The following is a 99,149-nucleotide window of genomic DNA, read 5'->3' on the forward strand; positions in this document are numbered from 1 at the left end:
CCCCGGCGAAGGCCGCACCCGCCGCACCCGCGCAGCCGGCCCCGGCCAAGGCCGCCCCGGCGGCTCCGGCTCCGGCGAAGACCGCCCCCGCCCCGGCGAAGCCCGCTGCCGCCAAGCCCGCCGCCGCGCCCGCCAAGCCGAAGGCCAAGGCCGACGAGTCCACCGAGGCCCCGGCCGGCCCGGAGTACGTGACGCTGCGCGGCCCCTCGGCCGCCGTCGCGAAGAACATGAACGCCTCGCTGGAGCTGCCGACGGCCACGTCCGTCCGCGCGGTCCCGGTGAAGCTGCTCTTCGACAACCGCATCGTCATCAACAACCACCTCAAGCGCGCCCGCGGCGGGAAGATCTCCTTCACGCACCTCATCGGGTACGCGATGGTGCAGGCCCTCAAGGCCATGCCGTCGATGAACTACTCCTTCGCGGAGAAGGACGGCAAGCCGACCCTGGTCAAGCCGGAGCACGTCAACCTGGGTCTGGCCATCGACCTGGTGAAGCCGAACGGCGACCGCCAGCTGGTCGTCGCGGCCATCAAGAAGGCCGAGACGCTCAACTTCTTCGAGTTCTGGCAGGCGTACGAGGACATCGTCCGGCGCGCCCGCATCGGCAAGCTCGGCATGGACGACTTCACCGGTGTCACCGCCTCGCTGACCAACCCCGGCGGCATCGGCACCGTCCACTCGGTGCCCCGCCTGATGCCCGGTCAGGGCCTCATCATGGGCGTCGGCGCGATGGACTACCCGGCGGAGTTCCAGGGCACCTCGCAGGACACCCTCAACAAGCTCGGCATCTCGAAGGTCATGACGCTCACGTCGACCTACGACCACCGGGTCATCCAGGGCGCCGCCTCCGGCGAGTTCCTGCGCGTCCTGTCCCAGCTGCTGCTCGGCGAGAACGAGTTCTACGACGAGATCTTCAAGGCGCTGCGCATCCCCTACGAGCCGGTCCGCTGGCTCAAGGACATCGACGCCTCGCACGACGACGACGTCACCAAGGCCGCGCGGGTCTTCGAGCTGATCCACTCCTACCGGGTCCGCGGCCACGTCATGGCCGACACCGACCCGCTGGAGTACCACCAGCGCAAGCACCCCGACCTGGACATCACCGAGCACGGCCTCACCCTGTGGGACCTGGAGCGGGACTTCGCGGTCGGCGGGTTCGCCGGCAAGACGATGATGAAGCTCCGCGACATCCTCGGCGTGCTGCGTGAGTCGTACTGCCGCACCACCGGCATCGAGTTCATGCACATCCAGGACCCGAAGCAGCGCAAGTGGCTCCAGGACCGGGTCGAGCGCCCGCGCCCGAAGCCCGAGCGCGAGGAGCAGCTGCGCATCCTGCGCCGGCTGAACGCCGCGGAGGCGTTCGAGACGTTCCTCCAGACGAAGTACGTCGGCCAGAAGCGGTTCTCGCTGGAGGGCGGCGAGTCCGTCATCCCGCTGCTCGACGCCGTCATCGACTCCGCCGCCGAGGCCCGCCTCGACGAGGTCGTCATCGGCATGGCCCACCGCGGCCGGCTGAACGTCCTGGCGAACATCGTCGGCAAGTCGTACGCGCAGATCTTCCGCGAGTTCGAGGGCAACCTCGACCCGCGCTCGATGCACGGCTCCGGCGACGTCAAGTACCACCTGGGCGCCGAGGGCACCTTCACCGGTCTGGACGGCGAGCAGATCAAGGTCTCGCTGGCCGCCAACCCCTCGCACCTGGAGGCGGTCGACCCGGTCCTGGAGGGCATCGCCCGCGCCAAGCAGGACATCATCAACAAGGGCGGCACGGACTTCACGGTCCTGCCGGTCGCGCTCCACGGCGACGCGGCCTTCGCGGGCCAGGGCGTCGTCGCCGAGACGCTCAACATGTCGCAGCTGCGCGGCTACCGCACCGGCGGCACCGTGCACGTGGTGATCAACAACCAGGTCGGCTTCACCGCCGCCCCGGAGTCCTCGCGCTCCTCGATGTACGCCACCGACGTGGCGCGCATGATCGAGGCGCCGATCATCCACGTCAACGGCGATGACCCGGAGGCCGTGGTCCGCGTCGCGCGGCTCGCCTTCGAGTTCCGGCAGGCGTTCAACAAGGACGTCGTGATCGACCTCATCTGCTACCGCCGCCGCGGTCACAACGAGGGCGACAACCCGGAGTTCACCAACCCGCAGATGTACACGCTGATCGACAAGAAGCGCTCGGTGCGCAAGCTCTACACCGAGTCCCTCATCGGTCGCGGCGACATCACGCTGGAAGAGGCGGAGCAGGCGCTCCAGGACTTCCAGGGTCAGCTGGAGAAGGTGTTCGCCGAGGTCCGCGAGGCCACCTCGCAGCCGGCGTCGCCGCACGTCCCGGAGCCGCAGGCCGCCTTCCCGGTCGGCGTGGAGACCGCGGTCTCCGCCGAGGTCGTGAAGCGGATCGCCGAGTCCCAGGTCAACATCCCCGAGTCGATCACCGTCCACCCCCGTCTGATGCCGCAGATGCAGCGTCGCGCGGCCTCGGTGGAGAACGGCACGATCGACTGGGGCATGGGCGAGACCCTGGCCATCGGTTCGCTGCTGATGGAGGGCACCCCGGTCCGGCTCGCCGGCCAGGACAGCCGCCGCGGCACGTTCGGCCAGCGCCACGCGGTCCTGGTCGACCAGGTCACCGGCGAGGACTACACCCCGCTGCTGTACCTGGCGGACGACCAGGCCCGGTACAACGTCTACGACTCGCTGCTCAGCGAGTACGCGGCGATGGGCTTCGAGTACGGCTACTCGCTGGCCCGCCCGGAGTCGCTGGTCATCTGGGAGGCCCAGTTCGGTGACTTCGTCAACGGCGCGCAGACCGTCGTGGACGAGTTCATCTCCTCGGCCGAGCAGAAGTGGGGCCAGACCTCCGGCGTCACGCTGCTCCTGCCGCACGGCTACGAGGGCCAGGGCCCGGACCACTCGTCCGCCCGCCCGGAGCGCTTCCTCCAGATGTGCGCGCAGGACAACATGACGGTCGCGATGCCGACCCTGCCGTCGAACTACTTCCACCTGCTGCGCTGGCAGGTGCACAACCCGCACCACAAGCCGCTCATCGTCTTCACCCCGAAGTCGATGCTGCGTCTGAAGGCGGCGGCCTCGTCCATCGAGGAGTTCACCTCCGGCGGCTTCCGCCCGGTGATCGGCGACGACAGCGTCAAGGCGGAGGACGTCCGCAAGGTCGTCTTCGTCTCGGGCAAGCTCTTCTACGACCTGGACGCCGAGCGGGAGAAGCGCGGCGACAAGGAGACCGCGATCATCCGGTTGGAGCGGCTGTACCCGCTGCCGGGTGCGGAGATCCAGGCCGAGATCGCGAAGTACCCGAACGCCGAGAAGTACCTGTGGGCGCAGGAGGAGCCGGCGAACCAGGGTGCGTGGCCGTTCATCGCGCTCAACCTGATCGACCACCTGGACCTCGCGGTCGGCTCGGACGTGCCGCACGGCGAGCGCCTGCGCCGCATCTCGCGGCCGCACGGCTCGTCCCCGGCGGTCGGCTCGGCCAAGCGTCACCAGGCGGAGCAGACGCAGCTGGTCAACGAGGTCTTCGAGGCCTGAGGACCACGCGGCTGAACACCCCGGGGACCCGGTTCCGCGCTTGTCGCGGGGCCGGGTCCCCGGCGTTTCCCCGCTGGATATCCTTCTCCCATGTACTTCACGGACCGTGGCATCGAGGAACTGGAGAAGCGGCGCGGCGAGGAGGAGGTCACCTTCGAGTGGCTCGCCGAGCAGCTGCGGACGTTCGTCGACCTCAACCCCGACTTCGAGGTGCCCGTCGAGCGCCTCGCGACCTGGCTGGCCCGGCTGGACGACGAGGACGACGAGGACGAGTAAGGTCCCGGTCCCGCTCTACTGGCTTTCGGCGCCCGCCCTGGCCCGCTCGTACGCGAGTCCCAGCGCGCCCTGCGCCAGCAGCACCGCCCCGGCCGCCGCCCAGCCGCCGCTGCGGCGTCGCGCGCCCCACAGCAGGAGCGGAAGCCCGGCCGCGAGCTGGACGGCGGCGACGGCCCGGGCCCGGGGCCCGCGTACCCACGGGCCGACCCGGCTGTTCTCGACCGCGTCCAGTTCGACCCGTACGGCATCGCGCCAGCCGGCCCACTCGACACGGTCCACCTGGCGCTGCACCGCCGCGACGCTGCGCAGCCGGTCGGCGCTCTCGCCCGGGGAGAGTCCGGCGGGCAGGGTCAGTCCGGTGCCGGTGAGGACGGCGAGCAGTCCGCGCAGCCGGGCTTCCGCGTCCGTCTCCGGATCGGGGCGGGTCAGCTCCTCCAGCGCCTGTACGTCGAGCACCGGGTCGAGGCCGAGCCGGGCGGCGAAGGTCCGCATGGCCTCGTCCTCGCCCACCGGGGTGCCGTCGGTCAGCCAGACGTAGCCCACGGGCCGGCGGAATCCCGCGGCGAGGGTGTATCCGGCCCGGTCCGCGTCCCACCACAGGGCGAGCACCGGCCAGGTGGAGCCGACGGCGAGCGCGGTGGCCCAGCCGCCGAGGACCCGGTCGACCGGCTCGGCGTCCTGCCCCGCTCCCCCGGCCCGCCAGGGCTTCCCCTCCGGGACCAGCACACTCCACTCCTCACCCGCGCGGACCAGCAGCATCTGCTCGCGCAGCAGGTGGGCGAGCGGCCGTACGGTCTCGGGGTCGGCCCGGCACAGCAGGAGAGCCCCGGTGGATGTCGCGTTCATGGCTCATACGCTAGGGCAATTTGCCCGCATTTGATCGCGTTGCAGGCATTGTGCTGACCGCCGCCGGGAGACGACATCCCTTGACTTCCCCCATCCGCGATATATCGTGTTCTCAACGAGACGCGATATGTTGCGTTGCCACGCTTCCCGGGAGGTCACATCCATGCCTGTGTCGACATGGACCATCGATGAGCCTCGGAAGCTCACCTTCGACGATCCGGTGGCGGCGCTCCAGGTGCGTATCGTCGACGGCACGGTCAACGTGGTCGGGACCGACGAGCCGGGCGCCCGGCTGGAGGTCTCCTCGATCGAGGGGCCGCCGCTGATCGTGACCCAGGAGGACGGCCGGCTCACCGTGGCGTACGAGGATCTGCCCTGGCAGGACCTTCTGCGCTGGCTCGACCCCAAGGGCCGCCGCCGCAGCGCCGTCGTCTCGCTCGTCGTGCCCGCCGCGGCCTCGGTCGAGGTCGGCGTGATCGGCGCCGGGGCCGTCGTCTCCGGCATCAGCGGCCGTACGGAGGTCCGCGGCATCACGGGCGACTCCACGCTCGTCGGGCTGACGGGCGCGGTGCGCGGGGAGTCGGTGTCGGGCAGCCTGGAGGCGCAGAGCGTCACGGGGGACCTGCGCTTCCAGTCCGTGGCCGGCGATCTGACGGTGATCGACGGGGCGGGGGCCTCGGTCCGGGCCGAGTCGGTCAGCGGGGACATGGTGCTGGACGTCGACCCGTCCGGGAAGCCCACGGACATCCGGCTGACCACGGTGTCCGGCGAGATCGCGATCCGGCTGCCGCACCCGGCGGACGCCAAGGTCGAGGCGAACACCGCGAGCGGGGCCGTCTCCAACGCCTTCGAGGACCTGCGGGTCGGCGGGCACTGGGGCGCGAAGAAGATCACCGGCACGCTGGGCGCCGGGACGGGGACCCTGCGGGCGACGACCGTGTCCGGTTCGATCGCCCTCCTGCGCAGGCCACCCGCCGAGGACGACGCGTACGCCGCCGAGCCGACCGGAAAGGTTCTCTGACATGCCCCCCGTATTCGCCCACGGCCGCCTGCGCCTGTATCTCCTCAAGCTTCTGGACGAGGCCCCGCGCCACGGTTACGAGATCATCCGCCTGCTGGAGGAGCGCTTCCAGGGCCTCTACGCCCCGTCCGCCGGCACGGTCTACCCGCGGCTGGCCAAGCTGGAGGCCGAGGGCCTGGTCACCCACGCCACCGAGGGCGGCCGCAAGGTCTACTCGATCACCGACGCGGGCCGCGAGGAGCTGGCGGGCCGCAGCGGCGAACTGGCCGATCTGGAGCTGGAGATCCGCGATTCGCTCTCCGAGCTGGCCGCCGAGATACGCGACGACGTGCGGGGCGCGGCGGGCCGGCTCCGCAGCGACATGCGGGCGGCGGCATCGGAGTCCCGGCACGGTACGAAGGCGGGACCGGGGACCGGGACCGGAAAGGCGAAGGGGAAGGGCGAACCCTCCTCCCCCTTCGGCGACTTCGGGGACTTCGGCGGTCTGGGCGACCTCGGCGACAGCGAGGCGTGGCGGACGGCGAAGGAGGAGCTGCGCCGGGCCAAGCAGGAGTGGAAGGAGCAGGCCCGCCGGGCGAAGGACGAGTCCCGGCGCGCCCGCGAGGACGCCCAGCAGGCCCGCCGCCAGGCCAAGGAGGCCCAGGAGAAGGCGCGGGAGCAGATGCAGGCCGCCGCCCGTCAGGTGCAGGAGCACTTCGCCCGGGGCGACTGGCCCTCCGGCGTACGGGAAGGTCTCGCGGAGATCACCGGCCAGCTCGGCGGCTTCGCCCGGTCCGGCACGTGGCCCCCGTTCGGCAAGCCCGAGCCGGAGGCGGCCCCGCCCGTCCAGGACCCGGCACCCGGCGCGGACTGGGGGCAGGACGTGCCGACGACCGGCGACCCGGTGCGCGATCTGGACCGCCTGCTGGACCGGTTCCGCGACGGCGTCCGGGACACGGCGCGCGATCACGGGGTGACGGAGCCCCGGCTCGCGGAGGCCCGCCGCCACCTGGGCGAGGCGGCGGCACGGATCGAGGCGCTGCTGACGGCGGAGGACGGGGACGGGGACAGCAAGCAGGCCTGAGAGGGGATCCCCTCACCCGGCCTGGGCGTGCCCCTGGCCCGCTGCGCCGCCGTCGCGCCCATCGGCATCGGAGCCGTACAGCGCGCGCCGCACGGCCGTGTACGTCGCACCGTGCTCGGCGAGGACGTCGGCGACGACTCCCGGCTTCGCGGTGAGGGCGAGGAGCAGGTGTTCCTCGCCGATGAACCGGTCGCCGCGGCCGAGGGCCACCCGGAGCGAGTTCTCCAGGACGGTCTTCGCGCCCGGGGTGAAGGGGCGGTGCCCGGACGACCACCACCGGCGGCCGCGGCGGTCGGCGTCCAGGGCCCCTTCGCCGTGGACTCCCTCGACCTGGGACACGATCGCGCCGACGTCGATCCCGATACCGGCGAGGGCATCGGTGTCGGCCCTGGTCAGGCCGCCGCGGCGGCGGGCCTCGGCGAAGGATGCCTCCAGGGAGGCGCGGCGGTCGTGGAGGCCGAGGGCGGTGGCGGCGAACGCGGCCCGGCCGCCCTCCTGTTCCAGCAGCGCGAGCAGCAGGTGTTCCTCGGTGACCGAGCCGGCCCCGGCCCGCTCGGCCCGGGCGGCGGCTCCCTTCACGGTCGCGCGGGCCCCTCGGGTGAATCGCTCGAACATCAACGCCTCCCGTACTTCTTGTGCACGGCCTGCCGGCTGACGCCCAGCTCGGCGGCGATCTCCTGCCACGACCAGCCCTGAGCCCGGGCGCTTCTGACTTGTACGGCTTCGAGCTGCTCCAGCAGCCGTCGCAGCGCGGCCACCGCCCGCAGCCCGACGCGCGGGTCGCGGTCACCGGCGCGCGCGGCCAGATCCGTTGCTTCGGTCATGATGTCAACCTACATTGACACCTCTCGCTCGTCAATCAAAGTTGACAACATCGTCGGCGAGGCGGGCGTGCCGCTCGACGTCGTACCGGACCTTCCCGTACCGCAGCTTGGCCCGCTCGATGCCCTCGGGCGCGAATCCGGACCGGGTCGCGACCCGGCAGGAGGCGACGTTGTCGGTGCGGTGCCCCAGCTCCAGCCGGTACAGCCCGAGCTCGTCGAAGGCCCAGCGTGCGAGCGCCCGCACGCCGGCCGGGGCGACACCCCGGCCACGGGCGGACTCGGTGGTCCAGTAGGAGACCCAGCCGCTGTCGTGCGTCCGGTTGACGACGTTGAGCGCCACACAGCCCAGCGCCTCGCCGCCCTCGCCCACGACGGCCCAGGAGTAGCCGGTGCGCGCCCCCCGTTCGCGCGCGCGTTCCGCGATCCAGACCAGCGCCCCGGATCGGTCGTCGACGGGCCGGTCCGTCTGGCGGTCCATCTCGGCCGGGGCGAAGGCGCGGAGCACGGCGGAGGCGTCGTCGGGCAGCCAGGGGCGCAGCAGAAACCCTTCAGGGGTGGTCAGTTCGTCCATACGGGCCAGCTTCCCGCACGGTCACGACGACCTCGCTCCCGGGCCACGCGAGAACGACCGGCCGTCCGCCGCGCGACGAGGGGCCGAGGACATGAGCACGTCCGGTGGCGGTGACACGCCAGCCCCGGGGCGTGGGCGGCAGGGACAGCTCCGTCACCCCGGGGCGGGCGGCGGCCCGGTAGGCGAGGCGGTAGGTGCGGGTGCCCGCGTCGTACGTGTCGGAGCGGACGGTTCCCGCGACGGCCGGGGCGTACGGGGTGGCGGTCTGCTCCTTGTTCGTACGGAAGCGGCCGCGCTCGTCGACGGCGCAGTAGCCACCGCCGTAGCACCAGACGTACCCCGCCCAGCCGGAGCTGTAGCGGTTCAGGGAGGCGACGGCCTCGCGGTAGAAGCGGCCCATGTTGGGGAGGGCGTTGTTGAGCGGCCCCCACTCGCCGACGACCACGGGCATCCCGTACCGGGCCGGGTAGGCGGTGACGGCGGCCTCGTACGCCTCGATCCAGCCGGCGTCCGGGTCGTAGTCGGCGCCCGCCTCCATGGCGGTGTTGTAGAAGTGCGGGGCGTACACGGTCCGGCGGTCATGGATCCGGCCGAGCCCGGTGGGGACGCCCTCCCCCACGATGGGGGTCGGCTCGACGAAGATCCAGGTGGAGCGGTCCTCGGCGCGGATGGCGCGGGCGAGCCGGTTGTACATCGGGGTGAGGTGCTGGGCCTCGATACGGCGGGCGGCGGTCGGCAGGTCCTCGCCGGGGCGCAGCTCCCCCATGGGCTCGTTGATCAGGTCGTAGCCGATGACGGCGGGATGGCGGCCGAACCGGTCGGCGAGGACCTGCCACATGGCGGCCTGGGCGCGCTGGAGGTCGGGGTCCTCGTAGAGGTGGGTGAAGGCCCGCTGCACGGCGGGCTGGAAGTACTCGGAGAACCAGTCGTCGGGGTTCGGGGTGAACGGCAGCCCGTCGGTCCTGGTGGCCCATTCCGGGATGCCCCGGTGCCCGAACGCGGGCCCGAAGACGTCCTGGTGGGCGTCGATGAGGACGTGGACGCGGTGCTTGCGGGCCCAGTCGAGGATGCGCTCGATCTTACGGAGGTAGCGCGCGCTGTACTGGCCGCGCCGGGGCTCCAGATCGTCCCAGAAGACCAGCAGCCGGGCGAAGTTGAAGCCGTTGGCGCGCAGGTCGCGGAAGTGGCGTTCGGTGATGGCGCTGAGCGCGTCCTCGCCGCGGTTCGCCTTGTCCTCGACGTTCCAGCCGCGCAGGGTGAGGGTGCGGCCCTGGTCGTCGGTGAGGGGCGGGATGGCGCGTTCGTACGAGGCCACGGGTGCGGGGCGCGCCGAGGCGGCGGGGGCGAGGGCCCCCACCGCGAGCACGGACGCGACGACAAGTGCCATGAGTGCTCTGCCCATTCGCATGGGCGGCATCCCATCAGCAAAGCTGAGAGATGTTCAAGTATGAGTGGCGGAGGAGTTTTTGACGAACCTAGGAGGTCGGCGTGAGCACGATCTTCCCGAACAGGTCGCCGGACTCCAGCCGCTGGAACCCCTCCCGGGCCCGGTCCAGCGGCAGCACCTCGTCGATGACCGGGCGCACGCCGGTGGCGGCGCAGAACGCGAGCAGGTCCTCCAGCTCGTCCTTGGACCCCATGGTGGAGCCGACGACCTTCAGCTCCAGGAAGAAGATCCGGGTCAGCTCGGCGTGCGAGGGCCGGTCGCCGCTGGTGGCCCCGGAGATGACGAGGGTGCCGCCGGGGCGCAGCGACTTCACGGAGTGGGACCAGGTGGCGGCGCCCACGGTCTCGATGACGGCGTCCACGCGCTGCGGGAGCCGGGCGCCGGGCTCGTACGCCTCCAGAGCGCCGAGTTCGACCGCCCGCTCGCGCTTGGCCTTGTCCCGGCTGGTGGCGAAGACCCGCAGCCCGGCGGCCTTCCCGAGCACGATCGCGGCGGTGGCGACCCCGCCGCCGGCGCCCTGGACGAGCACGGAATCTCCGGGCCGCACCCCGGCGTTGGTGAACAGCATCCGGTACGCGGTGAGCCAGGCGGTGGGCAGGCAGGCGGCCTCGGCGAAGCTGAGCTCCTTCGGCTTGGGCAGGACGTTCCAGGTGGGGACGGTGACCTGCTCGGCGAAGGTGCCCTGGTAGCGCTCGGTGAGGATGGAGCGCGGCTCCTTCGGCCCGACGCCGTGCCCGGACTGCCCGATGACGGAGTGCAGGACGACCTCGTTGCCGTCCTGGTCGACGCCGGCCGCGTCGCAGCCGAGGATCATCGGCAGCCGGTCCTGCGAGAGGCCGACGCCACGCAGGGACCAGAGGTCGTGGTGGTTGAGGGAGGCTGCCCGGACGGTGACGGTGGACCACCCGGGACGGGTCTGCGGGGCGGGGCGCCCACCCAGCTCAAGGCCGTCGAGGGGGTGGTCGGGGTCGATGCGGGCTGCGTAGGCGGCGAACATGGCTTGACGATAGGCGGGGCGCGCCGCCCACGAAACAGCCTCCACGTGTGACGCACACCAACAAACCCAGCCCCTCCGGCGATTGAGGAGCGGGGGCCCGAACCAATAAGCCCCTGCGGCGATTGAGCAGCGGGGGTCTGGGGGCGGAGCCCCCGGGGCGCTGCCCCGGACCCCGCTCCTCAATCGCCGGAGGGGCTGGAAGTGCGGGCCTCAAACACCGCAGGGCTGGTAGTGCAGGCCTCACTCGCCGCGCGGGCAAGGTGTGCGGGCCCAAACACCGCAGGGCTGGTGGTGCGGGCCTCACTCGCCGCGCGGGCAAGGCCGGAAAGCGAAAACGGGCGGGGCCCGTACAAGTACAGGCCCCGCCCATTACGCATCGCTCGGCAACAACCTCAGCGCCGAGCCACCCCCTCCGCCCGCGCCGCCGCAGCCACGGCAGCCGTGACAGCAGGCGCGACCCGCTCGTCGAACGGGGACGGGATCACGTAATCCGCCGCCAGCTCGTCGCCCACGACATCCGCCAGCGCATTCGCCGCCGCGATCTTCATGCCCTCCGTGATCCGCGAGGCCCGCACCTGGAGCGCACCCGCGAAGATCCCCGGGAACGCCAGCACGTTGTTGATCTGGTTCGGGAAGTCGGACCGCCCGGTCGCCACGACGGCCGCGTACTTGTGCGCGACCTCCGGGTGGACCTCCGGATTCGGGTTGGCCATGGCGAAGACGTACGCACCGGGCGCCATCGACGCCACCGCCGCCTCCGGCACCGTACCGCCGGAGACGCCGATGAAGACGTCCGCACCGGCGAGCGCCTGCTCCAGGGAGCCGGAGATCCCCGCCCGGTTCGTCAGCTCAGCCAGCTCGCGCTTGACGTCGGTGAGGTCGTCGCGGTCGCGGCTGACGATGCCCTTGCGGTCGGCCACCGCGATGTCGCCGATCCCCGCCTCCAGCAGGAACTTGGCGATGGCCACGCCCGCCGCGCCCGCACCGGAGATGACGCCGCGCAGATCGCCGAGCGTCCGCCCGGAGAGCTTCGCGGCGTTACGCAGGGCGGCCAGGGTGACGACCGCGGTGCCGTGCTGGTCGTCGTGGAAGACCGGGATGTCCAGCCGCTCCTGGAGCTTGCGCTCGATCTCGAAGCAGCGGGGCGCCGAGATGTCCTCCAGGTTGACCCCGCCGAAGGAGGGGGCGAGCCGGACGACGGTGTCGACGATCTCGTCGGCGTCGGTGGTCGCGAGCGCGATCGGCACCGCGTCGACGCCGCCGAACTGCTTGAAGAGGATGGCCTTGCCCTCCATCACGGGGAGGGACGCCTCGGGCCCGATGTCACCGAGGCCGAGCACGGCGGTGCCGTCCGTCACGACGGCCACGACCTGGGACTTCCAGGTGTAGTCGTGGACGAGCTCGGGGTTGTCGGCAATGGCGCTGCACACTTTCGCCACTCCGGGCGTGTACGCCAGGGAAAGGTCGTCCTTGTCCCGGATCGGGACGGTGGCCTGCACGGCCATCTTCCCGCCCCGGTGAAGGGCGAAGGCCGGATCGAAGGGCTCGTCGGCCCCGGTGTCCGCCGCGCTCGTACGCTCGATGCCACGGTCGGTGGCGCTGTCGATGGTGCTGTCGCTGCGAGGATTGACGATCTCCGCTGCCATGGTGTTGACCCCTTAAGTCTTCATCGTTTGAGGGTGGCCACTCCTGGTTGAGGAGGGGTGGGCGGGCACCGCGTACGTGCCCCGCGCCGGGCGGTTGGCCCGCCCGGGCAGGGAGAGGTACGTACGCGCGGGCGCGCCGCACACGCGCCCTGGGCCCCGGATGAGGGGTGTAAACGTCTTTCTTACCGGACGAACGGTGTTACGGACGAGTCCATATCGACGCGGTGACGTGACTCATAGTCGAATATCTGGACAAGTCGGCAAACCGGTATAAATGCCGTCCACCAGTCGAGACGTGCCGAAGATTCTCCGGCGAGAGGATGGAATCCCCATAGAAGGTCCGGTCCCGAGGTACCGGCCGTTGATGTTCGGGGGTCGCCCGTTATCCGATTTTGACATGGCGGGACCCCTGAATGGGCCAGTCCGAATGGCAGGATGCCGTTCACACGAGGTGGCGACACTCGAAGGTGCGTGCCAAGCCGCCCCACCAGCACCTCACCCTCACCTGCCGGAGGATCCCGACATGACCGCAAGCATCATGCGTCGTAAGACCGCCAAGTCCCGGATCGCGGCGGTCGGCGCCATCGCGGTCGCCGGCTCCCTGCTGCTCACCGCCTGTGGCGACCAGACCGACAGCGCGTCCTCGGGGAGCGGCGACAGCACCGCCAGCAAGGCCGGCGCCCCGCTCTTCTCGAAGCTGCCGGAGAAGTACCGGAAGTCGGGTGTGATCAAGGTCGGCACGAATGCCGAGTACGCCCCGATGGAGTCCGTGGAGAACGGGAAGATCGTGGGTGTCGACCCCGATCTGGCCGAAGCGCTCGGCAAGCAGCTCGGCGTGAAGTTCGAGTTCACCTCCGGCAGCTTCGACGGCCTCATCACCGCCCTGAACTCCGGCCGCCACGACATCGCGATGTCGTCGATCACGGACAACAAGCAGCGCCAGGAGGGTCTGGACGACTCCGGCAAGAAGCTGGGCGAGGGCGTCGACTTCGTCGACTACTTCCTCGCCGGTACGGCCGTGTACACGAAGAAGGGCAACCCGCAGAACATCAAGTCCATCGAGGACCTGTGCGGGAAGCGCGCGGCGGTGCAGCGCGGCACCACGTACGAGGAGGCCCTCAAGAAGCAGTCGAAGGCCTGTACGGACGGCGGCGAGAAGGCCATCACGATCGAGTCGTTCGAGAACGACACCGAGGCCCAGACCCGCGTGAAGTCCGGCGGTGCGGTCGCCGGTGTCAACGACTACCCGGTCGCGGTCGACCTGGCCCGCAAGGCCGACGGCGGCAACGCGTTCGAGGTCGTGGGCGAGCAGGTCGACGCCGGCCCGTTCGGCATCGCCGTCAAGAAGACCAACACCGGTCTGCGCGACGCCCTGAAGGAGGCCGTCGACGCGATCATCGCGGACGGTTCGTACCAGAAGGTGCTCGACAAGTGGGGCGCCGGTACCGGAGCGATCGACAAGGCCGCCATCAACGGCGGCAAGTGACCGGACGCTTCACCGAAGGGCAGTCACGATGACTGACAAGTTCGACAAGACACCCGCCGCCTCACCGGCCGGCCAGGTGTCCGTCTCCAAGGGCGCCACCACGGCCCCGGAGAACATCAAGGCCATTCCTGTCCGCCATGTCGGCCGTTGGATCAGCGGCGTCGTGGTGATCGGCCTCCTGGTCGCCCTCGGATACGCCTTCTCGCAGGGCAACATCCAGTGGCAGGCCGTCGGCGACAAGCTGTTCGACAGCAACGTCGTCGCCGGTGCGGGCCGTACCCTGATGATCAGCGTCCTCGCGATGGTCCTCGGCGTGATCCTCGGCGTCGTGCTCGCCGTGATGCGGCTGTCGAAGAACCCGGTCACCAGCTGGGTGGCCTGGCTGTACATCTGGTTCTTCCGCGGCACCCCGGTCTACGTACAGCTGCTGCTCTGGTTCAACCTGGCGCTGATCTTCCCGGTCCTGAACATCCCGTTCATCTACAAGGACGAGATGACGGACGTCATGACCCCGTTCATGTGCGCCCTGCTGGGGCTCGCGCTGAACGAGGCCGCCTACATGGCGGAGATCTGCCGCGCGGGCATCCAGTCGGTCGACGAGGGCCAGACGGAGGCCTCGCACGCGCTGGGCATGACCCAGGCGAAGACCATGCGCCGTGTGGTCCTCCCGCAGGCGCTGCGGGTGATCATCCCGCCGACCGGCAACGAGTTCATCAACATGCTGAAGACCTCGTCGCTCGTCTACGCGGTCACGTACAACGAACTGCTCCGCTCCACCTCGCAGATCGGCTCCACGTCGTACGCGGTGATGGAGATGCTGTTCGTCGCGTCCATCTGGTACATCGTGATGACCAGCGTGTTCAGCGTCGGCCAGTATTACCTGGAGCGCCGCTTCGCCCGCGGCTCGCTGCGTTCGCTGCCGCTCACCCCGTGGCAGCGCGTCAAGGTCAACCTCGCCGCGTTCAGCAACCGGCCCTCCGGAGGTGTCTCCTCATGACCACTCCCATGGTGAAGGCCGAGGGCGTCCACAAGTCCTTCGGCGCCGCCCACATTCTCAAGGGCATCGACCTGGAGGTCGCCCCGCGTGAGGTGTTCTGCCTGATCGGCCCGTCCGGCTCCGGCAAGTCGACCTTCCTGCGGTGCATCAACCACCTGGAGAAGATCAACGCCGGCCGGCTCTCGGTCGACGGCGAACTGGTCGGCTACCGGCAGAAGGGCGACAAGCTCTACGAGCTGCGGGACAGCGAGGTCGCCCTCCAGCGCCGTGACATCGGCATGGTCTTCCAGCGCTTCAACCTGTTTCCGCACATGACGGCGCTGGAGAACGTCATGGAGGCGCCGATCCAGGTCAAGGGCGAGGCCAAGGCCGTGGCCCGGGCCCGCGCCGAGAAGCTGCTGGACCGGGTGGGCCTCGGCGACAAGGCGAAGAACTACCCCTCGCAGCTCTCCGGCGGCCAGCAGCAGCGCGTGGCGATCGCCCGCGCGCTGGCGATGGAGCCGAAGCTGATGCTCTTCGACGAGCCGACCTCCGCGCTCGACCCCGAGCTGGTCGGCGACGTCCTGGATGTCATGCGGGGCCTCGCCGAGGACGGCATGACGATGATCGTCGTCACCCACGAGATGGGCTTCGCCCGCGAGGTGGGCGACGCGCTGGTCTTCATGGACGACGGCGTGGTGGTCGAGTCGGGCCACCCGCGCGAGGTGCTGACCAACCCGCAGCACGACCGGACGAAGTCGTTCCTGTCGAAGGTGCTGTAGGGCGCGCATACGGGAGGGCGGTACGGACACGGGTCCGTACCGCCCTCTTTTTTGCTCGCGCGCGGCCTACTTCACCGCGAGGACGAGGCTGTCCGACGGCGAAGCCCAGACCGTTCGGGCCTCACCGAAACCGGAGGCGATGAGCGTACGGGCGTGCCAGTCGGCGGAGGGCATGTCGCCGTCCGCGTGCTCGCCGTAGATCGCGAACCGCTCGGCGGTGGGTGCGGCGAGGACGGGGTCCTTGGCGGCGACGGCCCACCACTCGGCCCAGTCCAGGGCGCCCGCGGCCTTGGCGCGGTCCATCGCGGCGTGCCGGTGGGCGCGCTCGGCGGCGTTGATGCGCGGGGTGGCCGGGTCGATGGTGCGGTCGGCGTTCATGAAGACCCCGCCGTCCCGGACGAGCCCGCCGAGCTGCCCGTACAGCACGGCGAGCGGCTCGCTGTGCAGCCAGTGCAGGGCGGTGGCGGTGAGGACGGCGTCGTACGAGGTGTGGGGCAGCCGCCCGGTCCAGTCCGGGTCCTTGAGGTCGGCGGTGACGAAGGTGACCCGGTCGTCGCCCTCGAAGGTGCCGCGGGCGATGGTCAGGAGCGCGGGGTCGAGATCGACGCCGGTACTCGTGGCGTCCGGGAACCGCTTGAGGAGCCGGTCCGTAATACTTCCCGTACCGCACGCGAGGTCGAGGACCCGCGGTCGTGGCCCGACGACCGCCTCGACCATGTCCAGCATCACCCGGAACCGCTCCTCACGGTCGGGCATGTACCACTCCTGCTGCCGGTCCCAGCTCTCCTGCCAGGACTGCCAGTCGGTGCCTGTAGCCGTCTCCGTCACGTCAACCTCCGCATCAAGCCCGCTGTAATGCCCATCAACCTAGATCGACCATTACACTGGTCGATGCCCAGACTCTAGCCCGACGCCGTAAGGACTACAAGTGGAACTGGCCTCTTACTCGGACTATGCCGTGCGCCTGGTCAACACCGAGGAGCCGGCCCGCAACAAGGACACGCTCACCTCCGTGGAGGCGGTCCGGGAGCTGTTCGGCGTCAGCCGGCAGGCGGCGCGGCGGGCGGCGGAGGCGGACGTGACCCGGTTCCGTTCCGTACGGGCACGGCTGCGCGCGGTCTTCGAGGCGGCCGACGACGGGGACGAGACGCTCGCGGTCGACCTGCTGAACTCGCTGCTGCTGGAGTTCCCGGTGAGCCCGCAGATCTCGGGGCACGACTTCCGGGACGAGGACGGCAGGCCGGACTGGCACATGCATCTGGCCGACCACCCGTCGAACGCGACCGCGGGCTACGCGGCCATCGCGGCGATGGGCCTGGCCTTCCATCTCACCGGGCACGGCGTGGACCGGCTGGGCCTGTGCGAGGCGGCACCCTGCCGCAACGCCTACCTGGACACGTCCACCAACCGCTCCCGGCGCTACTGCTCGGACCGCTGCGCGACCCGGGCGAACGTGGCCGCCTACCGGGCCCGCAAACGCGAGGAGGCCGAACGCACCGGCCGCAGCGCGGAGACCGCCCAGCCCAGCACCGCCGTCACCGACCGCTGACCCTTCGCCAGGGGCCGGTAGCGGGCCCGCACCCGGGCCAGCACGAGCTCCTCGGGCACGACCCCGTAATCCGTGCTGTCCCCGCCCGCGAACGTGTTGTCGCCCCGCACCCACCACCCACCGGGCCGCCGCTCGACGGCCCGCTTCACCACCAGCAGGTCCTGCTGGAAGGGGTGCCGCAGGATGACCACGTCACCGGGGCGCACGGCCACGCCGTACTGCACGAGCAGCAGATCACCGTGGTAGAGCGTGGGCACCATCGAAGGCCCCGTCACCTCCACCACCCGCAACGGACGCCGCGTCACCCGCCCGCCCCCGGACACCTGTCGCCGCTCCGGCATCTGCGCCACCGCCCGCTCCTCCTCCGTACACCGTCCCGTAGGACACCCTTCCGCGGACCGCCCCGTACATTCGGCCGACGGCCCGATTCTCACACCGGACTTTTGACCTAAGCCCCTGGGGCAGCCACGGAAAGCGGCGCTCCACGGAGTAATGTCCCACCTGAGAAGACGATCACGAGGAGGACAGCTCCATGCTTTCCCGCCTGTTTGCCCCCACGGTGAAGGTCAGCGCCCACTGCGACCTGCCCTGCGGCGTGTACGACCCGGCCCAGGCCCGCATCGAGGCCGAGTCGGTCAAGGCCGTCCAGGAGAAGTACCAGGCCAACGAGGACGCGGACTTCCGCACCCGCGCCATCCTGATCAAGGAGCAGCGCGCCGAGCTCGCGAAGCACCACATCTCGGTGCTCTGGAGCGACTACTTCAAGCCCCCGCACTTCGAGAAGTACCCGGAGCTGAACCAGCTGGTCAACGACACCCTGAAGGCGCTCTCCGCGGCCAAGGCCTCGAACGACCCGAAGACGGGCCAGAAGGCGCTGGACCTGATCGCCGAGGTCGACCGGATCTTCTGGGAGACGAAGAAGGCCTGATCTCCGGCTGGGCTGTCTGACCTGCGGTTCCGCCGGTCACACCGCCTACCGGACCGCACCCGGTCCGCGGACCGCCATCTCGGCGGCCATGGTGGGCCGGGTGCGGTGCTGTTCCCGGGCCTCTCGATAGCATCGGGCCATGATGGAAAGTCCTGTTGTCGAGCTGCTCGAGGCCGAGTACCGACGCGTTTGGGACCGCTTCTCCGACGAGTTCACGTTTCGGCCGAGTACGAGCTCCCTCAAGTGGCCGGCCATCAAGGAGCCCGTCCCGTCGGTTACCTGGAGCCTTGCCGCGCTCGACGACGACCCTGAACACGAGCGTTTGGACCGCCTGGTCGAGGTGGTCGAGCAGGGGCTGACTTCCTGCATCGGCCCGGATGCGACCCTGCTCGCGCTCGACTGGCAGCACACCTCGTATCGCTTCACGCCGCGGGGCGTCGGTGGCCCTGGGCAGCCGGCATGGCCTCTGAGTCCGTACCCCGACGGGGACTACTACATCTACCTCTCGGAAGACTTCCGTACGGGCAGTTTTGGGCACCCCTGGGAATACTCTCTGTGTTTGTTCGGTCAGGAATTCCTCGACGCCGCATCCACGGAGGTCGAGAGGCTTCTCGGCCGGCCGATCCGCAGGTCACCGGCCCTGCCCATGCCCCGGTACGAAGAAGGCCTGATCCAGGTGGAATCAGCAGACCCGGCCCGCACGGCTGCTGAAGCCGAACATCGGACCGGGCGCGACGTTTGGCGCGCGGGCAGGCGAGGTGCGTGCGGGCCCTGATGCGCGGGCGGGTAAGAGTCAGACTTCGGCCTTCCCCTGATGCAGGACAAAGGCGATGTGCGGCTCCAGCGCACGCAGGAAGTCGGGGGCGTCGAAGACCTCACCGGCGGGGACGACGCCGAGCGTCCCGGTCCGGCCGGTGAGGACGCGGTCGAGGGCCTCGGCGACCAGGGGCGCGGTGACGGCGTAGATGTCCTGGCCGCTCGCGGTGGCCCGGCGTTCGGTGTCGCCGGAGCGGACGACGGCGTCGACGAGGAAGGTCTGGTCCGAGCGGCCGTTCTCGTCTGCGGCGGCGGGTGCCTGCGTGTCGGGTGAGACGACGTCGCGGGCGGCCTCGGCGCTCATGTACGTGGTCACATCGGGGATCGCGAGGTGCTGGGGGACCGTGACGACGTCCGCCATCGTGAACTCCCCGATCACCGGCCGGCGACCCACCGGTTCGGGGAACGTCCACTCCAGGGCGGGCGCGGCGTCGGTGCGGCGCTCCCACTTTCCGCCCCGGTAGCGGAGCCGGTGGTCTCCGCGCCGCTCGCGGGAGACCGCGCCCGAGAGCCGGGTTCCGGCCGTGGGGTGCCAACTGCTGAGCCCGTAGGCGATGTGGGCCTCGTCGGCCTCGGCCCAGTCGCCCATCGCCGCCGTGACCAGCAGATCGCCGAGTCCGCCGAAGAAGGCCATCGCCGGAACGATCATCGCGCCCTCCTCCAGAGCCCGTTCGCGGTACTGGCCGAAGGTGTCGAGGTTGGCCTCCAGCTCGGCGGCCACGTCCAGGTAGGGAATCTTCGCGCGGAGCGCGGCCTCGATCACGGGGCCGGTGGTCGAGGCGAAGGGTCCGGCGCAGTTGATGACCGCTACCACGCCTGCCAGTGCCCGGTCCAGCGAGGCCGGATCGTCGACCGACGCCACCCGGGCCGTCCAGCCATGGTCGAGGGCCAGCTTCTCCAAGGCCTGCGCGTTGCGCCCGGACGGCACCGGGACGTATCCGCGTGCGGCCAGCTCCGCCACCACGAACCGGCCCGTATGGCCGTACGCTCCGAACACCGCCACCGGCTGACCCGACCCCATGGGACTCCCCCTCGCTGTTGACCTGCTCCACCACCCGCCGCGGTGGTGGGCCGCCGCGGCTTGACACCACTCATCCTGATCGCGGTCCGCCTCGGGCGCGATCGTCGGAAACGACAGACCCCGTACAGTTTCCGACATGCCCTCTGTCGCCCTGGCCGTCGCCGACGGCGTCCTGCACTACGAACTGTCCGTGGCTGTGGAGGTGTTCGGGGCCGACCTGGCCCACATCGTGGACCCCTGGTACGACTTCTCCCTCTGCGGGAGCGGCCCGGTGCGGGTCGACCGCTTCCGCCTGGAACCCGACCACGGGCTCGACCACCTCGCGCGCGCCGACACGGTGATCGTCCCCGGTTGGGCCGACACCGACCGCGAACCGCCCGCCGAGCTGGTCGACGCGGTGCGCGCGGCCCACACGGCGGGCGCGCGGGTGGCGTCCCTGTGCACGGGTGCCTTTGTCCTGGGCGCGGCGGGGCTGCTCGACGGGAGGCGCGCCACCACCCACTGGGGCCACACCCGGGAGCTGGCCCGGCGCCACCCGGCAACCACCGTCGACCCGGACGTCCTCTACGTGGACAACGGCGATGTGCTCACGTCCGCGGGCAAGGCCGCCGCCATGGACCTGTGCCTGCACCTGGTCCGGCTCGACCACGGCTCGGCGATCGCCAACAGGATCGCCCGGCGCCTGGTCGTCCCGCCGCACCGCGACGGCGGTCAGGCCCAGTTCATCACCACTCCCGTCCCCGCGCCGGGCGGCCATCCGCTGAGCGATCTCTTCCCGTGGGTGCTGGAGCGACTGGACCAGCCGCTCACCGTGGAGGATCTGGCCCACCGGGCACGGATGAGCTCGCGCCACCTCACCCGCCATTTCAAGCACCTGACCGGCACCACTCCCCTTCAGTGGCTGCACGCCCAACGCATCCGTCACGCCCAGGAGTTGCTGGAGACGACCGACGCCGGGGTGGACACCGTCGCCGCGGCCGCCGGCATGGGCACGGCCACCACCTTGCGCCGCCACTTCCAGCGCAGCGTCGGCGTCCCGCCGGACACCTATCGCCGCACCTTCCGCTCCTGAAGCACCCACCGGATCCGTCGGGTCCGCCAGATCCACCCGCCCGCACCCTTGCCACTGGCCCTGGGGCCGGGAAGGGGCTACCCTGCAAGCACAACAAGACGATACGTATCGTCTCAGATTCATCGCCGGAACAGTGAGGTCCACCATGGAACGCTTCGTCGATGCCGCCCCCGGTGTCCGCCTCTGGGCGGAGGAGCGCGGCGCTCCGGGCGCGCCCGTCCTGCTCCTGGTCATGGGTGCGCAGGCGTCCGGGCTCGGCTGGCCCGACGAGCTGGTCGAGCTGCTGGCCGTACGGCACCGGGTCATCCGGTACGACCATCGGGACACCGGTCGCTCCACCGCCTCCTTCGACGAACAGCCCTATCCGCTCACCGCGTTGGCCGAGGACGCCGTCGCCGTGCTGGACGCGTTCGGGGTGGGGCGCGCGCATGTGGTGGGGATGTCGATGGGCGGCATGCTCACGCAGCTGCTCGTCGCCGACCATCCCGAGCGGCTGCTCAGCGCCACCGTCATCGGGACGAACGCGCTCAGTTCCACGCCGTACGTCGCCCCGGACGGCCGCCGCATCCCGCCGGAGGAGCTGCCCGGGGTCTCCCCGGAGCTGATGGAGCTGTGGTCGCGGCCCGTCGAGGACCGGGGTCCGGAGGCGGAGCTGGAGCGGCGCGTCGAGCACTGGCGGGTGCTCGGCGGGGGCCTGATCCCGTTCGACGCCGCGTACGCCCGCGAACGGGAGCGCCGGATCATCGCGCACACCGGCCACCACCACGCCGGCACCGCCCACGCCCGCGCCGACTACTCCGGCATGGAGCGCACCGAGCAGCTGGCCGCCACCGAGGTGCCCACGCTGATCACCTCGGCCCCCGCCGAACCGGTCGCCCCGGCCCCGCACGCCGAGCACCTCGCCCAGGTCATCCGCGGCGCCCGGCTCGTCGAGATCCCCGGCATGGGCCACGCCCTCCCCCGCGAGGTCCACGCCCCGCTCGCCGCCGCGATCCTGGACCACACGGGCCGGGGCTGAGGCACCGGGCCGCGTCGCCCACGTCGTGCGCGTCCATCCGGCCGGGGCTGACACACCGGGCGCCGCACACCCCGCGTCATACCTGAGAGCCACCCCTCAGGTGCACTCCCCAGCGGGACGCCGACTACCGGCCCCCATTCATAACTTCTGTACCGGAAGCACGCATTGCCCCTGGTACGGAAGGACCTCACCCCATGCCCGACCGCCCGCGCGGACCCCGTCTGCGCCGCGCCCTCCTCGCCGCCCTCGTCACCCTCGCGGTGGCCGTGCCGGTGTCCGGGGCGGCCCGGCCCGAGGCCGTGTCCGCCCCCGCGCCGACCGCGCTCGGGCCGCTGCGGGACGCGAGCCCGGCGGCGCTGGAGGAGCGGTACGCGGTCAGCCGGAGCGACATCCGGGCGGCCGAGCCGGCGGCGGACGCACACGGGGACCTGAAGCGGGCGGCCTCCCTGCGCGGGATGGCCGCGCCGGGGCGGCAGTTCCTGTCCTTCGACGGGCGGGACGGCGGCCGGAGCGTGGAGGTCGTGGGCGAGCTGTCCTCGGCTCGGTGGATCGCGGTGCTGGTGCCGGGAGCCGGTGTCGGGCTGGACGCGTACGGGCGGCTGCGGCGTGACGCCCGGGCGCTGCACCGGGAGTTGGGCGAGGACGGGGCCGTCATCGTCTGGCTGGGCTACCGCTCCCCCGCCACCATCAGCCCGGCCACCCTCACGACCGGGCGCGCCGACCAGGCCGCTCCGGGGCTGCGCGCCCTGGTGGACGAGGTGCGCGCGGTGCGCCCCGCCGCCCGGATCAGCCTGCTCTGCCACTCGTACGGTTCGGTGATCTGCGCCCGGTCCGCACCGGGGACCTCCGCCGACGCCCTCGTCCTCTACGGCAGCCCCGGGGTCGGCAGCGACGATGCGGCCGCGCTCCGTACCGGGGCGCGGGTGTGGGCGGGGCGCGGCGGGGACGACTGGATCGCCCGGGTGCCGCATGTCCGGGTGCGGGTGCCGTTCGTCGCCACGGTGGGGTTCGGGACCGATCCGGTGGCGGAGGAGTTCGGGGCCGAGGTGTTCGACGCGGGCGATGGCGGCCACAGCGACTACCTGCGGCCCGGGTCAAGGTCGTTGACGAACCTCGCCCGGATCGTGGCCGGTGCCGAACCGCTGGGGGCCTCCCGATGACCGGGCTCGTCGCGCGGATCGAGGCCGCCACCCCGCCCGGCCGCGACCGGGCCGTCGACGCCCTGCGGGCCCTGGCGATCCTCGGCGTGGTGGGCGGACACTGGCTGGTCACCGCGCTCGTGGCCGACAGCGGCACCGTGCGCGGGGCGAGCCCGCTGACTGCCTTGCCGCACCTCACCCCCGTCTCCTGGGTCTTCCAGACGCTCGCGGTGTTCTTCCTGGTCGGCGGGATGGTGGCGGCCGGGAGTTGGGCCTCGGCGCGGAAGCGGGGTGTGCCGTACGGGCGGTGGGTGGGCGGCCGTCTGGCTCGGCTGTTCCGGCCGGTGGCGGCGGTGCTCGTGGTGTGGGCGCTCGCGGCCGCGGCGATGCTGGCGGCCGGGGTCGGCGAGTCCACCGTCCGGGCGTTGGGCAAGCTGGTCTGGTCCCCGCTGTGGTTCCTGCTGGTCTTCGCCGTGCTGACCGCGCTGACTCCACTGGTGGCGCGGCTGCATCCGCTGTGGCCGCTCGTGGTGGTGCTGCACGTCGACCTCGTACGCCTGGGTCTTGGCGGTCCGCGCGAGCTGGGGTGGGTCAACGTGGTCGCGGGGTGGCTGGTGCCGTACTGCCTGGGGGCGCTGGTGGCCCGGGGCGGGCTGCGCGGCCGGGCGGGCCGCTGGGCGCTGCTGCTCGGCGGGGCGACGGCGGCGGCCGGACTCGTGCTGTGGGCGGGGTATCCGGCCTCCATGGTCGGCGTTCCGGGCGGCCGGATGTCGAATCTGGACCCGCCGAGCCTGGCCGTCGTCGCGTTCGGCCTGGCCCAGTGCGGCGCGGCGCTGCTGCTGCTCGGGCCGCTGCGCCGGGTGCTGCGCAGGCCCGCCGTGTGGGCGGTGGTGGCGGTGGTGAACCTGTCCGCGATGACCGTGTTCCTCTGGCACCAGACCGCGATGATCGTCGTGACGACGAGCGCGCTGCTGCTCGCGGACGGGCCGCTGCCGGGGCTGCACACCGTGCCCGACGGGGCCGGCTGGGTGGCCGCCCGACTGCTCTGGCTGCCGGTGTTCGCCCTGGCGCTGCTGGGGTGCTGGGTGGCGTTCCGGGGTTACGAGCAGGGCGGGCGGCGCGGCAGCGGGGGCTCCCTCGTCGTACGGGCGTCCGCACCCGAGCGGAAGGGGCGGGCGCGTCGTGCCTAGTCTGAGGGCCAGTGAAGCCGAGGGGGCGGTGGGGGCGGTGACGCCATCGAGGGCGGTGCGTCTGCGGGCGGCGGTGCACCGGGCTCCGCGTGCGCTGTACGAGGAGTTGTGGGCCGCGCCCGCCGACCGGGTGCCGCGCATGGGCGAGCCGGACGCACCGGCGTGGCGGCCGTCGTTGCTGGTGCTGCTGATCATCGCGGCCGCCTGCTTCGCGGTGCCCCGTACCAACGAGCTGGTCACGGAGGCGAGCAACGGAGTCAGCGGGTGGGCGGTGCTGGCCGCCCTGACACAGTCCGTGGTGCTGGTGGCCGGGATGATCCGCCCGGTCGGGGCCTGGTGGGCGGCGACCGCGCTGTCGGTGACCACGGTCCTGGTCACCGAGCCGGTCATGAGCCCGGACCGGCTGTTCCCCTGGAGCGTCATGGGGATGGTGTTCCAGGGCGGGGCGCTGTTCCTGCTGGCACTGCGCGTCCCGCTGCGCCGCGCGACGGGGGCGCTGGCCCTCACGCTGCTGGCGGGCATGGCCCTCACGCTGCACCAGACACAGCGGCACAACCTCGACCTGGACCGCTCCGCACCGGTGTTCGTCGTCGCCCTGGTCCTCGGCGCGGCGTTGCGCAGCCTGCGCCTGGCCCGTAAAGACCTCGTCGTCCAGGCCGAGTTGACGGCCGAGGAGCGGGCGCGGCGCACCCTGCTGGAGGAGCGCAACCGGATCGCGCGCGAGCTGCACGACGTGGTCGCCCATCACATGTCGGTGATCTCCATCCAGGCACAGGTCGCCCCGCATCTGGTGGAGCACCCCACCGACGAGCTGCGGGAGAATCTCACCGGCATCCGCGAGAACGCGCTCGAAGCCCTCGCCGAACTGCGCCGGGTGCTGGGCGTCCTGCGCTCCGAGGACGCGCCCGCGCAGAGTACGCGGCATGCCCCGCAGCCCGGTCTCGACCGGCTCGGCGAGCTGGTCGCCACCGTGCGTTCCGCCGGTCTCGCCGTCACCGTCTCCACCACCGGCACACCCCGCCCGCTGTCGCCGGGCGTGGAGCTGTCGGCGTACCGCATCGTGCAGGAGGCTCTGAGCAACGTGATGCGCCACGCGCCCGGGGCGAGCGCCGAGGTGGTGATCGACCACCGGCCCACCGGGCTGACCGTCCGGGTCGTCAACTCCCCGCCAGGCCACCCGGCCGCCCCCTCCCCCGCCGTACGCCACGGACTGCTCGGGATGCGTGAGCGCGCGGCGATGCTCGGTGGTGAACTGGCCACCGGCCCGACGCCCGACGGCGGCTGGGAGGTCACCGCGCTCCTGCCCGCCACCACGACCACCGAGGACGCCCCATGACCCCGCCCATCCGTGCCGTGATCGCCGACGACCAGATGATGGTCCGCCAGGGCTTCACGGTCCTGCTCGACGCCGAGCCGGACATCGAGGTCGTCGGCCAGGCCGTGAACGGGCTCGACGCGATCGACAAGGTCGCCGAACTCGCCCCGGACGTCGTCCTGATGGACATCCGGATGCCCGAGCTGGGCGGCATCGAGGCGACCCGGCGGATCACCTCCGCCGAAGGCTCGACGGTGAAGGTGCTCGTCCTGACCACCTTCGATCTCGACGAGTACGTCTACGAGGCACTGCGCGCGGGCGCCTCCGGCTTTCTGCTCAAGGACGCCTCCGCCGATGAACTCGCCCATGCCGTACGGGTGGTGGCGTCGGGTGACGCGCTGCTCTCCCCCAACATCACCAAGCGGCTGATCGTGGAGTTCTCCCGGACGGCCGGGGCGCCCCGCACGCCGCTCAAGGAGAGGGTCGGGGACCTGACCGAGCGCGAGACGGAGGTGCTGACGCTGATCGCGGGCGGCCTGTCGAACGCCGAGATCGCCCGGCAGCTGATCGTCGCCGAGCAGACAGTGAAGACCCATGTGGGCCGCATCCTGGTCAAGTTGGGCCTCCGCGACCGGACCCAGGCGGCGGTGTTCGCGTACGAGTCGGGGCTGGTGCGTCCGGCGGGTCTCTGACCACCCGGGCGGGGCGCGGGGCCTGTTTCGTAGGATCGGCTCCGTGACGACGGGGAACGGGGCAGGAACAGGGGGCGTCGGTACGGTGCCGCCCACGGAGATCGAGCGGGCGCTGTCCGCGGCGGTCGCGGGCGGGAGCGCCGACGCCGTGGTGGAGCTGCTCGCGCGGACCCGGCTGTACGTGCTCGTCGCCCGGCTGCACGCGGACATCCCCGGCTGGACGGCCCCGCTGCCCACCGTCCGCGACGAGGCCACCCGGCGGATCTGCGTCCCGGTCCTGACCCAGGGGATGCTGCCGCCCTGGCACCCCGAGTGGGTCTTCCGCGAGGTGGGTCTCGGCGAGCTGGCCCGGACCTGGCCGTACGACGTGCGCCGCCTCGCGGTGAACCACGGCACCCCGTACGCGGCGATGGTCGACGCCCGGCCGGGGCGCCTCAAGGCCTGGCTGAAGGCCGCCGAGCACTCCGGAGGGATCGAGCAGGGGGTGCTGATCACCGACAGCGGCGGGCCTCTGCACGGTCCGCTCGCCCACGGGCTGGCGCTCGGCGCGCATCTGGCCGTCACCAACGGCCTGATCTGGAACCGGCTCGGTGCCGCCTACGACGACTACGCGACGGACCGCGCCCGGCTGCGCAGCCCGTGGCGCATCCAGCACCGCGCCGAGTACCGCGACCGCCTCGCGTCGCTGATGAAGAACCAGCTGGTCGGGCGCGTCCAGGAAGCCGTCCTGCGCACCCGGCACACCCTGGCCGCCCGGACCGGGCGGACACCGGCGCGCGAGGAGTGGGCCGAGGCGGTGGGCCGGGCGTTCACCGCGCGCGACGCCGACGACCGGGCGCTGGCGGAACGGTCGTTGCACCACGTCGCCCTGTTCGAGGACCGGCTCCGGGCCGACGGCGTGCTCGCCCCGGACGGTCGCGTCGACACCCTGGCCGCCTTCGATCTCGGCCGGGCGGTCAACGTCGTACGGCTCGCGCTCGGCGCCCGGTACACCGATCCGTACGAGGCCGAGCAGGACGTCCTGCGCCTCGGCGAACTCGCCCGAAGCGCCTACTCCTCCTGGCCGGACTTCTCCCTCGGCTACCTCATGGCCCGGCTGGTCCACCGCGCGGAGGACGACGGTCCGGAGGCGGCGGACGCCACGTACCGGCAGTCGCTCGCCGAGCACCGCGCCCTGACCCAGGATCCTGCCAGTCCCTACCGGAACCTCCCCTGGTCGCGAACCTCATGAACCCGAAGCCGAACCCGAACGTCACTCCCCAGGCCCCCGGCGCGCCCGCCTCCGCGCCCTGGACGCCCGCCCCCTGGGTCCCGCCGTCCGAGACCGAGCAGCTCCTCCACGAAGCCGCCCTGCGCGGCGACGTACGAGGTCAACTGGCCGCGCTGGCCGGGACCGAGCTGTACATCCCGGCCCCGCGCGCCGAGGTGGACGCCGACCCGGAGACCGTGATGTGGCGGCGGCACGTCGACCCGGCGGGCTTCGTCTGCCGGCCGCTCCTCACCCGGGGCATGCTGCCCGCGTGGCACCCGGACTGGGTCTTCCGCGGGGTCACGCTGCGGTGGGTCGCCGAGTTCGGCTGGACCGATCCGCAGGTGTGGCTGGGCGTGAACGTGGGAACGCCCGGTCAGTTGCTGCTGCCCACCGCCCCGCCCGACCTGGCCCTGTGGCAACGGGCGTACGCGGAGAACGACCGGGCCTCCGGCAACCGGCTCGTCGCCCTACGGCACGGCGCGCTGCACGGGCCGCTGGCGTACGGGCTGGCCTGCGGGGTGCATCTCGCGATCGGGAACGCCGTCCCGTGGAACGAGATCGGCACCGTCTACCGCGAGTACGTCGACGAGCGCGAGCAGCTCCGCGACTCCTGGGGCATCACCGACCACGAGGGGTGGCGTCGGCAGCTGGACTTCCTGCTGGACGCGGCCAACAGCCCGCCGGAACCGGACTTCGCGCTGCGCGCCCGCGAACAGTTGGCGACGGCCATCGGCGAGCTGCCCTCCGCCGATCTGTGGCGCGAGACCGCCGCCGGCCACGCCCAGGACCTCGGGGCCGACGCGGGCACGGTCAAGGGCATCGAGGACCTGGTGCGCCGGATCATGCGCTACGAGGCCCGGTTCCGCGCGGACGGGCTACTGCCGCCGGACGGCCGGGTGCGCACGACGGTGGCGTACGACTACGGGCGGGCGGTGAACCTGGCGCGCTGGGGGCTGTCGGCGCGGTTCTGCGGTCCGGCCGACGCGGAGGCGGCGATCGTGTACGCCGGGGCGCTGAGCAAGTCGGCGTACCGCTCGTGGGAGGAGTTCTCCGCGGGGTACGCGCTGGGGCGGGTGCTGCGGTTCGACGAGGAGGAGTACGGGCCGTTCTACGAACAGAACGTCCTCGCCCACCGTCTGCTGACGGAGAGCGAGGGCAGTCCGTGGAAGCACATCCCGTGGCGCTGAGGCGGGGGTCTCCCGGTCAGCCGCCGGGGAGCAGATGGCGGTAGCTGTCCGGGTTCTCCACCAGGAACTGGGCGAAGCTCTGCGCCGGGCGCCCGGTGAGCGTGGGCACCGCGTCGGAGACGGCGGCCAGTTCGCCGTTGGCGATGGCCTCGTACGAGGTGACCCAGCCGGCCACCTCCCAGTCCTCGGCCCCGTAGCCCGCCCGGGAGGCGTAGGCCTCTTCCCGGGTCTCGGGGACGTAGACGACGGGCCGTCCGGTGACCCGGCTCAGCTCGTCGGCGGCCTCGGCGAGGGTGAACGCCTCGGGTCCGGTGAGGTCGTAGACGCGGCCGTCGTGGTCCGTGCCCTCGTCCAGCAGCACGGCCGCCGCCGCGTCGGCGATGTCCTCGTGGGCGACGGCCGCCACCCGCCCGTCGCCGCCGGGTCCGCGCAGGACACCGTCGGTCCCGGTCATCGCGGGCAGCCCCGCGAGGTACCAGTTGTCCCGGAGGAAGGTGTGGCGGATCTCGGCCGTACGGATGTGGGCCTCGGTGTCCCAGTGGTCGCGGGCGAAGGTGAACGTGGCGTCGGGCGCGGCCCCTTGGAAGGAGACGTACACGATCCGCTCCACCCCCACGGCCACGGCGGCGTCGATCGCGGTGGTGTGCTCGCGGACCCGGTAGGGGCTTTCGTGGGCGGAGACCAGGAAGAGGGTGTGGGCTCCGTCGAGGGCCCGGCGCATGGCCTCCCCGTCGCCGTAGGGGGCGGCGGGCGCATGGTCGGCGCCGGGTACGTCGGGGAGCCGGGCGGGGTCGCGGCCGAGGAGCCGTACGGGGACGCCGGTCCGGGCCAGCCGCCGGGCGACCCGGCCGCCGACCGCTCCGCTCGCTCCGGTCACCGCGGTGAGGGGGCCGATCACTGGGGTTCGTCTTCCTCTCGTCGGTCGTGGTGCCAGTCGTGGTACCAGTCGGCCAGGGGCCGCACCTCGACGACCGCGCTCACGGGGAGCGGTCCGTACAGGTGCGGGAACTCCTCGCCGCCGGGCTTCATCGCCTCGTACCGGACGGGATCGGTGAGGCGGGCGGGGGCGACGACCAGGACCACGAGGTCCCGGTCGTCGCCCCCGTACAGCATCCGCGCCACACCGGGGAGTTGGTGGGGCAGCGAGAGATGGATGAAGCCCTCCTGCCGGAGGGTGCGGTCGCGGGTGGACATCTCGTACGTCCCTGTCCCGCGGGCCGCCTCCCACAGAGGTGTTTCGGCGAGGTGCAGCAGCGGTTCGGTCATCGAACCACGCTAGCGGGCGCCGCTCCGTGCCGGTCAGTAGGTGCGGCGACGAGCCCTGCGCGTGGCCACGAGGACCGTACCGCCGGCGGCCACCAGCGCCGCCGCGATGGACCCGATGATCCATTCGCCGCCCCGCGAGCCGGTGTCGGGCAGCTCACCCGGGTGGCTCGGCGAGTGCGTGGGCGGCGGGGTGTGGTGGGTCGGCGTCGGCGTGGGCTCGGTGGGGGTCGCGGTGGGATCCGTCGGCGTGGGCGTGGGGTCCGTCGGCGTCGGGGTCGGGTCCGTGGGGGTCGGCGTCGGGTCCGTCGGCGTGGGGGTGGGGTCGGTCGGGGTCGGCGTGGGGTCCGTGGGAGTTGGAGTGGGGTCCGTCGGCGTGGGGGTGGGGTCCGTCGGCGTCGGGGTCGGGTCCGTGGGGGTCGGGGTCGGGTCCGTGGGCGTCGGAGTCGGGTCCGTCGGGGTCGGTGTCGGGTCCGGGGCGCACGACGGCAGGTCACCGTCGAACGGGTACGCGTGGATCTCCTGGCCGCCCGACTGGCCCTGCGAGGTGTGCGTGAGCGAACCCGCCGTGTAGAAGCGGCCGTTGGTGCCGCTCATGCTGAGCACGGTGGAGCTCGCCGGCTGGCCGACCAGGATGCTGCCCTCGAACTGGGCCGGGCCGGCCAGCGTCAGATCGGTGGCGTCCGGGAAGTTCCACAGCAGGTGCTCGCGGAGGCCCTCGTTGGGGAACGAGCCCATGTAGGTGGCGACGCTGCGGGTGCTGCCGTACACGTTGACCAGGACGGTCGCACCCTCGGGGATCCCGTCGAAGACGAACCCCGTGTTGCCGCCCGCCTCCGACTCCAGGTCCGCGTCCACATCGAAGATCTGGATCGCGGACGTGCCGTCGCCGGTGAACGTCATCGTGTCGCCGACCTGCTGCCATGTGCCCGTCGCCGCCCGGCGCTCGTCGCCGTCGTACGCGTAGCAGTGGCTGGCATCGGTGAGCTGCGGGCGCAGCTGGGTGTACGGGGCCGCCGCGTCCTCGTCGAAGCGCGGGGCGTCGGTGGGGTTCACCGTGCCCGTAAGACTCCCGGCGTACGCGACGCGGCCGGAGTGCTCGCCCTCCTCGGCCAGGAGGCGCTGACCGGTGGCGATGGTGATGTCCCCGCCCGTCGTCAGATAGTCGGAGCCGTCCGGCGGCGGCACCCGCGAACCGACGCCCGCGATGCCGACGTTGTAGATCTGCGATACCCCCTCCCGCTTGTTCATGTCGAACTCGCCGAGGGTGACGACCTTGCCCTCCGCCTCGGCCGCCGCCTCGCGGACCAGGAAGTCCCCGCCGACGAAGACGTTGATGTTGCTGTCGAAGCCGATGACCGGACCGTTGTTGGGATCGTTCCAGCTGGACGGGCAGGAGCTGCCGAGGCAGGGTCCCAGTCCGCCCGGCAGTGGATCGGCCCCCGCGGCCGGGGCCAGCACGCCCACCATCGCCGCGGCCGTCGCCACTGTCACTGCTGCCCGGATTGCGTTGCCGCGCCTGCGCGCCTTCTGTTCCATGCCGCGCAATATGCATGGTCATCACTTTGTCGTTTTGTATGACACGCCGCTCTTGCCTGGTTACGTAGGCCTATAGGTGGTTTCTTCGCGCGACACGCGCGCGGGGGTGGCGTGTCGGACCACCGGAGTGCCGGGCCGCCGACGCGTCGGCGGCCGTCAGAGCGCCAGCAGCTTCGCCTCCAGCGCGGGGTCGAGGCCGACGGCCGGGCGGTCGGGACGCTGGGGCGCGGTGCCACCGAGCGCGCGCAGCCAGGCCCAGGTGTCCGCGACGGTCTCCCCCACCGGGCGGCAGCGCAACCCCGCCGCGTACGCCTTGGTGTGGTCGCCCCGGTGGAGCGTGTCGTACAGCTCGCCCGGCGGCAGCCAGATCGGCAGGTCGCTCCAGGGCTCGGCCCCGGCGGCCAGCAGGATCTCCGGATCCGTCCAGCGCAGTTCGGCGCCGGAGCCGGTGGCCCGTACACAGGCCTCCAGCAGCTCGCCCATCGTCGCGTGGCCGGGGCGGCTGACGGTGTTGTACGGGCCGTGGAGCCCGTCCGCCGCCGCGTCCAGGATCCACTCCGCCAGGTCGCGGGCGTCGATGTACTGGAGCTCCGTGCCGGGTCGGCCGGGGGCGATCACCGGGCCGCCGCGGGCGATCCGCGACAGCCACCAAGGAAGCCGGCCGATGTTCTCCCCGGGGCCGATGATCAGCCCGGCCCGCGCCAGCAGGGCCCGGTCCCCGAAGGCGTCGAGGGCGGCCAGCTCGCCGCCGCGCTTGGCCCGGTCGTACGGCACGTCCCCGCCGTCGTCGGGCGAGGCGCCGGTCACCAGGGGGCCGTCCTCGTCGAGCCCGGGGGCGGCCGGGTGGGCGTACACCGAGCGGCTGGAGACGTAACTGAAGTGCCCCGCCCGGCCGGACAGCAGGCGGGCGGCGTCCCGGACGGCCGCCGGGGCGCCGCTCCAGGTGTCGACGACGAGGTCCCAGTCCTGCCCGCTCTCCGCCAGCGCCGCGAGCCCCCGCTCACCCGCGGTCCGCTCCCCGGTCAGCGCGCTCACGCCGGGCGGGGGCGCGTGACGGCCGCGGTGGAACACGGTGACATCCCAGCCCCGCTCCAGCGCCGCGTCGGTGACGGCCCGCCCGACGAACTCCGTACCGCCCAGCATCAGAAGCCTCATGGAACGACTCTGCCCACCGGCGGGCGGTGGAGGAACCCGTGCACGCTGTCAGCAGAACGGGGAACTCCCGGGGGCGTGCGGAACCCTGCGGGTCAGGGCGTGCGGGCCAGCGGTGAGCGGTGGCGCAGCAGCCACTCGTGGTAGCCGCTCGCCCGGCGCGCCGCGTCCCGGTAGGCGTCCTCCAACTGCCCGTACACCACCTCGATGTCCGTCCCGGGCCGGGAGACCAGGAGGAGGCGGACCGCCAGCGGGTCGCCCAGCAGCGGGCGGATCACCATGTCGTCGCGCGGGCCCGACGTCGGCTGGCAGGGGGCGACGGCCTCGCCGAGCACGACGAGGGAGGCGGCGGTGAGGTAGTCGCCGTGCAGGACCGGCGGGTTCAGTCCGGCGGCGCCGAGCACCCGGCGTACGCCGTCCCACTCGCCGTCCACCGTCGGATCGACCATCCACGGGTCGCCCGCGAGGTCCCCGAGCTCCACCACCCGGCGGCGGGCGGCCGGGTGATCGCGGGAGAGGGAGATGAACTGCGGCTCCCGGTCGACGAGTACGCGCTGCTCCAGGCCCTCCGGCAGCGCGAGCGGGCAGCCCTCCACCTCGTGCACGAAGGCGACGTCCAGGCGGCCCGCCGCGACCGAGCGCAGCAGCGCGTGGGCGGAGACGTCGACCCGCAGGGAGATGTCCGTACCGGGCAGGGCGACCCGCAGCCGGCGCAGCCAGCCGCCGATGACCCGGCTCGCGGTGGAGCCGATGCGCAGCCGGGAGCCGCGGGGCCGGGCGGCCTCGGCCTCCGCCAGCGCCTCGGCGACCAGCTCGCTCATGCCGTCGACGAGGGGCCTGGCCCGGCTCAGGACGGCCCGCCCCAGGGAGGTGGGGCGGCAGCCGGTCCGTTCACGGAGGAACAGCTCCGCGCCGAGCACGTTCTCGATCCGTTGCAGCTGGGTGGTCAGGGAGGGCTGACTCACGCCGAGGCGACGGGCCGCCTGATGCAGACTGCCCGCGTCGGCGATGGCGCACAGCGCCTTGAGGTGTCTCACCTCCAGCTCCATGCAGCGGAGACTATGACCGCCGTCCGCCGCGCACCAGACGTCGCAACCCCACCAAACAGCGGCAATTCAGGGAGTGTTGGGCCCGGAGGGCTGTGACGATGCCGTGTTGATGACGTGGGCATGGCATGACGGTGAGCGCCTGACGTGCGCAAAGAGAAGGACCGGGCGGCGATAAGGCGGCGTTATCGCCGTTCGGCATCATCCCCGGCGACTGTGCGCTGCACCACACTCTTCCCCGTACCACCCCGCGCCTTGTCCGCCCGGCGGACACCCCCACGGCGCGGGTTCGTTCGGACAGGTAGGAGAAATCCCCCCATGAGACACCTCAGGACCGCCGTCGCCACCGCCGCCGCCGGCCTCGGCCTCGCCGTCGCGCTGGGCACCGCACCCGTCGCCGTCGCCACTCCGGCCCCTGCCGCCCCTTCCGCCTCCTCCACCATCGCCGCGTACAACGGCTCCGGCGAGAACGCCGCCGCCAACCGCGCCTTCCTCGACGCGGTCATGAAGTCGGTCGCCGAGAAGCGCGCGGCCAACCCGGGCATCAAGGCCGTCACGGTCACCTACAACGCGTCGAGCGCGCCGTCCTTCCGCACCCAGATAGCCAACAGCACGCGGATCTGGAACAGCTCGGTCTCCAACGTCCAGCTCCAGGAAGGCTCCAACGCGGACTTCACGTACCGCGAGGGCAACGACCCGCGCGGCTCCTACGCCAGCACCGACGGCCACGGCCGCGGGTACATCTTCCTGGACTACGCCCAGAACCAGCAGTACGACTCGACCCGCGTCACCACGCACGAGACCGGGCACGTGCTCGGTCTGCCGGACAACTACTCCGGCCCGTGCAGCGAGTTGATGTCGGGCGGCGGCCCCGGCCCGTCCTGCACCAACGCGCAGCCGGACGCCAACGAGCGGGCCCGCGTCAACCAGCTGTGGCAGAACGGCCTGACCTCGCTCGCCCGTTCCGCTTCCTGACGCCGTCGCGCTCGTCCGGCCGGTCCCGTGTCCCGGGACCGGCCGGCACCCCCCACACGACAGAGGGCCGTTCCGCTTCCGGAACGGTCCTCTTCGCGATCCCGACGTCCCCCGACGCCTCCCCCTGTCAGGCGTCGAGTTCGTTACGGACGAGGGTCAGCAGTTCGTCCTCGGTCATGCCCAGGTCCCGGGCGTCGGCGACCGCTTCGCGCACCCTCTCCAGCAGCCGGGCGCGCTGCGGCGAGGCGCCCGCGGTGATCGCCGCGCCCCGTCCGCGGCGCAGTTCGATGAGCCCTTCCTCGCGCAGCCGTTGGTAGCCGCGCAGCACGGTGTGGACGTTCACGCCGAGGGATTCGGCGAGCACCCGGGCGGCGGGCAGCCGCTCGCCCGGGGCCACCGTACCCTCGGCGACCGCACGCCGGACCGAGGCGGCGATCTGGTCGCCGAGCGGCACGGTGGAGGTCGGATCGACCCGGAAGAGCATGGTCAGCGCCCCGCCCGCCGCCGGTCGAGCAGCGTGTTGAGCAGGGCGGCGCCGGTGGCCGAGTCCCCGACGGTGACGGCGAACTCGCGGCCGCTCGTCAGGCTGACGACGATGGCCTCTCCCGAGCGGGTGATGACGCCGCTGCGGTCGGGGCGGATGCGATAGCCCCAGCCGCCGTACTCCGCCAGCGCGTTGACCGGGCGGCTGTCCGCTGCCTCCATCCGCTCCAGCGGCACCCGGACCCGGGGCCGGGGCAGCAGACCGGAGACGGTGAGGCCGCGCCGGTCCACGGTGACGTGAGGGCGGCAGAAGGTGCCCGTCACCAGGGCGAGCAGGATCAGCGGCACCCCGATGAACCAGCTCTGCTCCCGGCCGACGGCGACACCGGCCGCCAGCAGCACCAGCACGGCGACGGGTGCCCACCAGGCGCCGATACCGCGCCCCCAGGCGGCCACCTCACCGTCGGCGAGCGCGATCCGTTCCCGGGCCGCCGGGTCCCGGTCGCGAGGGTCCTCCTCGGGCGGCGGGACCAGCCGGGACAGCGGCAGCCCGAGGACTCCGGCGAGGGCGGCCACCCCGAGGGCCACCGCGATGTGCCAGAGCGGGAACCCGGCCGAACCGCCGTCGGGGACGTCCACGTTGACGAACAGGACGGCGATCAGCAGATAGCCGAGGAACGCGGCCACGGCGAAGCCTCCGCCGATGAGCCACTGATGAGCGCGGCCGTGGAGCTTGCCCTTGACCGCGACGAAGGCCCACAGCGCGCCGAGCACGAGCGGCGTGGGGAGCGTGTAGAGCAGATAGGCGGTGAGGCTCGTATGTCCGTCGGCGGATCCGCCCGCGTCGAAGTGGACGGCGAGCCGGTCGGGCAGGCGGTCCGCGATGACGGCGTAGAGCGTGAGGTCGATGAGGAGTGCGAGCACAAAGGGCAGGGCCGCGAGCGACGCGCGGCCAAGGTTCTTGCTTGTCATGGAAAACCTCCGTTGTTCGCATGCTAGTAGAACAACTTGGCTGCGGCAACGGGGAGAGCGGGGCGACAGTGCGGCGACGCGCGTCCGCCCCGTACCGGAAAGCGGTACGGGGCGGACGCGAGCGGTTCGTCAGTGCCGGCAGGACGGCTCCGGGCCGGGCGATCCGGATCCGGGACCTGTCCCGGGACCCCTGTCGTCCGTCAACCCGCCTGGGGCTCCCGCCACATGGGGTACATCGGCGGTCCGTCCGGCAGATCGACCGTCCGGCCGAGGAAGCGGAATCCCAGTCGCTCGTACAGCACACGACTCCGGGCGCTGCTCGCCTCCAGATAGGCCGGCAGGCCCTCCCGGTCGCAGCGCTCCAGCTCCCCTCCGATCAGCTCCGCCCCGATACCCTCCCCCTGGCGGTCGGGGCGGACGCCGATCATCAGCAGGTAGGCGTGTGCGCGGTCGTGCGGGTGGACCGCCCCGGTGAGCCTGCCCACCAGTTCGCAGCGCTCGTTGTCCGGGTCGGCGGTCTCACGCATCAGGGCGGGGGTGGGGTCCTCCTCCTCGGGGGCCCCGGCGGGCACCGGCAGCCACAGGGCCACCGCCGCCTCGTCCCCGGCGATGTCGATACGGCCCCCGGCGAGGGCGATGTCGACGAGGACGCCGAGGAACGTGCCGTGCACCGCGCGCCGGTGCGCCTCGTCGGGGAACACCCAGCTGCTGACCGGGTCGTCGTGGAAGGCCTCCTCCATGACCGAGACGACGAGCCCCCGGTCGCGTTGCTCTGCCTGCCGGATCCGTATACCCATGACGGGCTGCCGCCTCTCCGCTGCCTTTGCCTTCCTTCAACCAACCTCCGGAATACTAGAGTTGAAAGGGCGCTGGCGGTCACCCGAGGTGGCTCAGCTGGTCCGCCGGGTGACGAATTCGGCCAGTGCCAGCAGGTCGCCCGCCGCGCTCGGGTCGGGGACCGCCCGGGAGAGGTGGTGGACCGCGCGGGCCATCCGGTCGGCGGCGCAGACCTGGGCCCAGTCCCGGCCGCCGGCCCGGTCCACCGCGTCGGCCGCCCGGCTCACCTCGGCGGCGGTGTTCATGGGCCCCCGGTAGAGCGCGGCGAGCTCGGCTGCGGCCGGGGTGCCCGAGGTGAGGGCGGCGACCACGGGCAGGGACTTCTTGTGGGCGGAGAGGTCGGCCCCGACGGGCTTGCCGGTGCGGTCGGGGTCGCCCCAGATGCCGATCAGGTCGTCGATGAGCTGGAACGAGAGCCCGGCCTCCCGGCCGAACCCGTCCATCGCGCGGACCGCCCGGTCCTCCGCCCCGGCGTAGAGAGCGCCGAGCGCACAGGCACAGCCGAGGAGGGCGCCGGTCTTGGCGGTCGCCATGGCAAGGCATTCGTCGAGGGTGACCTCGTCGGGGCCGCGCTCCTCGAAGGCGCAGTCCGCCTGCTGGCCCGCGCACAGCTCGATGACGCAGGTGGAGAGCCGGGCGGTGGCGGGCGCGGCGGCCGGGTGCGGGTCCTCGGCCAGCAGCCGCTGGGCGAGGGCGAGCATGGCGTCGCCGGTGATGATGGCGTCCGGGACGCCGAAGACCGCCCAGGCGGTGGGCCGGTGCCTGCGGGTGGTGTCCTCGTCGATGACGTCGTCGTGGAGGAGGGTGAAGTTGTGGGCGAGTTCGACGGCGACGGCGGCCCGGAGCGCGCGTTCCGGATCGCCGCCCAGAGCGCGGGCGGCGGCCAGCACGAGGGCCGGCCTGATGGCCTTTCCGGCCTGGCCGGCGGCCGGGGTTCCGTCGGCGTTCTGCCAGCCGAAGTGGTACATCGCGATCCGGCGTATGCCGCCGGGCAGCGACTCCACGGCCGCTCGCAGATGCGGGTCGACGACGGCACGGGTGCGCTCCAGGAGCGCCGCGGCCTCGTGCCCTTCCGTCGCTGCGTCCGTACTGGTCATGGTCACGGTCAACTCCCTGGGGCGAGGCGGTGGGTGCGGACCCGGGGGTCCGGGCGGCCGCTGCCGCCCGGACCCCCGGGGTGACTCGGGATCAGCGCCAGCGGCTGACCTCGACGTTCTCCAGCACTCCGAGGGCGTCCGGTACCAGAATGGCGGCGGAGTAGTACGCCGTCACGAGGTAGGAGATGATCGCCTGCTCGTCGATCCCCATGAAGCGGACCGAGAGGCTCGGTTCGATCTCGTCGGGGATGCCGGTCTGCTGGAGGCCGATGACTCCCTGTTCGGCCTCGCCGGTCCTCATGCAGATGATGGAGGTGGTGCGGGCGTCGGTGACGGGGATCTTGTTGGACGGGAAGATCGGCACCCCGCGCCAGGCGGGCACGTGGTGGCCGCCGATGTCGACGCTCTCCGGGACGAGTCCGCGCCGGTTGCACTCACGGCCGAAGGCGGCGATGGCCTTCGGGTGGGCGAGGAAGAGCTTCGATCCGCGGCGGCGCGAGAGCAGTTCGTCCATGTCGTCCGGGCTGGGCACCCCGTCGTGCGGCTGGAGCCGCTGCCCGTAGTCGCAGTTGTTGAGAAGGCCGAACTCCCTGTTGTTGATCAGCTCGTGCTCCTGGCGCTCGCGCAGCGCCTCGACCGTGAGCCGCAACTGCTGCTCGGTCTGGTTCATCGGCTGGTTGTAGAGGTCGGCGACCCTGCTGTGGACCTTCAGCACGGTCTGGGCGACGCTCAGTTCGTACTCGCGGGGCGCCGCGTCGTAGTCGACGAAGGTGTGCGGGACGACCGCCTCGCCGACATGGCCGGCGGAGAGGTCGATCGCCGCCTCGCCGTAGTGGTTGGTCCGCTGATGCGGGATGGAGAGCAGTCCGGCGAGGTGGCTCCGCAGGGATTCGGCGCGCTCCGCGAGGTTGTACACATCGGCCCGGCTCAGGGTGAGGAGCGTGCACGGGGTGACCGCGCGGGCGGTGTACTCCCAGACGGCATCGCCGTCGACCAGGCTCTGGTCGCCGAAGTACGCGCCGTCGGCGAGGACCCCGAGCTCCGTCTCGTCCCCGTAGAGGCCGGATCCGACCTTCTCGATCTTGCCGTGCGCCAGCAGATAGACCCGGTCCGCCGCGTCCCCCGAGGCGGCGAGCACCTCCCCCGCGGCCACGTCCCGCTGCTCGCACCTGCGGGCGAGCTCGGCGAGGACCTCCTCGTCCTCGAAATTGCGCAGAGCGGGCAGCTCGCCCAGCTCCGCGGGGATCACGGCCACCCGGTCCCCGGTCTGGACGAAGGTCACCCGGCCGTCACCGACCGAATAGCTGAGCCGACGGTTCACCCGGTACGTACCGCCCTGTACCTGCACCCACGGCAGCATCTTCAGCAGCCACCGCGAGGTGATCTCCTGCATCTGCGGCGCGGATTTGGTGGTCGTCGCGAGGTTCCGCGCAGCTGCCGTCCCCAGACTCTGCTGCGGCGGCGCCTGCGTGTCGCGAACCTCTTCACCAACGGACATCTGACGTCCTCTCGATCATGGACTGACCTGCGAGGAAAAGACTTTCAGCAGGAGAGGAGGACCGCCATTACACAAAAGAGTGTGACTAATCCACCTTCAGGTGGGGCACGTTGAGCCCGTCACCGGACCACCCCGATAATTTGCATCACCCGTGCAACTTATCTACGCTGAGCCCATGCGGCTGACGAGATTCACCGACGTGGCACTCCGCGTCCTCATGCGGCTGGCCGTCGCCGAGGGGGCGGAAGCGCCGACCACCCGGGAGGTGGCGGCCACCATGCGGGTCCCGTACACGCACGCCGCGAAGGTCGTCGCCCGGCTCCAGCATCTCGGCCTCCTCGACGCCCGGCGCGGCCGGGGCGGCGGGCTCACCCTGACCTCGGCGGGCCGTTCCGCGTCGATCGGCCCGCTGGTGCGGGAGCTGGAGGGGCCGGAGGAGGTCGTCGAGTGCGAGGGCGACACACCTTGCCCGCTCCGCTCCGCCTGCCGGCTGCGCGGGGCCCTGCGGGGAGCCCAGGAGGCCTTCTACGCCGCGCTGGACCCGATCACCGTCGCCGACCTCGTCGCCTCCCCCACCGGCCCGCTCCTGCTCGGCATCGGCAGCGGCCCGCCGCCCGACTGACCCGCCCCGGGGTCCAGCCACCGAACACTCCGGCCCACCCGGGCGAGTTCACCCCTGCCCTTAAATGCGCATCCAGCATTCCAATAATAAGGAGCCTTCATGCTCTCCGACCGGTCCACCGCCACCGTCCGCGCCACGCTTCCCGTCGTCGGCGCGGCCATCGGGGACATCGCCGACCTCTTCTACGAGAAGCTGTTCGCCGCCCACCCCGAGCTGCTGCGGGACCTGTTCAACCGGGGCAACCAAGCTTCCGGTGACCAGCGCAGGGCCCTGGCCGGGTCCATCGCCGCGTTCGCGACCGCGCTGGTCGAGCAGCCCGGCACCCGGCCCGACGTGATGCTGGACCGGATCGCCCACAAGCACGCCTCGCTCGGGGTGACCCCGGAGCAGTACGAGGTGGTGCACACCCATCTGTTCGCGGCCATCGCCGACGTCCTGGGCGACGCGGTCACCCCGGAGGTGGCCGCCGCCTGGGACGAGGTCTACTGGCTGATGGCGGGCTCCCTGATCGCCGTCGAGGAACGCCTCTACGCCCAGCAGGGCGTCCTGGCGGGCGATGTCTGGCACGAGTGGGAGGTGACCGCCCGGGTGGAGGAGACCGAGGACGTCGCCACGTTCCTGCTGTGCCCCGCCCAGGACACGCCCGCGCCCGCCTTCCGGCCCGGCCAGTATGTCTCCGTACAGGTCGAACTCCCGGACGGGGCGCGCCAGATACGTCAGTACAGCCTCTCCTGCGCACCCGGCTCCCGGCTCCGGTCGATCACCGTGAAGCGGGTGCGCGGCCAGGGCTCGCCCGACGGCGAGGTCTCCCGCCACCTGCACGAGCACATCCGCGTGGGCGACCTGCTGCGCGTCTCGGTCCCCTACGGGGACCTGGTGCTCGACCACCTGGACGCGCCGCTGCTCCTTGCCTCGGCGGGCATCGGCTGCACCCCCATGCTGTCGATGCTGGAACACCTCGCCCAGGAGGGTCACCAGGGCCCGGTCACCGTCGTGCACGGCGACCGCTCCCCGGCCGACCACGCCCTGCGCACCGACCACGTACGGCTGACGGAGAAGCTCCCGGACGCCGAGGCGCACTTCTGGTACGAGACCCCGGAGGCGGGCCGGCCGGCGAACCGCACCGGCCTCGTCGACCTGGCCGGCATCACCGTACGCCCGGGAACGCACGCCTATCTGTGCGGCCCGCTCCCCTTCATGCGGGCCGTCAGGGCCCAGCTGCTGGACGCGGGGGTCCGGCCGGCCGACATCCACTACGAGGTGTTCGGCCCGGACCTCTGGCTGGCCGCTTCCTGAAACGCCGCGGACACGGCGGGCGGGCCACAATGGGCAAGTGACCAGCCCGCCCCGCCTCGACGCCCTCCTCCACCCCCGGCTCCCCTCCCCCTTGCAGGAGGTCCGGGACGAGCACTTCGCGCGCCGCGGGGTGCGGCTGCTTCTCAAGCGGGACGATCTGATCCATCCCGATCTGCCGGGCAACAAGTGGCGCAAACTCGCCCTCAATCTGGAGGCCGCCGCCGGGCGCGCCGTGCTCACGTTCGGGGGTGCGTACTCCAACCATCTCCGGGCCACTGCGGCGGCCGGGCGGCTGCTGGGGTTCGGGACCGTCGGGGTCGTGCGTGGCGACGAGCTGGCACACCGGCCGCTCAACCCCTCGCTGGCCCGGTGCGCGGCCGACGGGATGCGGCTGCACTTCGTGGACCGTACGACGTACCGGGCGAAAGCCTCCCCCGAGGTCCTGGCGGGGCTGCTGAGCCGCTTCGGGGACGTGGTGGTCATCCCGGAGGGCGGCAGCAACGCCCTGGCCGCACAAGGCTGTACGACGCTGGGGCGCGAGTTGGCCGGTGAGGTCGATGTGGCGGCTGTGGCCTGTGGGACCGGCGGGACCCTGGCCGGACTTGCCGCCGGGCTGGGTCCCGGGCAGCGGGCGCTGGGCGTTCCGGTGGTCGGCGGCGGCTTCCTGGCCGGGGAGGTGGCGCGGCTCCAGCGCGAGGCGTTCGGCGGGCCGGCCGGGGACTGGTCGCTGGAGGAGCGCTTCGCCTTCGGCGGCTACGCCCGTACGGCCCCGGAGCTGGACGCCTTCGCCGACGGCTTCGAGGACCGGCACGGGCTGCCCGTGGAGCGCGTCTACGTCGCCAAGCTGCTGTTCGCGCTGACCACGCTGGCCGGCGAGGGGGCGTTCGTGCCGGGTACCCGGGTGGCCGCCGTGATCACTGGCGCCCCGGACGCGCCGCTTCAGGAGTCGTCCGTCTCCCGGTAGGCGGCCGCCTCCTCCAGGTCCAGCCGGCGCAGCAGCGTACGCATCATCTCGTCGTCGATCCGCCGCTCGTCCCGGAGCCGGACGAAGACCGCGCGCTCGGCCTCGATCATCTCCCGCGACAGCCGCCGGTAGGTGTCGTCCGCCGATTCACCGGTGACCGGGTCGGCGGCGCCCAGCCGCTCCCAGACGGCGTTGCGGCGGCGCTCCAGCACACTGCGCAGCCGGTCCGCCAGCGGTGGCGGGAGGCTGTTGCGCGGGTCGTCGAGCAGCTCCCGCAGCCGGGCCTCCGCCGCCTCGGACGCCTCGCTCTGGGCCTGCGCCTCGACGAGCGTGACGGCCTGCGGATCGGGGCCCGGCAGCTTCAGTACGCGGACGAGCACGGGCAGGGTCAGGCCCTGGATCACCAGCGTTCCGATGACGGTGGTGAAGGTCAGGAACAGCACCAGGCTGCGGGCCGGGAACGGTTCGCCGTCCTGTGCGACCAGCGGGATCGAGAACGCGACGGCGAGCGAGACGACCCCGCGCATCCCGGCCCAGCCCACGATGAGCGGCGCGGTCCAGTCGGTGCCGGGCTCGCGCTCCCGGACCCGCCGGGACAGCCACCGGGGCAGATAGGTGGCCGGGTAGACCCAGATGAAGCGGACCACGACGACGGCCAGGAAGACCGCGGCCGCGTAACCGATGGCCTCCCCGACGCCGAACGGGCCGAGCTCCTTCAGGACGAACGGCAGCTGGAGACCGATCAGCGCGAACACCGTGGACTCCAGGATGAACGCCACCATCTTCCAGACGGCCGCTTCCTGGAGCCGGGTGGCGAAGTCGACCTGCCACGAGCGGTGGCCCAGATAGAGGGCGACGACGACCACGGCGAGGACACCGGAGGCGTGCACCCGTTCGGCCGCCGCGTACGCCACGAAGGGGATCAGGAGGGACAGCGTGTTCTGGAGGAGCGCTTCCTTGAGGTGCGTGCGCAGCCAGTGCAGCGGCACCATCAGCAGCAGCCCGACGCCGACCCCGCCGATCGCGGCGAGCAGGAACTCGCCGATCCCGGCGCCCCAGCTCATCCCCTCCCCCACCGCCGCGGCCAGCGCCACCCGGAACGCGGTGATCGCCGTGGCGTCGTTCACCAGGGACTCGCCCTGGAGGATCGTGGTCACCCGGGCGGGCAGCCCGACCCGGCGGGCGATCGCGGCGGCCGTCACGGCGTCCGGCGGGGCGACGACCGCCCCCAGGACCAGCGCGGCGGTCAGCGGCAGCTCCGGGACGAGCCGGTACGCCAGCCAGCCCACCGCCACGGTCGCGAAGAGGGTGTAGCCCACGGACAGCAGGGCGACCGGCCGGATGTTGGCCCGCAGATCCAGGTAGGAGCTGTCCAGGGCCGCCGTGTGGAGCAACGGCGGAAGCAGCAGCGGAAGGACGACATGGGCGTCCAGGTGGTACGTCGGGACGCCCGGCAGATAGCCGGCCACGAGCCCCACGGCCACAAGCACGAGCGGGGCGGGCACCGGGGTGCGGCGGGCCGCGCCGGCCACCGCAGCACTCACGGCGACCAGGGCGATCAGCGGCAGCGCGTCCATCCCACCGTCCTCGATCCGTCGTAACCTGCCCATCATGAGCGAGTGCGCGCATACAGCGGATCTGCCACGCCCCGAGCCCGAGCCGCTCGGCGACACGTGTCCCGAGTGCCTGGAGGCGGGCACCCACCCCGTGCAGCTGCGGCTCTGTCTGACCTGCGGGCACGTCGGCTGCTGCGATTCGTCGCCGCTGCGGCACGCCACCGGACACTTCCGGGCGACCGGTCACCCCGTGATGCGGAGCTTCGAGCCGGGCGAGAGCTGGCGCTGGTGCTTCGAGGACGGTTCGATCGTCTGACGTCTGGGTACGTCAATGCGGCGCCGGTTCTTCGTAATTGGACGCCGCAGACCCCTAGCCACTGTCCGTACTCATGGGCTTACCATGAGTGACGGTCGCGGTGTGGGGTCCGTACGACACGGCATCATGGATCCGATAACGTCGCCGAGCCGAAGAACCGTCGACGGACCGCATGGCTCCGGGCCACCCTTCCCGGAACCTCGAAAGAGTTTGTGCCACCTTGGAGGTGAGGGTGTCCCAGATCGCAGGCGAGCCCGGGAATCAGGACTTCGTAGAAGTCCGGCTGCCCGCTGCGGGTGCCTACCTGTCGGTGCTGCGAACGGCCACGGCCGGTCTCGCAGCGCGTTTGGACTTCACTCTCGACGAGATCGAGGATCTTCGCATCGCGGTCGACGAGGCCTGCGCGATCCTGCTCCAGCAGGCCGTGCCGGGCTCCGTCCTCAGCTGCGTCTTCCGGCTCGTCGACGACTCCCTCGAAGTGACGGTGTCGGCGCCCACCACCGACGGCCGGGCGCCCGAGCGCGACACCTTCGCCTGGACGGTGCTCTCCGCACTGGCCGGCAAGGTCGACTCCACGGTCGCGGACGACCGTACGGTCAGCATCAGCCTCTACAAACAGCGCGGCGCGGGCCCCGGGCCGGCGTGAGCGACGGGAACGGGGACGGTCCTGTGCGGGACGAGACGATCCGATCCGGGGTGGTGCGCCCAGCAGGCATCCCGGAGCAGCAGGCCCGGCCGCATCCGGAGGACGGAGCGGACGGGCCCGAGGGCTTCGACGTCGCGGTGGAGCAGCAGTCGCAGGCAGAGCGGGCAGGCCAGATGAGCGAGCACGGGCACCACGATCCACACGACCGCAGCGGGGCCCGGGCCCTGTTCTTCGAGCTGCGGGAGCTGCCCGACGGTTCGCCGGAGAAGGCCGAGCTGCGCAACCGGCTGGTGCGCATGCATCTGCCGCTGGTGGAGCATCTGGCCCGCCGTTTCCGCAATCGCGGCGAGCCGCTGGACGATCTGACGCAGGTCGCCACGATCGGGCTGATCAAGTCCGTGGACCGGTTCGACCCGGACCGGGGCGTGGAGTTCTCGACGTACGCCACTCCCACGGTGGTCGGCGAGATCAAGCGCCACTTCCGGGACAAGGGCTGGGCGGTGCGGGTGCCGCGTCGCCTCCAGGAGCTGCGACTCTCGCTGACCACGGCCACCGCGGAGCTCTCCCAGCAGCACGGCCGTTCGCCGACCGTGCACGAGCTGGCCGAGCGGCTCGGCATCTCCGAGGAGGAGGTGCTGGAGGGCCTGGAGTCGGCCAACGCGTACAGCACGCTCTCGCTGGACGTGCCGGACACGGACGACGAGTCGCCGGCCGTGGCGGACACGCTGGGCTCGGAGGACGAGGCGCTGGAGGGCGTGGAGTACCGGGAGTCGCTCAAGCCGCTCCTGGAGGACCTGCCGCCGCGCGAGAAGCGGATCCTGCTGCTGCGCTTCTTCGGGAACATGACCCAGTCGCAGATCGCCCAGGAGGTCGGCATCTCGCAGATGCACGTCTCGCGGCTGCTGGCCCGCACCCTGGCGCAGCTGCGCGAGCGGCTGCTCGTCGAGGAGTGACGCGTACGGCGGAAGGGCTCAGGCGTCCGGAAGGGCTCAGGCGTCGGGGGTCGGCCTCGGCCCCCGACGGATGCCCAGGTCCTGGGTGGTCGCCGGGTTCAGGACGAGCACGAGGCCGGTGACGGCGACCACCGCGAGCACGATCCCGGTGGGGATCAGCGCGCCCTGCGAGCGCAGCAGCGTCCAGGCCACCGGCAGCGCCATGATCTGGGTGATCAGCGCGGGCCCCCGGCTCCAGCTGCGCAGCAGCAGCAGTCCGCGGGCGGCGATCAGCGGGATGGCGCCGAGCGCGACCAGGGTGATCCCGACCGTCTCCGCCTGCTGCGTGCTCTCCAGCTTCCCGAGCAGCCCCATGATCAGCAGGTAGATCCCGCCGACGGCGAGGGCCACGCCTTCGAGGGCGTTGACCCCGGCGAGGACGGTGATCCTGGTCGGGCGCTCCGCGGTGGCGGGCGACGGCGTGGACGGTGTCTGCTGAGTGCTCACGCCTTTCAGGTTGGCATCCCCGGGGCCCGGAAGTGAAGCCGGGGTGCGCGCGAGCCCCACCCGTTCGGCGGTCGACCGCGGCGGACCGTCACGCTCCGTCACCGCCCTGGAGCGTAGTGAACCGGGGCTTCGGTCCCGAACCGCCCGGTAGGTAGGCTGGCCGTCATGCGCGCACTCCTCGTGGTCAATCCAGCTGCTACCACCACCAGTGCCCGCACCCGTGACGTGCTCATCCACGCGCTGGCCAGCGAGATGAAGCTGGAGGCGGTGACCACGGAGTACCGGGGGCACGCGCGGGATCTCGGGCGGCGGGCCGCGGACAGCGAGGACATCGATCTGGTGGTCGCCCTCGGCGGCGACGGCACGGTGAACGAGGTCGTGAACGGGCTGCTGCACCGGGGCCCGGACGTGGACAGCCTCCCGAAGCTCGCCGTGGTCCCCGGCGGGTCCACGAATGTCTTCGCGCGCGCCCTGGGGCTGCCGAACGACGCGGTGGAGGCGACCGGCGCGATCCTGGACGCCCTGGAGAACCGGACCGAACGCACGGTTGGTCTGGGCCTGGCCGCCGGCACCCCGGGCACCGAGGACGAGTCCGTTCCCGAACGCTGGTTCACTTTCTGTGCCGGACTCGGGTTCGACGCCGGAGTCGTCGGCCGGGTCGAACAGAAACGCGAGGGCGGCAAGCGTTCGACGCACGCCCTGTACGTACGCCAGGTGGTGCGGCAGTTCCTGAACGAGGCCCACCGCCGGCACGGGACGATCACGCTCGACGTGCCCGGCCAGGACCCGGTGACCGACCTCGCGCTCTCCATAATCTGCAACACCGCCCCCTGGACCTACCTGGGCAATCGCCCGGTCTACGCCTCGCCGAAGGCCTCCTTCGACACCGCGCTGGACGTCCTCGGACTGAAGCGTCTGTCCACTCCGGCGGTGGCCCTGTACGGCACCCAGCTGCTCACTTCGAGCCCCGAGAAGGGGCCGCGCGGGAAGCATGCCGTTTCACGGCATGACCTCACGGACTTCACCTTGCATTCAAAGGTCCCACTGCCCTTCCAGATGGACGGTGACCACCTGGGACTGCGTACGAGCGTGACGTTCACAGGCGTACGCCGTGCACTGCGTGTGATTGTGTGAGTGGAAGGGCCGAAAGTCCTTTAACTCGAACGTTTGGACTGGGTCCCACCCCCAAGAAGTGCGCCTGTGACCTAGTCGACACCGAGGAATCAAAAAAAACTTTCCAGAAGGGGTTGTATCCGTCGCTGAGGTTTGGGAATCTCTTCATGGCGATCGGGACGGCCCGCAACACCGGCCTCCACTGAGAGCCAGAACCCCTCCTCACCATCACAGACCACACCCAGTCCATCTGGGGGTCGGCCCGTCATCTGCGGGGGGATTCGTGAAAGCGTTCACATTCACAAGCAACAAACGTGTAATACCAAGGAGAGGTAGCAGCCATGGACTGGCGTCACAACGCCGTTTGTCGTGAGGAAGACCCCGAGCTGTTCTTCCCCATCGGCAACACCGGTCCTGCGCTGCTGCAAATCGAGGAAGCCAAGGCTGTCTGCCGCCGCTGCCCCGTCATGGAGCAGTGCTTGCAGTGGGCGCTCGAGTCCGGCCAGGACTCCGGCGTCTGGGGTGGCCTCAGCGAGGACGAGCGCCGCGCGATGAAGCGCCGCGCCGCTCGCAACCGGGCGCGTAACGCCAGCGCCTGAGCGACCCCCGCAACAAAGCCTCAGCCCGGCGGCGCGTACAGAGCGTACGCACAGCCCCGCCTTCGAGTCGCAGCGCGCAGTACCCCGGAGCGCATCGCAACGTGAGCATCACGGAGCGGGCCCGGACCGTCACCACGGTCCGGGCCCGCTCTGTTGTGTGCGTCCGGCATGGGGCGCGCTCGGCTACTTGAGACCCTGCACCGGGAGGTCCAGCACCACCTGGGTGCCGCGCCCGGGGGCCGGGACCATGCCGAACGTGCCGCCCAACTCCCCCTCCACCAGCGTCCGTACGATCTGGAGCCCGAGGTTGCCGGCCTGCTTCGGGTCGAACCCCTCGGGCAGACCGCGCCCGTCGTCGGTGACGGTGATCAGCAACCGCCCCTCGGTGGGCGATCCGCCGCGCACGGCCGAGACCTCGACCGTGCCGTGGTCGGCCAGGGTGAAGGCGTGCTCCAGGGCGTTCTGAAGCACCTCGGTCAGCACCATGGAGAGCGGGGTGGCGACCTCGGCGTCGAGAATGCCGAAGCGTCCGGTGCGCCGGCAGGTCACCTTGCCCGGGGAGATCTCCGACACCATCGCGATGACCCGGTCGGCGATCTCGTCGAACTCGACCCGCTCGTCCAGATTCTGGGACAGCGTCTCATGGACGATGGCGATCGAACCGACGCGCCGGACCGCCTCGTTGAGGGCTTCGCGGCCCTGCTCGGAGTCCATCCGGCGGGACTGGAGGCGCAGCAGGGCGGCCACCGTCTGGAGGTTGTTCTTCACCCGGTGGTGGATCTCCCGGATGGTCGCGTCCTTGGTGATCAACTCGCGTTCGCGGCGGCGCAGTTCGGTGACGTCCCGCAGGAGGACCAGGGAGCCGATCCGGACGCCCTTGGGCTTGAGCGGGATGGCCCGGAGCTGGATCACGCCGCCCGCGCACTCCACCTCGAACTCGCGGGGCGCGTAACCGCTGGCCACCTTGACCAGGGCCTCGTCCACCGGCCCCCGCGACGGGGCCAGTTCGGCGGTGACGGTGCCGAGGTGGTGGCCGACCAGGTCGGAGGCGAGGCCGAGACGGTGGTAGGCGGAGAGGCCGTTGGGGCTGGCGTACTGGACGATCCCGTCGGCGTCGAGCCGGATCAGCCCGTCGCCCACGCGCGGGGAGGCGTCCATGTCGACCTGCTGGCCGGGAAAGGGGAAGGACCCGGCGGCGATCATCTGGGCCAGGTCGGAGGCGGACTGGAGGTAGGTGAGCTCCAGCCGGGAGGGGGTACGCACGGTGAGCAGGTTGGTGTTGCGGGCGATGACGCCGAGCACCCGGCCGTCACGGCGTACGGGGATGGACTCGACCCGTACGGGCACCTCCTCGCGCCACTCCGGGTCGCCCTCGCGCACGATCCGGCCCTCGTCCAGGGCCGCGTCCAGCAGCGGGCGGCGGCCGCGCGGCACCAGGTGGCCGACCATGTCGTCCTGGTAGGAGGTGGGCCCGGTGTTGGGGCGCATCTGGGCGACGGAGACGTACCGCGTGCCGTCGCGGGTGGGCACCCACAGCACGAGGTCGGCGAAGGACAGGTCGGAGAGCAGCTGCCACTCCGAGACCAGCAGATGCAGCCACTCGAGGTCGGTGTCGCTCAGAGCGGTGTGCTGGCGGACGAGGTCGTTCATGGAGGGCACGTGTGGAGCGTACCTGGGGTTACCTCGGGCGTTCGAACCACTCGGCCCGATGAGCCGTGCAGGTGTACGGAGGTATGACGATGGACAGGCGGGGCGGCCGGCCCGAGAATGTCGTGCACACGGATGGACACGAGTATTGGTCTAGTCCACAATGTTCATCAAGACCTCCGCTCTCCCCGCACAGGAGAGTGGACCGAGGCACCCGGCGCTCTCTGCCCTGACCGCGCCGGTGCCTCCAGTGGCCGGGGGCACCGCACACCGCCGGCCAGGTAGCTCCGGGCTGCGGTGCCGGATGGGCTGAGGGTCCCATCCCGGCGCCGCGGCCCGCGGGTGTTTTCGGGGCGCTGCCGCCTCCGGTTCTCAGCGGGTCTCGGTGACCTTTGCCAGGGCGCGGGGCGCGTCGGGGTCCTGGCCCCGGGCGATCGTCACCTCGTACGCCAGCATCTGGAGCGGCAGGATCTCCAGGACCGGCTGCACCTCCTCCGGGACGCCCGCCGTGGGCAGCGAGAAGCCGGCCGACGCCGCCTCCACCTGGGCCTTGGGGCCGACCACGAAGAGATCCGCGCCGCGGCCGCGCAGCCGGTCCAGCACCGGCTGGAGGGCCTCGCCGCCCCGGCCGTCGGTGACCACGGCGATCACCGGGGAGATGTTGTCGACCATCGCCAGCGGGCCGTGCAGCAGATCCGCGCCGGAGTAGGAGAGAGCGGGGATGTAGCTGGTCTCCATGAGCTTCAGGGCCGCTTCCTTGGCCGTCGGGTAGCCGTAGCCGCGCGAGGTGATCACCATGCGTTCGGCGAAGCGGTAGCGGGAGGCGAGCGCCTTGACCTCGGCCCGGCGGCCCAGGATCGCGCCCGCGAGGTCGGGCAGGCCTGCGGCGGCCTCGATGCCGTCGCGGCCGCCCAGGCCCTCCACGAAGAGGTACAGGGAGAGCAGGGACGCGGTGTACGTCTTGGTGGCCGGGAGCGCCTTCTCCGGGCCGGCCAGGATGTCGATGTGGTACTCGGAGACGGCCGCCAGCGCGGAGTCCGGGTTGTTGGTGACGGCGAGCGTGACCGCCCCGGCCTCCCGGGCGGCCTTCGTGGAGGCCACCAGGTCCGGTGAGCCACCCGACTGGCTGACGGTGATCACGAGGACGTCCCGCAGATCGGGCTTGGCCCCGTACGCCGTCGTGGTGGACATGGAGGCGAGGCCGCAGGGCAGGCCGAGGCGGATCTCCAGCAGGTACTTCGCGTAGAGCGCCGCGTTGTCGGAGGTGCCGCGCGCGGTGAGCAGGACGAAGCGGGGCTTGCGGGCGGCGATCTCGGCGGCCACCTCGCGGATGCGGGGCGCGCCCCGGTCGAGGATGCGGCGCAGCATCGCGGGCTGCTCGGCCATCTCGCCGGACATGATGCGTCCGGGCTCGTCGCCCCGGCCGCCCGGGTCGACCGGGAAGGTGGCGGACATGTGGGGGCCTCCCTGCGCTGTCGGCTGCGGTGTCGCCGCATGTGTGCGGTGTCGCCGTACGTATTGCGGTGTCGCCGTACGTAGGTGTCGTCGTACGTAGGTGTTCGTACGTACCGGACAAGTCGACCAGGCAATTCCGTGGGCCGCCAGCGGGCCGCCGGTTCGTGGACTGTTCTCCGTACGGCTGCCCGATTCTGCTAAATTGGAGTTTGATTGGTCTATACCACCTCCTCCTCTAGTCAGATCGGCAGGCACAGCGTGGAAGTTGTCATCGTCCCGGACGCCACGGCAGGCGGCGAACTGATCGCGGAGGCCATCGCCGCGCTGCTCCGCCGCAAGCCCGACGCCCTGCTCGGCGTTGCCACCGGCTCGACCCCGCTGCCCATCTACCGCGCGCTCGCGTCGAAGGTCGCCTCCGGCGCGGTCGACGCCTCGCGCGCCCGGATCTGCCAGCTCGACGAGTACGTCGGGCTGCCCGCGGGTCACCCGGAGTCGTACCGATCCGTGGTGCTGCGCGAGGTCATCGAGCCGCTCGGGCTCTCCGAGGCGTCCTTCATGGGCCCGGACGGCGCGGCCGAGGACGTCCAGGCGGCCTGCGAGGCGTACGACCGGGCGCTGGCGGAGGCGGGCGGCGTCGACCTCCAGCTGCTGGGCATCGGCACGGACGGGCACATCGGCTTCAACGAGCCGTGCTCCTCGCTCGCCTCGCGTACCCGGATCAAGACGCTGACGGAGCAGACGCGGGTGGACAACGCGCGCTTCTTCGACGACGACATCGAGCAGGTGCCGCACCATGTGATCACGCAGGGCATCGGGACGATCCTGGATGCCCGGCATCCGATCCTGCTGGCCACCGGTGAGGGCAAGGCGGAGGCCGTCGCGCAGACGGTGGAGGGTCCGGTCGCCTCGATCGTGCCGGCGTCGGCGCTCCAGCTGCACCCGCATGCGACGGTGGTGGTGGACGAGGCTGCGGCGTCGAAGCTGAAGCTGGCGGATTACTTCCGGGCCACGTATGCGGCGAAGCCGGGGTGGCAGGGGTTGTAGGGCTTCGCCCCTCGGCCCCTTGATGCTGTACGGGGCAGGGCCGGGACGCCGTTGTTCGGTGTCCCGGCCCTTTGCCGTGTTGTGCGGCCCGTCCGGCGGGAGGGTCTGTCCTCAATCGCCGGACGGGCTTGATTTTGGCCGGGGCCTTGGCTGCGGGCCCCCGGGCCTCAGGTTCTGTCCTCAAGCGCCGGACGGGCTTGATTTTGGCCGGGGCCTTGGCTGCGGGCCCCCGGGCCTCAGGCTTTGTCCTCAAGCGGCGGACGGGCTGGAATTGGCCGGGCCTTGGCTGCGGGGCCCTCGGGCTCAGGCCTTGTCCTCAAACGCCGGACGGGCTGGGATGTCGCCGGACGGGCTGGAATTGGTCGGCCCGGACGGGCCCGGTCAGGTCAGGACTTCGTGCCGGTCAGCGCTTCCGCTGCTGCCTGGCCGCAGACCCTTGCCGCGCCGTGTGTGGCCACGTGCAGGGCGCCCCTCGGGGCCGACTGGGGCAGGCCCATCTCGACCACCACCGTGTCCGGGCGGGTCGCCAGCAGGGTGTCCAGGGCCGCGCCCATCCAGGCGTGGCGGTGTTCGTCGCGGACCACGGCGACGATGCGCCGCTCCCCCGCCGCCGCCAGGATCGCGTCCGCGACGGCCGCGGTCTCCTCGGTGTAGGTGTCCGTGTCGGTGCCGGGCAGGATCCTGTCCAGCTCGGCGGCGATGCCCCAGGGGGTCTCGTCGCCGACCGCGATGTTCGCCACCGCGCCGAACGAGGCCACGTACGCCGCCCCGGTGAGACGGTCGCCGGTGCCGGTCACCCGGACCGCGCGGCGGGCGGCGATCAGGCCGATGTCGGAGCTGACTCCGGTGCCGGGCGCGGTCCCCTCCTGCACTGCCGCGCCCGACTCCCGGATGTCCCCCCGAACCCTCTGCGTCCAGGACGCCAGGGCTCGTACTCGGGCGGCCGCGTCGGCGAGCCGCTCCTCGGTCAGTTCCCCACTGCGCACGGCCGCGACGAGGGCGTCGCGCAGCCGCAGCACCGTCTCCTCGTCGGCCAGGCCGCCGCCCACACAGATGGCGTCGGCGCCCGCCGCGAGGGCGAGGACGGACCCGCGCTCGATGCCGTACGCACCGGCGATGGCGTCCATCTCCACGGCGTCCGTGACGATCAGGCCGTCGTAGCCCAGCTCCTGGCGCAGCAGACCGGTGAGGATCTGCGGGCTCAGGGTCGCCGGGCGGTCCGGATCGAGTGCGGGAAGCAGGATATGCGCGCTCATCACCGATTTGGAACCCGCGGCGATGGCCGCCCGGAAGGGCACCAGCTCACGGGCGTGCAAGGTGTCGAGGTCCACATCGATGCGGGGCATCGCGAGGTGCGAGTCGACCGCGGTGTCGCCGTGTCCGGGGAAGTGCTTGGTGCAGGCGGCGACGCCGGCGGCCTGGAGCCCCTCGATGTACGCGGCGGTGTGCCGGGCGGCCAGCCGGGTGTCGGCGCCGAAGGAGCGTACGCCGATGACCGGGTTGCCCGGGTTGGAGTTGACGTCGGCGGACGGCGCCCAGTTGAGGTTGACGCCGCACTCGGCGAGCCGGCGGCCGAGTTCCTGGGCGACGGCCCGGGTGAGGTGGACGTCGTCCACCGAGCCGAGCGCGAAGTTGCCCGGGAACGAGGAGCCGTGCGTGACCTCCAGGCGGGTCACGTCGCCGCCCTCCTCGTCGATGGCGACGAGGACGTCGTCCCGCTCGGCGCGCAGCCGCTCGGTCAGCGCGGTGAGCTGCTCGGGCGAGGTGATGTTGCGCCCGAACAGGCCCACGGAGGCGAGGCCCTCACCGACGCGGCGCAGCAGCCAGTCCGGTGCGGTGGTCCCGGTGAATCCGGGCTGGAGCACGGCGAGCGCGTCGCGCGTCACCGTGTCCGTGGTGGAGACGAGGGTGGTCATGGGCCCGCACTATCCCTTCACGGCGCCGGAAGTGAGGCCTGCGGCCATCTTCTTCTGGATGATCATGAAGAACACGACGACGGGGAGGGCGATCATGGTCGATGCGGCCATGAGGGCGCCGTAGTCCGTTCCGCGCTCGGTCGTGAACGTCATCAGCCAGACGTTCAGCGTGTACTTGGAGTTGTCGTTGATCAGGATGTACGCGAAGAGGTACTCGTTCCACGCGTTCACCAGGGCGAAGATCGACGCGGCGGCGAGCCCGGGGGCGAGCAGCGGGAAGATCACCCGGCGGAAGGCCTGGAAGCGGGTGCAGCCGTCCACCATCGCGGACTCCTCCAGCTCCACCGGGATGTTCACGACGAAGCCGCGGATCATGATGGTGGCGAAGGGCAGCGTGGAGACGAGGTAGACGACGATCAGGCCCCAGTACTCGTCGACGCCGCCCATCGCGTTGAGCTGGGCGTAGATGGGGATGAGCATCGCCGTCGGCGGCAGCATCTGGACCAGGATCATGACCAGGACCAGGGCCTTGCGGCCGAAGAACCGGAACCGGCCGATCGCCAGGGCCGCCAGCGTCGCGATGATCATGCCGCCGACCACCGCGGTGACCGCGACGATCAGGCTGGACTGGATGGCGGTGACGAAGTTCTGCTGCTCGGTGGCCCGGACGAAGTTGTCGAAGGTGATCGACGTGGGCCACAGGGTCTGGTCGTAACTGCGGATCTCGTGGTTGGGCCGCAGGGCGCTGATGACCAGCCAGTAGACCGGGAAGACCATGACCAGGGCGATACCGAGGCCGATGATGTCGAGGTGGAGCCGGGTCTTCTTGCGGTCGGGCCGCAGCGCCGGTGTCGTCTCGGTCGTGCTGCTCATTCGACCTCTCCCGTCTTCATGAGCTGGCGCAGGTAGTACACGGCCACGCCGGACAGCAGCAGCACCGTGATCAGAGCGATGGCGGAGCCCTGGCTGAAGGAGGTGGACTCGAACGCCTTGGAGTAGGAGTAGAGGCCGAGGGTCTCGTACTCCGGCTCGGGCTTGTTGCCGCGCAACAGCCAGATCTGGCCGAAGACGTTGAAGTCCCAGATCACCGAGAGGGTGGCGACCATGGTGAAGACCGGCTTGATGACCGGCCAGGTGACGAACTTGTAGATGCCGTACGCGCTGGCGCCGTCGAGGGCGGCGGCCTCCTCCAGTTCCTGGGGGACCTGGGTGAGGGCGGCGTACAGGGTGACGACGACGAACGGGATGGCGCCCCAGACGACCAGCAGCGTGATGATGCCGAAGCCCTGGACGGGGTTGAGGTACCAGTTGTGTCCGAGCCAGTCCTCGCCCACGACCTTGGCGATCAGGGTGTTGATCAGGCCGTAGTCGGAGTCGGCCATGAAGCGGAAGATCGAGGCGGCGACCATCAGCGGCATCGACCAGGCGGCGATGAGGCAGGCGGTGAGCACCAGCCGGACCCAGGTGGAGAGCTTGCGCATGAGCAGGGCGACCAGCAGGCCGATGCCCATCGTCAGGGTCACGCAGACGGCCATGAAAACGACCGTGCGGAAGGTGACCCACCAGAACTCGGAGTCGCCGAGGATGTTGGTGAACTGCTCGAAGCCGACCCAGGGGGCGGGATCGCCGGTCCACAGCTCGCGGCGGCCCATGTCCTGGAAGGACATGACGACCGTCTTGCCGAGGGGATAGAGATAGACGGCGGCGATCGCCACGATCGCCGGGAGGATCAGGAAGTAGGGGAGGAGTTCACCCTTCTTCCGCTTCCTCTTCTGTACCCGGGGCGCATCGTCGTCGTGGGACGACGTGCCGACCGCCTGCGGGTCGGGTGGTACGGGGACCGGCGGCCCGGCGGCCTTGGTATCAGCGGCAGACACGTGGCTGACCTTCCATCGCGGGTCCGGGGCGGGCCCCGGAATTCACGGCGTTCTTGCGGGAAAGGCGCGGGGGCCCGGCACTGGTGCCGGGCCCCCGATTCCTTGTTGATCAGCGCGTTGATCTTGTCGTCGGCCTTCTTGGAAGCGTCGGCGACGGAGGCGCCCTTGACGATCTCCAGGAGCATGTTCTGGAGGATCTCCTCCTTCTCCACGGAGGCCCAGCCCGGCGCGATCGGCGTGAACCAGGCGTCCGGCACCGCGTTGGCGATGGCGGCGGTCTCCGGCTTCTGCTTCAGCGGCTCAAGCTGCTTCTCGTTGTTGGGAAGGATGTTCTTCGACGCGAGGACCTCCATGGACTTCGCGTTGGTGAAGATGGAGATCCAGTCCTCGCCGAGGTCCTGGACCTTGGACTTGGAGATGGTCGCGAGGTCCGAGCCGCCGATGAAGGACGGGAGGGCCTTGCCCTCGGGGCCGGGCATACCGGCCGTGGCGATCTTGCCCTCGAGCTTCGGGTTGCCGTTCTCACCGCCCGTGACGCTGCCGGCCTCCCAGGCCTGGCCGTAGATGACCGCGGCCTTCTCGTTGGCCATGACGTTGGCGTGGTCCTGCTCGTCCTTCGTCACGTCGGCCTTGTTGTACTTCTTGACCAGGTCGACGAAGTGCTGAAGGCCCTTCTGCGCCTCCGGGGTGGAGAGCGCGGCCTTCCACTCCTTGGCGCCCTCGTCGTAGGTGGCTATCTGGCCACCGTAGGCGGCGACGTAGGACATCGCGGCGTACCAGTAACGGCCCGGGAAGTAGAGGGAGGAGGCGCGCTTGTCCTTCTTGCCCAGCTCGGCGCCGACCTTGTCCATCGCGGCGAGGAACTCGTCCTCGGTCTGCGGGAGGACGTCGCTGCCGGTGCCGGCCTTCAGCATGTCCTTGTTGTACACGGCGAGACGGGCGCTCGCGTAGTAGGGAACGCAGTAGGTCTTGCCCTCGAAGGAGCACGTGTCCTTCAGACCCTTGATCCAGGTGTCCGAGTTCTCGTACTTCTTGGGGTCGATTTCTCCGAGCGCACCATTGAGGATGTACTGCATGGTCTCGGTGTTGCCGAGTTCCACGACGTCCGGGAATTTGTCGCCACCGAGGGAGGTGTCCAGCTTCTTGACCTTGTCGGCCCACTGCTGGTACTGAACCTTGACGGTGACGCCCGGGTACTTCTTGTTGAACTCGGCGTTGACGTCCTTGACCAGCTCCGGCCAGGTGGACTGGGCCTCGCCCATGAGCCAGACGGTCAGGGTTTCCTTGCGGTCCTTGGGGTCGGCGGACGAATTCTTGTCATCCGAACCACACGCTGCGACCGAAACCAACATGCCCGCGACACCGATCGCCGCGATGAGCTTGCGCTTCACGTCAAACCCTCCTCAGGGATGCTGCAACCCCACCCACCGCGAAGACATTCGACGAGTTCTGCTGGGGCTGGACCTGGTCTTTAATGGTTTAGACCAGTACCGGGAGCTTGGCCTAGACCTTTAGGGGTGTCAAGGGTGTATAAGAAGTGCACTCGCGTCCGTTATAGGACCGACACCTAAGGGAGGGCGACGACCCGTGACCGGACCGTGCCACCATGTGAGCCGCGACAGACGGAGGAGCCGGTGACGGCAGCAACGCAAGCGTCGGGAAGGCGGGCCATGAGTGCCGACGGGGGCAGTACGGGGAGCGAGACCGGTACCGGTACGCGCACGGCGCGCGTACCGAAGTACTACCGGCTCAAGCGGCATCTCCTCGATATGACGGACACCCTGCCGCCGGGCACCCCGGTGCCGCCCGAACGCACCCTGGCCGCCGAGTTCGACACCTCGCGCACCACCGTGCGCCAGGCGCTCCAGGAGCTGGTCGTCGAGGGCCGCCTCGAACGCATCCAGGGCAAGGGCACCTTCGTCGCCAAGCCGAAGGTCTCCCAGGCCCTCCAACTCACCTCGTACACCGAGGACATGCGGGCCCAAGGACTGGAGCCGACGTCCCAGCTGCTGGACATCGGCTATGTCACGGCGGACGACACGCTCGCCGGGCTACTGGACATCTCGACGGGCGGCCGGGTGCTGCGCATCGAGCGGCTGCGGCTCGCCAGCGGGGAGCCGATGGCGATCGAGACCACGCATCTTTCGGCCAAACGCTTCCCGGCGCTGCGCCGTTCGCTGGTGAAGTACACCTCGCTCTACACCGCGCTCGCCGAGGTGTACGACGTCCGTCTCGCCGAGGCGGAGGAGACCATCGAGACCTCGCTCGCCACGCCCCGGGAAGCGGGTCTGCTGGGCACCGACGTGGGGCTGCCGATGCTGATGCTGTCCCGCCATTCGGTGGACGGCCAGGGCGAACCGGTGGAGTGGGTGCGCTCGGTGTACCGGGGCGACCGCTACAAGTTCGTGGCGCGCCTCAAACGCCCGACGGACTGACGGCGGGCGCGGAAGCAGCGGAGAAACAGCAGTGCGCGTACGGGCGGTGGCCCGGGGACCGATCCCCGGGCCACCGCCCGTTTTCGGTCATCCCCGGTGGAGCAGGATCACGTGAACCGATTCCCCCTGTCGTCCGTGCACCAATCGCGGAACTTCGGTGGAGACATCGGTGATGCGCGACCGGTATGCGGACAGGGGTTCCGGAGAGCGGCCACACCACTTAGATTTCGCGCACGTTACGACAAGGATCGCGCGAGGGGACGGATCGATATGCCGGAATCGCCCACACCAGCACCACCGGATTCACCAGCAGCGGGGCGGCGAGGGCCGACCCCGAAGTCCATCGCCGTCTGGAGCCTGGTGGCCCTGGCCGGCGCCATCGGCTGGGCCACCCTCGCGCTGTCGCGGGGTGAAGAGGTCTCCGCCGCCTGGATGCTGGCGGCGGCCCTCGGTTCGTACGCCATCGCGTACCGCTTCTACTCCCGGTTCATCGCCAACCGGGTCCTGAAGGCCGACAAGAACCGTGCGACCCCGGCCGAACGGCTGGACAACGGTGTCGACTTCCATCCCACCGACCGCCGGGTCCTGTTCGGTCACCACTTCGCCGCCATCGCGGGGGCGGGACCGCTGGTCGGCCCCGTGCTGGCCGCGCAGATGGGTTATCTGCCCGGGACGATCTGGCTGGTCGTCGGCGTCATCTTCGCCGGCGCCGTCCAGGACATGGTGACGCTGTTCTTCTCGACCCGCCGCAACGGCCGTTCGCTCGGTCAGATGGCGCGCGACGAGATAGGGCCGGTCGGCGGGATCGCCGCCCTGGTCGCGGTCTTCATCATCATGATCATCCTGCTCGCGGTGCTCGCGCTGGTCATCGTGAACGCGCTCGCGCACTCGCCGTGGGGCGTCTTCTCCATCGGCATGACGATCCCGATCGCCCTCTTCATGGGCGTCTATCTGCGTATCCTGCGGCCCGGCAAGGTCAGTGAGGTCTCCCTCATCGGCGTCGCGCTGCTGCTCCTCGCGATCGTCGCGGGCGGCTGGGTCGCCGAGTCGTCGTGGGCGGACTTCTTCACGCTGGAGCCGGGCACGCTGGTCATCTGGATGATCGTGTACGGGTTCCTCGCCTCCGTGCTCCCCGTGTGGCTGCTGCTGGCCCCGCGCGACTACCTCTCCACCTTCATGAAGGTCGGCACGATCGGGCTGCTGGCCCTGGGCGTGGTCATAGCGCTGCCGACCCTGAAGATGCCCGCGGTCACCGACTTCGCCTCCAGCGGCTCGGGCCCGGTCTTCGCCGGCTCGATGTTCCCGTTCGTCTTCATCACCATCGCCTGCGGCGCGCTCTCCGGCTTCCACTCCCTGGTCTCCTCCGGCACCACGCCGAAGATGGTCCAGAAGGAGACGCAGATCCGGATGATCGGCTACGGCGCCATGCTGGTCGAGTCGTTCGTCGCGATCATGGCGATGATCGCCGCCTGCATCATCGACCCCGGCCTCTACTTCGCCATCAACGCGCCCGTCGGCGTGATCGGCGACAGCGTCCAGTCCGCCTCGCAGGCCGTGGCCGACTTCGGCTTCACCATCACCCCGGACGCCCTGGCGCAGGCCGCCAAGGACGTCGAGGAGGCGAGCCTGCTCTCCCGGACCGGTGGCGCGCCGACGTTCGCGCTCGGCATGTCGGAGATCTTCTCCGCCGTGATCGGCGGGACGGCGATGAAGGCGTTCTGGTACCACTTCGCCATCATGTTCGAGGCGCTCTTCATCCTCACCACCGTGGACGCCGGTACCCGCGTCGGGCGCTTCATGCTCCAGGACATGCTGGGCAACGCCTACAAGCCGTTCCGCGAGGTCAGCTGGAAGCCGGGCGTCTGGTTCGCCAGCGCCGTCGTGGTCGGCGGCTGGGGCTACTTCCTCTGGGTCGGTGTGCACGACCCGCTGGGCGGCATCAACCAGCTCTTCCCGCTCTTCGGCATCGCCAACCAGTTGCTGGCCGCCGTCGCGCTGGCCGTCTGCACCACCCTGCTGGTCAAGTCCGGCCGGCTGAAGTGGGCGTGGGTGACCGCGGTCCCGCTCGCCTGGGACGTGGCGGTCACGCTCACCGCGAGCTGGCAGAAGATCTTCTCCGACGACGTGAAGGTCGGCTTCTTCGCCCAGCGCGACAAGTACCAGGCGGGCATCGACGCGGGCGAGGTGCTGGCGCCCGCGAAGACCATGGACGACATGCGGACCGTCGTCACCAACTCCACGGTCGACGGAGTGCTGAGCGCGCTCTTCGCGCTCCTCATCATCGTGGTCCTCGTGGACGCGGGACGGGTCTGCTACAAGGCCATCCGCGATCCGGAGAGCGTCAAGCTCCACGAGACGCCGTACGTCGAGTCCAAGCTCGTCGCCCCGGCCTCGCTCTTCGCCACCAAGGAGGAGAAGGCCGAACTGGTCGCCGCCGGAGTCGGCCCCGAGGGCGGCATCCGCAAGGAACCGGCGGAGACGGGGAGCCGAACATGACGGTCGCGGACGTACGACGGGTGGCCGGACGGATCCGCTGGTACGTCCGCGAGCTCACCGGTGAGTCCACGTACGACCGCTATGTGGCGCACGCGAGGACGCACGATCCGGACGCGCCGGTGATGACCCGCCGCGCTTTCGAACGCAGTCGCACGGACGCCCGTGAGGCGGATCCCCGCGAGGGATTCCGCTGCTGCTGAGCACCGCCGGCCGATCGGGCCGCCGCGTCCCCTCCGGGGCGCGGCGGCCCCTTTCCGTGTCCCGCCCGTACGTGGCCGTGCGGGACACGGCGCCCTCACCGTACGAAAGGATGTGCCCATGACATCGCGCTCCCGGTCACCCCGGTTCCGGCCCCTCCTCCTGACCACGACGCTGACCGTGACGCTGGCGCTGGCCCTGACGGCGACGGGCTGCGGCACCGAACCGGCGCCGGACACCCGGGCGGCGGGCCCGAGCGGTTCGGCCGGTCCAGCACCCGACCGGGCGGAGCTGGAGGCGCGGGCGAGCGCCGCCCAGCTCGTCGCGGAGCATGTGTGGGTGACCGAGGCCGCGGGCTACGCCCTGGCCCGCCAGTCGGTCGGGGTACTCGGCGACGACGGATTCGGCAGCGTCTACACCGAGCCGGAGGGCGGGCAGATCAAGCTGTCGGTGGAACGCCTCCCGCACACCGACGCCGACTGCACGGACGGACCCGCGGCGGGCAGCGAGCAGGAGCCCCTGGTGACCTGCGAGCGGGACGGCGAGCAGTGGTACCGGGCCACGGAGTCGGGTCATGCGTACGCCCGGGAACAGGGCGACCTGGTGGTGACGTTGAGCGGAACACGCCAGGAGGTGGACCGGGCGACGCTGCGCGCGGCGGCCCTGGCCGCCCACCGCGCCGACGACTACGAGCTGGACCAGGTGCTGCCGCCCGCCGGGAAGACCGCGGGGGAGACCGCCGGGCGGCAGCCGGTCGAGCGCGGCGATCTGCCGCCGGTCGGCGACGGCGCGCCGGACAACGAGGTGGGAGCGAGCGGCTGATGGACCTGACGATCAGGGTGGCGGAGCCCGCCGAGTACGCCGTGCTCGGCGAGATCGTCGCCGAGGCGTATCTCGGCGACGGCCTGCTGGACGGGCCGCAGGACCCGTATCTCGTCAAACTGCGGGCGGTGGAGCAGCGGGCGGCCGAGGCGGAGGTGCTGGTCGCGCTCGACGCGGACGGGGCGGTGCTCGGCGGTGTGACGTATGCCGCTCCCGGTACACCGTGGCGTGACATCGCCGGTCCGGACGAGGCCGAATTCCGGATGCTGGCCGTGGCCCGCGCGGGGCGCGGACGGGGCGTGGGGGAAGCTCTCGTACGGGCGTGCGTCGAGCGGGCCCGGTCCACGAAAGGTGTCCGGGCTCTGGTGCTGTCGACGCAGCCGGGCATGCTCCCAGCCCATAGGATCTACCGTCGGCTCGGCTTTCTGCGGACCCCCGAGCGGGACTGGGAGCCGGTGCCGGGCCTGCGGCTCATGACCTTCCGGCTGCCGCTGGAGGCGGTGTCCTGAGGGGCATATGAAATCGACGCGACACAACATGTGGGGGCCGCAGCATCTGGCGGCCCCCACATGTATGCTCGACCTCGCTGTCGCCGCAGGGGAATCCGGTGGGAATCCGGAACTGTCCCGCAACGGTGTGATCAGTGTGCTTTTGCGCACCTGCAAGTCCGAAGACCTGTCGACAGTGCGTCCGGCTCGACCGAACCGGATGCCAGACGTCCGGGCCTCGCGGATAGGCCGGTGGATGCCGTCAGCAGTGCCGCCCCGCCCCGGGTTTCGCGCTGCCCGGCTTCCCCTCCTTCCGCCGGCCCCCTGCCGAGCGAGGGAAAGCCCAGTGACCATCGCGCCCGCCGATCCGGTTTCAGCCACCGAATCCGCCGAGTCCGCCGTGTCGACCCCGGCCGGGAATGCCTCCGACGGACCCGGGACCGCTTTGCTGCGGACCCTGACCGACCTCACCGTCGACCTTCCCGACACCGACCCCGGACGGGTCGCCGCCGCGGCCCTGCGCGGGCGCAACGCCCGCTCCGACGAGGCCGAGCTGCGCTCACTGGCCACCGAGGCGGCCGCGGGGCTGATCTCCGAGGACCCGGCGTACTCCCGGCTCGCCGCCCGGCTGCTGACCCTCTCGATCGCCGACGAGGCCGCGGGCCAGGGCGCGACGTCCTTCTCCGCCTCGGTCGCCGTGGGCCACCGCGAGGGCCTGATCGCCGACCGCACCGCCGCCTTCGTCGAGCTGCACGCGAAGGCGCTGGACGAGCTGGTCGAGCGGACGCTGGCCGAGGGCGCGGACGATCGCTTCGGCTACTTCGGTCTCCGTACGCTGCACAGCCGTTACCTGCTGCGCCACCCGATCACCCGGCAGGTCATCGAGACCCCGCAGCACTTCATGCTGCGCGTGGCCGCGGGCCTCGCCGAGGACGAGTCGGCGCGCGCGCTGGACGAGGTCGCCGCGCTCTACGGGCTGATGAGCAAGCTGGACTACCTCCCCTCCTCCCCCACGCTCTTCAACTCCGGTACGCGGCACCCGCAGATGTCCTCGTGCTATCTGCTGGACTCGCCGAAGGACGAGCTGGACTCGATCTACGACCGCTACCACCAGGTGGCGCGGCTCTCGAAGCACGCGGGCGGCATCGGTCTGTCGTACTCCCGCATCCGCGCCCGGGGTTCGCTGATCCGGGGCACCAACGGGCACTCCAACGGCATCGTGCCGTTCCTCAAGACGCTGGACGCCTCGGTGGCGGCGGTGAACCAGGGCGGCCGGCGCAAGGGCGCTGCGGCGGTCTACCTGGAGACCTGGCACGCGGACATCGAGGAGTTCCTCGAGCTGCGCGACAACACCGGTGAGGACCAGCGGCGTACGCACAACCTGAACCTGGCGCACTGGATCCCGGACGAGTTCATGCGCCGGGTCGACGCGGACACCGAGTGGTCGCTGTTCTCCCCGGCGGACGTGCCCGAGCTGGTCGACCTGTGGGGCGACGAGTTCGACGCGGCCTACCGCGCGGCCGAGGCCAAGGGTCTTGCCCGCAAGACGATGCCGGCGCGTGAGCTGTACGGCCGGATGATGCGGACGCTCGCGCAGACCGGCCAGGGCTGGATGACGTTCAAGGACGCCTCCAACCGGACCGCGAACCAGACCGCCGAGCCGGGCCGGGTCGTGCACTCGTCGAACCTGTGCACGGAGATCCTGGAGGTCACCAACGACGGCGAGACGGCCGTCTGCAACCTGGGCTCGGTCAACCTGGGCGCGTTCGTCGCGAACGGCTCGATCGACTGGGACCGTCTGGACTCCACCGTCCGTACGGCCGTCACCTTCCTCGACCGGGTCGTCGACATCAACTTCTACCCGACCGAGCAGGCCGGGAACTCCAACTCCCGCTGGCGGCCGGTCGGTCTGGGCGCGATGGGCCTCCAGGACGTCTTCTTCCAGCTGCGGCTGCCCTTCGACTCGCCCGAGGCCCGCGCGCTCTCCACGAAGATCTCCGAGCGGATCATGCTCGCCGCGTACGAGGCGTCCTGCGACCTCGCCGAGCGCTCGGGCCCGCTGCCCGCGTGGTCGGAGACGCGTGCCGCGCGCGGGGTGCTGCACCCCGACCACTACGACACCGAGCTGAACTGGCCGGAGCGCTGGGACGCGCTGCGCGCCCGGGTCGCCAAGACCGGTATGCGTAACTCGCTGCTGCTCGCCATCGCGCCGACCGCGACGATCGCCTCGATCGCCGGTGTGTACGAGTGCATCGAGCCGCAGGTCTCCAACCTGTTCAAGCGCGAGACGCTCAGCGGTGAGTTCCTCCAGGTCAACGCCTACCTGGTGGACGAGCTGAAGAAGCTCGGCGTGTGGGACGCCCGCACCCGTGAGGCGCTGCGCGAGGCCAGCGGTTCGGTGCAGGGCTTCGCCTGGATCCCCGAGGACGTGCGGGCGCTGTACCGCACGGCGTGGGAGATCCCGCAGCGCGGTCTGATCGACATGGCGGCGGCCCGTACGCCGTTCCTGGACCAGAGCCAGTCGCTCAACCTGTTCCTGGAGACGCCGACGATCGGCAAGCTCTCCTCGATGTACGCGTACGCCTGGAAGCAGGGGCTGAAGACGACGTACTACCTGCGTTCGCGCCCGGCGACCCGGATCGCCCGTGCCGCGTCCGGCCAGGCGTCGGCCGCCGCCCCCATTCCCGTACAGCAGGCGCAGGCGCCCGACGCGGACGCCATCGCCTGCTCCTTGGAAAACCCCGAGTCCTGCGAGGCCTGCCAGTAATGAGCACCACCAACGAAGAGAAGAACCTGCTCGACCCGGGATTCGAGCTGACCCTGCGTCCCATGCGCTACCCGGACTTCTACGAGCGCTACCGGGACGCGATCAAGAACACCTGGACCGTGGAGGAGGTCGACCTCCACTCGGACGTCGCCGACCTCGCGAAGCTGTCGCCGGGCGAGCAGCACATGATCGGCCGGCTGGTGGCGTTCTTCGCGACCGGCGACTCGATCGTCTCGAACAACCTGGTCCTGACGCTGTACAAGCACATCAACTCCCCCGAGGCGCGGCTGTACCTGTCGCGGCAGCTCTTCGAGGAGGCCGTGCACGTCCAGTTCTATCTGACGCTGCTGGACACCTATCTGCCCGACCCGGACGACCGGGCGGCGGCGTTCGACGCGGTCGAGGAGATCCCGTCGATCCGCGAGAAGGCGCAGTTCTGCTTCAAGTGGATGGACTCGGTCGAGAAGATCGAGCGGCTGGAGACGAAGGCGGACCGCCGTCGCTTCCTGCTGAACCTGATCTGCTTCGCGGCCTGCATCGAGGGGCTGTTCTTCTACGGCGCGTTCGCGTACGTGTACTGGTTCCGCTCGCGCGGTCTGCTGCACGGCCTCGCCACAGGCACCAACTGGGTGTTCCGTGACGAGACGATGCACATGAACTTCGCGTTCGAGGTCGTGGACACCGTCCGCAAGGAGGAGCCGGACCTCTTCGACGACGAGCTCCAGCAGCAGGTCACCGACATGCTGAAGGAAGCGGTCGACGCGGAGCTCCAGTTCGGCCGCGACCTGTGCGGCGACGGCCTGCCGGGCATGAACACCGAGTCGATGCGCGAGTACCTCCAGTGCGTCGCCGACCAGCGCCTCGCCCGCCTCGGCTTCCCGACGGTGTACGGCTCGGAGAACCCGTTCTCCTTCATGGAGCTCCAGGGCGTCCAGGAGCTGACGAACTTCTTCGAGCGCCGCCCGTCCGCCTACCAGGTGGCGGTCGAGGGCTCGGTCGGGTTCGACGACGACTTCTAGGCCCTTTCCGGATTCCGTACGACAGAAGGCCCCACCGCGCCGAGCGCGGTGGGGCCTTCCGCGTTCCCTCACGGCATGCCCTCACGGCATGACGAGGACCGGCCGACCGGAAAATGCTTGGACTAGACCAAGCTTTGGCGTGCACACTCTCAAATCGATCACGCCCGACCGGGCCCGGCCCGCTCCAGGAGAGGCACACATGCCCGTCATCGAAGTGGCAGACCTCGTCAAGGAGTTCAGCCGGCCCAAACGGCAGGAGGGCGCCTTCGCGGGCATCCGTACGCTGCTGACCCGTGAGCAGATCGTCAAGCGTGCCGTCGACGGCGTGAACTTCACGGTCCAGCAGGGCGAGATGGTCGGCTATCTCGGCCCCAACGGTGCGGGGAAGTCCACCACCATCAAGATGCTCACCGGCATCCTCGTGCCCACCTCCGGCACGGTCACGGTCGCCGGTGTCACGCCCTGGCGGGACCGGTCCCGCAACGCCCGCCGGATAGGCGTGGTCTTCGGCCAGCGCAGCCAGCTCTGGTGGGACCTGCCCCTGCGCGACTCGCTCTGGCTGATCGGCCGTCTCTACGACGTGCCGGAGGCCCGGTTCCGGGAGAGGCAGCGCGAGTTCAGCGAGGTGCTCGGCCTCGGTCCGTTCCTCGACACCCCCGTCCGCCAGCTCTCCCTGGGCCAGCGGATGCGCGGCGACCTCACCGCCGCGATGCTCTACGACCCGGACATCCTCTACCTGGACGAGCCGACCGTCGGGCTCGACGTCATCGCCAAGGAGCGGATACGCACCTTCGTCGGTGAGCTGAACCGGGAATCGGGTACGACGGTCGTCCTCACCACCCACGACCTGGACGACGTCGAAGAACTCTGCGACCGGATCATCCTCATCGACCACGGCAAGGTCGCCTACGACGGCGCGGTGGACGAGCTGAAGACCCGCTACGCCCCGCACCGCGAACTCGTGGTGCAGACCGACCGGCTGGAGAGCGTCGAGGGCGCGGAGGTCGTCCGCCGGGAGGACGGCAAGGTGTGGCTGCGCTTCGACCCCGTCCGCACCCCGCCCGCCGAACTGGTGGCCGCGGTGCTGGAGCGGCACCGGGTGACCGACCTGTCCATCGTGGAGCCCGAGCTGGAGAGCGTCATCCACCGGATCTACGCGGACCGCGGATGACCGCCCCGACGGCCCCCACCGCGGCGAAGACGGTCCCCGCCGCCGCGAGGCAGCCACTCGGAACGCTGCTCCGGGCCCATCTCGCCTGCGCCCGGATGGAGTTCCGGGCCGCCCTCACCTACCGCACGGCCTATCTGTCGTCCTTCGTGATGATGCTCCTCCAGATCTGGCTGCTGACGGTGGTCTGGAAGGCGCTCTACGACGGCCGTACGGAGGTGGACGGGCTCGGCCTCACCACCATGACGGCGTACGCGACGCTGGCGACGCTCCAGTACCAGCTGGTCAGCCCGTGGCGGTCCTCCCCCATCGACCAGCGGGTCCGGGAGGGCAAGGTCGCCGTGGACCTGCTGCGGCCCGTCGGCTTCCCCGGGCAGATGCTCGCCGGCCAGCTCGGGTGGGCATCGGCCGCGGTCCCGGTGCTGCTGGTGGCGCTGCCGTTCGCGCTGCTGATCGGCGCGGGCCAGGCGCCCGCTTCCACGGCGGCGGGGTTCGCCTACCCCGTGGCCCTGCTGGGAGCGCTGCTCGTGAACCAGTTGCTCGGGCTGCTGCTCGGCCTGGTCTCCTTCTGGACGCTGGAGGTGAGCGGCGCCCTCATGGCCTACCGCTTCGTCGCACAGTTCTTCTCCGGGGCCCTGGTCCCGCTGTGGTTCATGCCAGGCCCGGTCAGGGCGGCCGCGGAATGGCTGCCCTTCCAGGCCACCGCGTACACCCCGGCGGCCGTCTACCTGGGCCAGGTCGAGGGCCTGGGCATCGCGGCCGCCCTCGGGGTCCAGCTCGCGTGGATCGGCGCGCTCGGCGCACTGGCCGCGTTCGTCTGGTCGCGCGCCCGGCGCCGCGTCATGTCGCAGGGGGGCTGAGGGGCGATGCGAGGTCCACGGGTCTATCTGCTGCTGGCCGGTGCGGCGTTCCGGGCCGAGTTCCAGTACCGGGGGAACCTGCTCATCAACATCATCGGCGGTCTGTTCTACCAGGGCGTCGGGCTGGCCTTCATCTGGGCGGTGCTGGACCGCTTCGGGCAGGTCGGCGGCTGGGGACTGGGCGAGATCGCCTTCCTCTACGGGATCAGGCTCACCGCCCACGGCCTCTGGCTGCTCCCCGGCCACCAGCTGATCCACGTCGACGAGGTCGTCATCGAGGGGGAGTACGACCGCTATCTCGTCCGTCCGGTGCCACCGCTGGTCCAGCTCCTCACCCGCAGAGTGCGGCTGAGCTCGCTCGGCGACCTGGCGGGCGGGGTGGTCCTCCTGTCCATCGCCTCGGCCTCCGCACCGGTCGACTGGTCACCGGGAGCCGTCTGCTTCCTCCTGCTCGCCGTGGCGGGCGGTGCGCTGGTGGAGGGCTCCTTGCAACTGGCCGCCTCCGCCCTGGTCTTCAGGATGAAGAGGGTCTCCCCCATCAAGTTCGCCATCGACATGATCTTCAGCGACTTCGGCAACTACCCGCTGAAGATCTTCGGCCCGGTGGCCGGCTTCGGGCTGACCTTCGTCTTCCCGCTGGCCTTCGTCGCCTATCTGCCGGCGACCGTGCTGATGGACCGGGAGGAGGAACTCGCCGTGCCGGAATGGCTCGCCTGGGGTGCTCCGGCCATCGGCGTCGTGCTCATGTACGCCGCGTACCGCTTCTGGGAGCGGCAGTCCCGCCATTACGAAAGCAGCGGGCATTGAGTCCCTGCGACACGGTCGGCTCGACACCGGCGGGGAGGGAGCAGCACCTCGACCGGGAGATGACAGTGGAGCAGCCGGCCGCGCAGGCGCACATGTCGCCGCGCACAGACCCCGCAGCCGGGCGCCGACCAGAAGCGGCAGGGGCCCGGTGCCGGCGAACCGGCTCCGGGCCCCGGGCGCGGCGTACTCAGCTGTTCGGGACGGTCTCGTAGCGCGGCGTGCCCTCTTCCATCTGCCGCAGCGCGTCCTTGCGCTCCCGCTTGGAGAGCCGGTCGATGTACAGGTAGCCGTACAGGTGGTCCGTCTCGTGCTGGAGGCAGCGCGCGAAGTAGCCCGTGCCCTTGACCCGGATCGGGTTGCCCTTCGCGTCCTGCCCACGCACCACCGCGTAGTCGGGACGGGCGAGCGAGGCATACGCGGTCGGGACCGACAGGCAGCCCTCGTTGGAGTCGTCGAGCACCCGCATCTCGGGGGCCAGCTCCTCCAGGACCGGGTTGCAGACGACACCGGTGTGGCGCTTGCCGTCGTCGTCCGGGCAGTCGTAGACGAAGACCTTCAGGTCCACGCCGATCTGGTTGGCCGCGAGGCCGACGCCCTCGGCCGTCTTCTGGCTGGCGAACATGTCGTCGATCAGCTGGGCCAGCTCGTCGTCGAACGCGGTGACGTCCTTGCACTCCTTGTGCAGCACCGGGTTGCCCACGACCGTGATCGGGCGCGAGGTGCCGCGCGCGCGGTAGGCCGCCTCGCGCTCCTCGCAGTCCTCGGTGTCGACGACGAACCCCTCGTCGTCCACGTCGATCCGCCCGTCCGTCTCCTGCTGCGACATGTCCGCCGTACGCCTTCCTGCAAAACCTGGGGAACCGCACCGCGATCGGTGCGCCTACAGCCTACGGGCAGCGGTCAGCAGACTTCTTCGAGATCCCGCCACTCGCGGCTGTCCGGGCTGTCGGCGACCCAGCCGTCCAGCAGCCCGCGCACCAGTCCGGCGGGGGCGGCGAGACCGCACTCGCGCTCGGGCACCCAGAGATCGCCGGCCCCGGCCGTGCGGTGGCCGAGCGGGCCCGGGTGGCCCGGCTCGCTGTGGTCGTGCGGGTCCAGGTGCTCCCCGTCGCCCTCGTCGCTCTCCATCCGGCTCTCCGAGCATGCCCGGCACAGCAACCGCACCGACGAGGACCAGTCCTCGGCGGCGAACCCGGCGTCGGAGGCCAGCTTCTCCAGCGCGTCCCGGTCCTCCTCGGTGGCCGCTTCGAGGAGCACCACCCAGGTCGGCACCGGGGACGGCGCCCACAGCTCGATCTCGTCGAACACCGGATACGCGGGCCCGGCCGCGGTGACCCGCTCGCCGTTGGGCACCCCGTCGTGCAGGACGACCTCGCCCCAGCGCCGCCCGGAGGACGGCAGCGGGATGGACAGCACCTCGATCCGGGCCGGGTCCAGCCGGCGGCCCCAGACCACCTCGGCCTCGCCCTCCGGGGAGAGCCGCACGGCCGCGCTGCCCAGCTCCATGCCGGTCGGCTCGGTGGTGGCCGCGCTGTGCTGGCCGCCACCGGGGACCTTCAGTCCGTACGCCTGCCAGGCCCGCCGCGCCAGCGGCCAGTCCTGCAATGCGGTGGCCGCGATCCCCACGTTCCACCAGTCCGGGGCGCCGGACTCGCGGTCCAGCAGCGCGACCGCCCGCAGGCCCGCCGCGCGCGCCTGCTCCCAGTCGTGCCGGAACTTGTGCAGCAGCGCCAGATTGAACCAGGACTCCGAGAGCCAGGGCTCCAGATCCGCCGCACGCGTCAGCAGTGCCCCCGCGTCCTCGTACCGGCCGTCGCCGATCAGCGTGAACGCGCGGTCCGTGGCCTGCCGCCAAGAGGCGGACGGCCGATGCCGTACCTTCCCGAAGATCCTCACGATTCCCGCCTGTCCCGACTGGACACCCTCGTCATCCGCTCTGCTTTCGCATCCAACCATGCCCGGCCGGACGCCCGCTCATTACCCATGGGTTACCCAGCTCGGGCCGGGGTCAGACCGCCCCGCGCGAGGACGCGTCCCAGCGCCTCGACCACCTGTGGCTGGTGGTCGTGCCCGGTGCCGAGCCTGAGCTGCTCCAGCGCCCCGAGCGGCCCGCCGACGCTTTCCCCGCACAGGTCGTCGTATGCGTTGACCGTCCTGACGATCCTGGCGGCGAGCAGTTGTTCCCGGTACGGATCGGCCTGCTGCTCCACCACCGCCGCGACCGCCGGACCGGCCCCGGTACGGCGGACCACCGCCCCGCCGAGCAGGGCGATCCGGCGCTGTTCGGCGGCGGGCAGCCGGGCGGTCGCGCCGCCCGCGACCGGGTCGAGCAGGGAGAGCTGGCCGATGTCGTGCATCAGGGCGGCGTGCTCCAGGACGGCCAGCCGGGGCCCTGTCAGCCCCAGCTCCCGGCCCACGGCGGTGGCGAGCGCGGCGACCCGGCGGGCGTGGCCGGGCGGGGTGTACCCGGCGATCTCGGTGGCGCGGGCGAGCGAGGCCATCGTCTGTCGGCAGGTCGTGCGGACGGCGGCGTACCGGCGGGCGGAGACCTGGGTGAGCAGCAGCGGGCCGCACAGCAGGGCCGGCGCCCAGGGCCCGGCGACCGCGACGCCCAGCGCCGTCACGACCCCCGTCACCCCGATCGCCGTGCCGGTCCCGGCGAGCGCGCGCACCTCGTCGACCAGGAGCGATCCGTACGGGGGCAGCGCGCCGGGCCCCTCGGCGCGGGCCGCAGAACGCGCCAGGAGGGCGGCGAGCACGGCGTCGCACAGGGCGGTCAGCGCCAGGACCGCGAGCGGGAACAGCGGGAAGTACGGCCCGTCGCTGAACCAGCGCTCGGCCTGCCCGGAGGCGTACAGCGGCTGGAAGCAGACCGCCGCGAAGCCCACGGTCAGGGTCCGGCGGGCGGCCCGGTCGGCGTCCGTACGACAACCGCGCGCCCTGCGCGGTACGGCGGCGAGCGCCTGGGCGACGACCACCACGGCGACCACCTGGAGCATCCCGTGCGTGGTCGGCCGCCCGGCGTTGTCCCCGAGCAGGGCGTACGCGAGGGCCCCGGCGGCGGCGAGCGGCGCGGGCTCCCGCTCCCCGGCGGCGGCGTCCCGGCGGACCAGCTCCCCGGCGGCGACCAGACTCCCGAAGACGAGGGCGAGGCCCGGCTCGGCGAGCCCGTGCACCGAGGTGCGGGCGAGCGCGACGAGGGCGAGGAGCAGGGCGGCCCCGCGCACCACGAGGACGGCCGGGGCGAGCGGGGCGCTCCCGTACGGGGCCCTCACCGGCGGCGGTCCCGGGACGGCCCGGAGAGGGGAGCGGCGCTTCGGGCGCGGGGGACCGGGGGCGCGTCGCGGCGGGCGGCGGGCATCGCGCCTTGCGGCCCACGGGGTCCGTGGGGCTCACGAGGACCTTGGGGCTCAAGCGGCCCCCGCGGCTCAGGCAACGCGTAAGGCTCACGCGGTTCGTCGGCCGTGACCGCCGTGTCGGCCTCGCTCCAGCCGTGCCGGCTCAGGACGCGGTCCAGCGCACCCACCATCCGGGGGTCGAACTGGCTGCCCGCGCACCGCTTCAGCTCGGCGAGCGCGGCGGGGACCGGGCGGGCGCGGCGGTAGGAGCGGGTGGAGGTCATCGCGTCGAAGGCGTCGGCGACGGCCACGACCCGGGCGAACTCGGGGATGCGCGAGCCGCTGAGCCCGTACGGATAGCCGCTGCCGTCGAGCCGTTCGTGGTGGTGGAGGATCGCGTCGCGGGCCTCGTCGAGGAAGCCGATGCCCCGGACGATCTCGTGCCCGTACTCCGGATGCAGCTCCATGACCCGCCGCTCCTCGGGGGTGAGCGGCCCGTCCTTGCGCAGCACCCGGGTGGGGACGCCGAGCTTGCCGATGTCGTGCAGGATCCCGGCGAACCGCAGCCCCTCCACCCGGCGTTCGTCCATGCCGAGTTCACGGGCGATCAGGACGGAGGCGCGGCCGACGCGTTCGCTGTGGCCCCGGGTGTAGGTGTCCTTGATGTCGACGGCGTGCACGAGGGCGCGGATGGTGGCGCGGTGGGCGGCCTGTTCGCGGTGGTACTGGGCGAACACCCAGCAGGAGAGGTACATCGGGAGCAGCACGAGGAGCGCGGAGAGCGGGCCGTACGGGCTCCGCCACAGGACGGCCGTCATCAGCCCGGCGAGCGCGTGCACCAGATGCGGACCGAGCGCGAGCGGCAGGAGTGCGTACACGCTGCGGTGCACGGGCCTGCGTTCCGCCGCCGCGAGGACGAGGCCGTCGAGCGCGGTCAGCACCAGGCTGAAGGCGACCGCCGCGGCGCACGCGGGCAGCAGGGCGCGGGGGAAGTCCGGGGCCGCTCCCCCGCCGCCGAGGGTCGCGGGGCCGCCGAGGGCCGCGTGGACCCAGGAGGCGGCGGCGCAGGTGAGGGCGAGTTGCGCGGCCCGCCAGATCCGACGGGCGGCGTACGGCGGCCGCTCCACTCGTCCGGCCAGGGAACCGCTCGCCGCCACCAGCGCGGCGGCCGCGGGCGGCAGCAGAAAGGCGGCGGCGAGGAGGATCGGGAGAAACGCTCCGGCGGCGACCGGTCCGGGGCCTCCGGACGGCGAACGGCGGCCGGCCGCCTCGCAGCCGGCCCCGAGGGCGGCCAGCAGGGCAGCCGTGCCCCACGGAACCGGGGCGCCGGGGACGTACGCGGGAAGCGTGCACCAGATCGCGCAGAGGACGGCGGCCAGGATGCAGGCACGCGCCGCCGCCGGTGTGCCGCTCACGCCCGCACTCGCCCCCCAGCATGGTCGATGGACGCGCCACGCTAGCGAGTTGTACGGCTCACCGAGCCGCTACGGATCCGATTAGCACATTCGGGTGACTAAGGGCTGTCCTGCACGGTCACGTCCTGATCGGGCACGGTCTCGCCGGCCCGGATCAGATCGATCCGGCCCATCACCTTGGAGCGCAGGTCGGTCGGGACGTCGTCCTGTCCGCAGCAGCGCTTGACCAGCTTCTTCACGGCCTGTTCGAGGCCGTACTTCTCCAGGCACGGGGAGCACTCCTCGAAGTGCACCTCGAACTTCGTGCAGTCGCCCTCGGGCATCTCCCGGTCGAGAAACTCGTAGAGATGGTCGAGGACCTCCGAGCAATCCGTCTCGTGCGGCTCTCCGCAGCTCATGAGGCCGAGCCCTTCCGATCGTCCGAGTCACCGGCACCGGCCGCGACGAGCCCGCGCTCACGGGCGTAGTCCTCCAGCATGCCGCGCAGCTGGCGACGGCCGCGGTGCAGCCGGGACATCACCGTACCGATGGGAGTCCCCATGATGTCCGCGATCTCCTTGTAGGCAAAGCCCTCTACATCGGCGAGATACACGGCGATACGGAACTCCTCGGGAATCGCCTGGAGCGCCGACTTCACGTCGGAGTCCGGGAGATGGTCGAGGGCCTGGGACTCCGCCGAGCGCAGACCGGTCGACATGTGCGACTCGGCCCGGGCCAGCTGCCAGTCCTCGATCTCCTCGGCGGCGCTGCGCTGGGGTTCCCGCTGCTTCTTGCGGTACGAGTTGATGAAGGTGTTGGTGAGGATGCGGTACATCCACGCCTTGAGGTTGGTGCCCTCGCGGAACTGGTGGAAGGAGCCGTACGCCTTCGCGTAGGTCTCCTGGACCAGGTCCTCGGCATCGGCGGGGTTGCGCGTCATGCGCAGCGCGGCCGAGTACATCTGGTCGAGAAAGCCGAGCGCGTCCCGCTCGAAGCGCGCGTTGCGCTCGGCGTCCGTCTCGGGTGCGCGGCCGTCGTCGGTCCCTGTGTCGGTCCCAGTGACCGGACCCACCTCCTCCAACGATGTGGCGGAGCCGAAACCGGACCCGCTCACCTCGGAGAATAGTCGACCTTGCTTGGTGGCGGCCTGTCGATTACCCCCGCCCAGGGGCCGCTCGGAGGTGGTCCTCGCCGCGGGGAGCACGGTCCACTCCAGGTCAGCGGCGTTCGAGCGGCTGGGGCAGATGGTCGAACCCATGCGACGGACTCCCTCTCCACGTACGACGTTGTTGTACCGACGTCCCGAACAACAGCGCCCCGGCGCGGAGCATTCCCGGGGCGCGGGACACGCGTGCGACGACCGGGGCGGCCGGCGGGCGCTGGGTCATCCGAGTGACGTGAGCCACCCGGTGACCGCTCCGGTGAGGATGCCCATCGTCTGTTCCTCGGTGAGCCCGGACCGCTTCGGCACCGCGAACCCGTGGTCGCCGTGGGGCACTTCGGCCAGCTCGTACGAGCCGGGCGGGAACTCGTCGGGCTTCCCGAACGGGTCGTTGCCGCCCTGCACCACGAGCGTGGGCACGCCGGTGCCGAGCAGTTCGTCGGCGCGGGACTTCTCCGGCTTGCCCGGCGGGTGCAGCGGGAAGCTGAGCGCGAGGACGGCCTCCGCACCCAGTTCGGCGGCGGTCCGGCAGGCGACGCGGGCCCCGGCGCTGCGGCCTCCGGCGACGACGGGGAGCCCGGGGACGGTCAGCGCGGGCCACAGTCCGCGCCAGCCGGTGTCCAGGGTCTTCGGGGCGGGCGCCACCTTTTTGCCGGCCACCCGCCAGGGCTGCTCCACCAGGGCGACGGTGACGCCGTGTCCGGGCAGGGAGGCGGCCAGCGCCTTCAGGTCGCGGGCCTCGATCCCGCCGCCCGCCCCGTGGCTCACGGCGAGCACGCGGCGGGGTGCGGAGGCGGGAACCCAGGTGATCCGGGCCTCACCGGCGTCGGTGGTGACGTTCTGCGTACGTGGTTGACGACTCACCGCGCCATCCTCCCCCGCGTACGCCCCGGAACAGCGTGGACTCCCCCGCGTACGCCTCAGAACAGCGTCGATTCCTCCGGTGCGGCCAGTTCCTCCAGCAGTTCGGGCCCGTTGTTGCGGACGTTGCTGACGGCGGTGGCGACCGGGTAGGCGCGCATCAGCCCGCCCGGCGGCGGCTCCAGCAGGGCCCGCAGCTCGTCCTCGCCGGTGTGCGAGGGGTCCAGCCAGGCGTCCCAGCGGTCGGGGGTGAGCATCAGCGGCATCCGGGGGTGGATGTCGGCGAGCGCGCCGGGCCCCTCGGCGGGGGCGACGGCCAGCGGTGTGGTCTCCGCCTCGGTGGTGATCACCGAGCACGTCACCCACCAGGCGTTCTCGTGGTCGCCGGGCAGGGTCGTATCGCGCCAGAACTCGTACAGTCCGGCCATCGCGAAGACCGAGCCGTCGGCGGGGGTGACGAAGTACGGCTGCTTGCGGGGCCGTTTCTTGCCCTTCTTCTCCTCCAGCTGCCGCTCCTCCGCGCCGGTGACCCACTCGTAGTAGCCGTCGGCGGGCAGGATGCAGCGGCGCTGGATGAAGGCCCGGCGGAAGGAGGGCTTCTCGTGCACGGTCTCCGCGCGGGCGTTGATCATCCGGGCGGCGCCGTCGGGGGTCTTGGACCAGGACGGTACGAGTCCCCATTTCAGGGCGCGCAGCTGGCGAACCGGACGCCGGTCGTCCGCGTCTTTGAGAGGACGCTCCAGAACCGCGTAGACCTCTTTGGTCGGCGCCACGTTCCAGTCCGGCTCCAGGGTCTCGGTGGGCTCCCACTTCTCGACGCCGAAGAGTCCGGTCAGGTCCTCGGGCTTCCGACTCGCTGCATACCGTCCGCACATAAGTGCCAGACTGCCACGACCGCCCGCACCGACCGCAAGGAGTCGCCCGGCCGATGAACAGCACCGAATTGGGCGATCTGTGGGATCGCGTGACCGGCACCCAGCCCGCCCCCGAGCAGTGGCTGGTGGTGGTGACGGCCACGCTCGCGCTCATCGCTGTCGTACCGAACCCGATATGGCGGCTCGCCCGCAACACGATCACCATCGCGCACGAGGGCGGCCACGGCCTGGTGGCCCTGCTCACCGGGCGGCAGCTCTCCGGTATCCGGCTGCACTCGGACACCAGCGGGCTGACCGTGAGCCGCGGCAAGCCGACGGGGATCGGCATGATCCTCACGGCGGCGGCGGGCTACACGGCCCCGTCCCTGCTGGGCCTGGGCGGCGCCTGGCTGCTGACGAACGGCAGGATCACGCTCCTGCTGTGGGTGGCGACGGCCCTGCTCGCGGTGATGCTGGTGATGATCCGCAATGTGTACGGGGCCCTCACCGTCATCCTGACCGGCACCACGTTCCTCCTGGTGTCCTGGCTGGCCTCCTCGGACGTGCAGTCGGCGTTCGCGTACGTGGTGGTGTGGTTCCTGCTGCTGGGCGGGGTGCGGCCGCCGTTCGAGCTCCAGTCCAAGCGGCGGTACGGCGGCGCCCCGGACTCCGACGCGGACCAGCTGGCCCGGCTCACGCACGCCCCTGCGGTGCTGTGGCTGTTCCTCTTCCACGCGGTGTCGCTGTGCTCGCTGATCGGCGGCGGACGGTGGCTGCTGGGCTGGTGAGGCGGGGATGGCCGCTCCGGTCCGTACCACTCTTTCGTTACGAGCCGGTTTCCGCCCATTTGTTCAGGATCCGGGTCGGCTCGGAGCCACTAAAGTGATGGCCATGACCGAGAGTTCCGTGCAGCCCGCCCTCTGGCCCGCCCCCCACGCGAGCGGGGCCGTCGACGCCACCGTCACCGTGCCCGGATCGAAATCGGTCACCAACCGCGCGCTCGTGCTGGCCTCGCTCGCCGCCGAGCCGGGCTGGCTGCGCCGCCCGCTGCGCTCCCGCGACACCCTGCTCATGGCCGAGGCGCTGCGCGCCATGGGCGTCGGCATCGAGGAGACCGTCTCCTCCTCGTCCGCGAGCAGCCCGTCCGCCGCGGCCTCCCCGGACAGCTCGGGCGAGGCCTGGCGGGTCATCCCGGCGGGGCTGCACGGCCCGGCCACGGTGGACGTCGGCAACGCGGGCACGGTCATGCGCTTCCTGCCGCCCGTCGCCACGCTCGCCGACGGCCCGATCCGCTTCGACGGCGACCCCCGCTCCTACGAGCGCCCGCTGACCGGGGTGATCGAGGGCCTGCGGGCGCTCGGCGCGCGGATCGACGACGACGGGCGCGGCGCGCTGCCGCTGACCGTGCACGGCGGCGGGGCGCTGGAGGGCGGCCCGGTCTCGATCGACGCCTCGTCGTCCTCGCAGTTCGTCTCGGCGCTGCTGCTGTCGGGGCCGCGGTTCAACCAGGGCGTGGAGGTCCGGCACACCGGGGCCGTGCTGCCCTCGATGCCGCACATCCGGATGACCGTCGACATGCTGCGGGCCGTCGGGGCCCAGGTGGACGAGCCGGAGACGGGCGGCGAGCCCAACGTCTGGCGGGTCTCGCCCTCCGCGCTGCTCGGCCGCGACCTGACGATCGAGCCGGACCTCTCCAACGCCCAGCCGTTCCTGGCCGCGGCCCTGGTGACCGGCGGCCGGGTCACGATCCCGGACTGGCCCGAGCGCACCACGCAGCCGGGCGACGCGCTGCGCGAGATCTTCACCGCGATGGGCGGCTCCTGCGAGCTGACCGAGCGCGGACTGACCTTCACCGGTACGGGCCGGATCCACGGCATCGACGTGGACCTCGGCGAGGTCGGCGAGCTGACCCCGGGCATCGCGGCGGTCGCCGCCCTGGCCGACTCCCCCTCCACGCTGAGCGGCGTCGCCCATCTGCGGCTGCACGAGACGGACCGGCTGGCCGCGCTGACCAAGGAGATCAACGAGCTGGGCGGCGATGTCACCGAGACCGCCGACGGGCTGCACATCCGCCCGCGCCCGCTGCACGGCGGCGTCTTCCACACGTACGACGACCACCGCATGGCCACCGCGGGGGCGGTCATCGGCCTGGCGGTGAAGGGCGTGGAGATCGAGAACGTGGGCACGACCGCCAAGACCCTGCCGGACTTCCCGGACATGTGGACCGGGATGCTCGGGATCTAGATCATGCGCCGCTACGGGAAGAACCCCGACGAGGACGACATCCGCGTCCGCCCCAACCGCAAGGGCAACCGGCCGCGTACGCACATCCGGCCCAAGCACGAGGACGCCGAGGACGGCATGGTCCTCACCGTCGACCGGGGCCGGCTCACCTGCCTCGTCGACGGCCGGACCGTGGTCGCGATGAAGGCCCGCGAGCTGGGGCGCAAGGCCGCCGTGGTGGGCGACACCGTCTCCATCGTCGGTGACCTCTCCGGCGAGAAGGACACCCTGGCCCGGATCGTGCGGATCGCCCCGCGCCGTACGGTGCTGCGCCGCACGGCCGACGACGACGATCCGTACGAGCGCGTGGTCGTCGCCAACGCCGACCAGCTGGCGATCGTCACCGCGCTGGCCGATCCGGAGCCCCGCCCGCGCATGATCGACCGCTGTCTGGTGGCGGCGTACGACGGCGGGCTCACCCCGCTCCTCGTGCTGACCAAATCCGACCTGGCGTCGCCGGACAAGCTGCTGGAGGCGTACACCCCGCTCGGCGTCCCGTACATCGTGACCAGCCGGGACGAGCTGGAGAACGGGGACGCGGCGGAGCGGGTGCGCGAGCTGCTGGAGGGGAAGGTCACCGCGTTCGTCGGGCACTCCGGGGTCGGCAAGACGACGCTGGTCAACGCCCTGGTGCCGGAGGACCGGCGGCGGACCACCGGCAACGTCAACGCGGTCACCGGCCGGGGGCGGCACACCACCACCTCGGCCCTCGCGCTGCCGCTGCCCGGCGACCGGGGCTGGGTGGTCGACACCCCGGGCGTGCGCTCCTTCGGGCTGCACCACGTCGACCCGTCGCGCGTCATCCACGCCTTCCCGGACCTGGAGCCGGGCACCGAGGAGTGCCCGCGCGGCTGCACCCACGACGGCAACCAGCCCGAATGCGCGCTGGACGCCTGGGTGGCCGAGGGGCACGCCGACCCGGCGCGCCTGGACTCGCTGCGCCGGCTCCTCGCCACCCGCGAGAGGCGCGAGGGCGACTGACGGAACCGGCCCCTCCCGTACGGGACGGAGCCAGCCCCTCCGCACGGCTCGTCCCGGCCGGAATCGGCTTGAGCGCCCCGGGCATGTTTGCGAGCTTCAACGACCGGTAAAGGCATAATCGCACCGAGCGGGACGAAGCCGTCACCTACGCGGGAGGCAACTGACGATGGCGTGGCTGCTGGTCGTGGTCGCAGGACTGCTGGAGACCGGCTTCGCCGTGTGTCTGAAGCTCTCCCACGGATTCACCCGGCTCTGGCCGACGATCGCGTTCGCCATTTTCGCGCTCGGCAGCTTCGGGCTGCTGACCCTGGCGCTGCGGAAACTGGACGTCGGTCCGGCGTACGCGGTGTGGACCGGGATCGGGGCCGCCGGGACCGCGATCTACGGCATGGTCTTCCTCGGCGATGTGGTCTCCACCCTGAAGCTGGTGTCGATCTCCCTGGTGATCATCGGCGTGATCGGCCTCCAGCTGTCCGGCTCGGCCCACTGAGCCCCGCCCGCTCCCGCACCAGCGGCCGCGTCGCCTCCCGTACGAGACGGAGCGCGCGGCTGTCCGCGGCGTCGTCCTCCACCAGCGGCACGATCACACAGGACAGCGCGAGGCGCAGCGCGATCTCGCAGCGCCCGGCGGGGATCCCGGGCGACGCCGCCGCCATCCGGTCCCGTACCAGCGCGAGCAGCTCGTCGGGGCCCGGCGGCGGCTTCCCGCCCGGACGCCCCCGGGAGGAGCCTGACCGCCGGTCCGGGCGGGGCAGTCCCTCCGCCCAGTGCCCCGTGAGCAGCGCCCTGACCAGCACGTCCTGGCGGGCGGCCCGGAGGGTCCAGAGCGCGACGGCGGCCGGGCGGTCGGGCACGGGGGCGGTCAGGGCGCGGTCGACCCCGGCGAGATAGCCGTCGGCGGCCCGGCGCAGAAGGGCCTCGGCCAGTCCGCCCTTGGTGCCGAACTCGTTGTAGAGCGTCTGGCGCGAGACACCGGCGAGGCCGGCGACGTCGGCCATGCGCACGGCGCGCCAGGGCCGGTCGGCCAGGGCCCGGAGGGCGGCGTCCAGCAAGGCCTGCCGCGCTGTCGGCATCGTCGCCTCCCCCGCCCCGGGATCCTGCCGTTCAGGGTTGAGGCGCTCCCGGGGGCTGTCAAGGGTTCCGGGCGGCAGGGGCGCTGTAGCCCCTGTCCGGCGGCGCTGGATACTGTGGCGGCATGCCCGACTACCACGATGATCTGCGCCTCGCCCACGTACTGGCGGACGCCGCCGACGCCGCGACGATGGACCGGTTCAAGGCTCTCGACCTGAAGGTGGAGACCAAGCCGGACATGACGCCGGTGAGCGAGGCCGACAAGGCCGCCGAGGAGCTGATCCGGGGACATCTGCACCGGGCCCGCCCGAGGGACGCGATCCTGGGCGAGGAGTACGGGGTGGAGGGCACCGGTCCGCGGCGCTGGGTGATCGACCCGATCGACGGCACCAAGAACTATGTGCGCGGTGTGCCGGTGTGGGCGACGCTGATCGCGCTGATGGAGGCGGGCGACGAGGGCTTCCGGCCGGTGGTGGGCGTGGTCTCCGCGCCCGCGCTGAACCGGCGCTGGTGGGCGGCGAAGGGCGCGGGCGCGTTCACCGGCCGCAGTCTCACCTCCGCGACCCGGATGCGGGTGTCGGAGGTGGGGCGGATCGCGGACGCCTCGTTCGCGTTCTCGTCGCTGTCGGGCTGGGAGGAGCAGGGCCGCCTCGACGGCCTCCTGGACCTCACCCGGGCCTGCTGGCGGACGCGGGGGTACGGGGACTTCTGGCCGTACATGATGGTCGCCGAGGGTTCCGTGGACATCTGCGCGGAGCCGGAGCTGTCGCTGTGGGACATGGCGGCGCCGGCGATCGTCGTCCAGGAGGCGGGCGGCCGGTACACCTCGCTGGACGGGGCGGACGGTCCGGACGGCGGAAACGCGGCAGCCTCGAACGGCCTTCTCCACGACGAGCTGCTGGGCTACCTCAACCAGCGCTACTGAGCTGCGTGCACTCCCCCGGCGCGCGCCCGCTCACCCCTTGTCGACCCGCCCCAAGGGTGCAACTCTGAGAGTCCCCCCACTTGTGAACTTGTGAATCGACTCACAGAGTCGGCTCACCGAGGAGGTGGCTCGATTCATGCTCGTCCGTGACGCCATGAGCACGGTGGTCCTCACCATCGGCCCCACCCATACGCTCCGCCAGGCGGCCCGGCTGATGTCAGCCCGCCGTATCGGGGCAGCTGTCGTCCACGACCCGGACACCTGCGGGCTCGGCATCATCACCGAGCGCGACATCCTCGACGCGGTCGGATCGGGGATGGACCCCGACCGGGAGACCGCGTCCGCCCACACCACCACCGACGTGGTGTTCGCCGCCCCGGCCTGGACCCTGGAGGAGGCCGCGGAAGCCATGACGCACGGAGGGTTCCGGCATCTGATCGTGCTGGACGGCGACGGCCCGGTGGGCATCGTGTCGGTGCGCGACATCATCCGCTGCTGGGCCCCCGCCCGCCGCCGCACACCCGCCGCGGCGGCCGGCTGAGACCCCCCGGGGGGCCGGAACGACCGGTGGGCCGGACCCCCGTGAGGGGATCCGGCCCACCGTCGACGACAAGCGTCCGGTCAGCCGCGAAGGGCCTGGACCGCGGCTTCCAGCCGCTTGCCGAAGTCGCCGTCCGCCTGGCGGAAGTTGTTGATCGCGCGCTCGGCGATGTCGTCGCGCGAGACCTTGGCGATGAACCCGGCGAGGTTCTCGACCAGCCGGCTCTTCTCGTCCCCCGACATCAGCCGGTAGAGGTCGCCCGCCTGCACGAAGTCGTCGTCCTCGGCGTGGGAGGGAGCCTCGGTGCTGCCGGTGGCACCGGTGACCGGGAGCGGCTGCCACAGCGGCCGGTCGGTCTGGAAGGGGCCGCCGAAGCTGTTGGGCTCGTAGTTCTTGGTGCCCTTGTGCCGGCCGTCGTAGAGGAAGCCGTCCCGGCTGTTGGTCCGCGCCTCGGTGGCGTGCGGGCGGTTCACCGGCAGGTGGTCGGCGTTGATGCCGACGCGGTAGCGGTGGGCGTCGCCGTACGCGAAGAGGCGGCCCTGGAGCATCTTGTCCGGGGACGGGCCGATGCCCGGCACGAAGTGCGCGGGGCTGAAGATCGACTGCTCGACCTCGGCGAAGACGTTCTCCGGGTTGCGGTTGAGCTCCAGCCTGCCGATCTCGATCGGCGGGTAGTCCGCGTGCGGCCACACCTTGGTGAGGTCGAACGGATTGAAGCGGTACGTCGCCGCGTCGGCCGCGGGCATGATCTGGACCTGCACGGTCCAGGACGGGAAGTCGCCGCGCTCGATCGCCTCGCGCAGATCGCGCTGGTGACTGTCGGGGTCCTCACCGGCGAGCTTGTTGGCCTCGGCCTGGGTGAGGTTCTTGATGCCCTGGTCGGTCTTGAAGTGGTACTTGACCCAGAAGACCTCGCCGGCCTCGTTGTTCCACTGGTAGGTGTGCGAGCCGTACCCGTTCATGTGGCGCAGCGTGGCCGGGATGCCGCGGTCGCCGAAGAGCCAGGTCACCTGGTGCGTCGACTCGGGCGACAGACCCCAGAAGTCCCAGACGTTGTCCGCCTCCTGCGAGCCGGTGTACGGGTCGCGCTTCTGGGTGTGAATGAAGTCGGGGAACTTGATGGCGTCCTTGATGAAGAACACCGGGGTGTTGTTGCCGACGAGGTCGTAGTTGCCCTCCTCGGTGTAGAACTTCAGCGCGAAGCCGCGGGGGTCGCGCACGGCGTCGGCGGAGCCGAGGTTGCCCGCGACGGTCGAGAAGCGCAGGAAGGTCTCGGTCTGCTTGCCGACCTCGGAGAGGAACTTCGCCCGGGTCCACTGCGAGACGTCGCGGGTCAGCGTGAAGGTGCCGTACGCGCCGGCGCCGCGGGCGTGCACGACGCGCTCCGGGACGCGCTCGCGGTTGAAGTGGGCGAGCTTCTCCAGCAGCGCCTGGTCCTGGACGAGAACGGGACCGCCGGGGCCCGCGGTCTCACTGTTCTGGTTGTCGGCTACCGGCGCGCCGGCCTCCGTCGTCAGCGGTCCCTGCGTCACGTGCGCCTCCTGCGTCGTATCCCTGCACAGCGGTCAAATCCTGTACAGCCCTGTCCCTTGGCCAATGCCATTCTCGATCCTACAATGGACAATGTCCAAGTCAAGTGAACGTCCAAAGTCACACCCGATCGGGACTCGATTCCCCCACTGTTAGGCTGGGCTGCATGAGCGACCTGCTGGAACGACTTCGTGGACGCGGCTGGCGCATGACGGCGCAGCGGCGTGTCGTGGCCGAGGTCCTCGACGGGGACCACGTACACCTGACGGCGGACGAGGTCCACGCGAGGGCCGTTTCCCGGCTGCCCGAGATCTCGCGCGCCACCGTCTACAACACCCTCGGCGAGATGGTGTCCCTCGGCGAGGTGCTGGAGGTCTCCACCGACCGCCGGGCCAAGCGGTACGACCCGAACGCGCACCGCCCCCACCATCACCTGGTGTGCGCGCGGTGCGGCGCGATCCGGGACGTGCATCCGGCGGGCAACCCGCTGGCGGACCTGCCGGCGGACGAGCGCTACGGCTTCACGGTCTCCGACGTCGAGGTGACGTACCGCGGCATCTGCCCGAACTGCGCCACCACGGCCTGAGCCGTCCGAAGCCGGGCCCGCCTGCTGCGACAGGCGGGCCCGGCTCTTTGCGTGCCCGGACATGACGAAGGCCCGGATCTCGATGAGATCCGGGCCTTCGTCTTCAGTAGCGGGGACAGGATTTGAACCTGCGACCTCTGGGTTATGAGCCCAGCGAGCTACCGAGCTGCTCCACCCCGCGTCGGTGAATGCAACATTACGTCAGCGGGTCGGGCAGCGCAAATTCATTCACGCGGCCCTGGGCCGGGCGGGCCCCGGGGCAGGCGGACCCTGGCGTTACGCGGCTCCGGCGCCGGGCAAGCCCTGGCGCCAGGCGCCCTCTGGCGTTACGCGACCCCAGGGTCAGGCGCCCGCTGTGTCACGCGGCCCCGAGGCCGACTGACACAGCGTCACGCGGTCAGCTCCTGGTGCAGGGCCTCGCGCAGCCGCGCCGCGCGCTCGGCCACCTCGGCCGGGCCCAGCTCCACGGCCCGCGCACACCAGCGCTGCCCCTCGGTGAGCTCGCCCCGGCGGGCGGCGAGGAGCGCCAGGCGCAGCGCGGCCCGGCCGTGTCCGGCGCCGGCCGCACGGGTCCACCACAGGGCGGCCTCGCGCTCGCTGCCCTCGCGGGCCAGGAGCAGCCCGAGGTTGAAGGCCCCGTTGCGACTGCCCGCCTCGGCGGCCTCCCGGTACCAGTGGGCGGCGCTCTCCACGTCCCCGCGGGCGGCGGCGAGCATGCCGACCCGGACCTGAGCACGGCGGTGGCCCTGCTGGGCGGCCCGCTCGTACCACTCCTCGCACTCGGTCTTCTCCGGCATCGGCTCACCCAGCGCGGGTGGGCCCGGCGGCGGCTGGCGCGCGTCCAGCACCCCGGCCAGCCGGAACGCGGCCTCGGCGCTGCCGCCGCCCGCCGCGCAGCGCAGGTGCCGCTCGGCCTCCTGGTCGTCGCCGTCGCGCAGCAGCGCCATGGCGACCTGGAGCGCCGCGTCGGTGTGCCCGGCCGCCGCGGCGCGCTCGTACCAGCCCAGCGCCGTACGGTCCTCGTCGCGTCCGGCGTGCAGGATGCCGAGGTTGAAGGCCGCGTCGACGCTGCCCGCCTCGGCCGCCTTGGAGAACCAGGGCTCGGCCCCGGCGTGGTCGCCCGCCTGGAGGAGGAGCACGGCGAGCGCGTTGGCGGCCTCGCGGTGTCCGGCGTACGCGGCGCGGCGGTACCACTGCTCGGCCTGCGGGGTGCGGTCCTGGGCGGCGCAGAGCAGCCCGAGGTTGTACGCCCCGTTGACGTCACCGGCGTCCATGGCGGCCCGGTACCAGCGCTCGGCGGTCTGCTGCTCCCCGCGTGCGGCGTGCAGCGCGCCGAGCGCGTTGGCGGCGTTGCCGTCGCCGTCCTGGGCAGCGCGCAGCCACCACACGGCGGCGCTCTCCTCGTCGCCCGCGTCGCGCAGCAGGAAGCCGAGCGCGCAGGCGGCGCGGGGCTCGCCGTCCTTGGCGGAGGTGAGGTACCAGCGGCCGGCCTCCTTGAGCTCGCCGCGCTGCTCCAGGATCGCGCCGAGGTGCAGGGCGGCACGCCGGTGCCCCCGGGCGGCGGCCTGGCGGTACCACTGCTCGGCCTCGCCGACCCGGCCGGCGGCGGGGCCCGCCACGGGGCTGTCGCCGTCGGCCGCGCCCTTGTCGGCCGCGCTCTTGCCAGCGGCGCCCTTGCCGGTCGCGCTCTTGTCTCCTGCGGGGGCCGGCACCGGCGGGGGCGTGGCGCCGGGCAGGCCGAGGCCCGTTCCGGTTCCGCCGGAGGCGGCGCCCCGGCCCAGGCCGAAGGCGTCGTGCGGATCCTCGACGGCCTTCCGCTCCAGGGCGCGGGCCAGCCGGTAGGCGGCCTCGCGGTGTCCCTGTTCGGCGGCGGCGCGCAGCCAGCGCTCGGCGCCGACGTCGCTGCGGTGCTCCAGGAGGTCGGCCAGCGCGTACGCGCCCAGCGCGTGCCCCTGCTCGGCGGACTGGCGCAGCCAGTACTCCGCGCCGGGCTCGTCGCCGCGCTCGCGGAAGTGCCGGCCGAGCGCGTGGGCGGCCGCGGCGGAACCGGCCACGGCGGCGATACGCCACCAGCCGGCGGCCTCGTCCGGGTAGCCACGCTGGTGCAGCAGGACGCCCAGGTTGTTCGCGGCGGCCCGGTCCCCGTCGGCGGTGGCGGCACGCAGATACCGCTCCGCGCCGTCCAGCTCCCCGCGACGCAGCAGCAGCGCGCCCAGGACGCTCATGGACGCGGTGTCCCCCGCGTCGGCGGCACGGCGGTGGCGCGCCTCGCTCTCGGCGCTGTCCGCGGCGTCGACCGCGTCCGTGGTGTCCTCGTCGGACGGGGCGGCGACGTCGGCGCACACGTCGGCGGCGCCGGTCCGCTGGACCGGTGCGCCCGTCCCGGCGATGGCAGCGGCGAAAGCCGCGTCTACCGCGCTTTCCGCATCTTGGCCGCGCTGCTGCACAAACCGCCCTGTCTCCAACAGAGTTGCCCTGTCCCCCATAAATACCATCGTCGCACCACCTGTAACCCGCGTACACCTGGTATATCGCGGCCAGTGAGGTCACTACAGCGTTTTGTCGACATGCCCACAGGGAGACAAGTCAAACACGCCTGGAGGCAACTGCTGCCCAGCGAACCGCACTTCACGCCCCCAGCCCGGGACCGACACGGCCCGCACACACAACGGACACGACGAAGGCCCGGATCCCAAGGGAATCCGGGCCTTCGTCTTTCAGTAGCGGGGACAGGATTTGAACCTGCGACCTCTGGGTTATGAGCCCAGCGAGCTACCGAGCTGCTCCACCCCGCGTCGTTGTGGTGAAACCGTACCACGACGCGGGGTGGGCCCTGCTCAGCTGCCCTGGTCGGAGGCCTGCTCGGCCGAAGTGTCCGGCTTGGCACCGCCGCTGTCCGGCTTGGCGTCGCCCGCCGGCTTCGCATCGCCTTCCGGCTTGGCGTCGCCCGCCGGTTTCCCGGCGTTGTCGGCCTTCTCCCCCTCACTGCCCGCCTTGGGCTGCGCGGCGGCGGCTCGTTCCAGAGCCTCCTGAAGAGCCTCCTGGGCCTTGCCGTAAGCCGGCCAGTCCTGCTCCTTCAGCGCCTTCTCGCCGTCGGAGTACGCCTTCTGGGCGTCCGCGATGGCCTTCTTGAGGGCGGCGCTGCCGGTGCTCGGCGGATCGTCGGTCTCACCCGGTGGTTCCTGGGTGTCCGGCGGGGTCGTGGACCCGTCGTCCTCGACGCCGAAGACCGCGTTGAGCGCGTCCTTGAGGTTGTTCTCGAAGACGATCTTCGAACCGTACGAGGCGGCCACCTTGCGCAGCAGCGGGTAGTTCTGGTTGCCACCGCGCGTGTAGACCGGCTCGATGTACAGGAAGCCGCCCTCCAGCGGAACCGTCAGCAGGTTTCCGTACTCGATGTCCGAGTCGGTGCCCTTCAGGTTCCTCACGAACTCGGCGACGTCGTCGTTGCCGTTGAGCTCACTCTGTACCTGACCCGGGCCCTTCACCGTGGAGGTGACCCGCAGCAGCCGCATGGTGCCGTAGTCCTTGCTGGCCGCGTCCGCGTTCACCGCCATGAAGGCCCCCAGGTTGGGACGCCCTCTCGGGGTGAACGTGGTGGTCAGCGAGAACTCCTGCGCGTCCTGTCCCGGCATCTTCATGCTCAGGTAGTACGGCGGGACGGAGCCCGGCTCCTTGTTGGTCGGGTCGTCCGGCACCTGCCACGCGTCGGAGCCGCTGTAGAACTGCGCGGGGTCCTCGACGTGGTAGCGGGTCAGCAGCTCGCGCTGGACCTTGAAGAGGTCCTGCGGATACCGCAGGTGGTCCATGAGCGCCTGCGGAATGTCACCGCGCGACTCGACCGTGCCAGGGAACGCCTTGCGCCAGGTCTTGAGGACCGGGTCCTCGGTGTCCCACTCGTAGAGCTTGACCTTGCCGTCGTACGCGTCGACGGTGGCCTTCACCGAGTTGCGGATGTAATTGACCTGGTTCTGCTGGGCGACGACCGCGCGCTGGTTGGTGGTCAGCGAGTCGGCCGTGGTGTCGCCGAGCGTCGTACGGGACGCGTACGGGTAGCCGTTGGTCGTGGTGTACGCGTCGACGATCCACTTGATCCGGCCGTCGACGACCGCCGGGTAGGCGTCGCCGTCGATGGTCAGCCACGGGGCGACCGCCTCGACGCGCTCCTTGGGCGTGCGGTTGTACAGGATCCGCGAGCCGTCACCGATGGCTCCCGAGTACATGATCTGCGGCTCGCTGAAGGCGACCGCGTACGCGGCACGGTTGAAGGAGTTGGAGAGACTGACCCCGCTGTCGCCCTCGTAGCTGGTGGTCTTCTCGCCGTCCTCCTCGTAGTCGAGCTCCTTCTGGGGCCCGCCGACGATGGAGTACTGCTCGGTCTTCTCGCCGTAGTAGATCCGCTGCTCGTACTTCCCGAACTCACCGGTGGAGGGCAGACCCGACTCGGTGAAGTCCGGGGACCCCGTCGGGTTGGTGCCGGTGGTCGTGCCGCGGGCCGCGATGGCGCCGTAGCCGTGGGTGTACGTGAAGTGGTCGTTGATCCAGTTCCGCTTGGGGAGGCCCTGGATGTTCAGCTCACGCAGACCGATGATCGTGTCCTGCTCCTTGCCGTCCTTGTCCTTGTAGCGGTCGACGTCGAGCGTCTTCGGGAACTGGTAGTAGTTCCTCCGCTGCTGGAGCTGCTGGAAGGCCGGGGAGACGACGTTGGGGTCCATCACGCGGTAGCTGGCGGCGGTGTTGGCCGCGGCCCGCAGCTTGGTGTCGTCCTCCGTGGTCGCCTGACCGTCGTAGTCGTCCACCTTGGCGTCATCGATGCCGTACGCGTCGCGTGTGGCATTGATGTTCTTCTGGATGAACGGCGCTTCCTTGGCCTGCTCGTTCGGCTGGACCTGGAACTTCTGCACGATCGCCGGGTAGAGCCCGCCGATCAGGATCGCCGAGAGCACCATCAGGCCGAAGCCGATGACCGGGAGCTGCCAGGTGCGGCGCCAGAGCGTCGCGAAGAACAGCACCGCGCAGATCGCGGCGATGCAGAACAGGATGGTCTTCGCCGGGAGATAGGCGTTGGCGTCGACGTACCTCAGACCCGTCCAGTTGTCGGTGGCCTTGAAGTCACTGGACTTCACGGCCAGCCCGTACCGGTCGAGCCAGTACGCCACGGCCTTCAGGGAGACGAAGATGCCGAGAAGGACCGAGAGGTGGCCGGTGGCCGCCCCGGTGGCCCGGGCGCCGGGGCTGGTGATGCGCAGCCCACCGTACAGATAGTGGGTCAGCGCCGCGGCGATCAGCGACAGCACGGTCGCCGCGAAGCCGAAGCCCAGCATGAAGCGGTACCACGGCAGGTCGAAGGCGTAGAAGGAGACGTCCAGCTGGAACTGGGGGTCCTTCTGGCCGAACGCCACGCCGTTGACGTACATCAGCCACGTACGCCACTGGCCGGAGGCGGAGGCTCCGGCGATCAGTCCGACGAGCGCCGTGACGGCGAGCAGCACCCACTTCTTGTAGGGGGCGATGCTCATGCGGTAGCGGTCCAGGCTCTGCTGCTCCAGCGACATCGCGCTCAGCGGCGGCCGGAGCCGGTGCGCGAGCCAGATGTTCACGCCGATGGCGAGCGCCATCAGCAGTCCGAAGACGAGGAACAGCCCGATCTTGGTCCACAGGGTGGTGGTGAAGACGGATGAATACGCGACCGACCTGTACCAGAGCCAGTCCGTCCAGAACCCTGCGAACATGACGAAGGCCATGGCGAGAACCGCCAGGACACCCAAAGTCATGAGCAGGGTACGGGCGCGCCGGGACGGGCGGCCGACTCTGATCCGTGGCCCGGTCGGGCCTCCGCCGCGGTCCGGCATCTGGAAAGCCAACGTGCGCACCTCGAAGTTCGCGGTCGTGTGAACAGGCCCAGCGATCCTAGAGCCCACCTATGCAACTTACTGAGGCTTTACCTAGTTCCCGTTCCCGGGGCGGAAGGAGGCAGGATATTGCTCATGCCCAACGTTTCCCCCGCAGGACCCCCGATGGCCGCGAGTCCGCTGACCGTCGCCGTCCTCGAAATCGACGCCTACGCCTCCAACCTCGGCTGGGACCAGCCCGCCCGGCTGTTCGCCCTGGTCGACACCGACCGGCTGCGGACCCAGGAGCCCGGCCTCGCCGCTCAGCTGGGCCTGGAGGACCCCAATTCCTCGGTCGCCGCCCTCACCCCGATCGAGCAGGACGAGCTGCCGCCGGGCACCGCGCTCGACGACTTCCTCGCCACGATCGCCTGGCCCGACGCCGTGGCCGGCTGCGCCATGACGGTGGAGCGGCTGATGCTGCCGCCGTCCGCCGAGGCGTCCGTGCCGGACGGGCTCAGCGACAAGCAGCTGACCCAGTGGGTGGCCAAGCACCCCGACCGGCAGGAGGTGCGGATGACCGTGGCCGTCCTGCGGGACGGGGCGCGCGAGTCCGCCGTACGGCTGCGGGAGAAGGACTCCCCCACCGAGGTGCTGACCGGCGCCGGTCTGGTGCCCGGCCTCGCCGAGGCGCTCGCGGCGACGTTCGAGTCCTGATCCGGCCGCTGCCCGGGGCCGTCGTACGGGTCCCCGGGCGGCGCGGCCGTCGGCCCGGCCCCGTACACCGGCCCGGCCGGGCGGTCGTCAGCCGGTCGAGCAGCTCGGCAGGCCGGTGGTCTTCCCCGCCTTGATCCGCTCCAGCGACTTCGTGGCGTCCTCGATCGTCTTGACCCGCACGAGCGTGAGCCCGTCCGGTGTGTCGGCGGCGGCCGATGCGCAGTTGTCGTCCGGCGTGAGGAAGTAGCGGGCGCCGGCGTTGCGGGCGCCGACCAGCTTCATGGTGATGCCGCCGATCGGTCCGACGGTCCCCGCGTCGTCGATGGTGCCGGTGCCGGCGACGAACTTGCCGCCGGTCAGATCGCCCGGGGTGAGCTTGTCGATGATGCCGAGGGAGAACATCAGCCCGGCGCTCGGCCCGCCGACGTCCGCGAGCTTGATGTCGATCTCGAACGGGAACGTGTGGTCCGTCCCGGCCCTGATGCCGACGATCGCCCGGTCCTTGCCGCCCTCCTCGCCGTCGCTCTCGGCGGCGGGAGCCTTCACGGTCTTGATCGTGACTTTCTCGTCGCCCTCGGGGTCGCGGCCGGCCTTCTCGGCCGCGGCGGCCTCCTTCGCCGGGACGATGGTGAAGGTGACGTTCTCGCCGGGGCGGTGTTCGGTGACGAGCTTCGCGACGTCGCCGGGCTCCTTGACCGCCGTGCCGTCGACGTCCTTGATCACGTCGCCCGCGTGCAGCTTGCCCTCGGAGGGGCTGCCCTTGACCACCGTGGAGACCACGACCTGCGTGGAGACCGGGATGCCCAGTTCCTTCAGAGCGGCCACCTTGGCGCTCTCCTGGGACTGGCTGAACTCCTCGGCGTTCTCCTGGGTGGACTCCTCCTCGGTCTTGCCGTTGGGGTAGAGCGTGTCGTGCGGCACCACGACGCTGTCGTGGGCCAGCCAGCCGTGGACGGCCTCGAAGATGTTCATCCGGTAGTCCGCCCCGGTGACGCGGACGGTCGTCATGTTGAGATGGCCGGACGCCGGGTACGTCTTGCGACCGGAGATCTGGAGGACGGGCTCGCCACGCGCCTCGCCGAGCGTGTTGACCGTCGGTCCGGGAGACATCTCCGCGTACGGCACTTTGATCAGCACACCTGCGCAGAGCAGCGCGATGAGGACGAGAGCGGAGGCGAGCATCGTCGCGGTGCGGCGTGGCATGGAACGACAGTACGGGAAGGGCCTGTCAGTGCACCGCCGGGGCCGGTCCGTACGAGGCGACCGGAACGCGGCGGAAGGTGGTCACGCGGCGTGCGTCGGTCTCAGAGAGCCTCGGAACCGGAGTGCGATTTCTCCATCGCGTCACGGAACCTGGCGTAGCCGGCGAGTTCGGTGACATCGCCGGTCGTGCGATTGCGGGCTGCCCAACTCGCCCATATCGCACCACCGACAGCAGCGATAAGTGGAATCAACAGCCAAGCGAGTGCCGCCATCACGACCTCCCTACCCCATGAGCGACCGGATGCCCGATCAGCAGATTAACGATCCGGAAGACCAACGCTCATGGCGGGGGTGCGGTTACGCAAATCGGGGCTGATGCGCCCCCGTACGGTTTGCGCTCAGCAGGCTCCGACCCACTCCTCCGTGCCGTCCGAGAAGCGCTGGTGTTTCCAGATCGGAACCTCGCGCTTGAGGTCGTCGATGAGCTTGCGGCAGGCCTCGAAGGCCTCGGCGCGGTGCGGGCAGGCGACCGCGACGACGACGGCCAGGTCACCCACCTCCAGTTCACCCACTCGGTGGACGGCCGCCAGGGCACGGACCGGGAAGTCGGCGACGACCTTCTCGGCCACCCGGCGCAGCTCGTCCTCGGCCGAGGGGTGGCAGGAATAGCCGAGCGCGCCGACGTCCTGCCCCGCGTCGTGGTTGCGCACGGTGCCGACGAAGAGCGCGATGCCGCCCGCCGCGTCGTCGCCGACGGCGCGGAAGACCTCGTCGACGGAGAGCGGGGTGTCCCGGATCGCCAGCAGCCGGACGGGGTCGGCCGCCGCGTACTCGCCGGGGTGGTCGTGGGTGGGTGCCATGCTCCCATCGTGCCGTACGGCTCCGACATCCCGGAATTGCCTCTTCTACCGGCGGCCGGCCGACCGTTTTGGAGCCTCCTACAGGGCCCCGGGCGCGGTGCGTGGTCGGAACGGGTGGGCGGTCAGATGCGGCGGCGGGCCTTGCGGGCGCGGCGGACGACCGCGGCGGCGCCGAGCAGGGCGACCGTGGCTCCGGCGGCTCCGGCGGCGGTGGCGTCCTTGCGGCCGAGCCGGCGTCCGGCGAGCGTGTGGCGGCCCTCGACCTCTTCGAGGAGGGCGCCGAGCACCTCCTCGTTCGTCCACTTCGGCCGCCAGCCCGCATCGTGCAGCCGGCTGACGCTGACCACCCAGGGGTGCATCGTGTACGCGAGGTCGCCCGCCGGGGACGGGGTGAGGCCGATCCGGTGCAGCCGGGCGGCGGCGCCGAGCGCGACGGCGGAGGGCAGCTCCATCCGTCGTACGCCGCTGAGCTCCTCGACCTCCTCCTGCTCCAGCCAGCCGTCGCAGCCGACCGCGAACTCGCCGTCGATCTTCTCCAGGGCGGCGTACTCCAGCGCCGTCACCAGGTCCTCGACATGGCAGAACTGCCAGGTGGGGCGCGATCCGGCGACGACCAGGAGGCGCGGGGACTCGAAGTAGCGGGTCAGGGCGGTGTCGGTGCCGCCGACCAGGACGGTGGGGCGTACGACGGTGACGTTGAGCCCGGGGTGGGCGCGCGGGGCCCGGCGGCCGAGCCGTTCGATCTCCAGGAGGTCGCCGACGCCGGTGGCCTCCGCGGTGGCGCGCAGCTCCGCGTCCTCGGAGAGCGGCACGTCGTTGTCGGCGAGCGCCCCGTAGACCATCGCCGAGGTGCACAGCACGACCCGGTGGACCCCGACGGCGGCCGCGGCGGTGAGCACGGTCTGGGTGCCGCGTACGTTGTACGCGGTGCGGGCGGCGGGGTCGGTCTCCAGGTCGAGATCGAGGGCCAGGTGCACGACGACGTCAGCGCCGCGCAGCTTCTCGGCGATCGCCGGGTCCCGTACGTCCAGGATGTGCCAGGTCGCCTCGGAGATCTCACCGCGGCGCTCGTCGATCGCGATGACCTGCTTGATCGCGTCGGATGCGGCGAGGTGGGCGGTCAGCAGCTCGCCGATGCCGGTGGCGGCGCCGGTGACCGCGACGACGGGACCCCGGTTTCCGGGGGACCTGGGGCGTTTGTTTTCGGGTGTGCTCTCGGGCGAGGGGTCGGTCAGGTTTCGCGCTGCGCGAACCTGCGGATCTGGGGAACTCACCGGGCGTCTCCAGCGGTTGTCTTCAGTACGTACCCGAATGACGCGTACGTACCAGGTGGCGTCCATCCTGCCGCAGGCCGGGAGCCGGCGGAGCACTGAGGCCCGAAGCGGGCGTGGTGTCTACGCTGGATGGTGATGTCGGGCAGTCGCCGTCGGTTCGAGCCGGCGGCCCTACGAGCCGAGGAAACCCGTGAGTGACACCCCATTCGGATTCGGCCTTCCGCCGGAGGAGCCGGAGAACGGCGACGAGGGCAAGAAGAAGGACCCCACCGAAGGTGGGCAGAGCGCGGGCGGGACGGGAAACCCGTTCGGTTTCGGGCCGGGGGCGGGCGGGGACAACCCGTTCGCCGCAATGTTCGGCTCGATGAATCCGAACGATCTCGGTGCGGCCTTCCAGCAGCTCGGCCAGATGCTGAGCTACGAGGGCGGTCCCGTGAACTGGGACATGGCCAAGCAGATCGCCCGGCAGACGGTGTCGCAGGGCGCCCCGGACGGTTCCAAGGACGCCAGCGTCGGCCCGTCGGAGCGCACGTCGGTCGACGAGGCGCTGCGCCTGGCGGACCTCTGGCTGGACGGTGTGACGTCGATGCCGTCCGGTTCGGTCTCCACGGTGGCGTGGAGCCGCGCGGAGTGGGTCGAGGCCTCGCTGCCGGCCTGGCAGCAGCTCGTCGACCCGGTGGCCGAGCGGGTGGGCCTGGCGATGGGCGATGTGCTGCCCGAGGAGATGCAGGCCATGGCGGGCCCGCTGATCGGCATGATGCGGTCGATGGGCGGTGCCATGTTCGGTCAGCAGATCGGGCAGGCCGTGGGCACGCTGGCCGGTGAGGTGGTCGGTTCCACCGATATCGGGCTGCCGCTCGGTCCCGCGGGCAAGGCCGCGCTCCTCCCGTTGAACGTGGAGCGGTTCGGCAAGGACCTCAGCGTCCCGCAGGACGAGGTCCGGCTGTATCTGGCCCTGCGCGAGGCCGCTCACCAGCGGCTCTTCGCCCATGTGCCGTGGCTGCGGTCGCATCTGTTCGGTGCCGTCGAGGCGTATGCGCGCGGCATCAAGGTCGACACCAGCAAGCTGGAGGACGTCGTCGGCCAGTTCGACCCCTCGCAGCCGGAGCAGTTGCAGGACGCCCTTCAGCAGGGCATGTTCCAGCCGGAGGACACGCCCGAGCAGAAGGCGTCGCTGGCCCGGCTGGAGACGGCGCTCGCGCTGGTGGAGGGCTGGGTGGACGCGGTGGTCCACGAGGCCGCGAAGTCCCGGCTGACCTCGTCCGACGCGCTGCGCGAGACGATGCGCAGGCGTCGCGCCTCCGGTGGACCGGCCGAGCAGACGTTCGCCACGCTCATCGGTCTCCAGCTGCGCCCGCGCCGACTGCGGGACGCCTCGCGCCTGTGGGCCTCGCTCACGGACGCCCGGGGTCTGGAGGGCCGCGACGCGCTCTGGGCCCACCCGGACATGCTGCCGACCGCCCACGACCTGGACGACCCGGACGGCTTCGTCCACCACGAGCAGGCCGACTTCTCCGAGCTGGACAAGATGCTCGGCGAGGCGGCGAAGGGCCCGCAGAAGCCCTCCGAGAGCGATGAGGGCAAGGAAGACGGCAAGGGCGGCCCCGACCAGTGAGCCTGCACGACGACGCCGTCCTCGTACTGAAGGGGTACGCCCCCGAGGGCCCCGAGGACACGCACGGTGAACAGGCGGAGCTGCGTCAGGCCTACCTGGACCATCTGGCACACCACGACGACGGCATGTGGAAAGCGTGCGGGGCGGGGCATCTCACGGCCAGCGCCCTGGTGATCGATCCGGAGCGGGGCAAGGTTCTGCTGACCCTGCACCGGAAGCTCCGGATGTGGCTCCAGATGGGCGGCCACTGCGAGCCGCAGGACGCCGGTCTGGAGGCGGCGGCGCTCCGGGAGGCGACGGAGGAGTCCGGCATCACGGGGCTCACCCTGCTGCCCGGCGGACCGGTCCGGCTGGACCGGCACCCGATCCCGTCCCCCTGCAACTGGCATCTCGATGTGCAGTACGCCGCGCTGGCCCCGGCCGGAGCGGCGGAGCGGATCAGCGAGGAGTCCCTGGAGCTGCGCTGGTTCGGCTACGCGGACGTGCCCGAGGTGGCCGACGCCTCGGTCGTCCGGCTGCTGGAGGCGACGCGGTCACGGCTGTGACGGCGGGCTGAACGGACATGCGTAAGGGGCGGCCTCCATGGAGGCCGCCCCTTACCGCTACCGCTACCGGCTGTGCCGCGGGTGCCGGTCAGTTCCAGGCGTTGTTCTGGTTCTGGCCGTGGGAGCCGTGCTGGCCCATGCCGAACTGGGCGCGGGCGCCCTGGCCGATCTGGGCGTTCTGCGGAGGCATGACCTCGCTCGGCTGGACGAGGGCGAAGCCCTGGCCGAGGAAGCTCAGCTCCCAGCCCTCCCCGGTGTTGCCGCGACGCCGGAAGACGCCGGAGGAGTGCGTCTGGGCCTGCATCTGCACGCGCAGGGAGCTGGACCAGGCGACGATCGCGTCCGCGTCGACGTTGACGTACTTGTCGGGCGTGACCTGCATCATCAGCGGCTGGCCCGAGGTCATGAGGGCGACCTTGCCGGTGCCGGAGATGTTGAGCTGGTACTTGCCGCTGCCGGAGATGCCGTACTGGCTGTCGACCGCGATGACCTCGGTGTGCAGCGAGGAGTCGAGCGCGAGGACGTAGGAGCTGTCCACGGTCATGCCCTCGCGGTCGACGTCCACGACGTGGATGTACTGCGCGAGGTTGGCGAGGTAGACGGTGCCCTGGCCGGACACCCGCATCAGGTCCAGGCCCTCGCCGGTGTGCGCGCGGGCGCGCCGCTGCCCCTGGGACTGGTACTCCCCGTCGAAGTCCATCAGGCCCTGGTAGGCGACCATCGCGCCCTTACGGGCGAGGACGTCGTCGTGGCCGGTCAGCGCGACCCGCAGGAGCTGCGGGTTCTGGATCGCGTACCGGTCCTGGGTCTGCTGCTCGGTGTAGTTGAAAAGCGGACTCTGCATGATGTGTGTTCTCCCTCCCCGTCAGTTCCGGATCCGCAGGCGGTCCGTGCTGTCCTCGCTCGGCTGGACGACGACGATGCCCTGGCCGGAGAAGGCCATCTGGTACGCCTCGCCGCTGCCCCGTCCGATCAGCGAGCCCGCCTTGAAGCTGCGCTTGCCCTTCACCTTGAGGTTCGGGGACCAGGCGACGAGCGCGTCCGGGTCGACGTACGTCTCGTCCTCGCCGCGTCCGCAGTCGACGACGATCGGGGTGCCCCGGGAGGTGATGGCGACCCATCCGGTGCCCTGGACGACGACGTTCCACAGGCCCTGTCCGGCGAACTTGGCGAGCCCCTTGACCTTCTCGACGCCCCAGGTGAGGTGGGCGTCGAAGGCGAGGAGGTTGGTGCCGTTGACGGAGATGGACTCGTTGTTGAGGTTGATGACGACCACGTCGGCGCCGTAGTCGGCGAGGTAGAGGAGCCCGTCGCCGGAGCACTTCATGACGGGTGCGCCCTCGCCGGTGATCCACTGGGAGGCGATCTGCCGGACGGCGGGCGGGTTGGGCTCGTACTGGATGAAGCCCTCGTACGCGACCATCGAGCCGGTGCGTGCGAAGAGGTCCTGCCCGGAGGCCATGGCGACCTTGAGCATGGTGCTGCCGTGGTTCTCCATCCGGGCCGTGACGGGGGTCGGGGCGAAGCCCGCGAGTTGCTGGTTCATGACGGGCTCCCTCAGACCTCGTAGGGCTGGACGACGATGAAGTTGCCGGGGGCGCCCCGGAACTGGAGGTTCACGGTCTCGCCGCTGTGTCCGGGGTACGCGTTGCGGCGCAGCCGGACCTGGCTGGAGACGATCACCTGCGAGGCGGCCGACCAGGCGACCACCGCGTTGCAGTCGGCGAACGTGGTGGGCGTGACCGGCAGGACGACCGGGGTGCCGTGGGTCTTCACGACCACGGTGCCGCTGCCCTGGAACAGCATGGTGAACAGCGCGCCGCCGGGGATGCCGTGGCCCTCGACCCTGCGCACCTCGTACTGGAGGGACTCGTCGAAGGCGAGGACGTTCTCGGCGGAGACGCAGATGCCGTCGCCCTGCAACTCGATCGGGTGCAGGTACGAGCCTTCCTCGGCGAGGAAGACCTGGCCCCGGCCGGTACAGCGCATCAGCTGCATCTCCTGGCCGGTGGCGTTGCCCACGGCGCGGCCGACGAAACCGGCGCCCTTGTAGCCGAAGTCCACCTTGCCCTGGTACATCACCATGCTGCCCTGGCGGGCCAGGACCCCGGCTCCGCCCATGGTCAGGTCGACGCGCATGAGCTGCTGGTTCTGCGGGGTCCAGCGCTGCCCGGTCGCGGTCTCCTTGTACGGCTGGAGGGCCGCCTGAAGCCCCGCGCCCGCGGCCGGCACGCCCTGCGGAACGCCCGGGGGCATGGAGCCGGGGGGCTGCTGACCGTACGGGGACGGCGCGGGCTGACCGTAGGGAGCGGGTGCCTGCTGGCCGAAGGGAGCGGCGGGCGGGGCGGCCTGGCCCGGGACCTGGCCGAACTGCGGCTGCTGGGGCTGGCCGTACGGGGACGGGGCCTGGGGCGCCTGCGGGGGCATGGGAGCCTGGGGCGCCAGCGGGGCCGCGATCGTCGGCGCCGCGTGGATCGGCTGCTGCGGCGCGGGCGGCGGCGTGGGCGCGG

94 protein-coding genes, 2 tRNA genes, 1 pseudogene and 1 riboswitch are annotated in these 99,149 nt (G+C 71.4%); of the genes and pseudogenes, 48 read left to right on the forward strand and 49 right to left on the reverse strand.

Annotation, left to right across the window (positions count from 1 at the left end):
- On the forward strand, positions 1-3,542 hold a 3,542-nt coding region (locus tag A3Q37_RS27890), incomplete at its 5' end, for a multifunctional oxoglutarate decarboxylase/oxoglutarate dehydrogenase thiamine pyrophosphate-binding subunit/dihydrolipoyllysine-residue succinyltransferase subunit (protein ID WP_065488467.1).
- A gap of 90 nt (positions 3,543-3,632) precedes the next feature.
- Positions 3,633-3,818: a DUF6104 family protein gene (locus A3Q37_RS27895; RefSeq protein WP_010061466.1), complete on the forward strand. Its 186-nt coding sequence runs from the start codon at positions 3,633-3,635 to the stop codon at positions 3,816-3,818.
- 15 nt (positions 3,819-3,833) lie between these two features.
- Here the strand turns inward: A3Q37_RS27895 and A3Q37_RS27900 are convergent, their stop codons facing one another.
- Positions 3,834-4,664: a hypothetical protein gene (locus tag A3Q37_RS27900; RefSeq protein ID WP_065488475.1), complete on the reverse strand. Its 831-nt coding sequence runs from the start codon at positions 4,662-4,664 to the stop codon at positions 3,834-3,836.
- Between the two features lie 163 nt (positions 4,665-4,827).
- Here A3Q37_RS27900 and A3Q37_RS27905 point away from each other — a divergent pair, with 163 nt between their 5' ends.
- Both A3Q37_RS27905 and A3Q37_RS27910 read left to right on the forward strand, forming a co-directional pair.
- Entirely contained in the window at positions 4,828-5,685 is an 858-nt protein-coding gene (locus tag A3Q37_RS27905) for a DUF4097 family beta strand repeat-containing protein (RefSeq protein WP_065488477.1), read from the forward strand.
- A gap of 1 nt (position 5,686) precedes the next feature.
- Complete coding sequence (locus tag A3Q37_RS27910) at positions 5,687-6,748, forward strand: PadR family transcriptional regulator (RefSeq protein WP_065488483.1); 1,062 nt, start codon at positions 5,687-5,689, stop codon at positions 6,746-6,748.
- A 12-nt stretch (positions 6,749-6,760) separates the two neighbouring features.
- Here A3Q37_RS27910 and A3Q37_RS27915 read toward each other — a convergent pair whose 3' ends face one another.
- The 6 genes from A3Q37_RS27915 to A3Q37_RS27940 form a co-directional block, all read right to left on the reverse strand.
- Positions 6,761-7,363, reverse strand: coding sequence for a Clp protease N-terminal domain-containing protein (locus A3Q37_RS27915; RefSeq protein ID WP_065488485.1), 603 nt, complete (start codon positions 7,361-7,363; stop codon positions 6,761-6,763).
- Positions 7,363-7,572 (reverse strand): helix-turn-helix domain-containing protein, encoded by a 210-nt coding sequence (locus tag A3Q37_RS27920; protein WP_064068547.1) that lies wholly within the window; start codon positions 7,570-7,572, stop codon positions 7,363-7,365. Before A3Q37_RS27920 ends, A3Q37_RS27915 begins: the two co-directional genes overlap by 1 nt.
- A gap of 31 nt (positions 7,573-7,603) precedes the next feature.
- Positions 7,604-8,143: a GNAT family N-acetyltransferase gene (locus tag A3Q37_RS27925; RefSeq protein ID WP_065488487.1), complete on the reverse strand. Its 540-nt coding sequence runs from the start codon at positions 8,141-8,143 to the stop codon at positions 7,604-7,606.
- Positions 8,121-9,530, reverse strand: a complete 1,410-nt coding sequence (locus A3Q37_RS27930; protein ID WP_065488489.1) for a cellulase family glycosylhydrolase — start codon at positions 9,528-9,530, stop codon at positions 8,121-8,123. Before A3Q37_RS27930 ends, A3Q37_RS27925 begins: the two co-directional genes overlap by 23 nt.
- 88 nt (positions 9,531-9,618) lie before the next feature.
- Entirely contained in the window at positions 9,619-10,587 is a 969-nt protein-coding gene (locus A3Q37_RS27935; RefSeq protein ID WP_065488491.1) for a zinc-binding dehydrogenase, read from the reverse strand.
- Positions 10,588-10,979: 392 nt separating this feature from the next.
- The gene (locus A3Q37_RS27940; protein WP_065488492.1) at positions 10,980-12,233 is read right to left on the reverse strand and encodes an NADP-dependent malic enzyme; all 1,254 of its coding nucleotides are present in this window, start codon (positions 12,231-12,233) and stop codon (positions 10,980-10,982) included.
- 523 nt (positions 12,234-12,756) lie between these two features.
- Here A3Q37_RS27940 and A3Q37_RS27945 point away from each other — a divergent pair.
- From A3Q37_RS27945 to A3Q37_RS27955, 3 genes are read left to right on the forward strand one after another with little or no spacing between them, the layout of a single operon-like run.
- Positions 12,757-13,719: an ABC transporter substrate-binding protein gene (locus A3Q37_RS27945; RefSeq protein WP_065488495.1), complete on the forward strand. Its 963-nt coding sequence runs from the start codon at positions 12,757-12,759 to the stop codon at positions 13,717-13,719.
- 28 nt (positions 13,720-13,747) lie between these two features.
- Positions 13,748-14,716 carry an amino acid ABC transporter permease gene (locus A3Q37_RS27950; RefSeq protein WP_065488497.1) on the forward strand — a complete coding sequence of 323 codons (969 nt, stop codon included), beginning with the start codon at positions 13,748-13,750 and terminating at the stop codon, positions 14,714-14,716.
- On the forward strand, positions 14,713-15,477 hold the full coding sequence (locus tag A3Q37_RS27955) for an amino acid ABC transporter ATP-binding protein (protein WP_079138021.1): 765 nt from the start codon (positions 14,713-14,715) through the stop codon (positions 15,475-15,477). Before A3Q37_RS27950 ends, A3Q37_RS27955 begins: the two co-directional genes overlap by 4 nt.
- Before the next feature lie 66 nt (positions 15,478-15,543).
- Here A3Q37_RS27955 and A3Q37_RS27960 read toward each other — a convergent pair whose 3' ends face one another.
- Positions 15,544-16,305, reverse strand: a complete 762-nt coding sequence (locus A3Q37_RS27960) for a trans-aconitate 2-methyltransferase (protein WP_065488501.1) — start codon at positions 16,303-16,305, stop codon at positions 15,544-15,546.
- A gap of 100 nt (positions 16,306-16,405) precedes the next feature.
- Between A3Q37_RS27960 and A3Q37_RS27965 the strand changes: the two genes are divergently transcribed.
- Positions 16,406-17,026, forward strand: coding sequence for an ABATE domain-containing protein (locus tag A3Q37_RS27965; protein WP_065488503.1), 621 nt, complete (start codon positions 16,406-16,408; stop codon positions 17,024-17,026).
- Here the strand turns inward: A3Q37_RS27965 and sodX are convergent.
- Positions 16,939-17,367 (reverse strand): nickel-type superoxide dismutase maturation protease, encoded by a 429-nt coding sequence (sodX, locus tag A3Q37_RS27970; RefSeq protein WP_065488642.1) that lies wholly within the window; start codon positions 17,365-17,367, stop codon positions 16,939-16,941. The genes A3Q37_RS27965 and sodX overlap by 88 nt on opposite strands.
- Before the next feature lie 191 nt (positions 17,368-17,558).
- On the opposite strand from sodX, the gene sodN reads away from it, so the two are divergent.
- Positions 17,559-17,954, forward strand: a complete 396-nt coding sequence (sodN, locus tag A3Q37_RS27975) for a superoxide dismutase, Ni (protein ID WP_065488505.1) — start codon at positions 17,559-17,561, stop codon at positions 17,952-17,954.
- A gap of 139 nt (positions 17,955-18,093) precedes the next feature.
- Positions 18,094-18,729, forward strand: a complete 636-nt coding sequence (locus tag A3Q37_RS27980) for a DUF2716 domain-containing protein (RefSeq protein ID WP_079138022.1) — start codon at positions 18,094-18,096, stop codon at positions 18,727-18,729.
- Between the two features lie 18 nt (positions 18,730-18,747).
- On the opposite strand, the gene A3Q37_RS27985 is transcribed toward A3Q37_RS27980, so the two are convergent.
- The gene (locus tag A3Q37_RS27985; RefSeq protein WP_176711526.1) at positions 18,748-19,791 is read right to left on the reverse strand and encodes a trans-acting enoyl reductase family protein; all 1,044 of its coding nucleotides are present in this window, start codon (positions 19,789-19,791) and stop codon (positions 18,748-18,750) included.
- Positions 19,792-19,927: 136 nt separating this feature from the next.
- On the opposite strand from A3Q37_RS27985, the gene A3Q37_RS27990 reads away from it, so the two are divergent.
- The 8 genes from A3Q37_RS27990 to A3Q37_RS28025 all read left to right on the forward strand — a co-directional run bounded on the left by A3Q37_RS27990 (position 19,928) and on the right by A3Q37_RS28025 (position 28,656).
- Entirely contained in the window at positions 19,928-20,863 is a 936-nt protein-coding gene (locus A3Q37_RS27990; protein ID WP_065488507.1) for a helix-turn-helix domain-containing protein, read from the forward strand.
- Positions 20,864-21,008: 145 nt separating this feature from the next.
- Positions 21,009-21,881, forward strand: coding sequence for an alpha/beta fold hydrolase (locus A3Q37_RS27995; RefSeq protein ID WP_065488509.1), 873 nt, complete (start codon positions 21,009-21,011; stop codon positions 21,879-21,881).
- 194 nt (positions 21,882-22,075) lie between these two features.
- Entirely contained in the window at positions 22,076-23,041 is a 966-nt protein-coding gene (locus A3Q37_RS28000; RefSeq protein WP_065488510.1) for an alpha/beta hydrolase, read from the forward strand.
- On the forward strand, positions 23,038-24,210 hold the full coding sequence (locus A3Q37_RS28005; protein WP_065488511.1) for an acyltransferase: 1,173 nt from the start codon (positions 23,038-23,040) through the stop codon (positions 24,208-24,210). Before A3Q37_RS28000 ends, A3Q37_RS28005 begins: the two co-directional genes overlap by 4 nt.
- Before the next feature lie 28 nt (positions 24,211-24,238).
- Complete coding sequence (locus A3Q37_RS28010) at positions 24,239-25,546, forward strand: sensor histidine kinase (RefSeq protein WP_065488512.1); 1,308 nt, start codon at positions 24,239-24,241, stop codon at positions 25,544-25,546.
- Positions 25,543-26,217, forward strand: coding sequence for a response regulator transcription factor (locus A3Q37_RS28015; RefSeq protein ID WP_065488513.1), 675 nt, complete (start codon positions 25,543-25,545; stop codon positions 26,215-26,217). Before A3Q37_RS28010 ends, A3Q37_RS28015 begins: the two co-directional genes overlap by 4 nt.
- 43 nt (positions 26,218-26,260) lie before the next feature.
- Positions 26,261-27,448, forward strand: a complete 1,188-nt coding sequence (locus A3Q37_RS28020; RefSeq protein WP_065488515.1) for a DUF1266 domain-containing protein — start codon at positions 26,261-26,263, stop codon at positions 27,446-27,448.
- Positions 27,445-28,656 (forward strand): DUF1266 domain-containing protein, encoded by a 1,212-nt coding sequence (locus tag A3Q37_RS28025; protein ID WP_065488517.1) that lies wholly within the window; start codon positions 27,445-27,447, stop codon positions 28,654-28,656. The genes A3Q37_RS28020 and A3Q37_RS28025 overlap by 4 nt, the downstream gene beginning before the upstream one ends.
- A gap of 16 nt (positions 28,657-28,672) precedes the next feature.
- On the opposite strand, the gene A3Q37_RS28030 is transcribed toward A3Q37_RS28025, so the two are convergent.
- From A3Q37_RS28030 to A3Q37_RS28050, 5 genes are all read right to left on the reverse strand, one after another.
- Positions 28,673-29,554: an SDR family oxidoreductase gene (locus tag A3Q37_RS28030; RefSeq protein ID WP_065488518.1), complete on the reverse strand. Its 882-nt coding sequence runs from the start codon at positions 29,552-29,554 to the stop codon at positions 28,673-28,675.
- Positions 29,551-29,922, reverse strand: a complete 372-nt coding sequence (locus A3Q37_RS28035; RefSeq protein WP_065488520.1) for a DUF952 domain-containing protein — start codon at positions 29,920-29,922, stop codon at positions 29,551-29,553. Before A3Q37_RS28035 ends, A3Q37_RS28030 begins: the two co-directional genes overlap by 4 nt.
- A 33-nt stretch (positions 29,923-29,955) precedes the next feature.
- A complete protein-coding gene (locus A3Q37_RS28040; RefSeq protein WP_255311971.1) occupies positions 29,956-31,458 on the reverse strand; it encodes a choice-of-anchor A family protein in 1,503 nt (500 codons plus the stop codon).
- A 156-nt stretch (positions 31,459-31,614) separates the two neighbouring features.
- Entirely contained in the window at positions 31,615-32,613 is a 999-nt protein-coding gene (locus tag A3Q37_RS28045) for an NAD-dependent epimerase/dehydratase family protein (RefSeq protein ID WP_255311972.1), read from the reverse strand.
- 92 nt (positions 32,614-32,705) lie between these two features.
- The gene (locus A3Q37_RS28050; protein ID WP_065488528.1) at positions 32,706-33,659 is read right to left on the reverse strand and encodes a LysR family transcriptional regulator; all 954 of its coding nucleotides are present in this window, start codon (positions 33,657-33,659) and stop codon (positions 32,706-32,708) included.
- A gap of 315 nt (positions 33,660-33,974) precedes the next feature.
- Here A3Q37_RS28050 and snpA point away from each other — a divergent pair, with 315 nt between their 5' ends.
- Positions 33,975-34,631 (forward strand): snapalysin, encoded by a 657-nt coding sequence (gene snpA / locus A3Q37_RS28055; RefSeq protein ID WP_065488530.1) that lies wholly within the window; start codon positions 33,975-33,977, stop codon positions 34,629-34,631.
- A 127-nt stretch (positions 34,632-34,758) separates the two neighbouring features.
- Here the strand turns inward: snpA and A3Q37_RS28060 are convergent, their stop codons facing one another.
- From A3Q37_RS28060 to A3Q37_RS28080, 5 genes are all read right to left on the reverse strand, one after another.
- Positions 34,759-35,115 (reverse strand): GntR family transcriptional regulator, encoded by a 357-nt coding sequence (locus A3Q37_RS28060; RefSeq protein WP_065488532.1) that lies wholly within the window; start codon positions 35,113-35,115, stop codon positions 34,759-34,761.
- 2 nt (positions 35,116-35,117) lie between these two features.
- Entirely contained in the window at positions 35,118-36,086 is a 969-nt protein-coding gene (locus A3Q37_RS28065; protein ID WP_065488533.1) for a DUF1648 domain-containing protein, read from the reverse strand.
- Between the two features lie 200 nt (positions 36,087-36,286).
- Positions 36,287-36,883 (reverse strand): N-acetyltransferase, encoded by a 597-nt coding sequence (locus A3Q37_RS28070; protein WP_065488537.1) that lies wholly within the window; start codon positions 36,881-36,883, stop codon positions 36,287-36,289.
- Between the two features lie 93 nt (positions 36,884-36,976).
- Positions 36,977-38,020, reverse strand: a complete 1,044-nt coding sequence (locus A3Q37_RS28075; protein ID WP_065488646.1) for a family 2 encapsulin nanocompartment cargo protein polyprenyl transferase — start codon at positions 38,018-38,020, stop codon at positions 36,977-36,979.
- A gap of 91 nt (positions 38,021-38,111) precedes the next feature.
- Positions 38,112-39,518, reverse strand: a complete 1,407-nt coding sequence (locus A3Q37_RS28080) for a family 2B encapsulin nanocompartment shell protein (RefSeq protein WP_065488539.1) — start codon at positions 39,516-39,518, stop codon at positions 38,112-38,114.
- A 175-nt stretch (positions 39,519-39,693) separates the two neighbouring features.
- On the opposite strand from A3Q37_RS28080, the gene A3Q37_RS28085 reads away from it, so the two are divergent.
- The 3 genes from A3Q37_RS28085 to A3Q37_RS28095 all read left to right on the forward strand — a co-directional run bounded on the left by A3Q37_RS28085 (position 39,694) and on the right by A3Q37_RS28095 (position 42,400).
- A complete protein-coding gene (locus A3Q37_RS28085; protein ID WP_065488541.1) occupies positions 39,694-40,140 on the forward strand; it encodes an Rrf2 family transcriptional regulator in 447 nt (148 codons plus the stop codon).
- A 99-nt stretch (positions 40,141-40,239) separates the two neighbouring features.
- A complete protein-coding gene (locus A3Q37_RS28090) occupies positions 40,240-41,436 on the forward strand; it encodes a globin domain-containing protein (RefSeq protein ID WP_065488543.1) in 1,197 nt (398 codons plus the stop codon).
- Between the two features lie 37 nt (positions 41,437-41,473).
- Positions 41,474-42,400: a 1-aminocyclopropane-1-carboxylate deaminase/D-cysteine desulfhydrase gene (locus A3Q37_RS28095; protein WP_065488545.1), complete on the forward strand. Its 927-nt coding sequence runs from the start codon at positions 41,474-41,476 to the stop codon at positions 42,398-42,400.
- On the opposite strand, the gene A3Q37_RS28100 is transcribed toward A3Q37_RS28095, so the two are convergent.
- Positions 42,376-43,977 (reverse strand): Na+/H+ antiporter, encoded by a 1,602-nt coding sequence (locus A3Q37_RS28100; protein ID WP_065488548.1) that lies wholly within the window; start codon positions 43,975-43,977, stop codon positions 42,376-42,378. The two genes, A3Q37_RS28095 and A3Q37_RS28100, sit on opposite strands and share 25 nt — an antisense overlap.
- Before the next feature lie 34 nt (positions 43,978-44,011).
- Between A3Q37_RS28100 and A3Q37_RS28105 the strand changes: the two genes are divergently transcribed.
- The 3 genes from A3Q37_RS28105 (at position 44,012) to A3Q37_RS28115 (ending at position 45,871) form a co-directional block, all read left to right on the forward strand.
- Positions 44,012-44,272, forward strand: a complete 261-nt coding sequence (locus A3Q37_RS28105; protein WP_065488550.1) for a UBP-type zinc finger domain-containing protein — start codon at positions 44,012-44,014, stop codon at positions 44,270-44,272.
- A 232-nt stretch (positions 44,273-44,504) separates the two neighbouring features.
- Entirely contained in the window at positions 44,505-44,918 is a 414-nt protein-coding gene (locus tag A3Q37_RS28110; RefSeq protein WP_003966375.1) for an anti-sigma regulatory factor, read from the forward strand.
- Positions 44,919-44,941: 23 nt separating this feature from the next.
- On the forward strand, positions 44,942-45,871 hold the full coding sequence (locus tag A3Q37_RS28115) for an RNA polymerase sigma factor SigF (protein WP_065488552.1): 930 nt from the start codon (positions 44,942-44,944) through the stop codon (positions 45,869-45,871).
- Between the two features lie 36 nt (positions 45,872-45,907).
- On the opposite strand, the gene A3Q37_RS28120 is transcribed toward A3Q37_RS28115, so the two are convergent.
- The gene (locus tag A3Q37_RS28120) at positions 45,908-46,357 is read right to left on the reverse strand and encodes a hypothetical protein (protein WP_065488554.1); all 450 of its coding nucleotides are present in this window, start codon (positions 46,355-46,357) and stop codon (positions 45,908-45,910) included.
- Between the two features lie 165 nt (positions 46,358-46,522).
- Between A3Q37_RS28120 and A3Q37_RS28125 the strand changes: the two genes are divergently transcribed.
- Together A3Q37_RS28125 and A3Q37_RS28130 are read left to right on the forward strand one after the other, a co-directional pair.
- Positions 46,523-47,491: a diacylglycerol kinase family protein gene (locus A3Q37_RS28125; protein WP_065488556.1), complete on the forward strand. Its 969-nt coding sequence runs from the start codon at positions 46,523-46,525 to the stop codon at positions 47,489-47,491.
- 320 nt (positions 47,492-47,811) lie between these two features.
- Positions 47,812-48,069 carry a WhiB family transcriptional regulator gene (locus tag A3Q37_RS28130; RefSeq protein WP_003953983.1) on the forward strand — a complete coding sequence of 86 codons (258 nt, stop codon included), beginning with the start codon at positions 47,812-47,814 and terminating at the stop codon, positions 48,067-48,069.
- Between the two features lie 183 nt (positions 48,070-48,252).
- Here A3Q37_RS28130 and A3Q37_RS28135 read toward each other — a convergent pair whose 3' ends face one another.
- Both A3Q37_RS28135 and A3Q37_RS28140 read right to left on the reverse strand, forming a co-directional pair.
- Complete coding sequence (locus A3Q37_RS28135; protein ID WP_065488558.1) at positions 48,253-49,719, reverse strand: sensor histidine kinase; 1,467 nt, start codon at positions 49,717-49,719, stop codon at positions 48,253-48,255.
- A gap of 369 nt (positions 49,720-50,088) precedes the next feature.
- Positions 50,089-51,171, reverse strand: coding sequence for an SIS domain-containing protein (locus A3Q37_RS28140; protein WP_065488560.1), 1,083 nt, complete (start codon positions 51,169-51,171; stop codon positions 50,089-50,091).
- A gap of 258 nt (positions 51,172-51,429) precedes the next feature.
- Between A3Q37_RS28140 and nagB the strand changes: the two genes are divergently transcribed.
- Positions 51,430-52,215, forward strand: coding sequence for a glucosamine-6-phosphate deaminase (gene nagB / locus A3Q37_RS28145; protein WP_032778839.1), 786 nt, complete (start codon positions 51,430-51,432; stop codon positions 52,213-52,215).
- A gap of 386 nt (positions 52,216-52,601) precedes the next feature.
- Here the strand turns inward: nagB and A3Q37_RS28150 are convergent, their stop codons facing one another.
- From A3Q37_RS28150 to A3Q37_RS28165, 4 genes and pseudogenes are all read right to left on the reverse strand, one after another.
- Complete coding sequence (locus A3Q37_RS28150; protein WP_065488567.1) at positions 52,602-54,131, reverse strand: glycoside hydrolase family 3 protein; 1,530 nt, start codon at positions 54,129-54,131, stop codon at positions 52,602-52,604.
- 9 nt (positions 54,132-54,140) lie between these two features.
- The gene (locus tag A3Q37_RS28155) at positions 54,141-55,004 is read right to left on the reverse strand and encodes a carbohydrate ABC transporter permease (RefSeq protein ID WP_065488570.1); all 864 of its coding nucleotides are present in this window, start codon (positions 55,002-55,004) and stop codon (positions 54,141-54,143) included.
- On the reverse strand, positions 55,001-56,008 hold the full coding sequence (locus A3Q37_RS28160) for a carbohydrate ABC transporter permease (protein WP_065488571.1): 1,008 nt from the start codon (positions 56,006-56,008) through the stop codon (positions 55,001-55,003). Before A3Q37_RS28160 ends, A3Q37_RS28155 begins: the two co-directional genes overlap by 4 nt.
- Before the next feature lie 95 nt (positions 56,009-56,103).
- Positions 56,104-57,399, reverse strand: a pseudogene (locus A3Q37_RS28165) (extracellular solute-binding protein); the annotation flags it as partial.
- Positions 57,400-57,678: 279 nt separating this feature from the next.
- Between A3Q37_RS28165 and A3Q37_RS28170 the strand changes: the two are divergent.
- The 10 genes from A3Q37_RS28170 to A3Q37_RS28215 all read left to right on the forward strand — a co-directional run bounded on the left by A3Q37_RS28170 (position 57,679) and on the right by A3Q37_RS28215 (position 69,068).
- Complete coding sequence (locus tag A3Q37_RS28170) at positions 57,679-58,443, forward strand: GntR family transcriptional regulator (protein WP_006127478.1); 765 nt, start codon at positions 57,679-57,681, stop codon at positions 58,441-58,443.
- A gap of 270 nt (positions 58,444-58,713) precedes the next feature.
- Positions 58,714-60,939, forward strand: a complete 2,226-nt coding sequence (locus tag A3Q37_RS28175; RefSeq protein ID WP_065488572.1) for a carbon starvation CstA family protein — start codon at positions 58,714-58,716, stop codon at positions 60,937-60,939.
- Positions 60,936-61,139, forward strand: coding sequence for a YbdD/YjiX family protein (locus tag A3Q37_RS28180; RefSeq protein WP_010061528.1), 204 nt, complete (start codon positions 60,936-60,938; stop codon positions 61,137-61,139). The genes A3Q37_RS28175 and A3Q37_RS28180 overlap by 4 nt, the downstream gene beginning before the upstream one ends.
- 118 nt (positions 61,140-61,257) lie before the next feature.
- Positions 61,258-61,959 carry a hypothetical protein gene (locus A3Q37_RS28185; RefSeq protein WP_065488573.1) on the forward strand — a complete coding sequence of 234 codons (702 nt, stop codon included), beginning with the start codon at positions 61,258-61,260 and terminating at the stop codon, positions 61,957-61,959.
- Entirely contained in the window at positions 61,959-62,468 is a 510-nt protein-coding gene (locus A3Q37_RS28190; protein WP_065488574.1) for a GNAT family N-acetyltransferase, read from the forward strand. Before A3Q37_RS28185 ends, A3Q37_RS28190 begins: the two co-directional genes overlap by 1 nt.
- 52 nt (positions 62,469-62,520) lie before the next feature.
- Positions 62,521-62,657, forward strand: a riboswitch (cobalamin riboswitch).
- A 136-nt stretch (positions 62,658-62,793) separates the two neighbouring features.
- A complete protein-coding gene (locus A3Q37_RS28195) occupies positions 62,794-65,214 on the forward strand; it encodes a ribonucleoside-diphosphate reductase subunit alpha (RefSeq protein WP_065488576.1) in 2,421 nt (806 codons plus the stop codon).
- The gene (locus tag A3Q37_RS28200) at positions 65,214-66,233 is read left to right on the forward strand and encodes a ribonucleotide-diphosphate reductase subunit beta (protein WP_065488578.1); all 1,020 of its coding nucleotides are present in this window, start codon (positions 65,214-65,216) and stop codon (positions 66,231-66,233) included. Before A3Q37_RS28195 ends, A3Q37_RS28200 begins: the two co-directional genes overlap by 1 nt.
- Before the next feature lie 199 nt (positions 66,234-66,432).
- Complete coding sequence (locus tag A3Q37_RS28205; RefSeq protein ID WP_065488580.1) at positions 66,433-67,404, forward strand: ATP-binding cassette domain-containing protein; 972 nt, start codon at positions 66,433-66,435, stop codon at positions 67,402-67,404.
- Positions 67,401-68,261: an ABC-2 family transporter protein gene (locus tag A3Q37_RS28210; protein ID WP_176711527.1), complete on the forward strand. Its 861-nt coding sequence runs from the start codon at positions 67,401-67,403 to the stop codon at positions 68,259-68,261. The genes A3Q37_RS28205 and A3Q37_RS28210 overlap by 4 nt, the downstream gene beginning before the upstream one ends.
- Before the next feature lie 6 nt (positions 68,262-68,267).
- The gene (locus A3Q37_RS28215) at positions 68,268-69,068 is read left to right on the forward strand and encodes an ABC transporter permease (RefSeq protein WP_065488582.1); all 801 of its coding nucleotides are present in this window, start codon (positions 68,268-68,270) and stop codon (positions 69,066-69,068) included.
- Positions 69,069-69,255: 187 nt separating this feature from the next.
- On the opposite strand, the gene def is transcribed toward A3Q37_RS28215, so the two are convergent.
- The 8 genes from def to A3Q37_RS28255 form a co-directional block, all read right to left on the reverse strand.
- Positions 69,256-69,894 carry a peptide deformylase gene (def, locus tag A3Q37_RS28220; RefSeq protein ID WP_006127469.1) on the reverse strand — a complete coding sequence of 213 codons (639 nt, stop codon included), beginning with the start codon at positions 69,892-69,894 and terminating at the stop codon, positions 69,256-69,258.
- A 74-nt stretch (positions 69,895-69,968) separates the two neighbouring features.
- Positions 69,969-70,964, reverse strand: a complete 996-nt coding sequence (locus tag A3Q37_RS28225) for a hypothetical protein (protein ID WP_006127468.1) — start codon at positions 70,962-70,964, stop codon at positions 69,969-69,971.
- Between the two features lie 92 nt (positions 70,965-71,056).
- Positions 71,057-72,343: an HD-GYP domain-containing protein gene (locus tag A3Q37_RS28230; protein ID WP_065488584.1), complete on the reverse strand. Its 1,287-nt coding sequence runs from the start codon at positions 72,341-72,343 to the stop codon at positions 71,057-71,059.
- Positions 72,340-73,821, reverse strand: coding sequence for an HD domain-containing phosphohydrolase (locus tag A3Q37_RS28235; RefSeq protein ID WP_065488586.1), 1,482 nt, complete (start codon positions 73,819-73,821; stop codon positions 72,340-72,342). Before A3Q37_RS28235 ends, A3Q37_RS28230 begins: the two co-directional genes overlap by 4 nt.
- 98 nt (positions 73,822-73,919) lie before the next feature.
- A complete protein-coding gene (gene rsrA / locus A3Q37_RS28240; protein ID WP_065488588.1) occupies positions 73,920-74,219 on the reverse strand; it encodes a mycothiol system anti-sigma-R factor in 300 nt (99 codons plus the stop codon).
- Positions 74,216-74,872: a sigma-70 family RNA polymerase sigma factor gene (locus A3Q37_RS28245; protein ID WP_065488590.1), complete on the reverse strand. Its 657-nt coding sequence runs from the start codon at positions 74,870-74,872 to the stop codon at positions 74,216-74,218. The genes rsrA and A3Q37_RS28245 overlap by 4 nt, the downstream gene beginning before the upstream one ends.
- A gap of 312 nt (positions 74,873-75,184) precedes the next feature.
- On the reverse strand, positions 75,185-75,826 hold the full coding sequence (locus tag A3Q37_RS28250; protein ID WP_065488592.1) for an alpha/beta family hydrolase: 642 nt from the start codon (positions 75,824-75,826) through the stop codon (positions 75,185-75,187).
- A gap of 56 nt (positions 75,827-75,882) precedes the next feature.
- Positions 75,883-76,698 (reverse strand): SOS response-associated peptidase, encoded by an 816-nt coding sequence (locus A3Q37_RS28255; RefSeq protein WP_065488594.1) that lies wholly within the window; start codon positions 76,696-76,698, stop codon positions 75,883-75,885.
- Between the two features lie 53 nt (positions 76,699-76,751).
- Here A3Q37_RS28255 and A3Q37_RS28260 point away from each other — a divergent pair, with 53 nt between their 5' ends.
- The 4 genes from A3Q37_RS28260 (at position 76,752) to A3Q37_RS28275 (ending at position 80,431) form a co-directional block, all read left to right on the forward strand.
- Positions 76,752-77,465 carry a M50 family metallopeptidase gene (locus A3Q37_RS28260; protein WP_032763277.1) on the forward strand — a complete coding sequence of 238 codons (714 nt, stop codon included), beginning with the start codon at positions 76,752-76,754 and terminating at the stop codon, positions 77,463-77,465.
- A gap of 103 nt (positions 77,466-77,568) precedes the next feature.
- Positions 77,569-78,921 carry a 3-phosphoshikimate 1-carboxyvinyltransferase gene (gene aroA, locus A3Q37_RS28265; protein WP_065488650.1) on the forward strand — a complete coding sequence of 451 codons (1,353 nt, stop codon included), beginning with the start codon at positions 77,569-77,571 and terminating at the stop codon, positions 78,919-78,921.
- A 3-nt stretch (positions 78,922-78,924) separates the two neighbouring features.
- Positions 78,925-79,941, forward strand: coding sequence for a ribosome small subunit-dependent GTPase A (rsgA, locus tag A3Q37_RS28270; RefSeq protein WP_065488596.1), 1,017 nt, complete (start codon positions 78,925-78,927; stop codon positions 79,939-79,941).
- 166 nt (positions 79,942-80,107) lie between these two features.
- A complete protein-coding gene (locus A3Q37_RS28275) occupies positions 80,108-80,431 on the forward strand; it encodes a multidrug efflux SMR transporter (RefSeq protein ID WP_065488600.1) in 324 nt (107 codons plus the stop codon).
- Here the strand turns inward: A3Q37_RS28275 and A3Q37_RS28280 are convergent.
- Positions 80,388-81,014 carry a TetR/AcrR family transcriptional regulator gene (locus tag A3Q37_RS28280; protein ID WP_065488604.1) on the reverse strand — a complete coding sequence of 209 codons (627 nt, stop codon included), beginning with the start codon at positions 81,012-81,014 and terminating at the stop codon, positions 80,388-80,390. The two genes, A3Q37_RS28275 and A3Q37_RS28280, sit on opposite strands and share 44 nt — an antisense overlap.
- A gap of 122 nt (positions 81,015-81,136) precedes the next feature.
- Here A3Q37_RS28280 and hisN point away from each other — a divergent pair, with 122 nt between their 5' ends.
- Both hisN and A3Q37_RS28290 read left to right on the forward strand, forming a co-directional pair.
- The gene (hisN, locus tag A3Q37_RS28285; RefSeq protein ID WP_065488609.1) at positions 81,137-81,937 is read left to right on the forward strand and encodes a histidinol-phosphatase; all 801 of its coding nucleotides are present in this window, start codon (positions 81,137-81,139) and stop codon (positions 81,935-81,937) included.
- A gap of 136 nt (positions 81,938-82,073) precedes the next feature.
- The gene (locus A3Q37_RS28290; protein ID WP_006127444.1) at positions 82,074-82,478 is read left to right on the forward strand and encodes a cyclic nucleotide-binding/CBS domain-containing protein; all 405 of its coding nucleotides are present in this window, start codon (positions 82,074-82,076) and stop codon (positions 82,476-82,478) included.
- Positions 82,479-82,558: 80 nt separating this feature from the next.
- Here the strand turns inward: A3Q37_RS28290 and A3Q37_RS28295 are convergent, their stop codons facing one another.
- Positions 82,559-84,010, reverse strand: a complete 1,452-nt coding sequence (locus A3Q37_RS28295; RefSeq protein ID WP_065488612.1) for a catalase — start codon at positions 84,008-84,010, stop codon at positions 82,559-82,561.
- A gap of 164 nt (positions 84,011-84,174) precedes the next feature.
- Between A3Q37_RS28295 and A3Q37_RS28300 the strand changes: the two genes are divergently transcribed.
- The gene (locus A3Q37_RS28300) at positions 84,175-84,594 is read left to right on the forward strand and encodes a Fur family transcriptional regulator (protein ID WP_065488614.1); all 420 of its coding nucleotides are present in this window, start codon (positions 84,175-84,177) and stop codon (positions 84,592-84,594) included.
- Positions 84,595-84,701: 107 nt separating this feature from the next.
- Here A3Q37_RS28300 and A3Q37_RS28305 read toward each other — a convergent pair.
- The 4 genes from A3Q37_RS28305 to A3Q37_RS28320 form a co-directional block, all read right to left on the reverse strand.
- A tRNA-Met gene (locus tag A3Q37_RS28305) sits at positions 84,702-84,775 on the reverse strand.
- Positions 84,776-84,983: 208 nt separating this feature from the next.
- Positions 84,984-87,089 (reverse strand): tetratricopeptide repeat protein, encoded by a 2,106-nt coding sequence (locus A3Q37_RS28310; protein ID WP_065488616.1) that lies wholly within the window; start codon positions 87,087-87,089, stop codon positions 84,984-84,986.
- Positions 87,090-87,315: 226 nt separating this feature from the next.
- Positions 87,316-87,389, reverse strand: a tRNA-Met gene (locus A3Q37_RS28315).
- Positions 87,390-87,431: 42 nt separating this feature from the next.
- Positions 87,432-90,446 (reverse strand): UPF0182 family protein, encoded by a 3,015-nt coding sequence (locus A3Q37_RS28320; RefSeq protein ID WP_065488618.1) that lies wholly within the window; start codon positions 90,444-90,446, stop codon positions 87,432-87,434.
- Between the two features lie 135 nt (positions 90,447-90,581).
- Here A3Q37_RS28320 and A3Q37_RS28325 point away from each other — a divergent pair, with 135 nt between their 5' ends.
- A complete protein-coding gene (locus A3Q37_RS28325) occupies positions 90,582-91,142 on the forward strand; it encodes a PPA1309 family protein (RefSeq protein WP_255311973.1) in 561 nt (186 codons plus the stop codon).
- Between the two features lie 87 nt (positions 91,143-91,229).
- On the opposite strand, the gene A3Q37_RS28330 is transcribed toward A3Q37_RS28325, so the two are convergent.
- From A3Q37_RS28330 to A3Q37_RS28340, 4 genes are all read right to left on the reverse strand, one after another.
- The gene (locus A3Q37_RS28330) at positions 91,230-92,345 is read right to left on the reverse strand and encodes a PDZ domain-containing protein (RefSeq protein WP_065488622.1); all 1,116 of its coding nucleotides are present in this window, start codon (positions 92,343-92,345) and stop codon (positions 91,230-91,232) included.
- Between the two features lie 101 nt (positions 92,346-92,446).
- Positions 92,447-92,617: a hypothetical protein gene (locus tag A3Q37_RS37385; RefSeq protein WP_006127438.1), complete on the reverse strand. Its 171-nt coding sequence runs from the start codon at positions 92,615-92,617 to the stop codon at positions 92,447-92,449.
- A gap of 126 nt (positions 92,618-92,743) precedes the next feature.
- Complete coding sequence (locus tag A3Q37_RS28335) at positions 92,744-93,205, reverse strand: molybdenum cofactor biosynthesis protein MoaE (RefSeq protein WP_065488625.1); 462 nt, start codon at positions 93,203-93,205, stop codon at positions 92,744-92,746.
- Positions 93,206-93,327: 122 nt separating this feature from the next.
- A complete protein-coding gene (locus A3Q37_RS28340) occupies positions 93,328-94,479 on the reverse strand; it encodes an SDR family oxidoreductase (RefSeq protein ID WP_065488627.1) in 1,152 nt (383 codons plus the stop codon).
- 190 nt (positions 94,480-94,669) lie between these two features.
- Here A3Q37_RS28340 and A3Q37_RS28345 point away from each other — a divergent pair, with 190 nt between their 5' ends.
- Positions 94,670-96,094 carry a zinc-dependent metalloprotease gene (locus A3Q37_RS28345; protein ID WP_065488629.1) on the forward strand — a complete coding sequence of 475 codons (1,425 nt, stop codon included), beginning with the start codon at positions 94,670-94,672 and terminating at the stop codon, positions 96,092-96,094.
- A complete protein-coding gene (locus A3Q37_RS28350; protein WP_065488633.1) occupies positions 96,091-96,639 on the forward strand; it encodes an NUDIX hydrolase in 549 nt (182 codons plus the stop codon). Before A3Q37_RS28345 ends, A3Q37_RS28350 begins: the two co-directional genes overlap by 4 nt.
- An 88-nt stretch (positions 96,640-96,727) precedes the next feature.
- Here the strand turns inward: A3Q37_RS28350 and A3Q37_RS28355 are convergent, their stop codons facing one another.
- From A3Q37_RS28355 to A3Q37_RS28365, 3 genes are all read right to left on the reverse strand, one after another.
- Complete coding sequence (locus tag A3Q37_RS28355; protein ID WP_065488635.1) at positions 96,728-97,483, reverse strand: AIM24 family protein; 756 nt, start codon at positions 97,481-97,483, stop codon at positions 96,728-96,730.
- A gap of 21 nt (positions 97,484-97,504) precedes the next feature.
- Positions 97,505-98,185, reverse strand: a complete 681-nt coding sequence (locus tag A3Q37_RS28360) for an AIM24 family protein (protein WP_065488640.1) — start codon at positions 98,183-98,185, stop codon at positions 97,505-97,507.
- Between the two features lie 11 nt (positions 98,186-98,196).
- A partial coding sequence (locus tag A3Q37_RS28365) for an AIM24 family protein (protein ID WP_141693623.1) occupies positions 98,197-99,149 on the reverse strand: 953 nt, incomplete at its 5' end.

Source organism: Streptomyces sp. PTY087I2 (genome assembly GCF_001687325.1).
Classification (GTDB): domain Bacteria; phylum Actinomycetota; class Actinomycetes; order Streptomycetales; family Streptomycetaceae; genus Streptomyces.

Coding starts and splice junctions, on each gene's coding strand:
- hisN (WP_065488609.1), top strand. CDS start 81,137: ATGCCCGACTACCACGATGATCTGCGCCTCGCCCACGTACTGGCGGAC.
- A3Q37_RS27910 (WP_065488483.1), top strand. CDS start 5,687: ATGCCCCCCGTATTCGCCCACGGCCGCCTGCGCCTGTATCTCCTCAAG.
- snpA (WP_065488530.1), top strand. CDS start 33,975: ATGAGACACCTCAGGACCGCCGTCGCCACCGCCGCCGCCGGCCTCGGC.
- A3Q37_RS27895 (WP_010061466.1), top strand. CDS start 3,633: ATGTACTTCACGGACCGTGGCATCGAGGAACTGGAGAAGCGGCGCGGC.
- A3Q37_RS28215 (WP_065488582.1), top strand. CDS start 68,268: ATGCGAGGTCCACGGGTCTATCTGCTGCTGGCCGGTGCGGCGTTCCGG.
- A3Q37_RS28360 (WP_065488640.1), bottom strand. CDS start 98,185: ATGAACCAGCAACTCGCGGGCTTCGCCCCGACCCCCGTCACGGCCCGG.
- aroA (WP_065488650.1), top strand. CDS start 77,569: ATGACCGAGAGTTCCGTGCAGCCCGCCCTCTGGCCCGCCCCCCACGCG.
- A3Q37_RS28320 (WP_065488618.1), bottom strand. CDS start 90,446: ATGCCGGACCGCGGCGGAGGCCCGACCGGGCCACGGATCAGAGTCGGC.
- A3Q37_RS28210 (WP_176711527.1), top strand. CDS start 67,401: ATGACCGCCCCGACGGCCCCCACCGCGGCGAAGACGGTCCCCGCCGCC.
- A3Q37_RS28035 (WP_065488520.1), bottom strand. CDS start 29,922: ATGACCGAACCGCTGCTGCACCTCGCCGAAACACCTCTGTGGGAGGCG.
- A3Q37_RS28065 (WP_065488533.1), bottom strand. CDS start 36,086: ATGACAAGCAAGAACCTTGGCCGCGCGTCGCTCGCGGCCCTGCCCTTT.
- sodX (WP_065488642.1), bottom strand. CDS start 17,367: ATGCCGGAGCGGCGACAGGTGTCCGGGGGCGGGCGGGTGACGCGGCGT.
- def (WP_006127469.1), bottom strand. CDS start 69,894: ATGTCGCAGCAGGAGACGGACGGGCGGATCGACGTGGACGACGAGGGG.
- A3Q37_RS28290 (WP_006127444.1), top strand. CDS start 82,074: ATGCTCGTCCGTGACGCCATGAGCACGGTGGTCCTCACCATCGGCCCC.
- A3Q37_RS28325 (WP_255311973.1), top strand. CDS start 90,582: ATGCCCAACGTTTCCCCCGCAGGACCCCCGATGGCCGCGAGTCCGCTG.
- A3Q37_RS27980 (WP_079138022.1), top strand. CDS start 18,094: ATGATGGAAAGTCCTGTTGTCGAGCTGCTCGAGGCCGAGTACCGACGC.
- A3Q37_RS28205 (WP_065488580.1), top strand. CDS start 66,433: ATGCCCGTCATCGAAGTGGCAGACCTCGTCAAGGAGTTCAGCCGGCCC.
- A3Q37_RS28000 (WP_065488510.1), top strand. CDS start 22,076: ATGCCCGACCGCCCGCGCGGACCCCGTCTGCGCCGCGCCCTCCTCGCC.
- A3Q37_RS28050 (WP_065488528.1), bottom strand. CDS start 33,659: ATGGAGCTGGAGGTGAGACACCTCAAGGCGCTGTGCGCCATCGCCGAC.
- A3Q37_RS28015 (WP_065488513.1), top strand. CDS start 25,543: ATGACCCCGCCCATCCGTGCCGTGATCGCCGACGACCAGATGATGGTC.
- A3Q37_RS27905 (WP_065488477.1), top strand. CDS start 4,828: ATGCCTGTGTCGACATGGACCATCGATGAGCCTCGGAAGCTCACCTTC.
- A3Q37_RS28080 (WP_065488539.1), bottom strand. CDS start 39,518: ATGTCCGTTGGTGAAGAGGTTCGCGACACGCAGGCGCCGCCGCAGCAG.
- A3Q37_RS28330 (WP_065488622.1), bottom strand. CDS start 92,345: ATGCCACGCCGCACCGCGACGATGCTCGCCTCCGCTCTCGTCCTCATC.
- A3Q37_RS28100 (WP_065488548.1), bottom strand. CDS start 43,977: ATGGACGCGCTGCCGCTGATCGCCCTGGTCGCCGTGAGTGCTGCGGTG.
- A3Q37_RS27915 (WP_065488485.1), bottom strand. CDS start 7,363: ATGTTCGAGCGATTCACCCGAGGGGCCCGCGCGACCGTGAAGGGAGCC.
- A3Q37_RS28300 (WP_065488614.1), top strand. CDS start 84,175: ATGAGCGACCTGCTGGAACGACTTCGTGGACGCGGCTGGCGCATGACG.
- sodN (WP_065488505.1), top strand. CDS start 17,559: ATGCTTTCCCGCCTGTTTGCCCCCACGGTGAAGGTCAGCGCCCACTGC.
- A3Q37_RS27930 (WP_065488489.1), bottom strand. CDS start 9,530: ATGGCACTTGTCGTCGCGTCCGTGCTCGCGGTGGGGGCCCTCGCCCCC.
- A3Q37_RS28260 (WP_032763277.1), top strand. CDS start 76,752: ATGAACAGCACCGAATTGGGCGATCTGTGGGATCGCGTGACCGGCACC.
- A3Q37_RS27950 (WP_065488497.1), top strand. CDS start 13,748: ATGACTGACAAGTTCGACAAGACACCCGCCGCCTCACCGGCCGGCCAG.
- A3Q37_RS28150 (WP_065488567.1), bottom strand. CDS start 54,131: ATGACCACCCTCGTCTCCACCACGGACACGGTGACGCGCGACGCGCTC.
- A3Q37_RS28025 (WP_065488517.1), top strand. CDS start 27,445: ATGAACCCGAAGCCGAACCCGAACGTCACTCCCCAGGCCCCCGGCGCG.
- A3Q37_RS28070 (WP_065488537.1), bottom strand. CDS start 36,883: ATGGGTATACGGATCCGGCAGGCAGAGCAACGCGACCGGGGGCTCGTC.
- A3Q37_RS27920 (WP_064068547.1), bottom strand. CDS start 7,572: ATGACCGAAGCAACGGATCTGGCCGCGCGCGCCGGTGACCGCGACCCG.
- A3Q37_RS28140 (WP_065488560.1), bottom strand. CDS start 51,171: ATGTCCGCCACCTTCCCGGTCGACCCGGGCGGCCGGGGCGACGAGCCC.
- A3Q37_RS28170 (WP_006127478.1), top strand. CDS start 57,679: ATGAGTGCCGACGGGGGCAGTACGGGGAGCGAGACCGGTACCGGTACG.
- A3Q37_RS28005 (WP_065488511.1), top strand. CDS start 23,038: ATGACCGGGCTCGTCGCGCGGATCGAGGCCGCCACCCCGCCCGGCCGC.
- A3Q37_RS27900 (WP_065488475.1), bottom strand. CDS start 4,664: ATGAACGCGACATCCACCGGGGCTCTCCTGCTGTGCCGGGCCGACCCC.
- rsrA (WP_065488588.1), bottom strand. CDS start 74,219: ATGAGCTGCGGAGAGCCGCACGAGACGGATTGCTCGGAGGTCCTCGAC.
- A3Q37_RS28130 (WP_003953983.1), top strand. CDS start 47,812: ATGGACTGGCGTCACAACGCCGTTTGTCGTGAGGAAGACCCCGAGCTG.
- A3Q37_RS28155 (WP_065488570.1), bottom strand. CDS start 55,004: ATGAGCAGCACGACCGAGACGACACCGGCGCTGCGGCCCGACCGCAAG.
- rsgA (WP_065488596.1), top strand. CDS start 78,925: ATGCGCCGCTACGGGAAGAACCCCGACGAGGACGACATCCGCGTCCGC.
- A3Q37_RS28190 (WP_065488574.1), top strand. CDS start 61,959: ATGGACCTGACGATCAGGGTGGCGGAGCCCGCCGAGTACGCCGTGCTC.
- A3Q37_RS28040 (WP_255311971.1), bottom strand. CDS start 31,458: ATGGAACAGAAGGCGCGCAGGCGCGGCAACGCAATCCGGGCAGCAGTG.
- A3Q37_RS28075 (WP_065488646.1), bottom strand. CDS start 38,020: ATGACCAGTACGGACGCAGCGACGGAAGGGCACGAGGCCGCGGCGCTC.
- A3Q37_RS27925 (WP_065488487.1), bottom strand. CDS start 8,143: ATGGACGAACTGACCACCCCTGAAGGGTTTCTGCTGCGCCCCTGGCTG.
- A3Q37_RS27985 (WP_176711526.1), bottom strand. CDS start 19,791: ATGGGGTCGGGTCAGCCGGTGGCGGTGTTCGGAGCGTACGGCCATACG.
- A3Q37_RS27945 (WP_065488495.1), top strand. CDS start 12,757: ATGACCGCAAGCATCATGCGTCGTAAGACCGCCAAGTCCCGGATCGCG.
- A3Q37_RS28180 (WP_010061528.1), top strand. CDS start 60,936: ATGACGGTCGCGGACGTACGACGGGTGGCCGGACGGATCCGCTGGTAC.
- A3Q37_RS28185 (WP_065488573.1), top strand. CDS start 61,258: ATGACATCGCGCTCCCGGTCACCCCGGTTCCGGCCCCTCCTCCTGACC.
- A3Q37_RS27935 (WP_065488491.1), bottom strand. CDS start 10,587: ATGTTCGCCGCCTACGCAGCCCGCATCGACCCCGACCACCCCCTCGAC.
- A3Q37_RS28200 (WP_065488578.1), top strand. CDS start 65,214: ATGAGCACCACCAACGAAGAGAAGAACCTGCTCGACCCGGGATTCGAG.
- A3Q37_RS37385 (WP_006127438.1), bottom strand. CDS start 92,617: ATGGCGGCACTCGCTTGGCTGTTGATTCCACTTATCGCTGCTGTCGGT.
- A3Q37_RS28090 (WP_065488543.1), top strand. CDS start 40,240: ATGCTCTCCGACCGGTCCACCGCCACCGTCCGCGCCACGCTTCCCGTC.
- A3Q37_RS28045 (WP_255311972.1), bottom strand. CDS start 32,613: ATGAGGCTTCTGATGCTGGGCGGTACGGAGTTCGTCGGGCGGGCCGTC.
- A3Q37_RS28105 (WP_065488550.1), top strand. CDS start 44,012: ATGAGCGAGTGCGCGCATACAGCGGATCTGCCACGCCCCGAGCCCGAG.
- A3Q37_RS28060 (WP_065488532.1), bottom strand. CDS start 35,115: ATGCTCTTCCGGGTCGATCCGACCTCCACCGTGCCGCTCGGCGACCAG.
- A3Q37_RS27940 (WP_065488492.1), bottom strand. CDS start 12,233: ATGGCAGCGGAGATCGTCAATCCTCGCAGCGACAGCACCATCGACAGC.
- A3Q37_RS28275 (WP_065488600.1), top strand. CDS start 80,108: ATGGCGTGGCTGCTGGTCGTGGTCGCAGGACTGCTGGAGACCGGCTTC.
- A3Q37_RS27990 (WP_065488507.1), top strand. CDS start 19,928: ATGCCCTCTGTCGCCCTGGCCGTCGCCGACGGCGTCCTGCACTACGAA.
- A3Q37_RS28085 (WP_065488541.1), top strand. CDS start 39,694: ATGCGGCTGACGAGATTCACCGACGTGGCACTCCGCGTCCTCATGCGG.
- A3Q37_RS27955 (WP_079138021.1), top strand. CDS start 14,713: ATGACCACTCCCATGGTGAAGGCCGAGGGCGTCCACAAGTCCTTCGGC.
- A3Q37_RS28175 (WP_065488572.1), top strand. CDS start 58,714: ATGCCGGAATCGCCCACACCAGCACCACCGGATTCACCAGCAGCGGGG.
- A3Q37_RS27995 (WP_065488509.1), top strand. CDS start 21,009: ATGGAACGCTTCGTCGATGCCGCCCCCGGTGTCCGCCTCTGGGCGGAG.
- A3Q37_RS28255 (WP_065488594.1), bottom strand. CDS start 76,698: ATGTGCGGACGGTATGCAGCGAGTCGGAAGCCCGAGGACCTGACCGGA.
- A3Q37_RS28335 (WP_065488625.1), bottom strand. CDS start 93,205: ATGGCACCCACCCACGACCACCCCGGCGAGTACGCGGCGGCCGACCCC.
- A3Q37_RS28135 (WP_065488558.1), bottom strand. CDS start 49,719: ATGAACGACCTCGTCCGCCAGCACACCGCTCTGAGCGACACCGACCTC.
- A3Q37_RS28280 (WP_065488604.1), bottom strand. CDS start 81,014: ATGCCGACAGCGCGGCAGGCCTTGCTGGACGCCGCCCTCCGGGCCCTG.
- A3Q37_RS28355 (WP_065488635.1), bottom strand. CDS start 97,483: ATGCAGAGTCCGCTTTTCAACTACACCGAGCAGCAGACCCAGGACCGG.
- A3Q37_RS28125 (WP_065488556.1), top strand. CDS start 46,523: ATGCGCGCACTCCTCGTGGTCAATCCAGCTGCTACCACCACCAGTGCC.
- A3Q37_RS28310 (WP_065488616.1), bottom strand. CDS start 87,089: ATGGTATTTATGGGGGACAGGGCAACTCTGTTGGAGACAGGGCGGTTT.